This window comes from Rhizobium sp. BK512, assembly GCF_014194915.1.
Lineage (GTDB): Bacteria > Pseudomonadota > Alphaproteobacteria > Rhizobiales > Rhizobiaceae > Rhizobium.
Genome location: NZ_JACIAS010000010.1, coordinates 55966 through 170804, shown reverse-complemented (window position 1 = coordinate 170804; position 114839 = coordinate 55966). Strand labels below are relative to the sequence as shown.

The 114839-nt window shown below is 60.2% G+C and carries 100 protein-coding genes, 1 tRNA gene and 1 pseudogene (2 of these 102 only partly in view); 40 read left to right on the top strand and 62 right to left on the bottom strand.

Translation table 11 applies throughout. The features are described 5' to 3' along the window. The 6 genes from FHX06_RS29890 to FHX06_RS29865 form a co-directional block, all read left to right on the top strand. Positions 1 to 1940, top strand: partial view of a putative bifunctional diguanylate cyclase/phosphodiesterase gene (locus FHX06_RS29890; protein WP_183881878.1) — the 3' portion only. It extends 364 nt beyond the left edge of the window; 1940 of the gene's 2304 nt are visible here — the last part of the coding sequence; its start codon lies beyond the left edge, outside the window; its stop codon occupies positions 1938 to 1940. Between the two features lie 141 nt (positions 1941 to 2081). Beyond that, positions 2082 to 2834, top strand: a complete 753-nt coding sequence (locus FHX06_RS29885) for an N-acyl amino acid synthase FeeM domain-containing protein (RefSeq protein ID WP_112544232.1) — start codon at positions 2082 to 2084, stop codon at positions 2832 to 2834. A gap of 162 nt (positions 2835 to 2996) precedes the next feature. Then, positions 2997 to 3221: an aa3-type cytochrome c oxidase subunit IV gene (locus tag FHX06_RS29880; RefSeq protein ID WP_112544230.1), complete on the top strand. Its 225-nt coding sequence runs from the start codon at positions 2997 to 2999 to the stop codon at positions 3219 to 3221. Between the two features lie 106 nt (positions 3222 to 3327). Next, positions 3328 to 4476 (top strand): Re/Si-specific NAD(P)(+) transhydrogenase subunit alpha, encoded by a 1149-nt coding sequence (locus FHX06_RS29875; RefSeq protein ID WP_113117252.1) that lies wholly within the window; start codon positions 3328 to 3330, stop codon positions 4474 to 4476. Then, positions 4476 to 4874, top strand: coding sequence for a proton-translocating transhydrogenase family protein (locus tag FHX06_RS29870; protein WP_112544227.1), 399 nt, complete (start codon positions 4476 to 4478; stop codon positions 4872 to 4874). Before FHX06_RS29875 ends, FHX06_RS29870 begins: the two co-directional genes overlap by 1 nt. Positions 4875 to 4884: 10 nt before the next feature. After that, a complete protein-coding gene (locus FHX06_RS29865; protein WP_183881876.1) occupies positions 4885 to 6279 on the top strand; it encodes an NAD(P)(+) transhydrogenase (Re/Si-specific) subunit beta in 1395 nt (464 codons plus the stop codon). A gap of 46 nt (positions 6280 to 6325) precedes the next feature. Here FHX06_RS29865 and FHX06_RS29860 read toward each other — a convergent pair whose 3' ends face one another. From FHX06_RS29860 to FHX06_RS29835, 6 genes are all read right to left on the bottom strand, one after another. Continuing rightward, complete coding sequence (locus FHX06_RS29860; protein ID WP_112968761.1) at positions 6326 to 6808, bottom strand: DUF992 domain-containing protein; 483 nt, start codon at positions 6806 to 6808, stop codon at positions 6326 to 6328. Positions 6809 to 6870: 62 nt separating this feature from the next. Beyond that, on the bottom strand, positions 6871 to 8514 hold the full coding sequence (locus FHX06_RS29855; RefSeq protein ID WP_183881874.1) for a sensor histidine kinase: 1644 nt from the start codon (positions 8512 to 8514) through the stop codon (positions 6871 to 6873). 213 nt (positions 8515 to 8727) lie between these two features. Next, positions 8728 to 9798, bottom strand: a complete 1071-nt coding sequence (locus FHX06_RS29850; protein ID WP_113211918.1) for an NAD(P)/FAD-dependent oxidoreductase — start codon at positions 9796 to 9798, stop codon at positions 8728 to 8730. A 24-nt stretch (positions 9799 to 9822) separates the two neighbouring features. Then, on the bottom strand, positions 9823 to 10689 hold the full coding sequence (locus tag FHX06_RS29845; protein WP_112544219.1) for a tetratricopeptide repeat protein: 867 nt from the start codon (positions 10687 to 10689) through the stop codon (positions 9823 to 9825). Between the two features lie 140 nt (positions 10690 to 10829). After that, complete coding sequence (gene rpsU / locus FHX06_RS29840; RefSeq protein WP_003585885.1) at positions 10830 to 11042, bottom strand: 30S ribosomal protein S21; 213 nt, start codon at positions 11040 to 11042, stop codon at positions 10830 to 10832. A gap of 179 nt (positions 11043 to 11221) precedes the next feature. Next, positions 11222 to 12850: an adenylate/guanylate cyclase domain-containing protein gene (locus FHX06_RS29835; RefSeq protein ID WP_113015488.1), complete on the bottom strand. Its 1629-nt coding sequence runs from the start codon at positions 12848 to 12850 to the stop codon at positions 11222 to 11224. Between the two features lie 255 nt (positions 12851 to 13105). Between FHX06_RS29835 and FHX06_RS29830 the strand changes: the two genes are divergently transcribed. Next, positions 13106 to 15277: a CHASE2 domain-containing protein gene (locus FHX06_RS29830; RefSeq protein WP_183881872.1), complete on the top strand. Its 2172-nt coding sequence runs from the start codon at positions 13106 to 13108 to the stop codon at positions 15275 to 15277. 4 nt (positions 15278 to 15281) lie between these two features. Here FHX06_RS29830 and FHX06_RS29825 read toward each other — a convergent pair whose 3' ends face one another. Continuing rightward, complete coding sequence (locus FHX06_RS29825) at positions 15282 to 16490, bottom strand: FecR domain-containing protein (protein WP_183881870.1); 1209 nt, start codon at positions 16488 to 16490, stop codon at positions 15282 to 15284. A 240-nt stretch (positions 16491 to 16730) separates the two neighbouring features. Between FHX06_RS29825 and FHX06_RS29820 the strand changes: the two genes are divergently transcribed. Genes FHX06_RS29820 through FHX06_RS29805 form a run of 4 tightly spaced genes read left to right on the top strand, consistent with a single transcriptional unit; the run spans position 16731 to position 21852 of the window. Next, positions 16731 to 17984 carry a sarcosine oxidase subunit beta family protein gene (locus tag FHX06_RS29820; protein WP_112544214.1) on the top strand — a complete coding sequence of 418 codons (1254 nt, stop codon included), beginning with the start codon at positions 16731 to 16733 and terminating at the stop codon, positions 17982 to 17984. A gap of 13 nt (positions 17985 to 17997) precedes the next feature. After that, positions 17998 to 18321 carry a sarcosine oxidase subunit delta gene (locus FHX06_RS29815; protein WP_183881868.1) on the top strand — a complete coding sequence of 108 codons (324 nt, stop codon included), beginning with the start codon at positions 17998 to 18000 and terminating at the stop codon, positions 18319 to 18321. Beyond that, complete coding sequence (locus tag FHX06_RS29810; protein ID WP_183881866.1) at positions 18318 to 21311, top strand: sarcosine oxidase subunit alpha; 2994 nt, start codon at positions 18318 to 18320, stop codon at positions 21309 to 21311. Before FHX06_RS29815 ends, FHX06_RS29810 begins: the two co-directional genes overlap by 4 nt. Continuing rightward, positions 21304 to 21852 carry a sarcosine oxidase subunit gamma gene (locus FHX06_RS29805; RefSeq protein WP_183881864.1) on the top strand — a complete coding sequence of 183 codons (549 nt, stop codon included), beginning with the start codon at positions 21304 to 21306 and terminating at the stop codon, positions 21850 to 21852. The genes FHX06_RS29810 and FHX06_RS29805 overlap by 8 nt, the downstream gene beginning before the upstream one ends. 14 nt (positions 21853 to 21866) lie before the next feature. Here FHX06_RS29805 and FHX06_RS29800 read toward each other — a convergent pair whose 3' ends face one another. The 13 genes from FHX06_RS29800 to FHX06_RS29740 all read right to left on the bottom strand — a co-directional run bounded on the left by FHX06_RS29800 (position 21867) and on the right by FHX06_RS29740 (position 43853). Continuing rightward, on the bottom strand, positions 21867 to 22355 hold the full coding sequence (locus FHX06_RS29800; protein WP_112968770.1) for a MaoC family dehydratase: 489 nt from the start codon (positions 22353 to 22355) through the stop codon (positions 21867 to 21869). A gap of 88 nt (positions 22356 to 22443) precedes the next feature. After that, complete coding sequence (gene glgX, locus FHX06_RS29795; protein ID WP_183881861.1) at positions 22444 to 24414, bottom strand: glycogen debranching protein GlgX; 1971 nt, start codon at positions 24412 to 24414, stop codon at positions 22444 to 22446. Positions 24415 to 24427: 13 nt separating this feature from the next. Then, a complete protein-coding gene (locus FHX06_RS29790; RefSeq protein ID WP_112968772.1) occupies positions 24428 to 26059 on the bottom strand; it encodes an alpha-D-glucose phosphate-specific phosphoglucomutase in 1632 nt (543 codons plus the stop codon). A gap of 6 nt (positions 26060 to 26065) precedes the next feature. Next, complete coding sequence (gene glgA / locus FHX06_RS29785; RefSeq protein ID WP_112968773.1) at positions 26066 to 27508, bottom strand: glycogen synthase GlgA; 1443 nt, start codon at positions 27506 to 27508, stop codon at positions 26066 to 26068. Between the two features lie 3 nt (positions 27509 to 27511). Beyond that, positions 27512 to 28774 carry a glucose-1-phosphate adenylyltransferase gene (gene glgC, locus FHX06_RS29780; RefSeq protein WP_112544185.1) on the bottom strand — a complete coding sequence of 421 codons (1263 nt, stop codon included), beginning with the start codon at positions 28772 to 28774 and terminating at the stop codon, positions 27512 to 27514. A gap of 19 nt (positions 28775 to 28793) precedes the next feature. Then, positions 28794 to 31001 carry a 1,4-alpha-glucan branching protein GlgB gene (gene glgB / locus FHX06_RS29775; protein ID WP_183881859.1) on the bottom strand — a complete coding sequence of 736 codons (2208 nt, stop codon included), beginning with the start codon at positions 30999 to 31001 and terminating at the stop codon, positions 28794 to 28796. Then, positions 31001 to 33460: a glycogen/starch/alpha-glucan phosphorylase gene (locus FHX06_RS29770; RefSeq protein WP_112544181.1), complete on the bottom strand. Its 2460-nt coding sequence runs from the start codon at positions 33458 to 33460 to the stop codon at positions 31001 to 31003. The genes glgB and FHX06_RS29770 overlap by 1 nt, the downstream gene beginning before the upstream one ends. A gap of 280 nt (positions 33461 to 33740) precedes the next feature. After that, a complete protein-coding gene (locus tag FHX06_RS29765) occupies positions 33741 to 34934 on the bottom strand; it encodes a vWA domain-containing protein (RefSeq protein ID WP_113015566.1) in 1194 nt (397 codons plus the stop codon). Between the two features lie 117 nt (positions 34935 to 35051). Beyond that, entirely contained in the window at positions 35052 to 35939 is an 888-nt protein-coding gene (locus FHX06_RS29760; RefSeq protein WP_112968775.1) for a transglutaminase domain-containing protein, read from the bottom strand. After that, positions 35936 to 38353: a circularly permuted type 2 ATP-grasp protein gene (locus FHX06_RS29755; protein ID WP_183881857.1), complete on the bottom strand. Its 2418-nt coding sequence runs from the start codon at positions 38351 to 38353 to the stop codon at positions 35936 to 35938. The genes FHX06_RS29760 and FHX06_RS29755 overlap by 4 nt, the downstream gene beginning before the upstream one ends. Positions 38354 to 38367: 14 nt before the next feature. Next, positions 38368 to 41688 (bottom strand): DUF2126 domain-containing protein, encoded by a 3321-nt coding sequence (locus FHX06_RS29750; protein WP_183881855.1) that lies wholly within the window; start codon positions 41686 to 41688, stop codon positions 38368 to 38370. Positions 41689 to 41796: 108 nt separating this feature from the next. Then, positions 41797 to 43179, bottom strand: a complete 1383-nt coding sequence (locus FHX06_RS29745) for a sensor histidine kinase (RefSeq protein WP_183881853.1) — start codon at positions 43177 to 43179, stop codon at positions 41797 to 41799. After that, positions 43176 to 43853 carry a response regulator transcription factor gene (locus FHX06_RS29740; RefSeq protein ID WP_183881851.1) on the bottom strand — a complete coding sequence of 226 codons (678 nt, stop codon included), beginning with the start codon at positions 43851 to 43853 and terminating at the stop codon, positions 43176 to 43178. The genes FHX06_RS29745 and FHX06_RS29740 overlap by 4 nt, the downstream gene beginning before the upstream one ends. Before the next feature lie 262 nt (positions 43854 to 44115). Between FHX06_RS29740 and FHX06_RS29735 the strand changes: the two genes are divergently transcribed. Together FHX06_RS29735 and FHX06_RS29730 are read left to right on the top strand one after the other, a co-directional pair. Then, a complete protein-coding gene (locus FHX06_RS29735; RefSeq protein WP_113204544.1) occupies positions 44116 to 44628 on the top strand; it encodes a GNAT family N-acetyltransferase in 513 nt (170 codons plus the stop codon). A gap of 68 nt (positions 44629 to 44696) precedes the next feature. Next, on the top strand, positions 44697 to 45761 hold the full coding sequence (locus FHX06_RS29730; protein ID WP_183881849.1) for an ABC transporter substrate-binding protein: 1065 nt from the start codon (positions 44697 to 44699) through the stop codon (positions 45759 to 45761). A gap of 109 nt (positions 45762 to 45870) precedes the next feature. On the opposite strand, the gene FHX06_RS29725 is transcribed toward FHX06_RS29730, so the two are convergent. Then, positions 45871 to 46704, bottom strand: a complete 834-nt coding sequence (locus FHX06_RS29725; protein ID WP_113211927.1) for a class I SAM-dependent methyltransferase — start codon at positions 46702 to 46704, stop codon at positions 45871 to 45873. Positions 46705 to 47229: 525 nt separating this feature from the next. On the opposite strand from FHX06_RS29725, the gene FHX06_RS29720 reads away from it, so the two are divergent. From FHX06_RS29720 to FHX06_RS29705, 4 genes are all read left to right on the top strand, one after another. Continuing rightward, the gene (locus FHX06_RS29720) at positions 47230 to 48174 is read left to right on the top strand and encodes a Bug family tripartite tricarboxylate transporter substrate binding protein (RefSeq protein WP_112544171.1); all 945 of its coding nucleotides are present in this window, start codon (positions 47230 to 47232) and stop codon (positions 48172 to 48174) included. Then, positions 48171 to 48662, top strand: coding sequence for a tripartite tricarboxylate transporter TctB family protein (locus FHX06_RS29715; protein WP_112968781.1), 492 nt, complete (start codon positions 48171 to 48173; stop codon positions 48660 to 48662). The genes FHX06_RS29720 and FHX06_RS29715 overlap by 4 nt, the downstream gene beginning before the upstream one ends. Positions 48663 to 48755: 93 nt before the next feature. Further along, a complete protein-coding gene (locus tag FHX06_RS29710; protein ID WP_112544168.1) occupies positions 48756 to 50273 on the top strand; it encodes a tripartite tricarboxylate transporter permease in 1518 nt (505 codons plus the stop codon). 290 nt (positions 50274 to 50563) lie between these two features. After that, positions 50564 to 50734: a hypothetical protein gene (locus tag FHX06_RS29705; RefSeq protein ID WP_183881847.1), complete on the top strand. Its 171-nt coding sequence runs from the start codon at positions 50564 to 50566 to the stop codon at positions 50732 to 50734. 127 nt (positions 50735 to 50861) lie between these two features. Here the strand turns inward: FHX06_RS29705 and FHX06_RS29700 are convergent, their stop codons facing one another. After that, a complete protein-coding gene (locus FHX06_RS29700; protein WP_183881845.1) occupies positions 50862 to 51956 on the bottom strand; it encodes a DUF475 domain-containing protein in 1095 nt (364 codons plus the stop codon). Between the two features lie 371 nt (positions 51957 to 52327). Here FHX06_RS29700 and FHX06_RS29695 point away from each other — a divergent pair, with 371 nt between their 5' ends. From FHX06_RS29695 to FHX06_RS29685, 3 genes are all read left to right on the top strand, one after another. Further along, entirely contained in the window at positions 52328 to 52567 is a 240-nt protein-coding gene (locus FHX06_RS29695; RefSeq protein WP_183881844.1) for a hypothetical protein, read from the top strand. A gap of 38 nt (positions 52568 to 52605) precedes the next feature. Further along, positions 52606 to 52785: a hypothetical protein gene (locus tag FHX06_RS29690; protein ID WP_113117269.1), complete on the top strand. Its 180-nt coding sequence runs from the start codon at positions 52606 to 52608 to the stop codon at positions 52783 to 52785. A gap of 158 nt (positions 52786 to 52943) precedes the next feature. Next, on the top strand, positions 52944 to 53660 hold the full coding sequence (locus FHX06_RS29685; protein ID WP_113117270.1) for a hypothetical protein: 717 nt from the start codon (positions 52944 to 52946) through the stop codon (positions 53658 to 53660). 15 nt (positions 53661 to 53675) lie between these two features. On the opposite strand, the gene FHX06_RS29680 is transcribed toward FHX06_RS29685, so the two are convergent. From FHX06_RS29680 to cpdR1, 4 genes are all read right to left on the bottom strand, one after another. Next, positions 53676 to 54164, bottom strand: a complete 489-nt coding sequence (locus tag FHX06_RS29680) for a hypothetical protein (RefSeq protein ID WP_183881842.1) — start codon at positions 54162 to 54164, stop codon at positions 53676 to 53678. 116 nt (positions 54165 to 54280) lie between these two features. Continuing rightward, positions 54281 to 54625 carry a hypothetical protein gene (locus tag FHX06_RS29675; protein ID WP_183881840.1) on the bottom strand — a complete coding sequence of 115 codons (345 nt, stop codon included), beginning with the start codon at positions 54623 to 54625 and terminating at the stop codon, positions 54281 to 54283. A gap of 196 nt (positions 54626 to 54821) precedes the next feature. Then, positions 54822 to 54896 (bottom strand) — tRNA-Val (locus FHX06_RS29670). A gap of 84 nt (positions 54897 to 54980) precedes the next feature. Then, complete coding sequence (gene cpdR1, locus FHX06_RS29665) at positions 54981 to 55343, bottom strand: response regulator CpdR1 (protein WP_007527565.1); 363 nt, start codon at positions 55341 to 55343, stop codon at positions 54981 to 54983. 190 nt (positions 55344 to 55533) lie between these two features. Between cpdR1 and FHX06_RS29660 the strand changes: the two genes are divergently transcribed. Both FHX06_RS29660 and hisN read left to right on the top strand, forming a co-directional pair. Next, positions 55534 to 56415 carry an N-formylglutamate amidohydrolase gene (locus FHX06_RS29660; protein WP_112544156.1) on the top strand — a complete coding sequence of 294 codons (882 nt, stop codon included), beginning with the start codon at positions 55534 to 55536 and terminating at the stop codon, positions 56413 to 56415. A 250-nt stretch (positions 56416 to 56665) separates the two neighbouring features. Next, complete coding sequence (gene hisN, locus FHX06_RS29655; protein ID WP_113211931.1) at positions 56666 to 57439, top strand: histidinol-phosphatase; 774 nt, start codon at positions 56666 to 56668, stop codon at positions 57437 to 57439. Positions 57440 to 57442: 3 nt separating this feature from the next. On the opposite strand, the gene FHX06_RS29650 is transcribed toward hisN, so the two are convergent. Next, positions 57443 to 58414, bottom strand: coding sequence for an alpha/beta fold hydrolase (locus FHX06_RS29650; RefSeq protein WP_113211932.1), 972 nt, complete (start codon positions 58412 to 58414; stop codon positions 57443 to 57445). Positions 58415 to 59096: 682 nt separating this feature from the next. Between FHX06_RS29650 and FHX06_RS29645 the strand changes: the two genes are divergently transcribed. Further along, positions 59097 to 59567 carry an Hsp20 family protein gene (locus FHX06_RS29645; RefSeq protein ID WP_112544150.1) on the top strand — a complete coding sequence of 157 codons (471 nt, stop codon included), beginning with the start codon at positions 59097 to 59099 and terminating at the stop codon, positions 59565 to 59567. 72 nt (positions 59568 to 59639) lie between these two features. Here FHX06_RS29645 and FHX06_RS29640 read toward each other — a convergent pair whose 3' ends face one another. Further along, entirely contained in the window at positions 59640 to 60644 is a 1005-nt protein-coding gene (locus FHX06_RS29640) for a bile acid:sodium symporter family protein (RefSeq protein ID WP_113211934.1), read from the bottom strand. Between the two features lie 94 nt (positions 60645 to 60738). On the opposite strand from FHX06_RS29640, the gene FHX06_RS29635 reads away from it, so the two are divergent. Continuing rightward, positions 60739 to 61593, top strand: coding sequence for a LysR family transcriptional regulator (locus tag FHX06_RS29635; RefSeq protein WP_112544146.1), 855 nt, complete (start codon positions 60739 to 60741; stop codon positions 61591 to 61593). A gap of 67 nt (positions 61594 to 61660) precedes the next feature. Here FHX06_RS29635 and FHX06_RS29630 read toward each other — a convergent pair whose 3' ends face one another. After that, positions 61661 to 62713, bottom strand: a complete 1053-nt coding sequence (locus FHX06_RS29630; protein WP_112968788.1) for a threonine aldolase family protein — start codon at positions 62711 to 62713, stop codon at positions 61661 to 61663. 546 nt (positions 62714 to 63259) lie between these two features. Between FHX06_RS29630 and gltB the strand changes: the two genes are divergently transcribed. The 3 genes and pseudogenes from gltB to FHX06_RS29615 all read left to right on the top strand — a co-directional run bounded on the left by gltB (position 63260) and on the right by FHX06_RS29615 (position 70482). Continuing rightward, on the top strand, positions 63260 to 67984 hold the full coding sequence (gene gltB / locus FHX06_RS29625; protein WP_113211935.1) for a glutamate synthase large subunit: 4725 nt from the start codon (positions 63260 to 63262) through the stop codon (positions 67982 to 67984). 225 nt (positions 67985 to 68209) lie between these two features. Next, complete coding sequence (locus FHX06_RS29620; RefSeq protein WP_112544481.1) at positions 68210 to 69664, top strand: glutamate synthase subunit beta; 1455 nt, start codon at positions 68210 to 68212, stop codon at positions 69662 to 69664. 255 nt (positions 69665 to 69919) lie between these two features. Continuing rightward, positions 69920 to 70482 (top strand): annotated as a pseudogene (locus FHX06_RS29615) (hypothetical protein). A gap of 39 nt (positions 70483 to 70521) precedes the next feature. On the opposite strand, the gene FHX06_RS29610 reads toward FHX06_RS29615, so the two are convergent. Continuing rightward, complete coding sequence (locus FHX06_RS29610; RefSeq protein WP_113205862.1) at positions 70522 to 71733, bottom strand: SGNH family hydrolase; 1212 nt, start codon at positions 71731 to 71733, stop codon at positions 70522 to 70524. 189 nt (positions 71734 to 71922) lie between these two features. Then, entirely contained in the window at positions 71923 to 73146 is a 1224-nt protein-coding gene (locus tag FHX06_RS29605; protein ID WP_112544138.1) for a lytic murein transglycosylase, read from the bottom strand. Positions 73147 to 73350: 204 nt separating this feature from the next. Between FHX06_RS29605 and galU the strand changes: the two genes are divergently transcribed. Further along, positions 73351 to 74238, top strand: a complete 888-nt coding sequence (galU, locus tag FHX06_RS29600; protein ID WP_112544136.1) for a UTP--glucose-1-phosphate uridylyltransferase GalU — start codon at positions 73351 to 73353, stop codon at positions 74236 to 74238. A gap of 6 nt (positions 74239 to 74244) precedes the next feature. Here galU and FHX06_RS29595 read toward each other — a convergent pair whose 3' ends face one another. Continuing rightward, on the bottom strand, positions 74245 to 75789 hold the full coding sequence (locus FHX06_RS29595; protein ID WP_113211938.1) for an outer membrane beta-barrel protein: 1545 nt from the start codon (positions 75787 to 75789) through the stop codon (positions 74245 to 74247). Between the two features lie 143 nt (positions 75790 to 75932). Between FHX06_RS29595 and FHX06_RS29590 the strand changes: the two genes are divergently transcribed. Continuing rightward, the gene (locus FHX06_RS29590) at positions 75933 to 76928 is read left to right on the top strand and encodes an SIS domain-containing protein (protein ID WP_113211939.1); all 996 of its coding nucleotides are present in this window, start codon (positions 75933 to 75935) and stop codon (positions 76926 to 76928) included. On the opposite strand, the gene FHX06_RS29585 is transcribed toward FHX06_RS29590, so the two are convergent. The 13 genes from FHX06_RS29585 to FHX06_RS29525 all read right to left on the bottom strand — a co-directional run bounded on the left by FHX06_RS29585 (position 76929) and on the right by FHX06_RS29525 (position 89496). Further along, positions 76929 to 77384, bottom strand: a complete 456-nt coding sequence (locus FHX06_RS29585) for an NfeD family protein (RefSeq protein ID WP_112544131.1) — start codon at positions 77382 to 77384, stop codon at positions 76929 to 76931. Positions 77385 to 77387: 3 nt separating this feature from the next. Continuing rightward, positions 77388 to 78410 (bottom strand): SPFH domain-containing protein, encoded by a 1023-nt coding sequence (locus FHX06_RS29580; RefSeq protein WP_113211940.1) that lies wholly within the window; start codon positions 78408 to 78410, stop codon positions 77388 to 77390. Positions 78411 to 78493: 83 nt separating this feature from the next. Continuing rightward, a complete protein-coding gene (locus FHX06_RS29575; RefSeq protein ID WP_162738537.1) occupies positions 78494 to 78757 on the bottom strand; it encodes a hypothetical protein in 264 nt (87 codons plus the stop codon). A 155-nt stretch (positions 78758 to 78912) separates the two neighbouring features. Continuing rightward, positions 78913 to 79944, bottom strand: coding sequence for a ferrochelatase (gene hemH, locus FHX06_RS29570; protein ID WP_183881838.1), 1032 nt, complete (start codon positions 79942 to 79944; stop codon positions 78913 to 78915). Between the two features lie 126 nt (positions 79945 to 80070). Next, positions 80071 to 81975 carry a bifunctional metallophosphatase/5'-nucleotidase gene (locus tag FHX06_RS29565; RefSeq protein WP_183881836.1) on the bottom strand — a complete coding sequence of 635 codons (1905 nt, stop codon included), beginning with the start codon at positions 81973 to 81975 and terminating at the stop codon, positions 80071 to 80073. A 174-nt stretch (positions 81976 to 82149) separates the two neighbouring features. Then, positions 82150 to 82470, bottom strand: a complete 321-nt coding sequence (locus tag FHX06_RS29560; RefSeq protein WP_183881834.1) for a hypothetical protein — start codon at positions 82468 to 82470, stop codon at positions 82150 to 82152. A gap of 29 nt (positions 82471 to 82499) precedes the next feature. Further along, positions 82500 to 82868 carry an outer membrane lipoprotein Omp10 gene (gene omp10, locus FHX06_RS29555; protein WP_112544120.1) on the bottom strand — a complete coding sequence of 123 codons (369 nt, stop codon included), beginning with the start codon at positions 82866 to 82868 and terminating at the stop codon, positions 82500 to 82502. Between the two features lie 171 nt (positions 82869 to 83039). Further along, positions 83040 to 84485 carry a homospermidine synthase gene (locus tag FHX06_RS29550; protein ID WP_113015517.1) on the bottom strand — a complete coding sequence of 482 codons (1446 nt, stop codon included), beginning with the start codon at positions 84483 to 84485 and terminating at the stop codon, positions 83040 to 83042. A 132-nt stretch (positions 84486 to 84617) separates the two neighbouring features. Then, a complete protein-coding gene (locus FHX06_RS29545; RefSeq protein WP_183881832.1) occupies positions 84618 to 85490 on the bottom strand; it encodes a heme-dependent oxidative N-demethylase family protein in 873 nt (290 codons plus the stop codon). A gap of 44 nt (positions 85491 to 85534) precedes the next feature. Next, on the bottom strand, positions 85535 to 85819 hold the full coding sequence (locus FHX06_RS29540; protein WP_183881830.1) for a YciI family protein: 285 nt from the start codon (positions 85817 to 85819) through the stop codon (positions 85535 to 85537). A 2-nt stretch (positions 85820 to 85821) separates the two neighbouring features. Further along, positions 85822 to 86451: an aminotransferase class IV family protein gene (locus FHX06_RS29535; protein ID WP_246715686.1), complete on the bottom strand. Its 630-nt coding sequence runs from the start codon at positions 86449 to 86451 to the stop codon at positions 85822 to 85824. Then, on the bottom strand, positions 86448 to 87608 hold the full coding sequence (locus FHX06_RS29530; RefSeq protein WP_183881826.1) for an aminodeoxychorismate synthase component I: 1161 nt from the start codon (positions 87606 to 87608) through the stop codon (positions 86448 to 86450). Before FHX06_RS29530 ends, FHX06_RS29535 begins: the two co-directional genes overlap by 4 nt. Positions 87609 to 87642: 34 nt before the next feature. Then, positions 87643 to 89496 carry a M3 family oligoendopeptidase gene (locus tag FHX06_RS29525; protein WP_183881824.1) on the bottom strand — a complete coding sequence of 618 codons (1854 nt, stop codon included), beginning with the start codon at positions 89494 to 89496 and terminating at the stop codon, positions 87643 to 87645. 311 nt (positions 89497 to 89807) lie between these two features. Between FHX06_RS29525 and FHX06_RS29520 the strand changes: the two genes are divergently transcribed. Both FHX06_RS29520 and FHX06_RS29515 read left to right on the top strand, forming a co-directional pair. Further along, on the top strand, positions 89808 to 91352 hold the full coding sequence (locus tag FHX06_RS29520) for a sigma-54-dependent transcriptional regulator (RefSeq protein WP_112968800.1): 1545 nt from the start codon (positions 89808 to 89810) through the stop codon (positions 91350 to 91352). Between the two features lie 179 nt (positions 91353 to 91531). Further along, entirely contained in the window at positions 91532 to 93409 is a 1878-nt protein-coding gene (locus tag FHX06_RS29515) for a DUF882 domain-containing protein (RefSeq protein WP_183881822.1), read from the top strand. A 153-nt stretch (positions 93410 to 93562) separates the two neighbouring features. Here the strand turns inward: FHX06_RS29515 and FHX06_RS29510 are convergent, their stop codons facing one another. The 3 genes from FHX06_RS29510 to FHX06_RS29500 form a co-directional block, all read right to left on the bottom strand. After that, positions 93563 to 93826 carry a DUF2312 domain-containing protein gene (locus tag FHX06_RS29510; RefSeq protein ID WP_007822869.1) on the bottom strand — a complete coding sequence of 88 codons (264 nt, stop codon included), beginning with the start codon at positions 93824 to 93826 and terminating at the stop codon, positions 93563 to 93565. A gap of 89 nt (positions 93827 to 93915) precedes the next feature. Next, complete coding sequence (locus tag FHX06_RS29505) at positions 93916 to 94221, bottom strand: DUF1244 domain-containing protein (protein WP_113145535.1); 306 nt, start codon at positions 94219 to 94221, stop codon at positions 93916 to 93918. 16 nt (positions 94222 to 94237) lie between these two features. After that, positions 94238 to 95026, bottom strand: a complete 789-nt coding sequence (locus FHX06_RS29500; RefSeq protein ID WP_113211984.1) for an N-formylglutamate amidohydrolase — start codon at positions 95024 to 95026, stop codon at positions 94238 to 94240. Between the two features lie 256 nt (positions 95027 to 95282). Here FHX06_RS29500 and FHX06_RS29495 point away from each other — a divergent pair, with 256 nt between their 5' ends. After that, positions 95283 to 95714, top strand: a complete 432-nt coding sequence (locus FHX06_RS29495) for a DUF1036 domain-containing protein (RefSeq protein ID WP_246715690.1) — start codon at positions 95283 to 95285, stop codon at positions 95712 to 95714. Beyond that, positions 95714 to 97153: a pyruvate kinase gene (gene pyk, locus FHX06_RS29490; RefSeq protein ID WP_112968803.1), complete on the top strand. Its 1440-nt coding sequence runs from the start codon at positions 95714 to 95716 to the stop codon at positions 97151 to 97153. Before FHX06_RS29495 ends, pyk begins: the two co-directional genes overlap by 1 nt. Before the next feature lie 78 nt (positions 97154 to 97231). Here pyk and FHX06_RS29485 read toward each other — a convergent pair whose 3' ends face one another. Genes FHX06_RS29485 through FHX06_RS29475 form a run of 3 tightly spaced genes read right to left on the bottom strand, consistent with a single transcriptional unit; the run spans position 97232 to position 98600 of the window. Further along, positions 97232 to 97783 (bottom strand): DUF4865 family protein, encoded by a 552-nt coding sequence (locus tag FHX06_RS29485; RefSeq protein WP_113211948.1) that lies wholly within the window; start codon positions 97781 to 97783, stop codon positions 97232 to 97234. Next, positions 97780 to 98184 (bottom strand): cupin domain-containing protein, encoded by a 405-nt coding sequence (locus tag FHX06_RS29480; protein WP_113211949.1) that lies wholly within the window; start codon positions 98182 to 98184, stop codon positions 97780 to 97782. The genes FHX06_RS29485 and FHX06_RS29480 overlap by 4 nt, the downstream gene beginning before the upstream one ends. Beyond that, a complete protein-coding gene (locus FHX06_RS29475; RefSeq protein ID WP_113211950.1) occupies positions 98181 to 98600 on the bottom strand; it encodes a tautomerase family protein in 420 nt (139 codons plus the stop codon). Before FHX06_RS29475 ends, FHX06_RS29480 begins: the two co-directional genes overlap by 4 nt. Positions 98601 to 98707: 107 nt before the next feature. Here FHX06_RS29475 and FHX06_RS29470 point away from each other — a divergent pair, with 107 nt between their 5' ends. After that, the gene (locus tag FHX06_RS29470) at positions 98708 to 99622 is read left to right on the top strand and encodes a LysR substrate-binding domain-containing protein (RefSeq protein WP_113211951.1); all 915 of its coding nucleotides are present in this window, start codon (positions 98708 to 98710) and stop codon (positions 99620 to 99622) included. 238 nt (positions 99623 to 99860) lie between these two features. Beyond that, a complete protein-coding gene (locus FHX06_RS29465; RefSeq protein ID WP_113211952.1) occupies positions 99861 to 100667 on the top strand; it encodes a phytanoyl-CoA dioxygenase family protein in 807 nt (268 codons plus the stop codon). Between the two features lie 34 nt (positions 100668 to 100701). Here the strand turns inward: FHX06_RS29465 and FHX06_RS29460 are convergent, their stop codons facing one another. After that, on the bottom strand, positions 100702 to 101646 hold the full coding sequence (locus tag FHX06_RS29460) for a GlxA family transcriptional regulator (RefSeq protein WP_113211985.1): 945 nt from the start codon (positions 101644 to 101646) through the stop codon (positions 100702 to 100704). 129 nt (positions 101647 to 101775) lie between these two features. On the opposite strand from FHX06_RS29460, the gene FHX06_RS29455 reads away from it, so the two are divergent. Beyond that, positions 101776 to 102573 carry an SDR family NAD(P)-dependent oxidoreductase gene (locus FHX06_RS29455; RefSeq protein WP_113211953.1) on the top strand — a complete coding sequence of 266 codons (798 nt, stop codon included), beginning with the start codon at positions 101776 to 101778 and terminating at the stop codon, positions 102571 to 102573. A 52-nt stretch (positions 102574 to 102625) separates the two neighbouring features. On the opposite strand, the gene FHX06_RS29450 is transcribed toward FHX06_RS29455, so the two are convergent. The 3 genes from FHX06_RS29450 to FHX06_RS29440 all read right to left on the bottom strand — a co-directional run bounded on the left by FHX06_RS29450 (position 102626) and on the right by FHX06_RS29440 (position 105892). After that, positions 102626 to 103654, bottom strand: coding sequence for an alpha/beta hydrolase family protein (locus tag FHX06_RS29450; protein WP_113211954.1), 1029 nt, complete (start codon positions 103652 to 103654; stop codon positions 102626 to 102628). A gap of 132 nt (positions 103655 to 103786) precedes the next feature. Further along, positions 103787 to 104761, bottom strand: a complete 975-nt coding sequence (locus tag FHX06_RS29445) for a threonine/serine dehydratase (protein ID WP_113015529.1) — start codon at positions 104759 to 104761, stop codon at positions 103787 to 103789. Between the two features lie 69 nt (positions 104762 to 104830). Further along, the gene (locus tag FHX06_RS29440) at positions 104831 to 105892 is read right to left on the bottom strand and encodes a helix-turn-helix domain-containing protein (RefSeq protein ID WP_113211955.1); all 1062 of its coding nucleotides are present in this window, start codon (positions 105890 to 105892) and stop codon (positions 104831 to 104833) included. A 158-nt stretch (positions 105893 to 106050) separates the two neighbouring features. Between FHX06_RS29440 and FHX06_RS29435 the strand changes: the two genes are divergently transcribed. After that, complete coding sequence (locus FHX06_RS29435; RefSeq protein ID WP_113211956.1) at positions 106051 to 106758, top strand: hypothetical protein; 708 nt, start codon at positions 106051 to 106053, stop codon at positions 106756 to 106758. A 9-nt stretch (positions 106759 to 106767) separates the two neighbouring features. Here the strand turns inward: FHX06_RS29435 and ggt are convergent, their stop codons facing one another. Next, entirely contained in the window at positions 106768 to 108510 is a 1743-nt protein-coding gene (ggt, locus tag FHX06_RS29430) for a gamma-glutamyltransferase (protein WP_113211957.1), read from the bottom strand. Between the two features lie 62 nt (positions 108511 to 108572). Beyond that, positions 108573 to 109427, bottom strand: coding sequence for a helix-turn-helix transcriptional regulator (locus FHX06_RS29425; protein WP_113211958.1), 855 nt, complete (start codon positions 109425 to 109427; stop codon positions 108573 to 108575). Between the two features lie 114 nt (positions 109428 to 109541). Here FHX06_RS29425 and FHX06_RS29420 point away from each other — a divergent pair, with 114 nt between their 5' ends. Beyond that, positions 109542 to 110258: an SDR family oxidoreductase gene (locus tag FHX06_RS29420; protein ID WP_183881820.1), complete on the top strand. Its 717-nt coding sequence runs from the start codon at positions 109542 to 109544 to the stop codon at positions 110256 to 110258. A gap of 5 nt (positions 110259 to 110263) precedes the next feature. On the opposite strand, the gene FHX06_RS29415 is transcribed toward FHX06_RS29420, so the two are convergent. Next, positions 110264 to 110629, bottom strand: coding sequence for a winged helix-turn-helix transcriptional regulator (locus tag FHX06_RS29415; RefSeq protein ID WP_113211960.1), 366 nt, complete (start codon positions 110627 to 110629; stop codon positions 110264 to 110266). A gap of 106 nt (positions 110630 to 110735) precedes the next feature. Here FHX06_RS29415 and FHX06_RS29410 point away from each other — a divergent pair, with 106 nt between their 5' ends. Then, entirely contained in the window at positions 110736 to 111065 is a 330-nt protein-coding gene (locus FHX06_RS29410) for a nuclear transport factor 2 family protein (RefSeq protein ID WP_029868742.1), read from the top strand. Further along, complete coding sequence (locus FHX06_RS29405) at positions 111062 to 111865, top strand: SDR family oxidoreductase (protein ID WP_183881818.1); 804 nt, start codon at positions 111062 to 111064, stop codon at positions 111863 to 111865. The genes FHX06_RS29410 and FHX06_RS29405 overlap by 4 nt, the downstream gene beginning before the upstream one ends. On the opposite strand, the gene FHX06_RS29400 is transcribed toward FHX06_RS29405, so the two are convergent. From FHX06_RS29400 to FHX06_RS29385, 4 genes are all read right to left on the bottom strand, one after another. Further along, the gene (locus FHX06_RS29400; protein ID WP_113145549.1) at positions 111817 to 112866 is read right to left on the bottom strand and encodes an alpha/beta fold hydrolase; all 1050 of its coding nucleotides are present in this window, start codon (positions 112864 to 112866) and stop codon (positions 111817 to 111819) included. The genes FHX06_RS29405 and FHX06_RS29400 overlap by 49 nt on opposite strands. 78 nt (positions 112867 to 112944) lie before the next feature. Then, entirely contained in the window at positions 112945 to 113562 is a 618-nt protein-coding gene (locus tag FHX06_RS29395; protein ID WP_112544069.1) for a hypothetical protein, read from the bottom strand. Positions 113563 to 113662: 100 nt separating this feature from the next. After that, complete coding sequence (gene ykgO / locus FHX06_RS29390) at positions 113663 to 113788, bottom strand: type B 50S ribosomal protein L36 (protein WP_007826467.1); 126 nt, start codon at positions 113786 to 113788, stop codon at positions 113663 to 113665. Positions 113789 to 113963: 175 nt separating this feature from the next. After that, positions 113964 to 114839 carry the 3' portion of a 5-(carboxyamino)imidazole ribonucleotide synthase gene (locus FHX06_RS29385; RefSeq protein WP_183881987.1) on the bottom strand. Its footprint extends 192 nt past the window's final position, so only the last 876 of its 1068 coding nucleotides appear in the window; the start codon falls outside the window, past its right edge; the stop codon is at positions 113964 to 113966.

Sequence of the window (114839 nt, the reverse complement as noted above, 5' to 3'; positions counted from 1 at the left end):
CCTGCATTGCAGTGACCATGGCGACGATGGTTTCGGTCGTCGGCCGCAACTATGGCTCACGCATGGCGGTCGACCTGCAGACCTTCTCCTGCTGCCTGCCGATGATCATCTGCAGCGTGATGACGCTCGATTTCTACCGCGGCATCCTTTCGGTCTTCCTCATTCCGTTCTGGCTGACGACGCGGGCCATGGCCACCGGCGTGCGCGAGTTCCTCTATGAGAACGTGATCGCACGCCGCGAGATCGCCTCGATCGCCGAGCGCTTTGATACGGCGCTGAATAATATGCCGCACGGCCTCGTCATGGTCGATGAAGAGAACCGGATCCAGGTCATCAATCGCAAGGCCTGCGAACTGTTGAAAATTGGCGCACCCGACCGACTGAAGGATCGCGATCTCGGCGCTGTGTTGCGTTATGGCGCGCGGTACAGCTTCATGGACGCTTCGCAGCCGGAGCTGATCCTGCGGCAACTGACACAGGTGGCCGAAGGCAGCCTTTCGCGTACGCTCATCCATTTCCCCGAGGGACTGTCGCTGGAATTCTCGGCAAGCCGGCGCGCAGATGGTGGCGCGGTATTGATCTTCGAAGACGTTTCGAGCCGCGTGAAGGCCGAGCAGAAGATCCTGCACATGGTGCGCTTCGACGCCCTGACCGGCCTGCCGAACCGCGAGCATTTCGGTCACCTTGTGCAGGACTATCTGGCGAGACATTCGAAGAAACGCGGTCCTGTCGGCTTCATGATCCTCGATATCGACGAGTTCAAGCATGTCAATGACATGCGGGGTCACGTAACCGGCGACCATCTGCTCTGCGCCATCGCCATGCGCGTCAAGGAGATGGCTGGCAGCGCCATCGTCGGCCGCCTGATGGGCGACCAGTTCATCCTCTTCTTCCCGCACGCGCGCGACCGACAGATACTGGACGCCGACATCCGCAAGCTGCATGCGACGATCCAGGGGCAATATGAAGTTGACGAAGTAACCTTCCTCGTCTCGCTCAGTGCCGGGTACGCCGTCCTCGAGAGCGACGCCTTCGCCATGGACGAATGGAGCGTCAAAGCCGACCTTGCGCTGTTCGAAAGCAAGTCACGCTTCAAGGGCGGCATTACCGGTTTCGAGCGCGAAATGGATGGCCGCTATATCGAGCAGCAGAAGCTCAAGGCGGATCTGCGCGACGCGGTGGCCGCAAATTCGCTACACCTCGTCTTCCAGCCGATGTTCAGGGCTGATGGCCTGCGCATCGAATGCGCTGAAGCACTCGCTCGCTGGGTACATCCGGAAAAGGGCTCCATTCCGCCCGACGTCTTCATCCGCCTCGCCGAAGAGATGGGCATCATCTCGCAGATTACGCGCTTCGTGCTCTTCAAGGCCTGCGAAGAATGCATGAGCTGGCCGGATCATATTTCCGTTTCGGTCAATCTTTCAGCACGCGACCTGCGCGACGCGGACATCCTGTCGGTTGTTTCGGACGCGTTGGCGCATGCCGGTCTGGAGGCATCACGCCTGCATCTGGAAATTACCGAAAGCAGCCTGATCGACGAGCCGGCGGTGGTGCGCGCGATCCTCGCTGAACTGCGCAGCCGCGACATCACCATCGCCATCGACGATTTCGGTACCGGCTTCTCCAGCCTCAGCTATCTCGACACGCTGCCGCTCGACATCGTCAAGATCGATCGCTCCTTCGTGCGTAACATCGTCGAAGACACGCGTCGCCTGAAACTGTTGCGCGGCACGGTCCACCTTGCCCGCGAGCTCGGTCTCAAGATCGTTGTCGAGGGTGTCGAAACGCCGGAGCAGCTGGCGCTTCTCAACAAGCACCGCAGCACGGATCTCATTCAGGGTTACGTCTTCTCCCCGCCGGTCCCCTCGAAGGAAATCGGCATCCTCTCCCAGGCTCTCAACCGCCGCACGGCACCACGTCGCCGCACCAAGGTCGCCTGATCCGCCGCTACCTGTCGGTGTGACCGCGGGCATAGTCGCGCCCGTTAACCTTAATAATTCAAATACGTCCAAAATTTTCTTCAAATCTTGCGCTTTATCGAGCGAGGTATGATTAATGACCCGTTAACAACGGGGTCCATCATGGCGTCTGTCCCTTTGAGTACGAGTGACTTTTCGAAGAAGGTTCTCGAAATTCTTGATAATGTCGAATATCGCCGCGTCGAAAGCACCGAGGACATGGAGGATGTCGAGAGGCTGCGTTACAAGGCCTACAAGGCGCACGACACGCTTGCCCTGGCACCGAAGGGACTGCTCGACGACACCGATTTCGACAGCCATGCCTATGTTTTCGGGCTCTACTATTACGGCGAGCTGGTCAGCACGATCCGCATCCACCATGTGACGCCTGAGCATCGCGTCAGTCAGTCGGCCGGCGCCTTTCCAGAAGCGATCGACGCGTTGCTGGATGCCGGTCTCAGCCTGATCGATCCGGCGCGTTTTGCTGCCGATCCGGAGCTGACGGCCGATCTGACCTGGATCCCATACCTGACGCTGCGACCGAGCATTGTCGCCGCGGCGCATTTCCGTGCGCACCGGGTGCTGCAGTTCGTTCGTCCCCCGCATGCGGCCTTCTACAAGCGTGTCTTTTACGCCGACACCGTCGTGCCGGGGCAGAGGGCCAAGAATTACGGGATCGATATGACGCTGATGGCGACCAATGTCATCGAGGTCGGCCGCAAGCTTCTCACGCGTTATCCGTTCTTCATTTCCAGCGCCAGCGAGCAGCGGATGATGTTCGCGCGCGGCCCGGAAAACACGCTACCTTCGCTCACTATCGTCCCGACCGCGCGCTTCGTACCAGAAGGCCAGCTTGGAACTGACTTGCCGCTTTGATTCCTCGAGGGAGCGCCTTTTCCGCCCCCGGCGAAGGCGTTCCTGCGGCATTCTCATGCATTGCGCTTTCGCCCGTCATTGTGTAATCCCTGCGGAGAGGGATTTGCCTCGCTGACGCGGGGGAATCAGGCAGCGCTAAGGCATTTCAGGGAGACGATATTCATGGCCGAACATCATACCGGACCGGTCGAGACCGGCGCGCCGATGGACTACAAGGAACATGAAAAGACGTACGACATGTTCATTGCCGGCACGAAATACGGCACGATGTTTCTGATCGCCCTGATGCTTGCCATGACTGCCGGTTTCTTCGGCGGTGCCGGTTTCCTCGGCGGCATCCTCGTCTTCCTCATCATCCTCGTCGCCGGCATCTTCCTGCTCCGCTAAACGCGGCCCGCGGGAAGGCCCGGTCTTCCGAATTTTGTGATGTAGATGCTTGGCCCGTGCAGGCAAGCAGCCTGCCACGGCCCAGCTGACCCGGAGGAGGGGGCAGTTGGCCAATATCGTTTTCGTAGCCAAGGAAATCACGGGCGATGAGACTCGCGTTGCGGCGTCCGTCGAAACCGTGAAAAAGATAAAGGCGCTCGGCTTCGATGTCATCGTCGAAGCGGGCGCCGGGGCGCTTTCGCGCATTCCGGACAGTGAATTCGAGGCCGTCGGTGCCGCAATCGGCACGTTTGCGGATGCAGCGTCCGCCGATGTAATCCTCAAGGTTCGCCGGCCGAGCGAAAGCGAGATCGCCGGCTATAAGACCGGCGCGGTCGTCATTGCCATCATGGATCCCTATGGCAATGACGAGGCGGTCGCCGCGATGGCGCGGGCAGGTCTTTCCACCTTCGCCATGGAGCTGATGCCGCGCATCACGCGTGCGCAGTCGATGGACGTGCTGTCATCGCAGGCAAATCTTGCAGGTTATCAAGCGGTTATCGAGGCAGCCGCCGTTTACGACCGGGCGATGCCGATGATGATGACGGCAGCGGGCACTATTCCTGCCGCCAAGGTTTTCGTCATGGGTGCAGGCGTTGCAGGCCTCCAGGCGATTGCGACGGCGCGCCGTCTCGGTGCCGCCGTTTCGGCAACCGACGTTCGCCCCGCGGCAAAGGAACAGGTTGCATCTCTTGGCGCGAAGTTCATCGCCGTCGAGGATGACGAGTTCAAGGCGGCGGAAACGGCTGGCGGCTATGCCAAGGAAATGTCGGCCGACTATCAGGCCAGGCAGGCGGCACTTGTGGCCGAACACATCGCCAAGCAGGACATTGTCATTACCACGGCTCTCATTCCCGGCCGTCCGGCGCCGCGGCTCGTTTCGCGCGCGATGCTCGCTTCGATGAAGCCCGGTGCAGTTGCCGTCGATCTCGCGGTCGAGCGTGGCGGCAATATTGAAGGGGTGGTTACAGGCCAGATCGCCGATGTCGAAGGTGTGAAAGTGATCGGCTTTCCGAACATGGCGGGCCGTGTGGCGGCCAGCGCCTCAGCGCTCTACGCCAAGAACCTCGTCACTTTCCTGGAGACGATGGTGAACAAGGAAACGAAATCGGTTGTGCTCAACCTCGAGGACGAGCTCATCAAGGCGACGATGCTGACCTATGCGGGGGATGTCGTTCATCCGGCATTCGGCGGCGCCAAGAAGGGGGATAACTGATGGCCAGTGAAGCAATGGACAAGGCTCTGGAGCAGCTCGACCAGGCCGTTACAGCGGTCATCACCGCTGCTGCCCAGGCGCCGGAAGCGGCGAGCGCTGCCACTGGCGGGGCGATCGATCCTTTCGTCTTCCAGTTCGCAATCTTCGTATTGTCGATCTTCGTCGGCTACTATGTCGTCTGGTCGGTCACACCCGCACTGCATACGCCGCTGATGGCCGTCACCAACGCGATCTCTTCGGTCATCGTCGTCGGGGCTCTGCTTGCGGTCGGCATCTCGAGCAGCGGGCTTGCCACCGGCTTCGGTTTCGTGGCGCTCGTTCTTGTCTCGGTGAATATCTTCGGCGGCTTCCTCGTCACGCAGCGCATGCTGGCGATGTACCGCAAGAAGGACAAGTGAGGCCGCACGAATGACCAATATTGCAGCCTTCCTCTACCTTGTCTCCGGCGTCCTGTTCATTCTGGCGCTACGCGGGCTCTCGCATCCTGCCACCAGCCGCAAGGGCAATCTCTACGGCATGATCGGCATGGGGATCGCCATCCTCACGACGCTGGCGCTGGCGACGCCGAATTTTGGCGGCTTCGTGCTCATCATTCTCGGCCTTGCCATCGGCGGCAGCGCTGGTGCCTATATCGCCCGCACCATTGCGATGACCTCGATGCCGCAGCTTGTTGCCGGTTTCCACTCGCTGGTAGGCCTCGCGGCGGTTCTTGTCGCCGCATCAGCCCTCTATACGCCGGGCTCTTTCGGCATTGGCGAGATTGGCCAGATCCACACTGAAGCCCGTATCGAAATGGCGATCGGCGTGGCGATTGGTGCGCTGACCTTCACCGGCTCGATCATTGCCTTCCTGAAACTCGACGGGCGCATGTCCGGCAAGCCGATCCTGCTGCCCTTCCGTCATGTGATCAACATCGCTCTGCTTGCCCTGATTGTGCTCTTCATCGTCGGGCTGGCGGCGACGGAAAGCCATTTCGATTTCTGGGCCGTCGTCGCCTTGTCACTGGCTCTCGGCGTGCTGCTCATCGTGCCGATCGGTGGCGCCGACATGCCGGTTGTCGTATCCATGCTCAACTCTTACTCGGGCTGGGCTGCTGCCGGCATCGGCTTCACGCTCGGCAATCTGGCGCTTATCATCACCGGCGCACTGGTCGGTTCTTCGGGCGCGATCCTGTCCTACATCATGTGCAAGGGCATGAATCGCTCTTTCATCTCCGTGATCCTGGGCGGTTTTGGTGGGGAGACGGGCGGCAATGCGGCGGATAATTCGGACAAGACCGTCAAGCTCGGCTCGGCGGAGGACGCTGCCTACCTGATGGCGAACGCTTCCAAGGTCATCATCGTGCCGGGATATGGCATGGCGGTGGCGCAGGCGCAGCATGCATTGCGCGAACTGGTCGACAATCTCAAGAAGAACGGCGTGGAAGTGAAATATGCGATCCATCCGGTCGCAGGCCGTATGCCTGGCCATATGAACGTGCTGCTCGCGGAAGCCAATGTGCCTTATGACGAGGTGTTCGAGCTTGAGGATATCAACTCGGAATTCGCCCAGGCTGACGTTGCCTATGTCATCGGTGCCAATGACGTCACCAATCCGGCCGCGCGTGACGACAAGACCTCGCCGATCTACGGGATGCCGATCCTTGACGTCGACAAGGCCAAGACCTGCCTCTTCGTCAAACGCTCGCTCGGCTCGGGTTACGCCGGCATCGACAACACGCTGTTCTACAAGGACGGCACGATGATGCTGCTTGGGGACGCCAAGAAGGTGACCGAAGAGATCAACAAGGCAATCGCGCACTGACTGAAAAGCCCGCTTTCGCGGGCTTTTCTCCTATCATTGCAAACCGTCAGATTTCGCCCGGTACAAGCGTCATCTTCTCGACGCCGACGGCGAGATTGAGACCTTCCTGGGCCTGCACATTGAGCGGCTGCAGCATGAAGGCCTTGTTCGTGCCGCCGGCAATGACCTTGGCACCGCCGCCGGCACCGAGGCTGGCGTCTGCGCCGATACCGTAATATTCGCCGGCGAGCGCGAAATCCGGGATATTGGTGCCGGTCTTTGCGAGCACCTGCCAGATCATTACGCTCTTGCCGGTCTGGCCAATATCGATGCCGAATTTCTCGATCTTGCCGGCATAGACTGCCTTAGGGCCGCCCGAAGCAGGCGTATAGGTGCAGATCAGATTCTTCTCGGATGTGACGATCAGTCCCTGGCCGCCATCCGATCCGCAGACGAGCCGACCAAGCGAAATATAGTCGGCTGCTGCGGCCGAACTGGCCCAGGCTGCGGCCGAAACGATTGCCGCAGCAATCACGGTTTGCTTGAACATGGTCCTTCTCCTTTTGAATGACCTGTTCGAAACGGGTGGTTGCAGTGATTGTTCCGGCTGCGCTAGTCGCGCTCCATCGTCCCACGCTGGGCTGTGAGGGTCCAGACGAGACCCTCGGGGCGGAAGTCGACATCGACCTTGCCCCGGAAAGCGGAAGCAGCATGTGCCTTGATGACGGTCGTGCCGAAACCGGTGCGCGCCGGCGGTTTGACCGGCGGCCCGCCACTTTCAGTCCAGGTGAAGCGCAGCATATTGTCCTCTGCCGGCTGCCATTCGAAGCGCACGCGACCCTGTGGCACGGAGAGCGCTCCGTATTTTACCGAATTGGTGGCGAGTTCATGCAGCGCGAGGCCGAGGTTCTGCACGGCATCGGGTTTGAGGATAAAATCTTTGCCCTCGATCTCCACCTGCTCGCGGGCCTGGGGAAAAGCCTGGAGATGAATATCGATGACGCGATGCAGCAAGACGCCGGACCACTGTTCGCCTGTCAGAAGCTCAATCGAGCGGACGAGCCCTTCGAGGCGATGGGCGACGGCCAGGCGAAATGTCTCGACGCTGTCTGCCTGCTTGGAGAGCTGTCGCATCATGGCGAGAACGAGCGTCAGCAGGTTCTTTGTGCGATGGACCAGCTCATGCATGACGAAGCGCAGCCGGTCCTCGCTCTGACTGCGGTCGAAAGAGGCATTGGACAGTGCAATGGCCACCTGGTTGGCCTCGATGACACTGGTTTCGACCGGCGAAACGATGTGACCTTCGCCAAGCCGGTTCGCCATGTCGGCAATTTCACGGATCGTGGAGCGGACCTGACGGGCAACGGCATAGGTGGCAAGCACCGCGACGAGCAGCAGCACAAGACCGCCGATCAGAAGGAAGCGCCAGGTGCTGAGAATCGGTGCCTGTGCCGTGGCAATCGGCCCCCATACCACCGTCTTCCAGGACCAGCCGGGAATTTGCGCATAGCCCAACAGGGCATGCGGAAGAATATCGCTGTCTTCAAATACGCCGCTGGATGCGACGAGCGAGGGCAGAATGCGCGGGTCGAAGGGTTCGCCAGGCTGCAGATTGGCAGGGCCTCGGCTCGCTACCACATGGCCTCCCTGATCGATGACGGCCGCCGACCAGCCGGAGGCAAGGCCCTCTGTCGTGACGAGTTTTGCAAGGTCGTTGGCATTCTGGGTGATGATCAATGCCGAGACGGGATCGTCATCGCGCGGCAGGGTGACGTTATAGACCCACATGCCGCTCGTTGCGCCCATGAAGACGTCGGAGGCTTCGATCCGCCCGGACTTCATCGCGGCCTCCAAAGCCGCGATGTTCGTCGTCTTGCCGAGCGGCGTGCCAAAGGCGCGACGGGTATTCAGAAATTGCTGCCCGGTCCTGTCGACGGCAATCACATAAAGCGTATCGCCGCGCAGCGCGGTTTCCGTGCGATTGTAGAAAGATTCATAGTCGCCGCTTTCCAGCTCCGGCGAGGAGGACAGCAGCCGCAATGTCGTTGCCATATCCTGAAGCTGGCGGTCGATGGTGCGTGAGAGGGCGAGCGCATCCTGTGCGGTTTCACGCTTGAGCGTAGATCGCTGGTTGTCCTCCAGCTGCATGAGAAGAAGGGCAACGAAAGCGAAGATCGGCAACGCGATCGCCACTGCCATGGCGATGAGATATGTCCCGATCGAAGCTTTCGGAAAAAGACGTGTGGCGAACCTCATCGATGTCGCCCCCGAACTGCCGGGGTGGGATGCTGGGGAAGCTCGGTTTCGCAGAGTCCAACGAAAGCAAGAATCCGCATCGCTCGCAAACGCCCCTTACATCCGTACCGCCCAATAGCCTGCCATCAAAGCACGGTCATGTTAGGGGGCGGGGCATTTGGTTGCAACCTACTAAAATAGTCAGGTGCAAAATCGTCAATATTTAATGAACTGCTACCGGTCGGCGAAGCGTTGCAATCGGAAGGGCAGAAGGCTTTCGTCATTCTTGCCTGACAGAAGCTCGTCGGCGGCAAGCAGGCCGACAAGCGGAGCAAGCGTGACGCCGGAATGCATCACCGTTACATAGAGACCCGGCAAGCCAGTATTGCCGATGATGGGAAAACCATCGGCAGGAGTCGGGCGAAAACCGACCGTGAAGAAATCGAGCTTCAGATCGGCATTGTCCAAGATCGTCGCTTTCACGCGTGCAAAGAGTTCCGCTGCACTTGCCCGATGATCTTCACCCGGATCGCCGCCACCGAAATCCGAGCCAGCGATGATGCGGCCTTCCGCCGTCTGGCGCATATGCAGACGGGGTGTCATGACGAGACCGTTCAAGCGTTTGGAGACAGGACGGGAGTGTACGATCAGACCGGCGGGTGCTGACAGCGGCAACGTTATTCCTGCCGAGGCGGCGATCGGAACTGCGCCTGTCCCTGCGGCCAGTACGACATGATCGGCTTCGAGCATGCCTTCCGAGGTGACAAGTCCGACGATTCGTCCAGCACTTTGGAGCAGGCCGTTGACCGTGGCATGGACGAACGTCGCGCCATGCGCTTTGGCATCCGCGAGCAGCAAACGTGCTGCGGCAACAGGCTCCACCGCGCCTTCTTCTGCAACATGGAGGGCGAAATCAGGATATTCGCCAAGGCCGGGTTCGATCAGCGTGCTTTCTTGCCGGTTCAGCCGGCTGATACCGTAGCCCCAACGGCCGTGTTCGTCGGCATAGGCTTCGAGATCGGCTGCGGGCATATCCCAGCAGAGACCGCCGCACCACGCAAGCGGCAGGCCGGGCAGTTCCCGCGCCAGCCACTTCCACTCGGCCATCGCGCGGCGGCGAAAGTGGAAATAGAATTCGGGATTACCCCAGCTTGCATTGATCCATGCAAAGGAACAGGGCGTTGCCACTCCGCCTAGCTCCTCGCCGACGACGGTGACCGTTGCACCCTTGCGTGTGAGATGCCAGGCAATGGAGGCGCCAATTATGCCTGCGCCGACGACGATCACATGCGGTTTCGCCGTCATCGTCGCCCTCCCTTTTCGAGTCCGTTAGCCGGTCGTGCCGCCGACGCGGGCAAGTCCGTCCCTTGCCGGCTGATATTTCGGATCGAGGCCGACAGCGTGGCGATAGGAGCGGATTGCCTTATCCTTTTCGCCACGGCGCTCATAGACGAGAGCCTGGTTTGCCCAGGATTCGGCAAGATTGCCGTTGAGTTCGATCGCGTGGTTGAAGTCGGCGAACGCGTTGTCGTTGTCGTTCAGCGCGATATAGGAAATGCCGCGGCCATTATAGGGCTCGGGTGAGTTCGGCGACAGCGAGATCGCCTTCGAGAAATCGTCGATCGCCTTATCCTGCTGATTGCGCTTCTGGTAGATCAGGCCGCGATTGTGATAGGCGCGACCATCGGTGGTGCCGAGCTGAATCGCTTTTGAGAAATCATTGAAGGCCTGATCGTCCTGGCCGGCCATGCGATAGACGTTGCCGCGACCGATATAGGCGACGTCATAGCTCGGATTGATCTGCAGGGCGGCATTGTAGTCGGCGATCGCCTGCGGCTGCTGCCCCATGTTGCGATACACCAGCGCGCGGTTGGCATAGGCCTGGAAGAAGCGCGGGTTGATCTGCAGCGCGGTGTTGAAGTCGTCGAGCGCCTTGCGGAATTCGCCGGCGCGACCATAGGCGGAACCGCGAACATTGTAGCCTTCCGGATCGCGCGGATTGGCGTTGATGACGGCCGTGAGCGACGCAATGTTTTCCTGTGAGCCCTGCGCCTTGTCGATGCGGATCACAGCATCCGACGTGTTGGTCGTTTCGCAACCGGCAAGGCCGAGCGCCGCGGCAAGTGCCAGCGAGGCGAATACGGCCGATTTCTGCGAACGCGACGAGCGGGACGGATAGAAGTTTATGACAGCCATTCGGGCTCGCTTTCCCCCATGCACCATATCCGGCAAAGCGGATATGCAATCTTCAGCAGCAAATTAAAAAAGGCGGCGGCGAAACCTATCGCCCCCGCCACACATGCATCTGAAAACGTCGAAAAAACGACGGCACCGCCTTAGCGTGCAACCAGACCTTCGCGCTGAGCGCGCTTGCGGGCCAGCTTGCGAACACGACGAACAGCCTCGGCCTTTTCGCGAGCACGCTTCTGCGACGGCTTTTCGTAGTAGTCGCGCATCTTCATTTCGCGAAAAATGCCTTCGCGCTGCATCTTCTTCTTGAGAGCGCGGAGAGCCTGGTCAACATTGTTATCGCGGACAAGTACCTGCACGAGAATCACGTTCCTTTGGTTTGGTTGATGCCGAAAGGCGGCGCAGCGCCTGGGGCAAAAAAATAACGTTCGCGCGGCCGCGGCCTTGCGATTGGTGTTGCGGGATATCAGATCGACGGAATGAAGTCCAGACGGGATATGCGCTCGCGCGGAAAAATCCCGCCCGTGCCTATAAGGAGCTAGGGGCGGGCCTTCTCGGGCTTCGTTTCGTCCAGAGCGGCGATCGCTTCCTTCAGCGTGGCGACAACACGGGCGCGGTCCGCCGGCTCAAGCCGAGCCGTGTCCAGATGCAGGTCCAGTCCTGCGAGATGTTCGCTGAGAACGCGGCTCTTGTGATCGGCGCCGAGCATCAACCCGTCCACGGCGTAGGGTACGATCTCCCGCTGAATGCCCTTCATGGTGATCGGCGGCAAAGGATGGGCATCGACGATATCCTTCACCAGCGCATAGGTTTCGTAGCTGACGACGATTTCTCCACCCTGGGCGATCGATTGCAGACGTGCGGCGAGGTTCGCTTCGGCACCGATGATCGTATAGTCCATGCGGTCGCTGCTGCCGAAATTGCCGACGTTGCAATAGCCGCTGTTAATTCCCATGCGAACGACGAAGGGCTCTTCCGTCCCGTTCCGACGCCATCTCTCCTTCAGTTCGCCGAGCCGGCGCTGCATGTCGACTGCCATGCGCAGGCAAGCCTTTGCGTCTTCCTCTGCCCCCTTGGTTTCCGGATCACCGAAGAAGACCAGCATGGCATCGCCAATGAACTTGTCCACCGTGCCGCCGTGCTTGAGTGCAATCGTAGACATTTCGGTCAGATATTCATTCAGCATTTCCGTCAGCGCCTCCGGCTGCAGGCGCTCGGTCGTGGCGGTGAAATCCTTGATGTCCGAGAAGAAGATCGTCAGGCGTTTTCGCTCGGTATGGACAACCACATCCTTCTGGCCGCTGAAGATGCTCTTGTAGATTTGCGGCGACAGATAGCGGGAAATCTTCAGGGAGACGCTGGCGAGGAATTCGTTCGCCGCTTCGAGGTCGCGATTGGCACTGTGGATGACACGCGTCTGCTGGCGCTGCAGAAAAATGAAGCTGATGCCGATGATGGCGACGAAGAAGAAATAGCAGAGCAGATATTTGAAGGCGAGAACATTGCTTGCATAGGGCTGGCGGATGATGACCTCCTGAATGCCGCGCACATCTCCTACCTTCCAATCCCTTTTCGGGCTTTCAGGATGCGTGTTGTGGCAGGCGACGCAAGCCTGGCCCATGATCACAGGCGTGATGAGCCGCAACGTATCGGTGAATCCGACGCGGGTAAGGTCAGTCAGTGTTTGGCTGGAATTGGCGCGCAGGGATGCGAGTGATGCCGTTTCGAAATTGTCGAGATCGTGAGGCGCGCGATTCTTGAAGGGCAGGTCAGAGAGGAAGCGATAGGTGATGTTGGCCTGCTGCTCCTTGATGACATCGCCCAGTTCCAGCGAAAGCGTGGCGGGAAGTGGAATGGCGCCTGGAATGTTGGCGTAGTTATGCGAGACGACCGTGCCGCTGACATCGCCAGCCTGATGGGCCGCGAGGACCCTGCCAACGACATTCGCCGAATAATAGGAGCGTATGCTGGTGACGAGAGAACTCATATCCCGCGCCTGCCGGCGCAGCGCGCTTTCAGAGAGGTCGCTAATATCCAGCCAGACAGCGAGCGGCAGCCCGGCCAGCATCGCCAGCACGACGGCGATCAGCCAATAGCCGCTTCTGCGGGCGGCAGAGGCCGAATTTTCCGCAGTTCTTGCCGTGGTCGCTCCTTGCGGATCTGCCATGGCTCATCCCCTCGACAATGATTGAATTATCAAATCCCTGAGACACAAAAACATTTCACCGCAGGCGCGGCAAGGCCGGCGCTCAAAGGTCGGGCAAAAAGCGATGACCAAATCTGGAAGTAATTTCGTGCTGGGTTGCCGTTCGGTTTGTTTTTCAGCTTGTGCGCATGAACGAATGGTCATTGGCGTCAAACAAGCGTAGCTTGCCTGCGGCGAGACGGCCCCGGGGCCGTCTCGAGGGGAGGTCGGAAACGCATGACGCGATTGCAGCAGATCGGTGTGCTGATCGGCCTCATCATCGTGGCTGCGCTTACGATGTTCCGGGCAAGCGATCCGCCCGTACTGAAGCAGATCCGCGACGTTACCTTCGATGAGTATCAGCGCATCGTCCCGCGCAGTTTCGAAGCAATGCCGGTCCGGGTGGTCGATATCGACGAGGCTTCCCTGCGGGAGTTCGGTCAGTGGCCGTGGCCGCGCGACAGGCTGGCCATGCTGGTCAACCGTCTCTCCGACATGGGAGCGGCGGCCATCGCCTTCGACGTCATCTTTGCCGAGCCTGACCGGATGTCCCCACGCAATGTCATCCGGGAGGTCGAAGGGATCGATCCGTCTCTGGCGGCACAGTTGCCCGACAATGACGAGATATTCGCGCAATCGATCGAAGGAAAACCCGTCGTTCTCGGCTTCGGGCTTTCAAACGAGGGCAATTACAGGCCGCCGGTGAAGGCCGGCTTTGCCTTTACCGGTGAAAGCCCGCTCGCCGCACCTCCGCATCTCGGTGCTTCGACGCCGCTCCGGCCGGGGCTGGAGGCGAAAGCCGCAGGGCTTGGTCATGTCAGTCTCAATCCCGGCAGTCCTTCATCCGTTGTTCGCGCGGTGCCGCTGTTCCTTAGCGATGGGGAGCAGTTTTATCCCAATCTTGCGATCGAAGCGCTGCGGGTCGCGCAGGGTGCCTCCACCTATGTGTTGGCCGGCGCGCCAGACCAAGCAGGGATCATTACATCGGCGAAGATCGGCGACTTCATCGTTCCGCTGACGGCTGCCGGTGAGATCTGGCTTTATGTGACGCCGAACCGGGCAGAGCGTTATGTCTCGGCCGGAAAGATCCTTGCTGCCGGTGGAGTGGCCCCTGACGTTGCTGCACAGATTGACGGCAGCATCATTTTCATCGGCACATCGGCGGTCGGGCTGCAGGACATCCGCACCACAGCACTCGGCGAGAACGTGCCGGGTGTCTCACTGCAGGCACAGACGGTTGAGCAGATCCTTTCAGGCCGTTACCTGTCGCGGCCGGACTGGGCCGACGGGCTGGAGATCCTGTCCATCGCCGTGCTCGGTTTCATGCTCGTCATCATCACGACCTTCGTCAGTCCGGCAGTGGCACTTGTCTGCGGCCTGGCAATCACCGCGATGGCACTTGTCGCATCGTGGTTCTCTTTTCTTTATGCGGGTCTGCTCTTCGATCCGCTGGCGCCCATTCTCAGCGGCTCCATCACGCATTTTGCGGCAACATCGTTCCGTATCCTCGTCATCGACAGGGAGCGACGGGAGGTGCGGCGCGCCTTCGGCCATTACCTGTCGCCTTCGCTGCTGCATCGCATCGAGCATACGCCCGATGCGTTGAAACTCGGCGGGGACGAGCGTGAGCTCACCATGATGTTCGTCGATGTCCGGAATTTCACCGAGATCAGTGAAAAGCTCACGCCGATTGCCGTCGTCCAGTTTTTGAACACGCTGCTTGATGCACTCAGCCGCCATGTCGTCGGGAATGAGGGGACGCTCGATAAATTCATCGGAGATTCCATCATGGCCTTCTGGAATGCGCCGGTCGATGTTTCCGATCATGCGGCAAAGGCGCTTCGGGCGGCACTTGCCATGCGCGAGACGCTTGATGAACTCAATGCTCAAGACGCTTTCGGTTTCGGCAGCGCCCGGCAGGTGAGGATAGGCATCGGTATCCATACCGGTCTCGCCTGTGTCGGCAATATGGGCGCGAAGACACGCTTCAACTATTCGGCGGTGGGCGATGCGGTGAATGTTGCGGCGCGTATCGAATCCTGCTGCAAGGACGTCGGCTTCGATATCCTGATCTCCGACACCACGGCGCGGGCGCAAAGCGGCGCGGCGCTCCTGGAGGCGGGCGCCCTTCCGCTCAAGGGAAAGAGCAACCGGACGCAGATCTTTGCTGTGGTCGGCGACGAGAAGGTTGCTGCCTCGCCGCAATTCGGTGCCCTTCATCTCGCCCATGAGGAGGTGATGGGTGCCTTGCGCGAGCGTTCGCGGAACAGTCGCAAGCTGATTGGCGCCGCGAAACTCGCCGGCCTACAGGTCATGGCCGGCCTTACCGAATTCTATGAGCGGATATCGGCCAGAAACGATCATTTTCGAGAGGATATCGGCCTGCCGGAAAAGCAGGCCGTCGAGTAGCCAGTCAGCGATTGTGGTTCCGACCACCGTTTCGGTCCCGGTTTCCTTTTCCGCCCCAGCCGTGATCCCGATCGTGGTTACGGTCGCGATCTCTTCGCCCGCTCTGGTCGCTGCCGGCAGTCTGGTTTTGACCGCTGCTTGTCTCCTGCCTGCTCGGTCTGTCCTGATGGTTGCGGTCCTGGCGGTTGTCAGCTCTTTCCGTGCGGCTCGGCCTATCAGGTCCATCATGTCTGTCCGATCGACCGAACCCTTCGTGCCGGTCCGGTCTTCCATGATCGTGATGGTGGTCGTGTCTGTCGTCCCTGTCCTTCCAGCCGTGCCTGTCGTGTTTGTCGTGCCAGTCACCCTTCGGCCTATCGTGGTGGGGCTTGTCATGGTGCGGCTTATCATGGTGCGGCTTATCATGATGCGGTTTTCCTGGCGGTTTTTCTGGCAGTTGCTTTGGTGGGTCATCCCGCCGCGGGGATTGTTGAGGCGGCTGCGGATCCGGATCACGCAGCCGGAGCTCCCGGCGAGGCCGGTCTTTGCGATCAGGATCAACCGAGGCCATCCGGCAGCCGCCGAGCAGACCGAGGCCGCCCGTCAAACTCTGATTGCCGGAGAGGAATGGGAGGGCGCGCTGGTTGCCCAGTCTCTGCAGAACGCTGGTATTGACGGGTTGCGCATCCGTCATATTGCCGTTCGGCCTCGCAATGACGCAATCGCAACGTTGCTGTAACTGCCGGCAGCCGCCCGGGCCGCAGAAGGTAGCCGCGCCGTTCAGCAGCACCACTGCGGTGGTGCCGTCCGGGCCGACATAAAAATCGAAAGCGGTGCCGCGTACGCCAATGGTGCCCGCAGGCGTCTGGATCTGGTAGGCGGAGGATTTCGAGTTGCCGCTGACCCAGCGGAACGTGCCCTTGGCCGCCTTGATGGAAAGGCGTTTGACGGAATCGGAATCGTCGAAGACATATTTGTCGATGACGACTGACGAGCCCCAGCCGACGGCAAGCTTGGTGCCGTCGCGGAAAATGAACTGGCCGAGTCCTGATGGAGATGTGCGGATACGCTCGTCACGATGGACCTCATCATTGACGATGATCGGGCCGCCCTGTCCCGTCACTTCGGTTCTGATGAGGGTCGCCTGGCCGACAGGTTCAGCGGCAGCCGCAGGCCATGCGCCTAACAGCGCGAAGCAGAAGCCCGCGATCCATATGCTACGCCAACCCAACATCTAACACCCCACATAAGGGGATACTAACATTTGCGGCAGGCTCGTTCTGCCTGCCCTGTTGGGTGAGAAAAGGATTATGCCGCAGCCGCGAACGGAGATCGCACCAATAGAAGCGATATGCTGCGCGTCGTGTCAAAACAAAAGCTCTTTCACGTCGCAAAAGAACCGTTGTGCCGCAATTCGATTTGCGATTTGTATGGCCACGACGAAAATGCCTTTGCCTGAAGGAGATGATGGCGGATGCGGAAATATTCGGTTTTTGCCGTAGCGCGGGAGGCTCTGCGCGGGCACAGGGGCTGGGAAAAGCAGTGGACTTCGCCGGAGCCGCGACCCGAATATGACGTCATCATCATTGGTGGCGGCGGCCACGGGCTCGGCGCTGCCTATTACCTCGCCAAGGAACACGGCATCACCAATGTTGCGGTCCTGGAAAAGGGTTGGCTCGGAGGCGGCAATACCGGCCGCAACACCACCATCATCCGCTCCAACTATCTCTATGAAGAGAGCATGCACATTTACGAGCACTCGATGAAGCTCTGGGAAGGGTTGTCACAGGAGCTCAATTACAATGTCATGTATTCGCCGCGCGGCGTGATGATGCTGTCGCACAATGTGCACGACCAGCAGAGCTTCAAGCGGCATATCCATGCCAACCGGCTCTATGGCATCGACAATGAATGGCTGACGCCGGAGCAGGCCAAGGCCTATTGTCCGCCGCTCGATATTTCGGCGACGGCACGATACCCGATCAACGGGGCTGCCTTGCAGCGCCGCGGTGGTACCGCGCGTCACGATGCGGTTGCCTGGGGCTATGCGCGTGCGGCGTCCGACCGTGGCGTTCACATCATCCAGAATTGCGAAGTCACCGGCATCCGCCGCGGTCCGGACGGTCGCGTGACCGGCGTCGAGACCAGCAGGGGTTTCATCGGCGCAAAGAAGGTCGCCGTCTCGGCTGCCGGCCACACGACGACAATCATGAAGATGGCGGATGTACGCGTGCCGCTGCAATCGAGCCCGCTGCAGGCTCTGGTTTCCGAGCCGCTGAAACCGATCTTCCCCTGCGTCGTCATGTCGAACACGGTGCATGCCTATATCTCGCAGTCCGACAAGGGCGAACTCGTCATCGGTGCGGGCACGGACCAGTATAATTCCTACTCCCAGACCGGCGGCCTGCAGATCATCACGCATACGCTCGACGCCATCTGCGAGCTCTTCCCGATGTTCCGCCGCGTGAAGATGATGCGCCAGTGGGGCGGTATCGTCGACAACACGCCGGACCGGTCAGCCATCCAGTCGAAGACGCCGGTTCCCGGGCTCTACGTCAATTGCGGCTGGGGTACCGGCGGCTTCAAGGCGACACCCGGTTCGGCCAATCTCTTTGCCCACCTGATTGCCCGCGACGAGCCGCATAAGTTCAATGCCGGACTGACGCTGGAGCGTTTCCGCAGCGGGCGGCTGATCGACGAGGCGGCAGCTGCCGCCGTTGCGCACTGACACGAGGACAATCATGCTGCTGATCTACTGCCCTTACTGTCAGGAAGAGCGCTCGGAGCTCGAATTCCGGGGTGCCGGCGACGCCCATATCGCCCGGCCGACCAATATCACTTCGATCTCGGATGAAGAGTTCGAGGAATATTTCTTCCTGCGCGATAACCCGAAAGGCCTGATTTTCGAACGTTGGCGCCACATGCATGGTTGCGGGCGCTTCTTCAATGCGGCACGCGATACCGTGAGCGACAAGTTCATCATGACCTACAAGGCCGGCGAACCGAAGCCTGAGATCGGCGCAGCGGCCGAGACCTATGAAGCTGTTGAAGGAGAGGCGCAATGAGCGGCGCGAACCGTATCGTCGGCAAGGGCCGGCTGACGCCCGCGAGGACTGCGCGTTTTACCTTCGATGGCAAGAGCTATACGGCGCTCGAAGGCGATACCGTCGCCTCGGCCTTGATTGCCCACGGTGTGCACCTTGTCGGACGTTCCTTCAAGTATCATCGCGCGCGCGGCATTCTTTCGGCGGGCGCCGAGGAGCCGAATGCGCTGATCGATGTCGCGCGCGACAGCGCCCGCAAGCAGCCGAATGTGCGGGCAACCGTGCAGGAAGTCTTCGACGGCATGATCGTGAAGTCGCAAAACCGTTGGCCGTCGCTTTCCTTCGATGTCGGTGCGGTCAATAACCTGTTTTCGCCCTTCTTCGCGGCGGGTTTCTACTACAAGACCTTCATGTGGCCGCGGGCCGCCTGGAAGCGCGTCTACGAGCCGATGATCCGCCGTGCTGCAGGTCTTGGTGTCGCGCCGACGGAGGATGATCCGGATCACTACGCCGGCCGCTACGCCCATTGCGACGTGCTGGTCGTCGGTGCCGGCATTGCCGGCCTTTCGGCGGCATTGGCCGCTGCGGAAGCCGGCGCGAAAGTCGTGCTTTGCGACGAGCAGGCGGAAGCCGGCGGCGCGTTGCGCTTCGATGCCGGCGTGAAGGTGGATGGGCTTGATGGTTACGCCTGGGTGCAGAAGACCCTTGCCCGGCTGAAGGCCATAGAGAATGTCGAGGTCCTGACGCGCACCACGGCCTTCGGTTACTACAACCACAACTTCGTCGGCCTTGTCGAACGTGTCACGGATCATATCGCCCGCCCCGGCCGCGATCTGCCGCGCGAACGGCTCTGGCAGGTCCGCGCCAAGCGCGTCATCCTGGCGACGGGTGCCATCGAGCGGCACATGGTGTTCCCGAACAATGATCGCCCCGGCATCATGCTCGCTTCGGCCGGGCGGATGTATCTCAATCACTATGGTGTTGCCGTCGGCCAGACGGTCGGCGTTTATACGGCCCATGACTCTGCCTACGAGGCTGCTTTCGACCTGAAACGAGCAGGCATTTCGATTGCCGCGATCGTCGATGTCAGGCAGGCGCCGGGTGCTGCAGTGCTCGCTGAAGCCCGTGCGCTCGGCATCGATGTTCTGACCGGCCAGTCGGTCGTCAATACGTCGGGTGCGCTTCGCATTTCTTCGATGACGGTCGCGCGCAACGGCGGCGGGTCACCGCGCAAAATCAGCGTTGACGCGCTGCTCGTCTGCGCCGGATGGACACCCTCCGTGCATCTTTTCTCACAGTCGCGCGGCAAGGTTGCCTTCGATGCCGAGACGCAGCGTTTCCTGCCCGGCACCTATGCGCAGGACTGCCTTTCCGTGGGCGCCTGCAACGGTACGGATGGACTGCAGCAGACCGTCGAGGAATCGCTCGCCGCCGGTGAACTGATGGCGCAGGCCGTCGGCAAAAAGACCGGCAGCAAGATCGGTGTTTCCGTCGAACAGGCATTCGACTGGACGGGCGGCATGATTGGTGCTGCCGAAGGGGCCGGACCGGAGACGAACGCCAAGGCGTTCATCGACTTCCAGCATGATGTCTGCGCCAAGGATATCCGCCTTGCGGTACGCGAAGGCATGCATTCGATCGAGCACATCAAGCGCTTTACGACGAATGGCATGGCCTCCGATCAAGGCAAGCTGTCCAACATGCATGGTCTGGCCATTGCCGCAGAAACGCTCGGCAAGGATATTCCGCAGGTCGGCCTCACCACCTTCCGCGCGCCCTATACGCCGGTGACTTATGGTGCACTGATCGCGCATTCGCGTGGGCCGCTGTTTGACCCTACGCGCAAGACTCCGCTGCATGGCTGGGAAGAAGCCAAGGGCGCAGTCTTCGAGGATGTCGGCAACTGGAAGCGCGCCTGGTTTTATCCGCGCGCCGGTGAAACGATGCATCAGGCGGTTGCCCGTGAGTGCCGCACGGCGCGTGAGGTCGCCGGTATCTTCGACGCTTCGACGCTCGGCAAGATCGAGGTCGTCGGGCCGGATGCCGCCGAATTCATGAACCTCATGTACACCAATGCCTGGGATACGCTGAAACCTGGCAAATGCCGCTACGGCATCATGCTGCGCGAGGATGGTTTCGTTTATGACGACGGCGTCGTCGGTCGTCTCGCCGATGACCGTTTCCATGTCACGACCACGACCGGTGGGGCGCCGCGTGTTCTCAACCACATGGAAGACTATCTGCAGACGGAGTTCCCGCATCTGAAGGTTTGGCTGACCTCTGTCACCGAGCAATGGGCTGTTATCGCGGTGCAAGGACCGAAAGCACGTGAGATCGTCGCGCCTCTGATCGAAGGGCTTGATATTTCCAACGAGGCCTTCCCGCACATGAGTGTGGCCGAGTGCAAGGTGGCGGGCGTTCCGGCGCGTCTCTTCCGCGTCTCCTTCACCGGTGAAACAGGCTTCGAAATCAATGTGCCAGCCGATTACGGGCAGTCGGTGCTGGAAGCGGTCTGGGCCAATGCGGAGCCGCTCGGCGCCTGCGTCTACGGCACGGAGACCATGCATGTGCTTCGCGCGGAAAAGGGCTATATCATCGTCGGCCAGGATACGGATGGCACGGTGACGCCCGATGACGCTGGCCTCTCCTGGGCGGTCTCCAAGAAGAAAGCGGATTTTGTCGGCATTCGCGGGCTGAAGCGACCTGATCTCGTCAAGGAAGGCCGCAAGCAGCTCGTCGGTCTCGCGACAAAGGATGCGAAGCTGGTGCTGGAGGAGGGGGCGCAGATCGTCGCCAACCCGAACCAGCCGAAGCCGATGAAGATGCTCGGCCACGTAACATCGGCCTACTGGTCTGAAAATTGCGGTCGTTCGATTGCTTTTGCGTTGGTCGAAGGTGGCCGCAATCTGGTGGGCGAAACGCTCTACGTGCCGATGCCGGATCGGACCATTCCGGTCGAGGTGACGGATCTGGTGTTCTTTGACAAGGAAGGAGGCCGTATCCATGGCTGAGGTCGCAATTCGCAAGCCGGCTCTCTCCGGTCTCCTTGCCGGTTCGGCGACGGTGCGCCTGACGGTAGCACCGGTCGCGACCCGTCTTGCGCTGCGTGGGCCGGCCGAATCCGTATCCGTGCTGTCTTCTGCGCTGGGGGTGACTTTGCCGACAGCGCCCAAGACCTCCGGCAGTGCCGGAGGACGCTCGGCGCTCTGGCTGGGACCGGACGAGTGGCTCGTTATCGACGAGGCCGGCTCGGATCTTCTGTCGCTTCTTTCCGGGGCGGATGCTCTTCATTCGGCGGTCGATGTTTCTCACCGCAATGTGGGTATCATAGTTTCCGGACCGGGTGCCGAGGTGACGCTGTCGGCCGGCTGCCCGCAGGATCTCTCGCTGGAGATTTTCCCGGTGGGCGCTTGCTCGCGGACAATCTTCGGCAAGGCCGAGATCGTGCTCTTCCGCACCGAGGACGATACGTTCCGGGTGGAATGCTGGCGGTCGTTTTCGGAGTTTGTTTTTGGACTGCTCGCCGAAGGCGCAGAGGATGCGAGCCACTAAGACCCGCAAAGAACCTAGGCGTCTTCCGGCCGGTCTTTCGGGTCGAACTGGATGATGGTGATCCAACGGGCGGTCAGTGCCGGCTTCTTTTCGTTTTCGATTTCGATCGAGACATCATAGGTCGTCATCAGCATGCCGGCGCCGCGAAAGCGGGCGTCCGCGAGCACGAAGTGGCCGCGAATGCGGGTGCCACTCCTGACCGGCGACATGAAGCGGATCTTATCGAAACCGTAGTTGATGCCCATCGTCTGCTCGCGCACTTTGGGCAAGCAATTGTAATTCATCGTCGACAACAGCGAGAGCGTCAGGAAGCCGTGGGCGATGGTTCCGCCGAAAGGACTTTCGGCTGCAGCGCGAACAGGATCGACGTGAATGAACTGATGGTCACTGGTTGCTCCGGCAAAGGCATCGATCATCTCCTGATCGACAAGGATCCAGTCAGACAATCCTGTTTCCGTGCCGACCAGCCCCCGGACCTCCGAGAGCGAAATATCCATGACCATGCATTCCTCGTAAAAAGCCGTAGCCGCAAAGCCTTATCGCGCATTCATGACGATTGCGATAATGATTCGCACTAGCGTGTTTCGTGGATCAATTTTCCACGAAAAAGGCGACAGAACGTGGTTCAACGGTAGCGCGGCCGCCGACTTTTCGCGCACCGTCCGGTACAAGCTGCCGCCAGTTTGCTTCGCCGGCTGAGGGAAGCGTAAAGACTTGGTGTTGTTCTGAGCGATTGAACAGGACGGCGAGGCGGGTCTGTTTGCGGCTGGAGCGATCCTCGGTCGCAAGGATCATGCCGAGGGTGGAGAAAGACGGCGTTTCCCATTCGCCTGTTGTCATCGGCTCGCCGGAGAGCGAAATCCATTCCACATCGCCGTTACCGGAGAAGAAGCCCAGGTCGGAGAAGACCGAGAAGCGGTGGCGAAGCGCTGCGACGAAGGCTGTGTGGGCGATCAGGCCCTCGTCCAGCTGCTTCCAGTCGACCCAGGTGATCTCGTTGTCCTGACAATAGGCATTGTTGTTGCCATGCTGCGTGCGACCACCTTCGTCTCCGGCCGTCAGCATGATGCTGCCGCGGCTGGCAAAGAGGGTGGAGATCAGCGCCCTGACATCAGCCTTGCGGCGTTCACGGATGACAGGATAGGCGGTTTCGCCTTCGACGCCGTTGTTCCAGGAATGGTTCTCGTTGTGGCCGTCGCGATTGTTCTCACCGTTCGCCTCGTTGTGCTTGCCGTTGTACGACACGAGGTCCATGAGCGTGAAACCGTCATGGGCGGCGAGGAAATTGACACTGCGGGTTTCTGTTCCGCCGTTGGCCGAGAAGATGTTCGACGAGCCGGCGAGCACCGTCGCGAGTGAACCAGTCTTCCAGTCATCACCGCGCCAATAGCACCTGACGTCATCGCGGGCACGGTCGTTCCATTCCTGGAACGGTGCCGGAAAGTTGCCGAGCTGATAGCCGCTTGGACCGATATCCCAGGGCTCGGCAATCATGATGCGATCGCCGAGCAGATCGTCGGCGAGAATTGCAGCCAGCGTTCCGTTTCGGTCGAAACCGTTTGCCGTGCGGCCGAGAACCGGAGCCAGATCGAAGCGGAAGCCGTCGATGCCTGCATTGCGGACGAAATGGCGCAGGCTGTCGATGATGAGCCGCTGGACATGGGGATGGTCGCAGGCAACCGTATTGCCGGTGCCGGTATCGTTGACGAGCACGGATGGCCGATCCGCCACGTGGCGATAGTAGCTAAGATTGTCGATGCCGCGGAGTGACAGCGTCGTGCCGTATCGGTCGCTTTCGCCCGTATGGTTGAAGACGAGGTCGAGGATGACGGCGATACCTTCCTCATGCAGCTTCGCCACGGTGTCGCTCAGTTCCGCGACACCTCCTGGCACGATACGCGGGTCCAGCGCCATGAAGGCGACAGGATTGTAGCCCCAGCCATTCGTCAGTCCAAGCGGCGGCAGATGGCGTTCGTCGATCCAGGCGGTGATGGGCATAAGCTCGATGGCATCGACGCCGATGCGTTTCAGATGAGCGACGACGGAGGGATGGGCAAGGGCGGCGACCGTGCCGCGCTGAGCTTCCGGCACGTCCGGATGCAGTATGGTGAAGGGCTTGACGGCCACCTCGTAAATAAAGCCGCCCTGTTTGAAGAGCGGCTTTTGAATCTTGACAGGCGCGTCCTTGGTGACGACCGACTTCGGTATCAGATGCTGCGTATCTTCACCGAAGATGCCAAGACGCGGATCGTAGTGGAATGGCCCGTCGACTGCCTTGGCATAGGGATCGATCAGCAGTTTTGAAGGGTCGAACCAGAGGCCGTTGTCCGGAGCATAGATACCATCCGCCCGGTAGCCGTAGCGGGCGCCTTCCTTCAATCCATCGACGAAAAGGCGGAAAACATGGTCGCTGTCGCGGGCCATGGGGAGCCTTGCATATTCCTTGTCGGCATCGTCGAAGAGGCAGAGATCAATCTGCGCTGCATGATGCGACCAGACAGAAAATTCAACGCCTGTTTCGAAAACGATGGCGCCGCCCTGCGCGGAACTGTTGCCCCCCATATGCCCCCCGGGATCAGGTGATCACGGTCGGCTCGTTGCGTCCCGTGCGCTCACGAATGTTTGCGATGCTTTCGGCGGCCGCGATCAGATCCGCGAGCGCTTCCTGCGTTTCGATATTATGGCGAGTCGAATCCGGCTCATAGCGCTCGATATAGACGCGAAGGGTTGCGCCAGACGTGCCGGTGCCGGAAAGGCGGAAGACCACGCGGGAGCCGCCCGCAAACAGGACGCGGATACCCTGATGTTCGCTGACCGATTTGTCGACCGGATCGTGATAGGCGAAATCATCTGCTTTTTCGACGGTCAGATCGCCGAAGGTCTTCCCGGGCAGCGTAGAAAGCTGGGCGCGCAGATTGTCCACCAGGCCGTTTGCGGCATCGCTGTCGACACCTTCATAGTCATGACGGGAATAATAATTGCGGCCGTAAGTCTGCCAATGCTGGGTCACGATGTCCTGCACGCTTTCACCGCGTACGGCCAGAACGTTCAGCCATAGCAGGACGGCCCAGAGACCGTCCTTCTCGCGGACATGGTTCGAACCGGTGCCGGCGCTTTCTTCGCCGCAGATCGTCGCCATGCCAGCGTCGAGCAGGTTGCCGAAGAATTTCCAGCCGGTCGGGGTCTCGTAAATGCCGATGCCGCGCTTTTCAGCCACGCGGTCGGCCGCGCCCGATGTCGGCATGGAGCGTGCGATACCGGCGAGGCCGCCGGAATAGCCGGGCGCCAGATTGGCATTCGCAGCAAGGATCGCAAGACTGTCGGACGGGGTTACGAAAATGCCGCGGCCGATAATGAGGTTGCGGTCGCCGTCGCCGTCGGATGCGGCGCCGAAATCGGGCGCATCCTCACCCATCATCTCGTCGTAGAGCTCCTTGGCATGAACGAGGTTCGGATCCGGATGATGGCCGCCAAAATCCGGCAGTGGCATGAAATTGCGAACGGAGCCCGAGGGAGAGCCGAGACGGTTCTCGAAGATCTCCTTGGCATAGGGGCCAGTCACGGCGCTCATGGCATCGAAGGCGATGCGGAAGCCAAGGCTGATGAGATTACGGATCGCGCCGAAATCGAAAAGTTCTTCCATCAGCGCGGCATAGTCTTCGACCGGGTCGATAACCGAGAGGATCGTTCCACCCGGCAGCTCTTCCTTGCCGATGCGATCGATGTTGACGTCGGCGAAATCGGCAATCTTGTAGCTGTCGATCACCTTGGAGCGGGCAAAGATCGCGTCGGTGATCTTTTCCGGCGCCGGGCCGCCATTGTTGACGTTGTATTTGATGCCGAAGTCTTCGGTCGGGCCACCAGGGTTATGGCTGGCCGAGAGAATGATGCCGCCAAAAGCCTTGTATTTGCGGATGATGTGAGAGGCTGCCGGTGTCGAAAGAATGCCGCCCTTGCCCACCATGACCTTGCCGAAGCCATTGGCGGCGGCCATCTTGATCGCCTTCTGGATGACTTCGCGATTGTAGTAGCGTCCGTCGCCGCCGATGACCAGGCACTTGCCCTGATAGCCTTCCAGTGAATCGAAGATCGACTGGATGAAGTTCTCCGCATAGTTCGGCTGCTGGAAGACGGGAACCTTCTTGCGCAGACCCGAGGTGCCGGGTTTCTGGTCCTGATAGGGCGTGGAGGGAACGGACTTGATCATTTTAGCTCACATGCCTTTCGAGACGAGGCTTGAATACAGGGCAACATAACGTTCGGCGCTCTTCTCCCAAGAGACATCCGACTTCATGCCTTGCTTTTGCAATTGGGTCCAGACTTTTTGATCCGCGTAAAGGTGCATGGCGCGGCGCAGTGCCTGTAGCATGCTTTCTTCGTTTACGGGTGCGAATTGTATGCCTGTCGCCACCTTTGCCGCAAGTGCGGCATGGTTGGCGTCGATGACGGTGTCGTTGAGACCGCCGGTGCGCGCCACGATCGGCACGCAGCCGTAACGCAGGCCATAGAGCTGGGTGAGACCGCAAGGCTCGAAGCGCGAGGGTATGATGATCGCGTCGCAGCCAGCCTGCATGAGGTGCGACATCGGCTCGTTGTAGCCGATGGAAACGCCGATACGGCCGGGATTACGGTGGGCGGCGGCCAGCAGCGCGCCTTCGAGGGCTGCCTCGCCGGATCCCAGCACCACGAGCTTGCCGCCGAGTGCGACGATCCTGTCGGCAGTGCTTGCGACAAGATCCATGCCCTTTTGCCAGGTCAGGCGGCTGATGACGCAGAAGATCGGCGCATCGTCATGGTCGAGATGGAAGAATTCCTCGATCGACCTGCGGTTTTCGAGCCGATTTTTCAGCGTCGTCGGGCCGTAATGCGTGTGGACGACCGGATCGGTCGCCGGATTCCAGATGTCGGCGTCGATGCCGTTGACAATGCCATGCAACACGTCGCGGCGGCTGGCGATGACACCTTCCAGTCCCATGCCGAATTCAGAGGTCAGGATTTCATCGGCATAGGAGGGGCTGACCGTGGTGAGGGCCGTGGCGGTCTGCAGGCCACCCTTCAGGAAGCCGACGGTGCCGTAGTATTCTATACTTTCGGTGGCAAAGGCATGAAGCGGCAGACGCAAGCCGGGGAAGATGTCGGCGCCAAATTGACCCTGGAAGGCAATGTTGTGGATCGTCAGGATGCTCGGCAGCTCGGGCGTCGGGTAATAGCGCATATAGACTGGCACCAGCGCAGCCTGCCAGTCATGGGCATGCACCAGATCAGGCCGCCAGCCCGGCAGTAGGCCTGCGGCGATCTCGGAGCCTGCCAGCGACAGGGCGGCAAAACGGCGCCAATTGTCCGGATGATCCTTGCCTGTCGTATCGAGATAGGGACCGCCGGGGCGGTCGTAATAGGCCGGAGCGTCAAGCACGAGGATGTCGAGACCCTGATGCTCCACCTCCAATATTCTTGCCGGCTGGCCGAGCAGATCTGGAAGCTCCAGGCGGACGACCGGGTTCTGCAGCATCTTCATGACGCTGGGATAGCCGGGCATGAGGGTCTTGGTTTCAACGCCGAAGGATTTGAGGGCTATGGGCAGGGCGCCTGCCACATCGGCAAGGCCCCCTGTCTTGATCAAAGGGAAGACTTCGGACGAGACCGAAAGAACTTTCATAAGTCAGATATCCAGCTTGTCGATCATCGGTTGCGTGATCAGGCAAATGCCGCTTTCCGTCAGTCTGAAGCGCCGCGCGTCGAGTTCTGGGTCCTCGCCAACGACAAGACCTTCCGGGATGACGACACCGTGGTCGATCACAACGTTCTTGAGCTGCGCGCGCCGCCCGATCTTCACATTGGGCAGAATGACCGCTCCGTCCAGCTTGGAGAAGGAATTGGCCCTGACACCTGTGAAGAGAAGGCTCCGGTTGAGACTTGCGCCTGAGATGATGCAGTCGCCGGCGACGACGGACGAGGTTGCCGAGCCGCGGCGGTCTTCGTCGTCATGGACGAATTTCGCCGGTGGAGTGATCTCGGCATAGGTCCAGATCGGCCAGGACTTGTCATAGATATCGAGAGCGGGGACGATGGCCGTCAGGTCGATATTGGCCTGCCAGTAGGCGTCGATCGTCCCTACGTCGCGCCAGTAGGGCTCGTGCTCGAAATCCGAACGCACACAGGACTTGGCGAAACGATGGGCAACGGCCTTACCGTTCTTGACGATGTAAGGGATAATGTCCTTGCCAAAGTCTCGGCTTGAGGTCGGGTCGGCCGCATCGCGGCGCAGCAGATCGAGCAGGAACTTCGTGCGGAAGACGTAGATGCCCATCGAGGCCAGCGCGAAATCCGGTTTGTCAGGAATGCCCGGCGGGTCGGCCGGCTTTTCGATGAAGGCGAAGATCTCGTCCTTCTCGTTGACATGCATGACGCCGAATCCGACCGCTTCCATGCGCGGTACTTCCAGGCAGCCGATCGTTACATCAGCGCCGGAATCGACATGCTGCTGGAGCATGTATTCGTAGTCCATCTTGTAGACATGGTCGCCGGCGAGGATGACCATGTATTCGACGCCGTAATCCTCGATGATATCGATGTTCTGATAGACGGCGTCGGCGGTGCCTTCATACCATTGCGTCTCGGAGACGCGCTGGGAGGCTGGCAGGATATCGAAGCTTTCATTTCGTTCCGGACGGAAGAAGTTCCAGCCGCGCTGCATATGGCGGATCAGCGAATGCGCCTTGTACTGCGTGGCGACGCCGATACGGCGGATGCCGGAATTCAAGGCATTGGACAATGCGAAGTCGATGATGCGCGCCTTGCCGCCGAAATAGACGGCTGGCTTGGCGCGCCGGTCCGTCAGTTCCTTGAGGCGACTTCCCCTACCGCCGGCCAGAACATAGGCCATTGCATCGCGGGCAAGTGGCTGAATGCGTTTTTCTACCATTTTCTCCTCCCACCAGTCACTAATTCTCAGGTTCAAGCATGATCGTCGCCAGCGGCGGCAGGGTTATCGAGCAGCTGATCTCGCCGCCGGCATCGACGGCCTGCACGCGCCCGCCATTGCCTTTTCCGCTGCCCCCATAGATGTCGGCATCGGTATTGAGGATTTCCCGCCAGCGCCCCGGCGAAGGCAGCCGGATCGAATAGTTCTCGCGATAGACAGGTGTAAGGTTGCTGATGACGACGATTGGCTTCTGGCCGGGCGCCTTGCGCAGCCAGGCAAAGACAGAGTTCTCGTAATCGTCCGCAATCAGCCATTCGAAGCCGTCGCCCTCACAGTCGCGGGCGTGGAGTGCAGCCTTGCTGCGGTAGGTGAAGTTGAGGTCGCGCACCAGGCGACGCATGCCTTCGTGCATGCGGTATTGCAGCAGGTTCCAGTCGAGCGATTTGTTTTCGCTCCATTCGGCCCATTGAGCGAATTCCTGCCCCATGAAGAGCAGCTTCTTGCCGGGATAACCCCACATGAAGGCATAGTAGGCGCGCAGATTTGCGAATTTCTGCCAGTCGTCGCCGGGCATCTTGGCGATCAGCGAACCCTTGCCGTGCACGACTTCGTCATGTGACAGCGGCAGGACGAAATTCTCCGAATAGGCATAGAGCAGGCCGAAGGTCAGCTCATTATGGTGATGCCTGCGATGGATGGGATCGCGGCTCATGTAGCTCAGCGTATCGTGCATGAAGCCCATGTTCCATTTGAAGCCGAAGCCGAGGCCGCCTTCGTGGACCGGCTGGGACACCTTCGGCCAGGACGTCGATTCCTCCGCGATGGTCATGACGCCGGGATGCTCGCCGTAGATGCGGGTATTGAGATTCTGCAGGAAACGGACCGCTTCCAGGTTTTCGTTGCCGCCATACTCGTTCGGGATCCATTCGCCGTGCTTGCGCGAATAGTCGAGGTAGAGCATCGATGCGACCGCATCGACGCGCAGGCCGTCGAGATGGAATTTCTCGGCCCAGTAGAGCGCGTTGTTGACGAGGTAGGAGACGACTTCGGTGCGGCCGAAATTGTAGATCGCCGTATTCCAATCCGGATGAAAGCCCTTTCGCGGGTCGGCGTGTTCGTAAAGGGCGGTACCATCGAACCAGCCCAGACCATGTTCGTCGGTCGGGAAATGTGCGGGCACCCAATCAAGAATGACGCCGATGCCAACCTTGTGACAGCCGTTGACGAAACGGGCAAAACCTTCCGGCTCACCGAAGCGGGCGGTCGGCGCGTATAGGCCGGTCGTCTGGTAGCCCCAGGAGGGGTCATAGGGGTGTTCGGTGATCGGCAGGAATTCGATATGGGTAAAGCCCATGTCGACACAATAGGGGATGAGGCTCGAGGCAAGTTCGTCCCAGGACAGCATGGAGCCGTCCTGCCAGCGCTGCCAGGAGCCTGCGTGCACCTCGTAGATACTGATTGGTTGCCGGCGCTTGTCGGTTTCGCGCCAGTGCTTCAGATGCTCCTCGTCCTGCCAATCCTGCACCAGTTCGGCAGCCGTCACCGAGGCCGTCTTCGGACGAAGTTCGCTGCGGCGGGCGAAGGGGTCCGCCTTCAACGGCAGAAGGACGCCATCCTGACCGCGGATTTCGAATTTGTAGGGAACGCCAAGCGGAACATCGGGAGCAAACATTTCCCAGATGCCGCTGTCGGAACGGAAGCGCATGACATGACGTCGTCCGTCCCAATTGTTGAAATCGCCGACGACGGAAACGCGCTGGGCGTTCGGTGCCCAGACGGCAAAATGGATGCCGGTCCCGCCTTCATGCTTGATGCGATGGGCGCCCATCTTGTCGAAGAGCCGGAGATGCGAACCCTGCCTGGCGTAGTAATCGTCCATCGGCCCGAGTACAGGGCCGAAGCTGTATGGGTCCGTCACTGCCCATTCGGCGTCGGCGCGCCGGGCGCGATAACGAACGGGCTGGAGTTTTGTCACGGAAATCTGCCCGCCGAAAACACCGTCGGGATGGAGCTGGTGGAGCTCGCCGATCGGTGTTCCATCCAGCGTCATTGCCGTGACAGCTTCAGCGCCTGGAAGGAAGCACCTGGTGATGAAGGTGTCGCCGGCCTGGTGCACGCCCAGGACGGCAAAGGGATTGGCATGCGATCCACTGAAGATTGCCGCGATTTCGTCTGCCGAAATTTCCCAGGGAAGCTTCACTTCAGGGGCAGCTTTCGGCGGCTTCATCAAGCTCTCCAGATCTCGTCTGCATATTGCCGGATCGTGCGGTCGGACGAGAACCAGCCCATCCGCGCCGTATTGTTGATCGTCTTCTGGTACCAGGAGGACTGGTTGGTCCAGATCTGGTCGACCTCGCGCTGGGCGGCAGCATAGGCATCGAAATCGCCGGCGACCATAAACCAGTCGTGGGAATAGATGCCGTCGATGAGGCCGGTGTAGCGGTTGCGGTCATCGGGAGAGAAAACGCCGGAGCTGATGGCGGCCAGCGCCTGCGACAGCTCACGCGAACCTTCGATGATCGCACGGGGATTGTGGCCCTCGCTGCGGATCTTGGCGACTTCATCGGCCTGCAGGCCGAAGATGACGATATTGTCCTCGCCGACATTGTCGCGCATTTCGACATTGGCGCCGTCGAGCGTGCCGATCGTCAGCGCGCCGTTCAGGCCGAACTTCATGTTGCCGGTGCCTGATGCTTCCATGCCGGCCGTCGAGATCTGCTCGGAAAGGTCGGCGGCCGGGACCATGACTTCCGCAAGCGAGACATTGTAGTTCGGCACGAAAACGACTTTCAGCAGGCCGCGGACCGACGGGTCGCTGTTGATGGTACGGGCGACGTCGTTGATGAGCTTGATGATGAGCTTGGCGTTGTAATAGCTCGGTGCCGCCTTGCCGGCAAAGAGTTTTACACGCGGCACCCAGTCCAGCTCCGGATGCGAGCGGATCTGATCGTAGAGCGCAACGGCTTCGACGATATTGAGGAGCTGGCGCTTGTATTCGTGGATGCGCTTGATCTGGATGTCGAACATGGCAGACGGATCGAGCTTCACGCCCATGCGGCTGGCGACGAGATTGGATAGCGCCACCTTGTTGGCGCGCTTCACGGCGGCGAATTTTTGTTGGAAGCTCGGGTCCGTGGCAAATTTGTCGAGTGCACGCAGCTTTTCGGCGTCATCGAGGAATTCATCGCCGATCGCTTCGCGCACCAGATTGGTGAGACCCGGATTGCACTGTTGCAGCCAGCGGCGAGGTGTAATGCCGTTGGTCTTGTTGTTGATGCGGTCAGGGTAGAGTTTGTGCAGGTCTGCAAAGACCGTGACCTTCATCAGGTCGGTGTGCAGCGCCGAGACGCCGTTGATCGAGTGTGAGCCGACGAAAGCGAGGTTGCCCATGCGTACGCGACGATCACCGTTCTCGTCGATCAGCGAGATCGAGCGGATTTCCGTATCGGAGAAATTGCGCGCCTTGCGCGCTTCGATCAGGATCTTGGCGTTGATCGCGTAGATGATCTGCATGTGGCGCGGCAGCAAGCGCTCGAAGAGCGGAACCGGCCAGCTTTCCAGCGCTTCAGGAAGAAGCGTGTGATTGGTGTAGGAGAAGGTACGGCGAGTGATATCCCAGGCCGTATCGAAGTCCATGCCGTGTACGTCACAAAGCAGGCGGGTCAGTTCAGCGACGGAGACTGCCGGATGGGTATCGTTGAGCTGGATCGCGACCTTGTCCGGCAGCGAGGTGAAGTCGTCATACTGTTGCAAGTGACGGCGAAGGATGTCCTGCAGCGAGGCCGACGAGAAGAAATATTCCTGGCGCAGGCGCAGTTCCTGACCGGCAGGCGTTGCGTCTGCAGGATAGAGCACACGGGTCAGGCTTTCGGCCTTGTTGCTCTCGCGCAGCGCGCCGATGTGGTCGCCGGCGTTGAAAGCGTCGAGCAGGATCGGGTCGATCGGCTGTGCCGACCAGAGGCGAAGCGTATTGACGCGCTTGCCGCGCCAGCCGACGACAGGCGTGTCGAAGGCGGCTGCGATGACACGCTCGGCCGGCTTCCAGACATAGCGCGGCTGTTCATCATGACCGGCAATGACTTCGATCGATCCGCCGAATCCGACTTCATAGGCGCTTTCGCGGCGCTCGAATTCCCAGGGATTGCCGTGCGCAAGCCAGTTTTCGGGGAGCTCTACCTGCCAGCCGTCCGCCATCTGCTGGCGGAAAAGGCCGTGAACGTAGCGGATGCCGTAGCCATAGGCCGGCACGTCAACAGTGGCCATCGATTCCATGAAACAGGCGGCGAGACGGCCGAGACCGCCATTGCCGAGGGCTGCATCGGGCTCGAGGCCCGCAATGACGGTGACATCGACGCCGAGCGACGCCAGCGCATCGCGAACCTCCTCCATAAGGTTGAGGTTGGACACGGCATCGCGCATCAGGCGGCCGATCAGGAATTCGAGAGACATGTAGTAGACGCGCTTGGCGCCCGTTTCGTAGACCTTGCGGGTGGATTCCATCCACTTGTCGATGATGCGGTCACGCACCACCAGAATGGTTGCGGTCAGCCAGTCATGTGGCTTTGCGACCTTGGCATCCTTGCCGATGCGGTAGGTCAGACGCTCGATAATTTCCTCAGCGAGGATTTCTGGCCGGGAACTGCGCGGAGCTGGGGAGAGGATGGTCGGCTTCGAAACAGTATTCATGTCAGGTCTCGCCAATTTTGATTTGGTTACAGTATCTTACGCCTGATTCAATCGATTTGTCGCTTGCACCGACAGGGCAGTTTATGCACCGTTATCACGCACTTGCAACAAGGGAATTGGGCAAACGAAAAATTTGCGGAACCTTCATATTCGACAGGCCCAAGGGACTTGATTTCAATCGGTTTTCCCGATCTGATGGGCCGAATAAAGTTTAAACGAAAAGCCGCCCCGGTTTGTTCCGGAGCGGCTTTTTTGCTGCGGTAGATTATGACTGCGGCGGTCAGTTTGTAAGCAGGGTAAGAGCTTTGGTTGCTTCCTTTGCAATGCTGGTAAAGGAAGCTACCAGATTTTCCATTGTTTCGGCTTCGTAATAGTTGCCGCCCGGCGAAGCACAATATTGGAGCAGTTGCTTACCTTTGTCCGGAGCCATGAAGGCGACGGTAAAAATCTTGATGCCCGCGAGCTTGGTAGCGTCGCACTGGTCACGAACATTTTGGTCATATGTCTTTTGCCATACGCCGGTGTTGCCGGTCATTTCGCCATCGGTCATCAGGATGATATAGCGGGATACGATTTTGTTGTCCTTGGTTGCGTGCGCTTGACTCTCGACATCCGAACCGTCCGAGGCTTTGGCAATTGAAAGAGTCGCTTGCCTCATCGGCTCTGCCGCATCTGTACCGCCGCTTGCGGTAATGCTGTTAACATAGGTCGAGGTCGTAGCGGTGCCCCAAACCATGCCACTCATGCTTTTAATCTGGGTCTTTTTCGCATCTTTGTAGATTAGGCCGTTGTTATAAGAATACGCACCGGTCCGCACGAGGTTGTGGTCGGGATCGGCGGTGTTCAATGCCGTGAAGAGAGCGCTGGCTGCTTTCTTCAATGCATCGATCTTAATGACGTAAGTCTTGCATTTCGTGCCATCATAGGTGGCGCAAGTTGAGGTTTTGTCGCCCATCGACCCAGATTGGTCGAGCACAAGTTCCATCGAGAGGGCAGTCTTGGTATCGCTGGTGCCGCTCGAAGTCGAGCTCGAGGCTCCGATATTCATTGTCTTGTAGCCGAGAACGCCGATTAACGGCGTGGTGGGGATCGCATAGGAGCTGTTGACCGTTACCTTATAGCTCTTGCTGGTTGCTGTCGTGCTGGTATCGACCTTGACGCTCGTTCCGGCCTTGATGCTGTCCATGGCCGAGGTATCCAGATAATTGGCCATCTGACCGCTGACGAAATCCTTTGCTATGGTCTCGGCTGCGGCGGCGTTGGTCGCCGTTCCGTTGGCAAGTGCGGTTGCGGCCGCCAGCGCGCCGGCATCCGTGGCTTCCTGCAGCGTACGTTTGGAGAGGATCGCATTCGAGTAGTCGATCGCCAGGCCCGCAGTGCCGATAAGCACAGGCAGCAGGATGGCCGTCATGATACCGAAATTGCCGCCACGGTCGCGCCGCAGGCGATCAAAAAGCGAATGCAGGGTGTTCATCATGTCCACCGGTTCAAAGGAGCCCTATCAGGCTCTTCATGGACCAGATGACTTTAATGGCCGCTAAAGCCAGTGTGTAAAATTGTCGGCAACTGGCTGTTTTTTCCAGTTTCGGGATTATTTGAGCGGAATTACGTCCACTGCCTGCACGGAACGCTGGCTGCCGTAACTCTTGAGCACCCCGATCACGGGAGCGACATCAGCATAGTCGCGGCCATATGCGACGACGATATGGTCGGTTCCAGCAGGGATATTGTTGGTGGGATCGAGCTCGATCCAGCCGGCCATCTCGCCGCACCAGACGCGGACCCAGGCATGCATGGCATCAGCGCCCTCCAACCGCTCCTTGCCCGGCGGCGGGATGGTGCGCAGGAAACCGGAGACATAACCGGCGGGAATGCCGAGGCTGCGCAGCGCAAGGATCATGACATGCGTGAAGTCCTGGCAGACGCCGCGTTTCAGCTTGAAGGACTCCAGCGGTGTCGTGTCGACAGTCGTCGCTTCCGGATCGTAGGTGAAATCCTTGTTGATGCGGGCGCAGAGCGCATAGGCGATCTGCATGACGGTCAGCGATGGCTGGACACAGCTCTTTGCGTATTCGCTGATCGCCTTGGTTTCCGTCAGGCGCGGACTGTCGCCAAGGAAATGGTGGGGCGATTCAGGATCGAGCGACCAGATCCCCGAGACCTCGTCCGGCAGATCGGCCAGCAACGGCGAGAAATCCGCCGATATGACCTGGCTTTCGACCTGGACGCGGGCCTGCATGCGGATATCGAGCGTTTCATGCGGCGAGCGCAGCAGGAAGGACGTTGCCGGATGCTGAAAGAAATCGACGAAATGCGACTGTTCGTCCGGCTGCGGCGAAATGCTGATCGAGCCTGCGACAAGCCGCTGCCGGTTCGTCAGCGAGAGTGGCATGAGACGCATGATATGGCGCGCGCCGGATGCCGGCGTGTCATAGCTGTAGCCCATGTGCAGGGTGAGATCGTAGAGCACGGCCGTCATCCGAGGTAGGTCTGCGCCAAGAGATCGGAGAGATGTTCCAACTCGCGTTCGAGCCTGTGGTAGACATCACCGTTCATTGTCTCCGGGGTCATGACAGCCAGACCGGAATGCAGCCGCATCGCCTCGCGGTAGAAGGGCGACATCTGGCCGTTGATAAAGGCGTTCGGAAGCTGTTCGACTTCGCGATGGATCTCGTTCATCTGGAAGAGGATCGAGCGCGGATTAAGAGGATCAAGCGCCAGGAGATCGGTGACTGTCAGCCGGGCAGTATTAACGTTGTAGCGCCGGCGATGAGTCATGACGCTGTCGCCGATTTCGAGCAGCATGTCGAGCGCGCCATCGGGTGCTTCCGGGCCGGACATGTGGCCAAGAAGCCGTGTCATATGCAGGCCGCGTTCAATATATCGGCCAAGCGAGAGAAAGCGCCAGCCGGTGAAGCGATACATGTTTTCATGCACGAGACCGGCAAAGCCCGCAAGCTTGCGCAGCAGGATGGTCATCGCATGGCTGGCATCGTCGCCGGCCAGGATGGTCGAGTGGAAGCGGCGGGCAGTCTTGGCGAGATCGTTCAGTGCCAGCCATCCGTCCGGCGAGAAGCGGTCACGGATATTGCTCGCCGAATAGACGGCGCTGTCGATATTGCGCAGCAGCGATTCCGGCACCGGTTCGGTCGTGTCTATATCGACGGCGGCAAGATATTGCGTGACGTCTGCAAGCAGCGGTTGGCTGGGGTCGGCAGCTTCGGCGTAGCGTCCGTGCCAGGCGCGCAGGATGCGTAGCGCTCCCTCGGCGCGCTCGATATAGCGGCCAAGCCAGAAGAGGTTGTCGGCGGCACGGCTCGGCAGGCTGCCCGGCATGTTGCGGGTGAAGCTGCCTTCGGCGGGCAGGAGCGTGTGGCGCTCGACCGGCTTGTCGCTGACGATCCAGACGTCGGCCGCAGCACCGCCGGATTGCATTGCGATCGCGGCGGCATCGTCTCCCGCGCCGATACGGGCAAAGCCACCGGGCATGATCTGCCAGCCGTTGGGGGTACGGGCGGCGAATACGCGCAACGACATCGGCCGGGGCGTCAGTTTGCCGTTGACCCAGGCTGGTGTCGTCGAGAGGGTGACGACCTCCTGACCGACGAGTTTTGCACCGTCGCTCGTCAGCCAATCCGCGATCGAAGTCTTCGCAGTGGCGCGCAGCGACGAGCCGAGAACGGATTCGCCACTATCATCGAAGAAGGGAGCACGGGAATAGGCTGGGCCGATCACCATCTTTTCGATGTTGGTCGCCACGTGATCGCGTTCGTCCTTCTGGCCGCACCACCATGTCGCGATGGAGGGCAGGCGAAGATCCTCGCCCAGCAACTGGCGACAGACGGCGGGCATGAAGGCGAGCAGGGCGCGCGTTTCCAGAACACCGGTGCCGAGCGCATTGACGATTGTAACGGTTTCGGCGCGCAACGCTTCGACAAGGCCAGGCGTGCCGATATGAGAGTTCTGGTTCAGCTCCAGCGGATCGGCATAGGCGGAATCAAGACGCCGCCAAAGCACGCCAATCGGCTTCAGGCCAGCAACGGTGCGAACCATGACACGGCCGTTGACGACAGTCAGGTCCTCCCCCTCCAGCAACATGAAGCCGAGGTAGCGGGCGATATAGGCGTGTTCGTAATAAGTCTCGTTGGCCGGGCCGGGCGTCAGGACCGCGATGCGGTCGTCGCCCGAATGTTTCATCGTCTGCAGAGCGTCGCGGAAGGCGCCGAAGAAGGAAGCGAGGCGGTGAACCGGTGTTTCGGCATAAACGTCGGAGAAGGATCGCGTGGTCGCCACGCGGTTTTCAAGCGCGAAGCCCGCGCCGGATGGCGCCTGCGTGCGATCAGCGAGCACCCACCAGTTGCCGTCGGGGCCGCGGCCGATTTCGAAGGCGCAGAAATGCAGATAGTGCCCGGTCGCCGGCTTTACGCCAACCAGAGACCGCTGAAATTCCGGATTGGCGGCGATGAGCGCGGGTGGGAGAATGCCTTCTTCGACGAGCTTGTTGTCGCCATAGATATCGGCAACCATCGCTTCGAGGAGATTGGCGCGCTGCACGAGGCCCGCCGAAAGAGCCTGCCATTCGCGCTCGTCGATCAAAACCGGAATGTGTGAGAGCGGCCAGGCGCGCTCGCCGCTGCCTTTGGCGCCGTAGGCGCGATAGAAGACGCCTGCATCACGCAGGTAGCGGTCGGCGCGGGCAAAACGCTCGGCCAGATCCTTTTCCGGCATAAGGTTCAGATGGGCGAGGAAACGCTGCCAGACCGGGCGGATTGCGCCGCTGTTGTCCACCATCTCGTCGGCGATGCCGGGCAAGGGAGCATAGTCGAAGGCCGCATCCGCGCCGGCGCGTTCCTCGATTTCGTCCCTCAATTCCAATGCAGGCTTCTTGCCCATCAGACCCAGTTTCTTCAAATTCCAGCGGGTCGCCTCAGATCCAGCGTGAGCGGGAATTCAGGCGAGACCGTCTCGGCGCGCGGAATATAACCGCCCGCCGTGTGTCCCCACGGTTCGAAGCGGGCGAGTCGGCGCGCTTCCGCCTCGTTGCCGTTGACCGGGAAGGTGTCATAGTTCCGCCCGCCCGGATGGGCAACGTGATAGATGCAGCCGCCAATCGAACGTTTCGACCATGTATCATAAATATCAAAAGTCAAAGGCGTATTCACGGGCAGCACGGGATGTAAACCGGAAGCCGGCTGCCAGGCCTTGAAACGCACGCCTGCGATCGACACCCCAGATGTGCCCGTCGGCGTCAGCGGTACGATGCGACCGTTGCAGGTGACGGCGTAGCGCGAGGCATTGCCGGATTCGAGGCGAACCTGCAGGCGTTCGACGGACGAATCGACGTAGCGCACCGTGCCGCCGACCGCTCCTTGTTCGCCCATGACGTGCCAGGGCTCCAGCGCCTGGCGCAACTCCAGCTTCGAGCCCTCGTATTCGACTTCGCCGCAGAAGGGGAAGCGGAATTCGAGTTGAGCCTTGAACCAGTCGGAGCTGAGATCGAACCCGTTTTCACGAAGGTCGGAGAGCACATCGAGGAAGTCCTGCCAGACATAGTGCGGCAGCATGAAACGGTCATGCAGTGACGTGCCCCAGCGCACGAACCTGCCTTCGGCCGGATTCGTCCAGAAGCGGGCGATGAGTGCCCGCACCAGCAATTGCTGGGCGAGCGACATGCGGGCATTCGGCGGCATTTCGAAGCCACGAAATTCGACGAGGCCGAGGCGGCCGGTCGGGCCGTCGGGTGAGAAGAGCTTGTCGATGCAGATTTCGGCGCGATGGGTATTTCCGGTCACGTCGATCAGCAGGTTGCGGAACAGGCGATCGACGAGCCAGGGCAGGGGCTGCAGGCCGCGTCCGGGAGCGGGGATCTGCGCCAGCGCGATTTCCAGTTCGTAGAGACTGTCGTGACGGGCTTCGTCGATGCGTGGCGCCTGGCTGGTCGGGCCGATGAAGAGGCCGGAGAAGAGATAGGAGAGCGACGGATGGCGCTGCCAGTGCAGCACCAGGCTTTTCAGCAGGTCCGGACGGCGCAGGAACGGACTGTTGTTCGGATTGCTGCCGCCGACGACGACGTGATTGCCGCCGCCGGTGCCGGTGTGGCGGCCGTCGATCATGAACTTGTCGGCGCCGAGGCGGCTCTCTCGCGCTTCCTCGTAAATGGCGGTGGTGATGTCCACCGTCTCCTTCCAGGTCGAGGAAGGGTGAATGTTGACCTCGATGACGCCAGGATCGGGCGCCACGCGGATGACGTTGATGCGCTCATCCTGTGGCGGCGCATAACCTTCGATATGGACGGCAAGGCCGAGAGCGGCGGCGGCGCGTTCGGTCGAGGCGATGAGATCGAGATAATCTTCGAGCGTCTCGGTTGGTGGCATGAATACGCAGAGGCGGCCATCGCGCGGCTCGACGGAAAGGGCGGTACGAATGTGTCCGCCAATTTCGCTGGCCGACTGCGGCATGGTCAGTTGCTGGCCGGTGAAAGGCTGGAAGTGTGCGGCCTGCAACGCTCTCCCGCTATCTCGTGCGAAATCCGGTAGTTCGGGCCGCTGCATGAAGGGGTCGAGCGGATTGATGTAGGGATATTGCGACGGCGGGATATAGGCGAGGGAGTTTAGCGGAAGGCGGTAGCCGACCGGACTGTCGCCCGGCATGAGGAAGATCCGGCCGCGCCGTGTCGACCATTTCTCGCTGGTCCAACTGCGACCGGTGGCGCGCGCGTTCCATGCCTGAACGGGCAGAACGTAGCCGGTCGGTCGGGTCAGCCCGCGATCGAAGACGCGGGCTATACGGCTGCGCTCCTCTGCATTCTCCAGCTTGGAGTTCGACGGATCAACGTTTTCGGGTAGGCTCGCTTCTTTGACCAGCCATTCGGCGGGGTCTTCGAAGGCCGGTGTGACATAGTCGGGCGAAAGATCGAGTTCGCCGGCAATCGCAGTCAGCAGGCGGCCGGCATCATCCTCGGTGACCTGATAGTTGCGGCCCTCGGTGGCAACGAGATTGTCATTCGACCAGATCGGCAAGCCATCCTTGCGCCAGTAGAGCGAGAAGGTCCAGCGCGGCAGGCTTTCGCCCGGATACCACTTGCCCTGGCCGTAGTGCAGGAAGCCATCTGGAGCAAAACGGGCGCGCAGCCGGCGGATCAAGGCATCCGCCTTTTCGCGCTTCGTCGGGCCGACGGCTTCGGTGTTCCATTCATCCGACTGGAAATCGTCGATGGAGACAAAGGTCGGTTCGCCGCCCATGGTGAGGCGCACATCTTCGGCTTCGAGGATGTGGTCGACCTTTTCGCCAAGCTCGTTTAGTTGGTCCCAGGCGTCGTCTGAAAAGGGCTTGGTGATGCGCGGATGCTCGGCGACGCGGGCAACCTTCATGTCGAAGGCGAATTCGGTCTCGGCTTCGCCGAAATAGCCACCCGAGATCGGCGCGGCATTGCGGAAATGCGGAGTGGCGGCAAGCGGGATATGGCTCTCGCCTGTCAAGAGGCCCGAGGTCGGGTCGAGCCCGATCCAGCCGGCGCCGGGAAGGTAGACTTCGGCCCAGGCATGAAGGTCGGTAAAATCATACTCCGTGCCGGATGGCCCATCGAGCGCCTTGAGGTCCGGGGTCAGCTGGATGAGATAACCGGAGACGAAGCGGGTGGCGAGGCCGAGGTGGCGCAATATCTGGACGAGCAGCCAGCTCGTGTCGCGGCAAGAGCCCTTGGCAGTCTCGAGCGTCTCTTCCGGTGTCTGGACGCCGGCTTCCATGCGGATCACATAGCCGATCTGCTGCTGCAGACGCATGTTCAGGCCGACGACCATGTCGACGGTCTTCTGCTCCGAGCGGTCGAGCGTTTCGAGGAAGGCCTTCAGGCGCGGGCCGGGCTCTTCCGGCTGCATGTATATCGTCAGGTCTTCACGGATCGTTTCCGGATAGTCGAAGGGCCACATCGTCGCTTCCTCTTCGACGAAGAAGTCGAAGGGATTGTAAACCGTCATGTCGGCGACGAGATCGACCTCGATCTTGAATTCGGTCACCGGGTCGGGGAAGACGAAGCGGGCGAGGTAGTTGCCGTATGGATCCTGCTGCAGGTTCACGAAATGGTTCGACGGCGTGACCTTCAGCGAATGGCTCAGGACCCGTGTCTTCGAATGCGAGGCGGGCTTCAGGCGGATGATCTGTGGGCCGAGGCGGACCGGTTTGTCATATTGATAATGGGTCAGATGATAGATGCTGGCTTTGATCGACATATTGCTCTTTTTGTCCGCGTGCCGTTGATCGGCTTAGCTGTTCCCAAAGCCAGTGTGTGCAATGCAGCGAAAGAATGCAAGGCAGAAAGGTTAACGCGAGGATGACGTTCAGGCGGCCCTGTTGAAGGTCACCGACGCCTTCAAGCCCCTGCCGCCGCGGCCGGGGATGAGTGTCAGTCTCGCGTTGAAAAGATTGGCGATTTCCTCAACGATCGGCAGGCCGAGACCAGCGCCTGGCGCACCGGATTCATTGCCGCGCGAGAAACGCTTTCTGACCGCTTCGAGCTTTTCGGGTGGAATGCCCGGGCCGTTATCCTCGACCTCCAGCCGCACCGTCTCGGCATCTTCAAGGATCCGCACGGTCACTTCTGCGCCCTGGCCGGCATAGGCAATGGCGTTGCCGGCAAGATTGCGCAGCATTTCGCCGATCAGCAGCGGTTCGGCGCGGATCATGGCAGGGCCTTCCCCCTCGAAGCCGAGATCGATGCCGGCTTCGGCAGCACGCGGGATCTGCTCGCCGGTGATCTCCTGGGCGATGGCGGTGAGATCGATGGCCGAGGCCGTCAGCGCTTCCTTGGCGGTGGCGGCATCGATCTTGGCCATGAGCAGAAGCTGCGCAAGGATGCGCTCGGCATGGGCGACCGCCTGATCGCCCTTGAGGGCAGCGTGCTGTGCCTCATCCAGCGAGGTGGAGCGAACGGAGAGGGCAAGCTGGGTGCGGATGATGGCAAGCGGCGTGCGCAGCTGATGGCTGGCATTGCCGGTGAAATTGCGCAGCGCATCGAGGGCCGATTGCAGGCGCACCATGAAGGAGTTGACGGTATCGACGAGCGGCTGCACCTCGCTCGGCACGGATTGTTCGATCGGATGCAGGTCGTCTGGGCTGCGTTCGCCGATAGCGTCGCCAAGCTTGTAGAGCGGTCGCAGTGCCACCGTGACGGAGATCCAGACGATGACGGCAGCACCGGCAATCATGACAGCGAGACGCAGGGCCGAGCGCACGAGGATCGCCTGGGCGAGCTGACGGCGGGCGATGGTCGTTTCTGCGACGGTGACAACGAACGGCACGGAGCGGATGCCGGTCGAGGCGGATCGTCCCAAAGTCGCGACGCGGATCGGCTCGCCACGGAAGATGTCGTCGGCGAAGGCGGCGGTATCGCCCTGCGTTTCCTTCAATACCGGAAGCGCCTGATATCCGGTGATGAACGTTCCGGGCGGGCCGTCGACACGGTAGAAGACACGGTCCTGCGCTGCCGAGGTGAGCATCTCCAGCGCGACATAGGGAATGTCGACCTCGAGCGTGCCGTCTTCGGCGACGACCACGCGTTCGGCTATCGCGAGTGCCGAGCCGGCGAGCACACGATCGGAAACGATGTTCGATGTCTGCACGGCCTCGCGCCAGGTATCGGCAAGCGCCAGCGTGCCGATAACGGCGGTCGAGACAAGCAGCCAGAAAAGCAATCGGCGCCGGAGCGAATAGGCAGCCGTCATGAGGCCTCGGGCAGTTTGTCGAGGTAATAGCCGATGCCGCGTGCGGTCTTGACCGTCAGGCCGTGCGGCGAGAGCCTTTTCCGCAGCCGGCTGACATATTGCTCGATAGCATTGGACGAAATGTCGTCATCGAAAGCGGTCAGCGACTGCATGATTGCTTCCTTGGCGACGACCTTGCCAGCACGCATGAAGAGGATTTCCAGAAGGCCGAGCTCGCGGGCTGGAATATCGAGCGGAGTGGCACCGGCCGAAAAAGCGCGGGAGTTGAGGTCGAGCGAGATCGCCCCGAAGCTGACGGTCGAGGAATGCAGCCCGGCCTGGCGACGCAGGAGCACGCGGACGCGCGCCTCGAATTCGGCAATGTCGAAGGGCTTTATAAGATAGTCGTCAGCGCCGAGATCCAACCCTTTGACGCGTTCTTCCGGGGAACCGCGGGCTGTCAGGATAAGCACTGCAGCCCTGCTGCCGCGAGCGCGCATGGCGCGCAGCACATCGAGCCCGTCCATCTCAGGCAGGTTCAGGTCAAGAATGACGAGATCGAAATTTTCGGCTGCAATCACGGCGTTAGCCGAGGCTCCGTCATGGACGACATCTACGGCATGGCCCGTACCACGCAAGATCGCCGACAGGCCGTCGGCCAGCGCGATATTGTCTTCGGTCAGCAGGATGCGCAACGGATGTTTCCCTCGAATTTTTGAGGGAGTTTATCAGGGACGGCAGCCCGATGTCACAGCGATTCTGGTAATTGGTGAATGGAGAGTGGTGCGTGGAAACTCACGCCCCGCGGCAGCAAACTGCCGAGGGAAGAAACGCGCCGCATGTCGTGAGCCGGATCCACTGCGACGCCGTTGACCAGTTTCGATGCGCCGACATGCCGATGGCGGGGCGCAGCCTGTCATGATAAATACAAGAGCGAAGCTCGGGGAGGCTTTGCGGATGGGGAATCTGTCGGTCGCACTGGTGGAAAGCCTTGAAGAGATCGATGCTGTTCGGCATCTCAGCCGGGCCTTCCGACAATGGCTCTACGACAATTATCCGGACGAGCGGGCTCAGATCGAACTTTACTACAGCCCGGAAAAATTCGAGGCGATGCTCGCCGATTTGCCGAAGATCCACGCAAGACCACAGGGCGCAATGTTCCTGGCGCGGCTGGATGGAGAGATTGTCGGCTGCGTGATGCAGCATGAGATCGCGCCGGGCATATCGGAGATGAAGCGGCTCTTCGTTTCCGATCTGGCACGCGGCAGCGGGGCAGCGCAGGCGCTCTGTGAGGCGTCCCTTGCCCAGGCCAAGAAGGATGGCTACCGGATGATGCGGCTCGATACCGGCCATCGGCAGGTCGCTGCCCAGAAACTCTATCGCCGCCTGGGTTTTCGCGAGCGAGACGCCTATTACGACATTCCCGATGATCTGAAGCCGATCCTGCTCTTCTTCGAGCGTGAGCTTTGAAGCCCGACGGTAGCGACCATTGGAAACCGACCCTTGTCTGGCCTGTGCAGCTCGGGCATTCTTGCTCGATGAGGAGCGTTTTTTTTCTGTTTTTGTGCCTGCTGCCCGGCTTTGCGGTCGCGGATCAGGTCTTCTATCCGGCGAGGTCGGGCAATGCTGGCGCGCCGGTGCTGACCGTCTATTCCTCGCTCGACGAGCCGCTGGCCCAGCCCATGATCGCCGGCTTTCAGGACGCCAATCCGGATGTGGCGGTCAAATATGAGGACATGCTGACAGGAGATATATACGACCGTATCGTCAAGGAGACAGATGCAGGTCACAAGACGGCGGACTTCGCCTTCTCCTCTGCAATGGACCTGCAGGTAAAGCTTTCGAATGACGGCTATGCGCAGGTGAGCGATCTGCCGATGAGCGCCCAATGGCCGAAATGGGCGAACTGGCGCAACACGGCCTATGCATTGACCTTCGAACCGGCCGTCTTCGTTTATCACAAGCCGAGCTTCGTTCATGAATCTGTCCCGAGTTCGCGAGCAGAATTCGTCGATTACCTCAAGCGCAAGGGCAATGAAGTCTATGGACGGATCGGGACTTATGACATCGAACGTTCCGGCGTGGGCTTTTTGTTCATGGCGCGCGATCAGGAGCAGTTCGGCGACATCTGGTCGGTGATCGGTGCGATGGGCGCGGCCGGCGTGAAACTCTACTCCACGAGTTCGGCGATCCTCGAGCGGGTCGCCGACGGGCGCTTCGTGCTCGGCTACAATATTCTCGGTTCCTATGCGGCCGATTGGGCTTCGCGTCATCCTGATGTCGGCATCGTGTTGCCGAAGGACTATACGGTCGTGATGTCACGTATCGGCCTGGTGCCGCAGGCGGCCGCCGAACCGGAACTCGGGCGGCGATACCTTGCCTTCTTCATGTCGAAGGAGGGCCAGACGATCATGGCGCGCGAGTTGCAGATACCGGCCGTCAGCCCGGAAGTTGCCGGCGAGAACACCGCCAATACCTTGCAGGAACTGCTCGGCGCACAGTTGCGTCCGGTGCCGGTCAGCCCCGGTCTCATGGTCTATCTCGACCAGGTGAAACGCGCCCGGCTGATTGCGCACTGGAATGAGGTGCTGCGGACGCAATAGGAACCCGCTCGCCGGTGCCGCCGCTTGGCAGCGCCGGTAATGGCAAGGGGCGAAGTTCGCTTGCCGCAAACCTCACCTTTTCGCATCGATGCTGCCATAACCGCAGCAATCAGCCTTTGTGAATCACCACTTCCAGATATTCCGCCGGCACGACCATAGTGCCATCCTTGGCGCGGTTGAAGCGTGCGATGAGCGCGAGGAAGTCCTCCTCGAGAGCCGTCTTTCCCGGCTGCGGCAGAGCCTCGAAAGCCTTGTAGACGGGACCATACCAGGTGCGGAAAACCTCCAGCCAATGTGCCGGCGAGCGATAGCGGAAATTATACATCCGCGACGTTGCCTCGATGCCGGCCTGGCCGCCGAACATTTCCTCCAGCCGGGCCTTCGTACCCCAGAGTGCAGGCGACCTGACGCCCGGCATGGGCGGAATATGCTTGCCTATCGTCTTGAAGACCTGGCCGATGAAGCTCTCCGGCGTCCAGTTGGCCATGCCGATGCGCCCGCCGCGCCGGGAGACTCGCAGCATTTCCTTTGCCGCCTTGTCCTGATCCGGTGTGAACATGACGCCGAACGTGGAGACGACGACATCGAAGCTTGCATCCTTGAAGGGCAATGCTTCCGCGTCGGCCTGCTGGAAGTTCACCGCCAGGCCGTTTGCTATCGCCCGCTCTCGGCCGCGCTCCAGAAGTTCCGGAATGTAGTCGGTCGAGGTCACCTCGGCCCAGCGACGCGCAGCAGCAAGCGTCGCATTGCCGTTGCCGGCAGCAATATCGAGAACCTTTTCGCCGGAACGCAGGTCGAGGGCCTCGCATAGATTTTCGCCGACGATCTGCAGCCGGGCGCCGATGACGGAATAGTCGCCGGATGCCCAGGCCGACTGCTGACGCGACTTCAGCGCGGCGAGATCCGGCGCGGGTTGAGCTGTGGCATCTCCTATGGTTTGCATGGCATGTTTCCCCTCGTATCGGCGAGGATGGGCCATTGCCGCGATCGCTCGCCGGTTTCGCCTAATTCAGGTTTTGAGCGCAGCCTTCTACCGGTTTCTTGAAGTGCTCCAGGTCGGCTCGCGGGCGGAGCGTGCCTCGGGATGGCAATCGGCCTTGGTACTCATCCGCCATTTGCCTTCCGATCGCCCCCCGCGAAGTATCCGCCATGTCTCCGCTGGCGTCCAGTACAGACAATGTACTAGTCATGTGCCTACCCCGGGTATGTGCTGCCGTCTTTCGCGCGAAGGTAGCCGAATTGCGGCAAAAAAGTGTCCTGCCGCACTGGATATCCGGAGGATGTCAGCTAAATGACAGCTTCATATGATGGCTTGGGCTACTTCATCTCCGTGGAGGCGGAGAGTTGAAGAATTCCGGGAGGACTTCCGCTCGCTATCAGGACAATTGCGTCCACCGATCGGTGATCTCTCCTCATTTTCAAAAAATAGCACTGGCGGTTCGCTCAGCCGCAGCACGGAGGACACATCGTGAAGCACACTTTCATCGCAACTCTTTTGGCAGCGGCTATTGCGCTGCCGGCCTACGCCGCCGATTACACCATCATCGCTCCGGCAGCGCCCGGCGGCGGCTGGGACCAGACGGCTCGCTCACTGCAGACGGTGCTGCAGCAGGAAGGTATTTCCAAGAGTGTTCAGGTTCAGAACGTGCCGGGCGCCGGCGGCTCCATCGGTCTTGCGCAATTCAGCAGCCAGAGTGCAGGCAATCCGAACGCTCTGATTGTCGGCGGCTACGTCATGGTTGGCGCGCTGCTGACCAACAAGTCGGTCGTCACGCTGAAGGATGTCACCCCGATCGCTCGCCTGACCGGCGAGTATGAAGCTGTCGTCGTTCCCGCCGCGTCCGACATCAAGACGCTCGCCGATCTCGTCACCAAGCTGAAGGCCGATCCCGGCGCCGTTTCCTGGGGCGGCGGTTCTGCCGGCGGCACGGACCACATCGCCGTTGGTCTGATCGCCAAAGCTTCCGGTGTCGATCCGACCAAGATCAACTATGTCGCCTTCTCGGGCGGCGGCGAAGCACTCGCCGCTATCCTCGGCGGCCAGGTCACAGCTGGCATTTCGAGCTACAGCGAATTCGAATCGCAGGTGAAAGCCGGCACGCTGCGTCTGCTCGGCGTTTCCAGTGATGCCCGCATCGACGGCGTCGATGCACCGACCTTCAAGGAAGCCGGTACCGACGTTTCCATCCAGAACTGGCGCATGGTTGCTGCCGCTCCGGGCCTGACCGATGAAGAAGTTGCCTCGATTGCGGCTGACTTCGACAAACTGCACAAGTCTGCCGCCTGGCAGGAAACCCTGAAGACCAAGGGCTGGGCCGACACCTACCTTGCAGGCGACGAGTTCAAGGCGCAGCTCGAAAAGGATGTCTCGGCTACCGCGGGCATTCTCAAAGATATCGGTCTCGTTCAATGAGTGAAGCCGATACCTCATCGGCAACGAAGCGCCGCCCCGATTGGGCGGCGCTGATCATTGCCCCTTTCCTCATCGTGGTCGCCGTCGTGGTCTTCTGGGATGCCTCGCATCTGAAGACGATCGCGCAGTATGACCGCATCGGACCGTCGACAGTGCCGAAAGTCGTAGCACTCGGCCTCTTCTGTCTTGGCATCTGGACGGCTTTCGAAGCCTGGCGCGGCGATTTTCCGGAACGCGAACATCAGGAAGTGGCGCCAGTCATCTGGGTTGTGGCGGGCCTTGCCGGACAGATGCTGCTCCTGCGCACCGCCGGTTTCTCGATTGCGACGGGCGTACTCTTTGCACTCACCGCGCGCGGTTTCGGCAAGCGCCAGATCTGGTTCTCGCTGCCTATCGGCATCATCATGAGTTTCATTGTCTGGACGATCTTCTCGCAGCTCCTGCAGCTCTCGCTGCCGGCCGGGCCGCTCGAACACCTGTTCTTCTGATAGCGCTCGCCTCGCACCGGGCGCTCTCAGTTTCGTTGCTTTTTGCGCGGATGGTCCTGTGCCCCCTCAGGAGCCGCCGCTTGGGAAAAAACCATGAGCACATTCGAATTCCTCTGGCAGGGCATTCTGGTTGCTGCGCAGCCGATAAACCTGCTTTACGCCCTCATCGGCGTAACCCTCGGCACCGCCGTCGGCGTGCTGCCGGGAATCGGCCCGGCGCTGACGGTCGCGCTGCTTCTTCCTGCCACCTACAAGCTCGACCCGGGCGGCTCGCTCATCATGTTCGCCGGCATCTATTACGGCGGCATGTATGGCGGCTCGACCACGTCGATCCTTTTGAATACGCCGGGTGAAAGCGCCTCGATCGTCACGGCGCTCGAGGGCAACAAGATGGCGCGGGCTGGGCGCGGCGGACCGGCGCTGGCGACAGCGGCCATCGGCTCGTTCGTCGCCGGCCTTATCGCCACACTCGGCCTTGCTTTCGTGGCACCCTACATCGTCAAACTGGCATTGGTTTTCGGTCCGCGCGAATATTTCGCGCTGATGGTGCTTGCCTTCGTCACCGTCTCCTCGGCCTTCGGGGATTCGGCGCTGCGCGGTCTCACCTCGCTCTTCATCGGCTTTGCGCTCGCCATGGTCGGCATTGACCAGCAGACCGGGCAGGCGCGCCTGTCCTTCGGCATTCCCGATCTGCTCGACGGTATTGAGGTGACGACGCTTGCCGTTGCGATGTTCGCGATTGGCGAGACACTCTATATCGCCGCCCAGGGGAAGCGCGGCGAAGACAAGGTGGAGGCGGTACGCGGCTCGCTCTGGATGAATGCGCAGGACTGGGCGCGTTCCTGGAAGCCCTGGCTGCGTGGCACGATCATCGGCTTCCCGATCGGCGCCATGCCGGCCGGCGGTGCCGAAATCGGCACGTTCCTTTCCTATGCCACCGAAAAGCGTCTTTCGAAGAACCCGGAGGAATTCGGTCATGGCGCGATTGAAGGCGTTGCCGGTCCGGAGGCTGCCAACAATGCTTCGGCTGCCGGCACTCTGGTGCCGCTCCTGACGCTCGGTCTGCCGACATCGGCGACGGCGGCGATCATGCTCGCTGGCTTCCAGCAATATGGTCTGCAGCCGGGACCGCTGCTGTTTGCCACCAACCCACAGCTCGTCTGGGGTCTCATCGCCAGCCTGCTCATCGCCAATGCGATGCTGCTGGTGTTGAACCTGCCGATGATCGGCCTCTGGGTCCGCCTGCTGACGGTCCCGAAACCGTGGCTTTACGCCGGCATCCTGCTGTTTGCCACGCTCGGCACGATCGGCGCCAACCCCTCGGTCTTCGAACTCGGCATGCTGCTCGGCTTTGGCGTTCTCGGTTATGTCATGCGGATCTTCGGCTATCCGATCGCGCCTGCCGTCGTCGGTCTCATTCTCGGACCGCTGGCCGAGCAGCAGCTTCGCCGTGCGCTCTCGATCAGTCAGGGTGACGTAACCACACTCGTCATGTCGCCGATCGCCTGCGGCCTGCTGATCGTGGCGGCTGCCGCCTTCCTCATCCCGCTGATCCTGAGATTGCGTGGCCGCGGCCAGGTTCTCTCTCAGCTCGCGGCAAATGAAGACTAAAACAAAAAGACGACCTGACCCCTAATTCAGGCCGGCCGTGGCAACATGGCCGGCCTTTCTTTTGGCGTTTAACAATTTTTTTCCGGCTGAAATCCGCTGTCCTCTCCAATCATATGATTGAAATCGAATGATAAAATTGGATTTGTAGTAGCGTTTCCCGGACTGTTTTTCATTTGCCGGCGAAAGAAATATGCGCTTTTTGCATGGCGGCGGTGATTTCTTGCGCGTTGTGAGTGCATGCGGATTTTCCCATCTAGGAAAGGTCAACGAAAGAGCGAGAGGAAAAGAAGATGTCCGCTTTCAGAAAGTCGATCCACAAGGGTTTCCTGGCCCGCGCCTTTGCAGCGCTTGGTGCCGCAAACGCAGTCAGCGCCGCTGTCGAAGGTGGCCGCAAGCCGCGCGCACGCGACCTGCAAGAACTCGGTATCGATCCGGTAAGTTTCGGCCGTGTCATCCGGTAAGACGTGCCGAATGCGCAGATTGAATGCCAAATTAGATATTGAATGAATGAGCCCGCAACCGATGGTCGCGGGCTTTGTTTTTTGGACTATCCGAGCCGCAGCGCCAGACCGCAGCGGCTTTTGCTTATCAGGCGTGAAGGCGCTCCCGTTCGGGCATATGCGCTTCCTTCTGTCGCTCCTGTCTGTTGTAGCGGATCGAGGACCAGAGCGAGATGCCGATGAGGGCAGCGCCGCCAAGGCCAGTGATGACCTCGGGTATGTGCGTCAAGGTCTGCACATACATGATCACCGAGAGGATCAGGATCGCGTAGAAGGCGCCGTGTTCCAGGTAGCGGTATTCGGCAAGCGTTCCCTTCTCCACCAGCATGATCGTCATCGAGCGCACATACATGGCGCCGATGCCGAGACCGATGGCGATGATGAAGAGATTCTGCGTCAGTGCGAAGGCGCCGATGACGCCATCGAAGGAGAAGCTGGCATCCAGAACTTCCAGATAGATGAAGGCGCCGAGGCCACCCTTTGCCGCTTCGCTCATCGCGCGCTGCGATGCGTCGAGGAGACCGCCGATGACTTCGACCACCAGGAAGGTCACGAGACCGTAGATGGCGCAGTAGACGAAGGTGGTCGCGTCTTCACCCTCCAGGAGAGAGGAGAAGAGCAGGATCAGCAGGAGCACGAAGGCGATCTCGATGCCCTTGATCGCGGACGAACGCGCCATGATCCGCTCCAGTGAGCCGATCCAGTGGACTTCCTTCTCATGGTTGAAGAAGTAGGTAAGGCCGACCATCATCAGGAAGGTACCGCCGAAGGCGGCGATCGGCAGATGCGCGTCATTCATGATGCGGGCATATTCTGCCGGCTCGCGGGCCGCCAACACGAGCGCTTCCCACGGACCGATCTGGGCTGCGATGGCGACGATCGCCAACGGGAAGACGATGCGCATGCCGAAGACGGCGATGATGATGCCCCAGGTCAAGAACCTGTGCTGCCAGACCGGAGTCATTTCCTTCAGCTTGTTGGCGTTGACGATGGCATTGTCGAAGGAGAGCGAGATCTCCAGAACGGCCAGCACGCTGCAGATGAAGAAGACGGTTGCCATGCCGCCCAGCGTGCCGGTCGATTGCCAGCCGAGAAATGCGCCGAGCGCAAGGCCGAGCGCCGTGACGATGAAGGCCCAGCGGAAATAGCCGAGCGAAGACTTGTGGGATTGAGGCTGGCTCATGACTGCACCTCGCAGCCGCAAACCGTTTTTGAAGATGAGGTGAAAACAGAAAAACGCATACCGCAACGGGCATGCGCGTTTGGCATGGTGAGCTTTTTCATCGATGAAAAATCCGCCGGCTAATTTGCAGGCGGTACCGACATCACGAGAGCGCCGTAAAAACTCTCGCCAGAGGGGCCCGGCACCAGGGTTCCCCCGCAACCGATGTCTGGATGAGGCGCGGGTGCCTCACTAGGTAGTGAAGTTGCTGCCCCAGTCAAGACGTGGGCTCGGTCACGGTTACCGATTTCTTTGGAACCATGCGAGCGCTCACCCGTTAGAACCTAGCTGAGCCGACGAACGCAGCTCAGAATTCTTGAAGGAGGGCGACGATGCATAATTCGACCCATGTTCCCGACAGGCGCACGGAAGCCTCGGACCGCATCAAGCGGGCGAAACCCAATCGTATGCAGAAGGCACAGGTTCTGCCGCCGCATCAAGTGGACCTGACGCTGACCCCGGGTGTTATCCACGACATTCACGTGCCGGCGCATGTGACCGGCAGCGATCTTTCAAAGGGCGGTCCCGACATCAAAAGCGACAATGCCCATGTCGCAAAACCCGTCCGCTGAAAACCAGTTCCGCAATCCATCAAACAGGTGAGACACGAATGACGATCAATCTTGTGCCGCGCGATATTTTCATCCAGCACGAATATGAATGGCAGGCCGTGCGCGATGCGGCCGAGCGCCGGATCGATATTGGCAAGCGCGAGATGCCATCTGTGCAGCCGAGCGGGCAAACAGCGAAGACGCCCGCTGCGGCGGCTTCGGCAGCGCAAGGCTGCTGAGTCCCAGGTAGAATTTACACGAGACGCCCGGCCATGAAGCCGGGCGTTTTCGTTTCCGGCGAATTTCGGCTTGGGAAAGCGATCCGCGGCGATGCCTTGCCAACCTTTCGGAAAGGATTGCGCGGCGATAATCCGGCCCGTTCAAGGGAATCGGATCGATGGCCAAGACAGCGACACGCGGCCGCCGCAAGGCGCCGGCAAAAAGGAAGAGCAGCGCATCCTCCGGAGGCGCGATGCCCTGGCTGGTGCTCGGCATCGCCGCGGTAGGCGCCATTGCCGCCTATGACAACTGGAAGACCATTCGCCCGATGCTCGGCAAGGCACCGGCTGCTGTTGTCCGGGAAGCGGCTGAAGCCAAGCCTCAGGCACCCAAGGAAGCACCGAAGCAAGTTGCCGTCGCAGCACCTGCCGCCAAGCCGCGGCAGACGAACGATCCGGTGCCGCCTGCGGCGATCCCCTCGGCTCCAGTGCCGACGGCAAAGATCGTGCCGGCCTCTATTTCCCCTGTTACTCCGTCTTCTTCGGAAACCGCCAAAGCCGCCTTTGGATATTGCGGGCAAGGCGAGCATATCAATTGCGTCGGCGATGCCGGCACCTTCTGGTACAAGGGTGAGAAGATCGTCATCGCTGATATGGTGAGCCCGGATGTCGACCGCGCTCGCTGTGAAGACGAACGGAAGATCGCCTTTGCCGCCAAATCCCGGCTGCTCGCGCTGCTGAACGCCGGTCCGTTCAACATGAATGCAGCCGGCAAGGTGGATGACCGTGGTGCACCGCGTGTCATTTCACGCGACGGGCGCTCCTTCGGTACGCGTCTTATCAATGAGGGCCTGGCGAGGAAGCCGGGATCTGCCTCGGGCTCCTGGTGCGCCTGAGGCCGTCAGCGATCGCTATTTTCCACCGTTTTTCCGTGTCGGCGCCTTGCCGCTGGTGCGGAAGCTGCCCGTGAAGGCCGAATCCTTGCTTTCCGCCGTGCACTCGATGGCCATCGGCTTGCCGGCATAGGGATTGCCGAAGGTGCAGAAGCCGGCAACCTTCACTTCACCCGTCATCTTGTTGCCGACGCCGGTGGTGACGAGGCTGAGTGGCAGGCGGGCATTGCCATTGGATGCGGGCTTGATGCCCTTGCCGTCGCCCTGGAAGCCCAACAGCTTGCCATCAGAGGTGAAGATGAAGGTGACCGTGCCGTTGACGAGCGTCACACTTGCCAGCTCTCCCTTGCAGCCCTTCGTGGCATCAAACTTGGCAACGACCAGCTTCTGGCACTTGCCGCCAAGCGCAATGACGCCGGGCGCACCCGGAAAATTGTCATCCGCCTGCGCTGCAGCGGCAAAAGTGAGGGTGGAGAAGGCGGCGATGGCAAGCGCAGATAATTTCATTTCGATTCGAACCCCGTGAACTGACGAGGCGAATCAACACCTCGGGCTCCATTATCGCGCATGGCATGGCTCTGTGTCCGAATTTGGTTTGGCGTCGAAGATGGATTTCTATCGTCTCAGCACGGATACATTTGCTGCAGTGATCTGAGCAGGACCAAGGGGTAAGCCTGGAACGTCTTCTCACCGATATCCGGGTGCCGCTCAAGATATCTCTTCACGATTTCGACGTACTCGGTTTGCGAAATCGTGACGTTCCGCGGTGAGCAATATAAGAGGGGCTTGCCCTCAGCTGCGAGGTGGGTGTTCACTATTCGAAGTGTCAATCCCGCCCCGCCAATCAGCATCGTGACGACGCTTGTCTCCTTGCTCTCCATGAGCGCGCGGAGCGTCATGTCTTCTTTTGCGGAAGCCGGGCTCCAGCTCAACACCAGCAGCAATATCAATCCGATGAAAATTTTCATGTGCACCCCCAATGAGGGAGAGCGAAGCAACATTGCAACCGTTTGGTCAAGCCACTTTTCAGGGAAGTTTCGGCAAATGCGGCACGAACAAGCAGACACTTCGCACCGGTCTTAGAAGAGACTGCGAAGGCCACAGCGCCAAAACTAAAAGGGCCTTTCGATTTCTCGAAAGGCCTTGCTTTTCAGCGAATTAGGATGGTGGGCGTGACAAGGATCGAACTTGTGACCCCTACGATGTCAACGTAGTGCTCTCCCGCTGAGCTACACGCCCATCCGATGTCGGCGCATAGACCACAAAACCTCCGGAGCCGTCAATAGGCTTTTTTGAAGTTTTGTGACGATCCGCCAAGACGCCTTATGCGGCAAGCATCTTGTTGACCTCTTCGACGAGGTCGCGCAGGTGGAAAGGCTTGGAAAGGACCTTCGCATCCTTGGGAGCCTTCGAATCAGGGTTCAGTGCAACGGCTGCAAAACCGGTGATGAACATCACCTTCAGGTCGGGATCGAGTTCGGTCGCGCGGCGCGCCAGTTCGATGCCATCCATTTCCGGCATGACGATATCGGTCAAGAGCAGGGAGAAGGGCTCCTCACGCAGGCGGTCATAAGCGCTAGCGCCGTTGTCGTAGGAAAGGACCTTGTAGCCGGCCTTTTCCAGCGCCTTCACCAGGAAGCGGCGCATATCATTGTCGTCTTCGGCGAGAAGTATCTTCTGAGTCATTAATCCGGACCGCTGATCACTACGTTTTTTATGGGATACCAGCCGTCTACACTATACTTCGCCCGGTAAACAACCGGTGAAATCGCCCTAGCTGCGGCCGCTATCCCTTCCATGTAGTATGGACTTAAGGGCAGGCAACTGGCAACATAGCCCTCACAGCCACTTGATGACATGGTAAAGAGGGCAGAAAGTGCCGGAAATACGCGAATACGAGCTTTTTGAAGTGCATGAGCCCGTGTCGCAGACCATCCCCTTCGTCTACAACTCCCCCCACAGCGGCCGTATTTATCCACCGGAATTCATCGCGCAGTCGCGGCTGGAAGGCATCTCGATACGCCGGTCCGAAGACCATTATGTCGATGAACTGTTCGGTGCGGCCGTGGACCTCGGCGCGCCACTCCTGCTTGCGAACTTCCCGCGCGCTTATCTGGACGTCAACCGAGAGCCGTATGAGCTCGATCCGCGCATGTTCGACGGCCTGTTGCCGCCTTATGCGAATATCAATTCGCTGAGGGTTGCCGGTGGACTTGGTACCATTCCGCGCATCGTGGCCGAGAATATGGAAATCTATGCGCGCCGGCTGCCCGTACAGGAAGGGCTGGAACGTGTCGAAAGCGTCTACAAGCCCTATCATTCGACGCTGCGGCGGCTGATTGCGCGCACGCACGTACAGTTTGGCTTTGGTGTCCTGATCGATTGCCATTCCATGCCTGGCAATGTGCGCGTTGCCGGCAGCAATGCGCGACCCGATTTCATCATAGGCGACCGCTACGGTACCAGCGCTTCGTCAGAGCTTTCGCGCACGGCGATCGGCATCCTTGAGGAAATGGGTTTTGCCGCGATCCGCAACAAACCTTATGCCGGCGGCTTCATCACCGAACATTACGGCCGCCCGTCACGCGGGCTGCATGCGCTGCAGATCGAGGTCAATCGTTCGATCTATGTCGATGAGGTCACGCTGGAGAAGCGGCCCGATTTCGACATCGTTGTGACCGCCATCACGTCGTTCATGCGGCAGATGGCCGACTACGTCGAGAAATTCTCCGGCGACCGGGCGCTTGCTGCCGAGTAACTTTCTCACTCAGGGCAAAAAAAACCGCGCCTTGTCAGCGCGGCTAAGTCTAGGGAGGAAACACCCAAGGAGGGTATTTACAGTCAGAAGACTGTAATCAGGAAACTACTGTTGCATTGCACAAATGTCAAGCATTATATTGCGCTGCAAAATCTTTAGGCAGCCAAGCCGAAATTGCCCGTTTCATTTGCATTCCACTGCTTTTTCGCTATGAAAAGCGCCATTTCCCGCCAGCTATACGGATTTCTCCATGCTTCCTGACCGTTCGTTCTTCAACCGTCTTGCCGAAGCTGCGAAGGCGGAAACCCTGCCGCGTTTTCGCTCGGGCACCAATGTCACCAACAAGCTGTCTTCCGGCTTCGACCCGGTCACCGAAGGCGACAGGGCGGCGGAAACCGCCATCCGCGCGCTGATTGAGGCGCATTTCCCCGACCACGGCATTCTGGGCGAAGAGCACGGCAATGTCGGCCTTGATCGAGAGCATGTGTGGGTGATCGACCCGATCGACGGCACGCGCGCATTCATCTCGGGCGTTCCTGTCTGGGGGACACTGATCGGCCTGCAGAAGAACGGCCGGGCTATTGCCGGCATGATCGAGCAGCCTTTCACCGGCGAGCGCTATTTCGGCGACGAGAATGGTTCGACCTACAGCGGACCTGAGGGCGAGCGCCGGCTGCAGGTGCGTGATTGCGGCGCTCTTTCCAATGCCATCTTGTTCACGACATCGCCACATCTCTTCGTCGGTGCGGAGATGGACAAGTACCGCGAAATCGAAAGCAAGGTACGGCTCTTCCGCTATGGCTGCGATTGTTATGCCTATGCGCTGCTGGCGGCGGGCCATGTCGATCTTGTTGTCGAAAACAGCCTCAAGCCTTACGACGTAGGCGGCATCATTCCTGTCATCGAGGGTGCCGGCGGCATCATGACCACCTGGGATGGCGGGCGGCCGGAAAATGGCGGTTCGATCATCGCTGCCGGCAGCAGGGCGGTTTATGAAGAAGCGATCGAGATTCTGCAGCGCTGAGGCTCATGCGCCGATCGCAGCCACATCCTCGGTCGCCTCAGCATCACTGCCTGGAACGAAGGCGTGGAGCGCTGCCAGCGCGGCGGCGCGGTACATATCTCTTTCCTGGAATACCTCGTGTCGGGCGCCATTGATCGGCACGAGTTGGCCGGCACGGAAATAGCGCGAAAGCCGTTCTTGCGCCGTATAGGGCACCAGGCCGTCGCGCGTCGGTGCGATGACGACGGAGGGGATTGTGATCGAGAAGAGATGATAGGGCTGGGTCACCCGGTCGATCGCTTTCATGCATTCGTGCATCCAGCGGGCAGTCGGCGCTCCCAGAGCAAGTTCCGGGTGAGCCCTTGCGATCGCCGCGTTTCGCTCGAAACGCGTTTCATCCGATGTCAGAGGGTTATCGGGGAACTGCAATTCTTTCATCTTGCCGAGCGGCAAGGCACCAAGGCCGATCGCGCTGAGCGTCGCCGACACCGCGCGGATCATTCCCTCGGAAGCGGCCTGGCCAATAAGGCCGAGGAAAGGGGCGGACAGCACCATGCGCTCGATACGCGTCGAAAGATAAGGTGCGGCAGAAAGCGCGATCAGTCCGCCGGTCGAATGGGCGAGCATGTAGAAGGGCAGCCTTGTATCCGGCAGCACGACCTTCTCGAGGAAGGTGTCGAGATCGCGCTCGTAGTCGGAAAAGCGGCGGAGGTGGCCGTGATTGCGCTTCTTGATCAGCCGTGGTGAGCCGCCCTGGCCGCGCAGGTCGTAGGTCGCGACCCAGAGACCCTTGGAAGTGAGGTCGCGGATTGTTTCGAAATATTTCTCGATGCATTCGCTACGGCCGTGCAGAAGCACCACCGTTCCATGGGCCGCCGGTGTTTGCGACCGGAAGACGGCATAGCGCAACCTATGGCCGTCGTGGGTCTCGAAAAAACCTTCGGTGCGGTTCTCCGGCGCCGGATTGTCTGGAGTTGAGTAAAGCACCTGTTCCATGGCCAGTGTTTCTTCGCGTGAGAGATTTACTAGGGGATACCGCAGGGATTGGGAAAATCAATGGCGAAATTACCGCTTAATGTAAGCGAAGTATAATGGAACGAGATTTCTCCATGCGACAAGCTCGGCGAAAGCTGAGACACGCTAAAGTTAGTGAGAACGAAAGATTTGTCCCGGCATGAAGCCGGTTATCCGCACGTTCATGACTGAAGATTGGGGCGCCGGGAGGCCGGTCACGAATTCGGGTCCTCCATCGGCCTGTCAATTTCGGCGCCCGCCAATCAATCGGCTCGACCATCTGCAGCTGGATTGTCTCGATATCGATCCGCGGATCGACTTGCAGAGCTCTATGCTTGAAGAAAAGTGGCCGGCGGAGCTGAGGGAGCTCTTGGCCGGCCGAATTGAGGCTGAAGAAGAAGGGACGATACACTTCAGCCGTCGGGCCAGTGTCACCCGATGCGCCTATCTGTAGTGAGAGGCGGCTGAACCTTCTCCGAACCTGCCGTTCATGCAGGGTTCACGCAGAAATCCCAGCGTTTTGAAGAGGGCTTGAAGTCCATGAAGGCCATCCCCATCTGAACTTTGCGGACGCCAGAAGGGTCCGCGCAATCGTCCCGGAGCCGCCAAGAATGGGGTTTCACGGACATGCTATCGCAACACGTCGCTTCCCTAGGAGGACATCATGCGTCACGTAGACTTCTCTCCCCTTTATCGTTCCACCGTTGGCTTCGACCGTCTGTTCACGATGCTCGACAGCCTTTCCCAGCCGGACCAGGTTCCGACCTATCCGCCTTATAATATCGAACGGACCGGTGAGAACACCTATCGCATCACCATGGCCGTTGCCGGCTTTGACGAAACCGAACTCGCCATTGAATCGCATGCCCACGCGCTCACCGTGAAGGGTGAAAAGCGCGAAGAAAATGCCGATGGCGGCGAGTATCTCTACCGCGGCATTGCAAAGCGCGCTTTCGAGCGCCGCTTCCAGCTTGCCGACCATGTCGAAGTCACTGCCGCTTCGCTGAAGAACGGCCTCTTGCATATCGACCTTCTGCGCAGCATCCCGGAGGCTCTGAAGCCCCGCAAGATCGCTATTGCCGCTGAGCCGGTCGAGGCTCCGAAGTCGATCGAAGCACAGGTCGTCAACAGCTAATCCGCTTTCAACCAATCAGACGGAAACGGCGCCCGAAGGGCGCCGTTTTTGTTTTGAAGCCGTCTCACCTGGTCAGGCCGGGCTTGTCGCTTCTTCCAGCTTTTTTTCCGATGTGCGGCGCGCTGCGGCAGCGGCATACTTCTGGGCGATAACGGCGCAGACCATCAGCTGGATCTGGTGAAAGAGCATCAGCGGCAGGACGATCGCGCCGATCGATTGGCCAGCAAAGATGACGTTTGCCATTGGAACACCGCTTGCAAGGCTCTTCTTCGAGCCGCAGAAGGTGATGGTGATCTCGTCCGCCTTGTTGAAGCCCAACCAGCGGCTGCCATGCATGGTGATGACGAGGACGAGCGCCAGCAGCAGCATATCGGCGATGATGACGGCGACGATATCGGCGATCGAAAAGGTGTGCCATAGCCCTTCGACGACGGCCGTCGAGAAAGCCAGGTAGACAACCATCAGGATGGAGCCGCGGTCGACGGGCATCAGGATTTTCTTCTTGGAGCGGATCCACTCGCCGATCCAGGGCTGCAGGATCTGGCCGACAACGAAGGGAGCCAGCAATTGCAGCAGGATCTGTTCCAGTGCGTCGAACGAGAAGCCGCCATGGCCACCGACCGAGAAGAGCAGGCCGACAAGCAGCGGCGTCAGGAACATGCCGAAGATGTTCGAGGCCGACGCCGAGCAGATCGCCGCGGGGACGTTTCCGCCGGCCATCGATGTGAAGGCGATCGAGGATTGCACCGTCGACGGCAGCACGCAAAGGAAGAGGATGCCGAGATAAAGCGGCTGCGGCAGGATCGAATCCGGGATGAAGCCTATCGCCAGCCCGAAGATCGGGAAGAGGCCGAAAGTAGTCAGCAGGATCATGAGGTGCAGGCGCCAGTGCAGCAGACCGGCAACGACGACATCACGCGAGAGGCGTGCGCCGTGCAGGAAGAACAGCAGCGCAATGGCAAAATCGGTCGCTACCCCGAACCAGCCGGCAAAGGCGCCGCTCGCGGGGAAGATCGACGCGAGGATGACGGTGCAAACGAGCAGGATGGTGAACGTATCGGGTAGAAAGCGCCGCATGGCTGTCTCGCCTAACTTAAAGAGTCATTGTTCTGTCGCTCATTATGATCCAGGATGCAAGGAATAACAGTTATTACAAATCTGGATCTCCCCGATGCTGGATCTCTCACAGCTACGCAGTTTCGTCACCGTCGAGCAGATGGGCAGCTTTACTCTGGCCGCCGAAAGGCTGGGGCTTGGGCAGTCGACGGTCAGCCAGCATATCCAGAGGCTGGAAACCTCACTAGGGCGCCGGCTGCTGGAGCGTGATACGCACAAGGTCGTGCTGACCGGCGATGGCGAGGCCTTGCTGACGCATGCGCGGGCGATGCTGTCGATCGAGGGGCAGGTGCAGTCGCTGTTCAAGAGCGGCAGCCTGCGTGGGCGGCTGCGGCTTGGCGTTTCCGAGGATTTTGTGACGAGCCGCTTGCCGGCGGTGCTGGAAGATTTCGTACGCTCGCATCCTTCCGTCGATATGGAACTGACGGTGGCGCTTTCCGGCGTGCTCTATGAAATGCAGGATGCAGGGGCGATCGATCTCGTGCTTGCCAAGCGAAGGCTCGGCGATGAGCACGGAAAGCTCGTGTACCGGGAGCCGCTGGTGTGGCTGGCGCGTGATCCGGAGCATGTGCTCGCATCCGGTCCACTGCCCTTGATCGCTTTCCCGCCGCCGAGTGTGACGCGCGCCATTGCGCTGGAAGCGCTCGGTCGGCAGGGCGTGGACTGGCGGATCGTCTGCACCTGCGGCAGCCTCAGCGGACTGACGGCAGCAGCACGCGCGGGCATGGGAGTGCTCGTGCAGCCGCGCAGCATGGCGCCCTCGGGGTTGAAGGAAATCTCGCCGGCCCGGCTGCCGGTGCTGGAGGATGTCGAGTTCGTACTGGTGCCGCGAAAGGGAGCCGATCAGGCGCTCGTGGCGGCTCTTTCGGATGATATTCTGAAGAAGGTCAGAGGCTTGCGGTCGGCCTGAAGATCCTCAATCAGAAATCCCGCCGGCGACGGCGGGATTTTCCTTCGCGAATCCGGCATTTGCGAAATCAGGCGGCCAGGCATTTGAGGAAGCCATCGACATCGGCTTCGGTCGTTGCAAAGCTGGTGACGAGACGGACAAGAGTTTCGCCCTCCGAAACGAGATCCGGCATCCCGGCAGGGATCGGCCACTCGTAAAATTTTGCACCCTTGCTCTCAGCCGTTTTTGCCGCCGATTTCTGAATGACCGCGAAAACTTCATTCGAGGCGGTCGGCCAGGCGAGCCGGGCCGAATTGCTGGCGCCGATGCCGGCACGCAAGCCGTCGGCCATGCCATTGGAGTGTCGGGCGAGATCAAGCCAGAGGCCGTTTTCGAAATAGGCGTCGAACTGGGCGGAGATGAAACGCGACTTGGAGAAGTGCTGGGCAGCCCGCTTGCGGATGAAATGCATTTCCTTCGCCTGTTCCGGATTGAAGAAGACGATCGCTTCTGCACACCAGCAGCCATTCTTCGTGCCGCCGAAGGAGAGCATATCGACGCCGCGCTTCCAGGTCATTTCGGCAGGTGTTGCCTTCAATGCAACGAGCGCATTGGCAAAGCGCGCGCCGTCCATGTGCAGAGGTAGTCCTCGCTTCTTGGCGATCGTGGAAATCTCGCCGATTTCCGGCAGCGAATAGACGGTACCGATTTCGGTGGATTGGGTGATGGTCACAGCGGTGGCGCGGCCATGACGAAGGGCATCCTCCGGGAAGTGCGCGATCTTTGCCGAGAGCTTGGTCGGATCAATTTTGCCGGCTTCGCCGTCGACGGCCATGAGGCGGGCGGAGCCGGAGAAGAATTCGGGGGCGCCGCATTCATCCTCGATCACATGGGCTTCCGAATGGCAGAAGGTGATCCCGCCAGGGCGCTGGACGCTCGCCAGCGCCAGGGAGTTGGCAGCGGTGCCGGTCGCAACGAAGAAGACGGAAACCTCGCGCTCGAAGATTTCTGAAAAGCGGGCTTCCACTCGCTTGTCGAGATCGCTGTTGCCGTAAGCGGCGGCAAAACCGGTGGATTCAGCGAGCAGGCGTTCGGCAATGGATTTATGGGCGCCAGCCCAGTTGTCAGAAGCAAAAATCATAGAGAAAACCACTGAAAATGATGGGGAGGGAGTTTCGGGAGTGGACACTACGCCAAAGCTTCACAGGATCAAGGGCGGAAACCTAGATGCATCACAAAAATTGAACTGCGCAATCAATAAACAAAATGATAAGTTGGAAGGTAATTTTATGTCGCCGTTTTGGTTGATCTGGCAATCTTCCGTCGCAAATTGACGTTTTTTTAAGATGGCGCTCTTGCGAAGAGGAATTGTTTCTGGCATTGAACGGACGAACTAGGACAGGGTTGCTGTCCTATTTTGGTCTTCACGGCCGAAGAGGCGCCCGAAAGCCCTGGAACAGACCGGCTTTCACGCTATAGTTCTTTCGAGCGCTGAGCCTTCCATATGGCGGCGCACGGAAGCGAATGGCAGGCGCGGAACGCGACGGTTTGCTTTCCCTGAAAGCAGATGTCTGCGACCGGATCTTCATGATGCAACAGCGCTGTCACGCGCCGGACCTATCTTAAAGGTGCGGTGCGCGACGAAAAGCCGCCCGCAGCCCCGCGGGCTTCGACAGGAGGAAAGACGATGACGAAGATGACGCCATCCACGCATATTGACCAGTTCGCAGCAGCAGACGCGCGCGCAATGGCCAATACGCGTAAATCCGCCTCCGGTCTGCCGAAGAAACAGGGGCTTTACGATCCGCGCAATGAGCACGATGCCTGCGGCGTCGGCTTCGTTGCGCATATGAAAGGGCAGAAGTCGCATCAGATCGTCAAGGACGGTCTCTTCATTCTCGAGAACCTGACGCATCGCGGTGCCGTCGGCGCCGATCCGCTGATGGGCGATGGTGCCGGCATTCTGGTGCAGATTCCCGACCGCTTCTTCCGCGAGGAAATGGCCAAGCAGGGCATTACCCTGCCGAAGGCCGGCGAATATGGCGTCGGCCATATCTTCATGCCGCGCGACGAAAAGCAGATCGAACACTTCAAGAAGGTGATCAAGGACGTCACCGCCGAAGAAGGTCAGGTCCTCATCGGCTTCCGCGACGTGCCGGTCGATAATTCATCTCTGTCAAAGGCGCCGGCGATTGCAGCGACCGAGCCGCATCACGTGCAGGTCTTCATCGGCGCCGGCAAGGATGCCGCGACGAACGACGAATTCGAGCGCCGGCTCTTCACGCTTCGCAAGGTCATTTCCAACCGGATCTATGACGAGTTCGACGGTGAGGAGAGCCACTTCTATCCGGTGTCGCTGTCCAGCACGACCGTCGTCTACAAGGGCATGTTCCTGGCCTATCAGGTCGGCGCCTATTACAAGGACTTGGCGGACCCGCGTTTCGAAAGCGCGGTCGCCCTCGTGCATCAGCGCTTCTCGACCAACACCTTCCCGTCCTGGAAGCTCGCGCACCCCTATCGCATGGTCGCCCATAACGGCGAAATCAACACGCTGCGCGGCAACGTCAACTGGATGGCGGCGCGTCAGGCTTCGGTCTCTTCTCCGCTTTTCGGCGAGGACATTTCCAAGCTCTGGCCGATCTCCTATGAAGGCCAGTCGGATACGGCCTGTTTCGATAACGCGCTCGAATTCCTTCTGCGCGGCGGCTATTCGCTATCGCATGCCGTCATGATGCTGATCCCGGAAGCATGGGCGGGTAATCAGTCCATGTCGCCCGAACGCAAGGCATTCTACGAGTATCATGCCGCGCTGATGGAGCCCTGGGACGGGCCGGCTGCCGTTGCCTTCACCGATGGCAAGCAGATCGGTGCGACGCTCGACCGTAACGGCCTGCGTCCGGCACGCTATCTCGTCACCGATGACGACCGCGTCATCCTGGCATCGGAAGCCGGCACGCTGCCGGTTCCCGAAGAGAGCATCATCCAGAAGTGGCGTCTGCAGCCCGGCAAGATGCTGCTGATCGATATGGAAGAGGGCCGGATCATCTCCGATGACGAGGTGAAGGCGCAGCTTGCGAACGCGCATCCCTATCGCAGCTGGCTCAACCGCACGCAACTCATTCTGGAAGACCTGAAGCCGGTCGAGCCGCGCGCGCTTCGCCGCGACGTCTCACTGCTCGATCGCCAGCAGGCCTTCGGTTACACGACCGAGGACACCAAGATCCTGATGTCGCCGATGGCGACGACGGGTCAGGAAGCGATCGGCTCGATGGGCACGGATACGCCGATCTCGGCCATGTCCGAGAAGTCGAAGCTGCTTTACACCTATTTCAAGCAGAACTTCGCGCAGGTGACGAACCCGCCGATCGACCCGATCCGCGAAGAACTGGTCATGAGCCTCGTTTCCTTCATCGGTCCGCGTCCGAACATTCTCGACCATGAAGGCATGGCGAATGCCAAGCGACTGGAAGTACGCCAGCCGATCCTGACCAATGGCGATCTCGAAAAGATCCGCTCCATCGGTCACACGGAAGACCGTTTCGACACCAAGACGCTCGACTTCACCTATGATGTAGAGCGCGGCGCCGAAGGCATGCCGGAAATGCTCGACCGTCTGTGCGAGCGTGCGGAAGCGGCTGTCAAGGGCGGCTACAACATCATCGTGCTCTCCGACCGCCAGATCGGTCCGGATCGTATCGCGATCCCGGCGCTGCTGGCGACTGCTGCCGTGCACCATCACCTGATCCGCAAGGGGCTGCGCACCTCGGTTGGTCTCGTCGTCGAGACCGGCGAGCCGCGCGAAGTGCATCATTTCTGCCTGCTGGCCGGTTACGGTGCGGAAGCGATCAACCCCTATCTCGCTTTCGACACGCTGCTCGACATGCATGCCAAGGGTGAATTCCCGAAGGAAGTCGACGCCAACGAAGTCGTCTATCGCTATATCAAGGCTGTCGGTAAGGGCATCCTGAAGGTCATGTCCAAGATGGGCATCTCGACCTATCAGTCCTATTGCGGCGGGCAGATCTTCGATGCGATCGGCCTGCAGTCGGAATTCGTCGACAAGTATTTCTTCGGTACGGCAACGACGATCGAAGGCGTCGGTCTGGAAGAAATCGCCAACGAGACGGTCATCCGTCACAAGTCTGCCTTCGGCCGCGATCCGATCCTGGCGAGCAACCTCGATATCGGCGGCGAATATGCCTACCGTATGCGCGGCGAAAGCCATGCCTGGACGCCGGATGCCGTGGCTGCCCTGCAGCATGCGGTGCGCGGCAATGCCGAGGATCGTTACCGCGAATTCTCCGAGATGGTGAACACCTCGGCACTGCGCATGAACACGATCCGCGGCCTCTTCAAGATCAAGAGCGCCGAGGCACTCGGCCGCACGCCGGTCTCGCTCGACAGCGTTGAGCCCGCGGTCGATATCGTCAAGCGCTTCTCGACGGGTGCCATGTCCTTCGGCTCGATCAGCCGCGAGGCGCATACGACGCTGGCAATCGCCATGAACCGGATCGGCGGCAAGTCGAACACCGGCGAAGGCGGTGAAGAGAGCGACCGTTACATGCCGCTGCCGAATGGTTCGTCGAACCCCGAGCGCTCGGCGATCAAGCAGATCGCCTCCGGCCGTTTCGGCGTGACGACGGAATATCTGGTCAATGCCGATGTGCTGCAGATCAAGGTTGCGCAGGGTGCTAAGCCCGGTGAAGGCGGCCAGTTGCCCGGCCACAAGGTCGATGCGGTCGTTGCCAAGACCCGTCACTCGACGCCGGGCGTCGGCCTGATTTCGCCGCCACCGCACCATGACATCTACTCGATCGAAGATCTGGCGCAGCTGATCTACGACCTGAAGAACGTCAATCCGACCTCGGATGTATCGGTCAAGCTCGTCTCGGAAGTCGGCGTCGGCACGGTTGCCGCCGGTGTTGCCAAGGCCCGTGCCGACCACATCACGGTCGCCGGTTTCGACGGCGGTACAGGTGCATCACCGCTCACTTCGCTGAAGCATGCCGGTTCGCCTTGGGAAATCGGCCTTGCCGAAACACAGCAGACTCTGGTGCTGAACGGGCTGCGCTCGCGTGTTGCCCTGCAGGTCGATGGTGGTCTGAAGACCGGCCGTGACGTCGTCGTCGGCGCGCTGCTCGGCGCCGACGAATTCGGCTTTGCGACGGCTCCGCTGATTGCTGCCGGCTGCATCATGATGCGCAAGTGCCATCTCAACACCTGTCCGGTCGGCGTGGCGACGCAGGATCCCGTCCTGCGCAAGCGCTTCAAGGGCACTCCCGAGCATGTCATCAACTACTTCTTCTTCGTCGCCAACGAAGTGCGCGAAATTCTCGCCTCCCTCGGCTTCACCAAGCTCGATGACATCATCGGTGCTTCGGAACTGCTCGAGAAGGATGAGATGCTGGCGCACTGGAAGGCCAAGGGGCTCGACTTCGCCAAGATCTTCCACAAGGTCGATGCACCGAAGGAAGAGACCTACTGGACAACACGCCAGAAGCACCCGATCGACGACATTCTCGACCGCAAGATGATTGCGGCCGCCGAGCCGGCACTGGCATCGAAGACGCCCGTCGCCTTCGAAGTCGATATCAAGAACGTCGACCGCTCGGCGGGTGCAATGCTCTCGGGCGAGGTCGCCAAGCGTTATAACCATCGTGGGCTGAAGGAAGATACGATCAACGTCACCCTGAAAGGTACCGCCGGGCAGAGCTTCGGCGCGTTCCTGGCACGCGGCGTCACCTTCAACCTGATCGGCGACGGTAACGACTATGTCGGCAAGGGTCTCTCGGGCGGCAAGATCATTATCCGCCCGCCTGACAATTCGAGGATCGTCGCTGAAAACTCGATCATCGTCGGCAATACCGTTCTTTACGGGGCGACCGAAGGCGAGTGCTACTTCCGTGGTGTCGCGGGCGAGCGTTTCGCAGTTCGCAACTCCGGTGCGATCACCGTCGTTGAAGGCGTGGGCGACCACGGCTGCGAGTATATGACGGGTGGCGTGGTCGTCGTGCTCGGCGCAACGGGCCGCAACTTCGCGGCCGGCATGTCCGGCGGCGTGGCCTATGTTCTCGACGAGACAGGCGATTTCGCCAGCCGCTGCAACATGGCCATGGTCGAGCTCGAGCCGGTTCCGGAAGAGGATGACATGCTGGAGAAGCTGCACCATCACGGAGGCGACCTCATGCACAAGGGACGAGTCGACGTCTCTGGTGACATGACGCGCCACGACGAGGAGCGCCTCTACCAGTTGATCTCCAACCATCTGCACTATACGGGCTCCACCCGCGCCAAGGAAATCCTTGAGCACTGGGCCGACTATCGCCCGAAATTCCGCAAGGTCATGCCCGTCGAGTACCGGCGCGCCCTTGAGGAAATGGAACGCAGCCGGATGGGCATCGCTGCCGAATAATTGCACCGAACAATCCGCCACGCTCCAAAGCGCGCGTGGCGGATGACCGAAATATCTCAATGACTCAACGACGATCAGCCGCAAGCCCGAAGCTTGCGCAACCGCGTGGATGGCGACAAGGGATATGTTCTGATGACGGTCAAGACAAACAACCTGCCTCCGCGATCGAGGCTGAACAGACAACTGGCCGCGGGCGAGGCGGTCATGAGGGTAAGGGACGAAAATATGGGTAAGGTTACAGGTTTTCTGGAAATCGACCGGCAGGTGGCGAAGTATCAGCCGGCGTCGGATCGCATCCGTCATTTCCGCGAATTCACGATCCCGATGTCGGACCCGGAAGTGCAGAAACAGGCAGCGCGCTGCATGGACTGTGGCATCCCCTACTGCCACGGCCCGACCGGCTGCCCGGTTCACAACCAGATTCCGGACTGGAACGACCTCGTCTACAACAACAACTGGGAAGCGGCGATCCAGAACCTGCATTCGACCAACAACTTCCCGGAATTCACAGGTCGCGTCTGCCCCGCTCCCTGTGAAGAGGCCTGTACGCTGAACCTCGAGGACGCGCCTGTTGCCATCAAGACGGTCGAGCAGGCGATTGCCGACAAGGCTTACGAGCTCGGCTTCATCCGCCCGCAGCCGGCAACGATCCATACCGGCAAGAAGGTCGCGATCATCGGTTCCGGCCCCGCCGGCATGGCTGCTGCCCAGCAGCTCGGCCGCGCCGGTCATGACGTGCATCTCTACGAGCGTGAGACGAAGCCGGGCGGTCTGCTGCGCTACGGCATTCCGGACTTCAAGATGGAAAAGAACTTCATCGATCGCCGCGTCGAGCAGATGAAGGGAGAGGGCGTCACCTTCCATTGCGGCGTCAATGTCGGCGTCGACGTCAAGGTCGAACAGTTGCTCGCCGATTATGATGCCGTGCTTTACTGCGGCGGCTCCGAGACGCCGCGCGCAGCCGGTATTCCCGGCACCGATCTCGCCGGTGTTCACGATGCGATGCCGTATCTCGTTCAGCAGAACAAGCGTGTCGGTCGCGAGAATATCGACAGCACCGGCTGGCCGTCCGACCCGATCCTGGCCGGCGCCAAGCATATCGTGGTCGTCGGAGGTGGTGACACGGCGTCGGACTGCGTCGGCACGGCCTTCCGTCAGGGGGCTGTCAAGGTGACCCAGCTCGACATTCGTCCGCAGCCGCCGGAGAAGGAAGACAAGCTCGCCGTCTGGCCGTTCTGGGCCACGAAGATGCGCACCTCCTCTTCGCAGGCCGAAGGCGCGATCCGCGAATTCCAGGTCGCGACGCTCGAATTCGTCGGTGAAGACGGTGTGCTGACCGGTGTGAAGTGCTGCGAAGTCGATGAGCGCCGCCGCCCGGTTCCGGGTACGGATTTTGTCATCAAGGCGGATCTTGCCTTTATCGCCATCGGCTTCAGCGGTCCGTTCAATGACAGCGTTTTGAAGGAACTCGACGGCAAGCTGACGCTCAATGTCGACAAGCGCGGATCGACCAACGTCGTTGCCAACGATCGTGACTACAAGACCTCTGTCGACAAGCTATGGACGGCCGGTGACGTGCGCCGCGGCCAATCGCTGGTGGTCTGGGCGATCCGCGAAGGCCGCCAGGCGGCACGCGCGATCGACGAGGCACTGATGGGCTCCACCGTCCTGCCGAGCTGATCCTCTTCGAATAATTCGTCGAGCGATAAAACTCCGCCGTATTCCGGCGGAGTTTTTCGTGGTGCGACCGGTTGACGCGCCGCGGCCTCCGGCAAGCTCCATGCAATTCCCGAACCGCAGGATTCTTGCGTGCGCAGGCCCGAACCGGCCCGCGACGACTGGCCGGACATGCCCCCGTCCGCTCAGTCGTGAGGCGTTTACTGTTGGCCGTGGCGCAGGGACAAGGTTGCTGCGGACCATATCAAAGGAAAAACCATGGTTTCCGCAATCGATAGTACGCGGCTGGTCTCAGCCCAATATGCCCTGACGGTCTCGATCCCGACACGTCGTCGCTACTTTCCAACAATGCGCTGGCAAGCCTGCTCGATACGCTCTCGACGCAGAACGATCAGGCCGAGGAGACGACCGATACGTCGGGCGAAAGTACCGATGTGACGAGTTCTTCCTTCATGGCCATGCTTAAAAAGCAGCTTGAAGAGGCGGCCCAGCAGGAAGGGACTGGTGGTACGGCGCATGACATGCTCGCCGCTCTTGAAAATGGTACGCTGACGGTCTCCGATCCGACGCAGGGCGTTTCCATCACCGCCTGGGATGTCGAAAATCCGGATGAAGCGAATACAGACAGCAAGCCCGGCACCGATATCGACGCCAGCGGCTGGAACGATTTCCTCAACGCGCATCTGAAGCGCGGCGATGATGCGTCCTTCGTCAAGCAGGGTAATCACTACGTGGATCAGCTCGACAACAGCAACGCCTATTTTGGCCAGATCGGCTCGAACTTCTACTATCTGACCTGGCCGCAGGCGGCAGCCCAGTAAGTCCCGAATATCAATAAGGGCCGCGCAAACGGCCCTTTCCTATTTTACGGAGACTTCCGCCGTCGTCTTCAGCGTCGGCATGCGGTAATCGTCTATACGCCCCGCCGGCGCGGGGGCCATTTCCCCCTGTTCGACCAAGAGATCGCGCGGCGACTTCGTCAGCGTCACCGGCGGTGTCTTGCTGGCACCGAGCAGTTCCGCTCCGCCATCGAGGTTCGGGTCGGACAGGCTGATCGGCTGCGTGTGTTCAACCGGATTGTTGGGCAGCGTCAGCGCCGGCAGGTTGCCGGGATCGAGGCGCACGAGATCGGGGCTCGCCTGAGTGCCGAGAAGGCGGCGAGCGGGCTTTTCCACGTAGAAGGCCAGCTTGCGGCGACCTGCCTGCGTCAGGTTGATGCCATCGGTCGTGCGCAAGCGCACCTGCTGGCCGTTGACATCGGAGCCGGTGACGATGAACTTGCCATTCTCGTCCACGAAGCCGTCCCAGATATCGACGAATTCGCCACCGATACTTTCCAGTTGATTGCGGTAGAGCTGGTTCATCTGCACGGCGTCAGCGGTCATCGAATCGGATTCGAAGGCGGGAAGCCCGACCCAGAGCAGCGGAATCTTGCGGCTCGTTACCTCCTTGCCGAAGGCCAGCACGCGGCGCTGATATTCGCTGAACCAGCCATCGGTGCGGAACTTTTCCTTGCCGGCATCCGTCACCATCTGCTGGCGATCGTTGGCGCCGATCATGACGACGACCATAGCCGGTTTCAGCTCGTCGATCATTTTCGGCAATTCGCCGGGCCAATTGTAGTAGTCGTCACGAACGAGGCCAGACGAGACGTTGCTGCGGGCTTCGATCACGACACCGGGCGAGGTTTCGAAAGCGGCGGTGAGGCCGTCACCCAGCCCGCCGGCCAGAAAGTCGCCAACGACCAGAATTTTCTGGGCGTTGTCGAGCTTTTGGACCACGGGTTGGCTGGGCGCGACCGGCGCCGTGCGCATTGGTGTCACGGCCTTCTGCGCTGGCGGGCGCCTGCGTGGCTGCTGTTGCCGCCGCGGCTGGTCGCGCATTTCGGGCTGTGGATTCTCGTCGATGTAACGGCGGCCGAGAAAGAAATCGAGGATGGAGCGGCGCTGATAACGAAGCTCCTGCGCCTCGGCGTAATGGGCCGGCAGCATTGAACCCAGGCAAAGAGACAACGCGGCTGCGGCGAGCGCAAGCCCACGAATCCATCGGGTCCGGTTAATTTTTCTTGTCATCGGGCAGTTCCGCATCTGCCGGGCATTTTGCATAGGCAGCAGCTTTCCGTCCACTCTACCCGTATTATTTAGGTCAGGCTTTCCCCGCTTCTACAGCATCGGCTCGAAAATCATTATCGATTCCCGGAAGGCACGATGCGTAAATTCAAGGAGTTAAGGCGCCCTTCACGTGCCTGAACGTACGGCGCTTTAACGGCGCAGTGCATCGAGAAGCGAGAGCGACGGCTCACCATCCGGCTGCATGCCGATGCGCTCCTGAACGGCGGCGATGGCTGCCTTGGAGCCGGATCCGAAATTGCCGTCGACATCGCCGCTATAATAGCCAAGCGTCTTCAGGCGCGTTTGCAATTCGAACTTCTCAGTGATGTCCAGCGCACCTTGGGGACGCGGCCATCGCTGCTGCATGCCGCCAAAGCCGGCGATCTGGTCTGCGAGAAGGCCGACGGCAAGAGCGTAGCTATCGGAGGCATTGTAGTTCTTGATGGTGAAGAAGTTCGCCGTCATCAGGAAGCCCGGGCCATCCGCACCCGCCGGCATCTTCAGCATGGCGCGGGTATCGCCGTCCTTGAAAGGCTTGCCATTCGGACGCTTCAGGCCGAGGGCCGCCCATTGGGCCAGTGTACGCGTCTTGCCGGTCTGCTGGGCGGCGGATGCCGGCACCGCAACCTCGTAGCCCCAGGTCCTGCCGGTGTCCCAGCCGTTCTTCATGAGAAGGTTGGCCGAAGTCGCCAGCGCATCGGGCACCGAATTCCAGATGTCGCGATGGCCGTTGCCATCGGCATCGACGGCGTAGAGAAGATAGCTTGTCGGTATGAACTGGGTGTGGCCCATGGCGCCGGCCCACGACCCGGTCATTTGCTTGGCGGGCACGTCGCCGTTCTGCAGGATCTTCAGCGCAGCGATCAACTGCTTCTTGGCAAATTTGGCACGCTTGGGGTCGGCATAGGCAAGCGTTGCCAATGCGCGTGGCACATAGTGAAGGCGCTCATCCTTAGCGAGAACTGCGCCGTAATTTGATTCCATCGACCAGATGGCGAGCAGAATCGATTTGTCGACACCGAATTGGCGCTGGATCTGATCCAGCGTCTTGCCATACTTGGCGGCCATCTTGCGGCCGATTTCCACAGTGTAGGGATTGACGCGGGAATCGACGTAATCCCAGATTTTAGATGTGAATTCAGGCTGATAGGTCGCCTTTTCCAGTACTGTCGGGTCAGGCTCGCTTACCCCCGAAAAGGCTTTCTGATAGGTTGCCTTACTGATGCCACTCTGCGCGGCAGTTTGGTAGAAGTCCGCGATCCACTTCTGGAACCGGGCATCCGCTTTTGCGTTATTGGGGGCCAGTCCGGTCGCTGTGGCGACAACGAGGGCGAGAGCAAGACCACGAAGGGAGTTTATATATTTTTGGGTCATCGGCAGTCGTATCCGTCATCTTCAGTTTTAGCCTGGGCGGTACGTCATGCCCGTCCTACGCTGAAATTACAGGAACGGAGTCAACAAATTCTTTACCATGGGCGGCCGGTCCAGTCACCATTTGCAAAACGGTAGCAATTCTATACTAGTTCAAATCGATATAGCGTTGAATTAAAAGCGGTATAGTCAAAACAGGAGGTCGGTGTGGCTCTGAATAAGAAAGTTCGTAAGGCAGTATTTCCGGTTGCAGGCCTGGGAACGCGATTCCTTCCAGCCACAAAAGCGGTTCCGAAGGAAATGCTGACTGTCGTCGACAAGCCAATCATTCAGTATGTCGTCGACGAAGCACTTGAAGCGGGCATTGAACATCTGGTTTTTGTTACTGGTCGTAACAAACATGTCATCGAAGATTACTTCGATATTCATTTCGAACTTGAGCAGACGCTCAAGGAGCGCGCCAAGAAGGCGGAAATCACCCTCCTGCAGCAGCAGCTTCCCAAGGCAGGCACGGTGAGCTTTACCCGTCAGCAGGAGCCGCTCGGCCTCGGCCACGCCGTCTGGTGCGCCCGTGAGATCATCGGCGACGAGCCTTTCGCCCTGCTTCTGCCCGACATGATCATGAAGGATCAAAAAGGCTGCATGAAGGGCATGATCGATCTCTATGAGCATAGCGGCGGCAACATCATCGCCGTCGAGGAATGCGCTCCCGACCAGGCACACAAATACGGTATCGTCGGCGTTGGCGAATCCGTCGGCGAAGGTTTCCGCATCACCGGCATGGTCGAGAAGCCGGCCAAGGGTACGGCTCCGTCCAACTTCTTCATCAACGGCCGTTACATCCTGCAGCCGGAAATCTTCAAGATCCTGGAGACCCAGGAGCGCGGCGCCGGCAACGAAATCCAGCTCACCGACGGCATGCTGAAACTGCTGAAGGAACAGGATTTCGCCGGCTATCACTTCAAGGGCGAGACATACGATTGCGGAGCAAAGGACGGTTTCATCCTCGCCAACGTTGCTTTTGCTCTTGAGCGCGCGGATATCCGCCCGACCGTCGAAGACGGTTTCAAGAACCTGCTCGCCCGCCTGAAGTAAGGCTGTTCAGCGCTTCAATTTGAGACCGACGCCGGCTCGCCATTGCTGCGAGTCGTCGCCTTCCTTGCGGGTGGTCAGCTCGTAGCCAAGCGTGCTGGTGAAATCGAGGTATCGGTTGATATTCCAGATAAGACCAGTCGAGGCGGTGTAAACCGTCTCGTCGCTTATCGTGCTGCCGCTTGGATAGTCGCGTAGCGTCACCCCGCCGATAACCGTCGTTACCAGATTGTCGCGCAGCTGATGATCGACCGTTGTCGTCAGCTGATGCGAGACATAGCCGCTTTCGCCCGCCGCCGTCGACGGCTGGATGCTGGTCTGCAGATCCAGATTGACATTCGTTCCGCGGATCGGCGACCAGAGCAGGCTTGCATCGAGTGTTGCCGTGTCTATCGATTTCAGGCGGCTGTCGTCGAAATCCGCCGTCGCATAACCGACTGCGACCTCGCCCTTGAGTTTTTCGCCCATATCGACCTGCACGCCGCCCTTGCCGCCGTAGCTGTCTCCCGAACGCCGGTAACCCGATGAATCGGTGCGTTCATCGTAATTCGTCTTGCCGATAGACGCTTCGATAAACGGAATGAGGGCGGGTGACAGTTCATAGCCGATGCGGCCGCGCACGGTCCCCGTAGTCTCGTTGCGGTCGCTCATCGAAACTGTCGTACCGTTCGAAAGCTCGGCGTCCGAATAAATCGCGCGGGAGATTGCGAGCGCGGCGGTCCCGCGCAAGATGCCGAAGTCGTGCTCGATGGACGCGCCGCCGGTAAACTCCTGCACATCGGATTGCTGATCGGCGTTGGTGATCGCATCCGGATCATCCGTGTCTTCGCGGTAGAAATTATAGCCGCCGGTGATGTGGCCGACGGTGTCGCGCGTCAGGTCCAACCGCAGATCGCCATCGATCTTGAAGGATGGCTGTTCTTCACCCTCGCCGCTGATGTTCTGCTGCCAGGCTCCTTCGGAGGTTACGGTCAGCTGATGCCGGCTCCAGTCGGAGGTCAGCGTCGCGCCCATGTCGGTTTCGAGAAAACCGCGGCTTTTTTTCGTGCCGCCATCCTTCGTGGTTTCGGTGTTGATCGTTTGGGTGACGCTCGGGCGCAGTACAAAGCTGCCGAGCGGGATCCCCGGCGTCTGCTCGGTCGAGACGCTCTCAGATACCTTGCGTGCCTGTGTCTCGTCGAGGCGGGGCTCGCGGGTGTTCAGCCTGCGCATATCCTCGTCCAGGATCGAACCGGTGATGTCGTCGTCGGGCAGCGGTGGTCGAGCGGATGCTATTGCGCTGTCTGCGTCCTGTGCCTGTGTCGAGGTGTTGGCAGGGGTGGTCGTATCATCGCCCGCGCCACCGCCGTCCGGCGCCGCGTTGCCCGCGCCGCTGCGCTGCGTGGCTGACGTGGCCGTGGTGCGGGAATTTGCCGTGCCTGCCGATTGTTGCTGCGACGTGATCTGCTGCGCGAAAGCTGAGGGCACGAGCAGCAAGCCGATAGCCGTGATGGAGACGGCACGGCTCATGGCGCGGAGCGGCGTCACACTGCTCGTCTGTTTTCCCTGGCCCATTCAATCCGCGCCTGAAATGCTTCGAAGTCTTACCCAAGCGTAAAGCCTTGTGGTTAATCATTCGTTGCCGCGCAGGCCGCGTGTTCATACATGGGAAAGATTGTCGGGTGGACAGGTAAAGTGAAAAGGTCTAACGCATTGCCATGATCAGAAGAGCGGTAAAACTCGTCGAAAACAGCGTTCTGGAGTCGGGTAAGCGCACCGTCAGCATTGAAAGGCGCGCCCTGGAAGCACTCGAGCGTGCTTTCGATGATGGGCTGGCCGGACCCTTTACCCGAGCGGTCGAGGTGATTGGGGAGAATACCGGCCGCGTGATCGTGACCGGCGTCGGCAAGAGCGGCCATATCGGCACGAAGATTGCTGCCACCTTCGCTTCAACGGGTACGCCAGCCTTTTTCGTGCATGCGGCGGAAGCCAATCACGGCGACCTCGGCATGATTGCCGGCGACGACGTCGTGCTCGCAATCTCGAAGGGCGGCGAGAGCGCGGAGCTGAAAAGCATCATTTCCTACACGCGCCGTTTTTCCATTCCGCTGATCGCCATGACCTGCAGCCCGCGGTCCTCGCTGGCGACTGCTGCAGATATTGCTCTGTTAATTCCCAATGAGGAAGAGGCCTGCCCCAACGGGCTGGCGCCGACCACGTCGACAATGATGCAGCTCGCGCTCGGCGATGCCCTCGCGATCGCGCTTCTGGACGCGCGCGGCTTCACTGCTACGGACTTCCATGTCTTCCATCCCGGCGGCAAGCTGGGTGCCAGCCTGATGCATGTCGCCGACGTCATGCATACCGGTGACCGCCTGCCGCTCGTCTCCAAGGGCACGTCCGTGCCTGACGCAATCAGGGTGCTGTCGCACAAGCATTTCGGCTGTGTCGGCGTTCTGGATGCGGAGGGCCGGCTTTGCGGCATCGTCACGGATGGTGACATGTCCCGCAATCTCAACCGCAATCTCGCAGAGCTGATAGTCGACGACATCATGACGCAGACGCCGAAGACTGTGAGGCCGACGATCCTGGCGACTGCGGCCATGGCGCTGCTCGAACAATATAAGATCGGTGCGCTTATCGTCGTCGACGACGATCAACGGCCGATCGGGCTCGTTCATTTCCACGATCTCTTGCGGATCGGAGTCGCCTGATCAGGTCGGTTCCACCGTCAGGTCGCGGCCGCTGCTGGAAACGACCCTGACCTGTGTTCCGGCCGGAAGATTCGGCCCCATGACCTGCCACATCGTGTCGTCGAGACGAATGCGGCCGCGGCCTTCGCGGATCGGTTCGTGTAGTGTCGCGGTACGACCAACAAGGCTCGCGCCGCGCTGATTGAGGAACGGCTCGTCCGTCCTGTCGTTACGCAAAGTCAGCCGCCTTCCAATAAATGTTGCAGCGACCGCCAGGATGGCGAAGAGGATCGCCTGAAGTTCCCAGACCCAGAAGGCGGCATCCCAGAAGAGAAGCGACAGAACGCCGACGGCAAGTGCCGCAAGCCCGATCCAGACGAGGAAAAAGCCGGGCACGACCATTTCGGCGGCGAGCAGCACGAGACCTGCCACCCACCAGCTCCACGGTCCAAGTTCGCCGACGATCTTCGCCAACATCGCTCATCGCTCCGAACTGGGATTGAAGGGACTGGGCGGAGGTGGGGCGACCGGAGGCGTCGAACGCACCGGACCAGGACGCGGGCGTGGCGGCGGCGGATTGTTGCTGTCGCCAAAGACTTCGCGGGCGATCGAACCGATACCGGCAAGCGAACCGAGAATGGAGGAAGCCTCCATCGGCATCAGCACAACCTTGGCATTGTTCGCCTGGCCGATCGATGCCAGCGCTTCCGTATATTTCTGTGCAACGAAATAGTTGATCGCCTGTACGTCGCCAACGGCGATGGCTTCGGAGACCATGCGCGTCGCCTTGGCCTCGGCCTCGGCTAGGCGCTCACGGGCTTCAGCGTTGCGGAAGGCGGCTTCGCGCTGGCCTTCGGCCTCGAGGATGGCGGATTGCTTGGCGCCCTCGGCTCGCAGAATCTGCGCGTTGCGCGAACCTTCGGCTTCCAGCACCTGAGCACGCTTCTCGCGCTCGGCTTTCATCTGGCGGGCCATCGCGTCAACGAGATCGCGCGGCGGCTGGATGTCCTTGATCTCAACGCGGGTAACCTTGATGCCCCAGGGATGCACAGCTTCGTCAACAACACGCAGCAGCCGGTCGTTGATTGCATCGCGATTGGAGAGCAGTTCGTCGAGGTCCATCGAGCCCATGACGGAGCGGATGTTGGTCATGGTGAGGTTCAGGATTGCATTTTCCAGATTGGAGACCTGATAGGCGGCCTGAGCGGCATTCAGCACCTGGTAGAAGGACACGGCATCGGCTGAGACCGAAGCATTATCCTTGGTAATCACCTCCTGGGTCGGCACGCTCAGCACCTGTTCCATCACGTTCATCCTGGCGCCGACACGCTCAATGAAAGGGGTGATCAGGTTGAGGCCCGGTTCCAGCGTGCGTGTGTAGCGGCCGAAACGCTCGATCGTATAGCGATAGCCCTGAGGAACCGTCTTGATACCCGCAAAGAGCACCATGATGACAAAAATCACCAATACGATCACGACGATATCGAAGCCGCCCAGCAGCATGTATTCCTCCCTAAGCCCACCTAACTGACGTGGTGAGTTAGCACGATATTTGCAAGGAAGGAATGACGGCTGCGCCTGTCAAATCAGGGTGATAGGCCGACGTCGTCAAGGTCGCTCTTGGTGATGTAGCCGCCCATGAGGCAATTGGTGAGAAACGGTTGATCGTCCGGCCTCAGATTGCTGGTTTTGACATCGCGGAGGCGGAGTTGACACGCGACCTGCCCGACGATGCCTTTCGGAGTGGTGCTGGCAGAGATCCGCTGATAACGCTCCCAAACGAAATAACCGCCCCCTGCGATAACGAGCAAGCAGGCGAAGACAATCAATTTTCTCAAACCCGAAGTCATCAAATGCGTCCAGATCAATAAGGCACGAGGCTGTGAATGTGCGGGATGCAGTCGTGTCTGCGACGCGATTGCAATCGCCTGCCGGCCATTCTTTAGATCTGGGGCGCAGGGCGCTTTTATCTATTGCAGGCGCAGAAAATCTGGCGCCGCAGGGATCAAGCCCAGCCGAGCAGCTCGCGGCGTACGACTTTTTCCAGCACCTGCATGCCGTCTTCACCGTCGTTCAGGCAGGGAATATGTGTGAACTGCTCGCCGCCATTGTGCTTGAAAGAATGGGCGGCTTGTTCCGCGATCTCTTCCAGTGTTTCCAGACAGTCGGAAACGAAGCCGGGGTTCATGACGGCGATGCGTTTGACACCGTCCTGCGCCAGCTTCTCGACGGTCTTGTCGGTATAGGGCTGCAGCCATTCTTCCGGCCCGAAACGGGACTGGAAGGTGACCATGAAGTTCTCCCTGGTGAGCCCCAGACGCTCGCGCAGCAGGCGCCCCGTCTTCTGACACTGGCAGTAGTAGGGATCGCCTTGCTGGAAATAGGAGAGCGGGATGCCGTGGAAGGAGGCGAGAAGCATCTCCGGTTTCCAGTCGAGGGTAGCGAGATGCTGCTCGACGGATTTTGCCAGGGCTTCGATATAGGTCTCGTCGTCATGGTAGTCGGGAACGGTGCGCAATGCCGGCTGCCAGCGCATGGTGAGCAGCTTCTGGAAGGCCTTGTCATTGACGGTTGCGGTAGTGGCGGCCGCATATTGCGGATAAAGCGGGAAGAGCAGGATGCGGTCGCAGCCTTCATCCTTCAGCGCTTCGATGCGCGAGGGGATCGAAGGGGTGCCGTAGCGCATCGCCCAATCGACCTTGACGTTTGGCAGGTCCTTCAGGCGTTCAGCCATGAAATCCGACTGATTGCGGGTATAGGTGCGCAGCCAGCTTTCATTCAGCTCCTTGTTCCAGATCGTCTCATAGGCCTTGCCAACTTTCTGCGGGCGCGTGTTGAGTACGATGCCGAACAGGATCGGATACCACTTCCAGGGCGACCACTCGATGACGCGTTTGTCGGTCAGGAATTCGCGCAGGTAGCGGCGCATGGACGTGTAATCGGTGCCGTCAGGCGTGCCGAGATTGACCAGCAGGACGCCGACCTTGCCGAATTTGACGGCGGGATGATCCGCCGGGCGGAGTGAAGTATCTGTCATTCTGGCCCCAACGCGCTTTCGTGCCTCGCCGGCTCATACGCAGCCGGCCGCTCACGGTTCACCCTATAAGAAGAAAAGCCGGCCCGGGGAACCCCGGACCGGCTCTCATGATCGGGACAAATCGTCTTACTTGGCGGGAACCTGGATTTCCTCGCCAATCCGCAAATGGCGCGGGTTCGGGCTGCCATTGGCTTCCGACAATTTGCGCCATTCGGCTCCATCGCCGTAGAAGGTCTTGGCGAGATCCCAGAACGTGTCGCCGGAAGCGATGACGTGGGTCGAGGGCGCCGCGGTTGCGGAGGCTGCCGGAGCGGGAGTGGCAGGGGCCGGTGCGGGTTCTGCAGATGGAGCTGGCGCAGCAGGCGCCGGAGCCGCGGGTGCGGGAGCAGCGGGAGCCGAAGCTGCCGGAGCCTGCTCCGAAACAGCCTGCGCAATTTCAGTGATGCGGCCGTCCGTGTAGGGCTTATAGGGCGAGTGTGCGGCGATATATTCGGCCGTCACATCGGCCAGATCCGGACCGAAGTCATAGGCATTCTGGCCGTCCTTGAAGGCGACATAGCCATCGCCGCCGGCGCGCATGAAGTTGTTGGTGGCGACGCCATAGGTCTTGGCATTGTCGATCGGCACGAAATTGTCGCCGTCCTTGACCAGCACGTCGCTGACGCGGCTGCCGACCGGCTTCGACTGGTCGAAGGTGAATTTGAGGCCGGCAACCTGCGGGAACCTGCCGGCGCCCTGGTCAATCTGACTGACGCCGTTTTCGAGCGCCTTGACGATATCGGCACCGGTCAGCTGGAAGGTTGCGAGCGTATTCTGGAAGGGCAGCACAGTGATGACTTCGCCTTGGGTGACGTCGCCGCCGTCGATGGAGGCACGCAGGCCGCCGCCGTTCTGGATGGCAATGGTCACGCCCTGGTTCCTGCTGCGGTCAAGTATGGCATCGGCGACCAGGTTGCCCATCGAGCATTCCTTGACGCGGCAGACCTTGCGGTCGCCCTCGATCGGGCCTTCCGAGGATCCGATCACCTTCTTGCGCAGCTCTTCGATCGGCTTTGCCAGTTCGACAATGCGTGCCGCGACGGCCGGGTCGGGCGTGAAGGAGGAATCGATCAGGATGGGGTCGCCCTTGGCTTCCTTGACGACGCCGTTATCATCGAAATTGACGACGAGATCGCCGAGATATTTGCTGTAGGAGGCGGCCTGCACCACCGGCACCTTGTAGCCGCCGGGATTGTCGACCATCGTCGGATAGGGGCCTTCGGCTTTCGGATCCGTGTTCGACAGCAGGCTGTGCGAATGACCGCCGACGACCACGTCGACATCAGGGATCTTGGCGATCATGGCGAGATCGCGCGGGTAGCCGACATGGGTAAGCGCAATGATCTTGTTGACGCCTTCGCTCTTCAGCTTCTGAACTTCAGCCGTAATGCTCTGGACGTCGTCGGCAATGGTCACATTCGGGCCGGGGGAGGAAAGCTCGGGCGTGTCGTTGGTGACGGCGCCGACGATGCCGATCTTCTGGCCGCCGATATCAAGAACGAGCGAAGGCTTGACACGGTCGCCGATCTTGGAGGCAGCACTTGCCTTGACGTTTGCGGTGACGACGGGGAACTGCACCTTGTCGAGGAAGGTCGCGAGCCCATCTTCGCTGTCGTCGAATTCATGATTGCCGACGGTCATCGCGTCGAACTTCATCATGTTCAGCATCTCGGCTTCGGCTGCGCCCTTGTAGGTCGTGTAAAACAGCGAGCCCTGGAAATTGTCGCCGGCGTTGAGCAGCAGCGTGTTTTTGCCCGTCAAAGCCTGGCGGCGCTGGTCGATCGCGGTCTTCAGGCGCGCGGCACCACCGAAGCACTCATTCTTGCCCTCTTCCTCGGCAGAGCAGGTGGAATCGAACTTGTTGATCGATTCGATGCGCGAGTGGAAATCGTTGATATGAAGAATATTGAGTTCGTAATCCGCAAATGCGGCGCTCGTACTCAGCGCCAGAATAGACGCGGTCAAAAGACCGAAGCTGAAAGACTTCGTCATCCCTGTTCTCCTGATTAGGGGCGAAGATCCCCCTGATCCTCGCCAGCCCCTTCCATAATCCACCGGGGCGGTTTCCCGGCTGGCGGATGTTCCATCAGACGATGGAGAGCCGCAAGGGAAAGCTGGACCAGGGGAGCGGCTTTCCAAGGGGAGCCAGGCAAAAAAGCCGGCCGGTTACCCTGCGCAATCACCGGCTGCAGCGTTTCGGTAGAGTTCCTGTGTGGCCGCTGCAATATTCGAAAGCGTGGCGAGCGCAACGATCAAGCAAAGAAGGGAAAGAATGCGGTGAACGCGTCGGCGGGCCCGATAGGCGACGAACGCGCCTGCACCGTAGATCAGGACACCCGGCAGGGCAAAGATCAGAACCTGCAACGGACCGTCGCAATCTGGCGCGGCGATGCCTTGGGCACGATAGACATTAGCCGGCAAAATGACCGCAAGTGCGGCAAGCGGCGTTGCGAGCAACAGGACGAGGTAACCGGCGAAAGCTCGCATGGCGCCTGGCCTTCGCCCTATCTGCTCTTTTAGCTGCGGCGGCTCAGGACGAACTGCGCGCCGGCATCCGAGGTGCAGTTCAGCTGGCTCGTCGTGACGAGCGCGCAATTGACCTTCGACTGGGTGTTGCGAACTAGCGAGGTCATGTTGATTTCCACCAGCGTCGGCGACTTATTGGTATAGGTGCCCGAGGCCAGAAGCTGGTTGCTGTCTGTCGTGCGCGTCGTGAAGGTGCCGGACTGGAAGGTGGAGACGATCCCGTTCGGATCGGCCCAGGTGCCCTCGACACCTGCAGGAGCGGGTGCCGATGCGACGGGAAGGGGGCGTGGGCCGGAGGAAACACAGGCAGCAAGGGCTGCCGATGCAACCGCAAGAACGAGACCAGTTCTGACTTTCATAGGGCTTCTCCCGGCGAATCTAGGCGGAAACTATCCGCGACAGTCCGCCAAAAACATGGCGCGGGCCTTCCACGAAGGCAAGCCTTCGACGGAGGTCAGCCGGCATTTAGACAGCAGGCGTTACAAAAATGCCCGCCTGACAGCGGGCATCTTCGAAGACGTATGACAGGTTCAGCGAACCAGGATGTTCTTGAACTGCCACGGATCCTTGGTGTCGATGTCTTCCGGGAACAGGCCCGGGCGGCCGTCGAGCGGGGTCCAGTCGGTGTAGTGACCTTCGACCGGGCCGAGATAGGGCAACTGCACTTCGAGGCAGCGCTTGTAATCCATCTCGTCGGCTTCGACGATGCCCGCCTTCGGGTTTTCAAGAGCCCAGACCATGCCGGCAAGAACGGCAGAAGTCACCTGCAGACCAGTCGCGTTCTGGTAGGGGGCAATGCGGCGGGTCTCTTCCAGCGACAGGCGCGAACCGTACCAGTAGGCGTTCTTGTCATGGCCGTAGAGCAGGACGCCGAGCTCGTCGACGCCGTCGACCAGCTCGTTCTCGTCGAGAACGTGGAGAACCGGCTGTGCCTTGCCGCCATTGCCGAACATCTCATGCAGCGACAGAACCGCGTCGTTGGCCGGATGGTAGGCGTAGTGGCAGGTCGGACGATAGGTAACGTCGCCGTCCTTGTCCCTGACCGTGAAGAAGTCGGCGATCGAGATCGACTCGTTATGGGTGACGAGGAAGCCGTATTGCGGGCCGGGCGTCGGGCACCAGGTGCGAACGCGGGTGTTGGCGCCGGGCTGCTCGAGGTAGATGGCGGCCTTGTTGCCCTTCTTGTGCTTCTTGGCGTTCTTCGGCATCCAATTTTCATGGGTGCCCCAGCCGAGTTCTGCCGGCTGCAGACCTTCAGAGATGAAGCCTTCGACGGACCAGGTGTTCCAGAAGACGTTGAGCGGCTTCGGATGAATGGTGCGCTGGGTGTCGCGTTCGGCGATGTGGACGCCCTTGACGCCGACCTTCTTCATGAGCTTCGCCCATTCTTCGCGGTCGTCCTGGCCCGGCTCGTCGAACTTCAGGCCCATGTCACGCGCAAGGTTCAAAAGCCCCTGCTTGACGAACCAGGAGACCATGCCCGGGTTTGCGCCGCAGGTGGAAACGGCAGTCGTGCCGCCGGGGTTCTTGGCCTTTTCCTTGCGAACAGTTTCGCGAAGCGCATAGTTGGTGCGGTCTTCGTTCTTCATGTCCTTGTCGAAATAGAAGCCGAGCCAGGGCTCGACGACGGTATCGATATAGAGCACGTCGAGCTTGCGGCAGAGCTTGATGATATCGAGCGAGGAGGTATCTACCGAGAGGTTGACGCAGAAACCCTGGCCTTCGCCTTCAGTCAGGAGCGGCTTCAGCAGCTCCTTGTAGTTGTCCTTCGTCACATGCGCCTGGATGTGTTTGACGCCATGCTTTTCCAGAATGTGGGCATCGTCCGTGCGCGGGTCGATGACAACCATCCGGCTCTTGTCGAATTTGAAGTGGCGCTCGATCAGGGGCAGCGTGCCGCGGCCGATTGAGCCAAAGCCGATCATGACGATCGGACCGGTAATTTCGCCATATACCGGATAGTTCTGTTCCGTCATTCTTTTCTCCTGTTGGAAGGGAAGGAAGGCCTTCAGCCTAAAGAATTCATGTGAAGATGCCGCGAAGCTCGCGAGGTGACCGGCTCTAACCACAAAATGGCGTCACAATAAAGAGTGTTCCCCCCGCAAAGGTCAAATATCGGCGCTGCAAACCGCGCGCAATTTCCGCACGAGTTCCGTCCGTTGCAGGCTCAGCCCTTTGTAGGCCGTCTGCTGGTCGTCGAGCGCCTCCAGCTGATCGGCAAAGCTTGATGCGAGCTTTTGCGCCTGCGGATGGCGGGCGATGACGGCGATCGGATCGATATAGATGCGGATGGTGAAGAGAATGTCGCCCGACACAGGCAGCTTGCGAAGGGTCTGGCGTTCGACGCGGACGAAGCGCTCTTCAAGTGTGAAGGCCTCGGCATAGGGTGGCCGGCGATGTTTCGAGACGGGGAGGAAGAGATCGGCGGTGGCGTTGACCGACCAGTTCAGCCGCTCGACCGGCTGGGCGATCTGCAGGCTGTCGAAGATGCGAGTAATCAGTGTTGCATTGCGGGTGCCTTCGCCGAAGCCCGGCACATCCGCGTGGATTTCATGCATCGGCCGTCCGAATTTCTCGCGCAGCGACCATGAGGAGGGAAAGGCGACATGGGCGGCGACGAGATGCCAGCCATCAGCCTTGCGGCGCATCAGGACGAGATCGTCCTGGATGAGCGAACCGGCCTTGAAGAGCGGCGGCAGATTGGAAGCGTCAGGCTGGAGCATTCCGGGATGCTGATCGGCAAGGTGAGCGAGGAGAATATCCAGCGCCTCCTGCTGGGCAGCTTCCGTCCCATCCTCTGCGACGAAGACGGCGTCGAAGCAATCATCCGCCAGACGCGTCTTTTCCTTGATATAACGTTCGAGATCGTCGTCAGGCTCGATCCAGCGGGCGATATCGAGCGGCATCAGGCCGATCGTGAAGGGTCGAGCCGAGCCGTCGTAGGGTGTATAGGTTAGGGACGTGCAGGTCGGACGTTTCATCGCCGTTCCTTTTCGAGCCTGACGATTGGCGTGCGGTTTGCTACTCAGCGCTTGAGAGCCTCCAGTCCTTCCGTCGCTGTCGTCAGCGCGACTTCCATGATGTCATATTCGGCAACACCGTGGATGGTGAAGGGATCGGCCGCAACATAGGCTTCGATCTCCGCGCGCTCGCCAACGGCGAGAATGACGCCGCCGGTGCGGGGCACCTTGCGGCCGGAGGCGAGGAACCAGCCCCTGGTATATCCCTCCTTCACCCAGGCCATATGCGGCTCCATATGCTTGTCGGCCTCTTCGTTCGGCTTCACATAGGTCAGGGCGAGGATCAGCATGGTTAGTCCTTTTGCAGCGAGACGCGGATCAGCCCGCGCAACGAATTTCCAACGAAAAGCGTACCTGCGTCCAACTCGTCGGGCGTGATGCGGCCGACGCGGGCCTTGCGCTGGCAGATGAGTTCGGTGCGCAGCACACCGGCGAGCAGGCCGCATGAGATCGGCGGAGTCCTGAGGATGCCGGAGCCGTCATCAAGGAAGACGGACGTGATCGTTCCCTCGCATACTTCCTGCCTCTCGTTGAGCATGATGACTTCATCCGCCTGCTGCTGCGAGAACTCGCCACGCGCCGCTTCATACACAGCCCGGCGCGTGGTCTTGATGCGCAGCAGCTTGTCAGTGGAATCGAGACGTGTGCCGGCGAGACGGAGTTTCCAGATTGTATCTTGCCGCAGTGGCGTGAAGGGGGCAGTGGTAACGTCGATCCGACCCTCTCGATCGAAAGTCAGCCTGATACGGCGAGGTCCCTTTTCTTCGATTACCGCCGCTTCCAGCTTCGCGACCACGTCCATCGGCTCGGGAAAACCGATGCGACGGGCGGAGCGGGAGAGGCGGGCGAGATGAAGACGGAGGCGAATGAAGCCTTCGTCCGGTTGCCAGCGCAGGGTTTCGATCAGCGAAAAATCCGTCATCGGGCAATCCATTGGTCGCCGACGGCAAAACGGGCCTTGAGCAGGCATTCCTCATATTCGGCTTCATCAGCGGAATCGAAGACGATGCCGCCGCCGACATTGAAGACTGCTTTGCCGCCGTCAAACAGCGTCATGGTGCGGATGGCAACGGAGAAACGCATCGCGCCGTTGGGCGCGATCATGCCGATTGCGCCGCAATAGGCATCGCGCGGACCATCCTCTAGGTCGTGGAGGATTTCCATGGCGCGGATCTTCGGCGCGCCGGTGATCGAGCCGCAGGGAAAAAGAGCCGCGAAGATGTCGCGGATGGAAAGATGGGGCAGGAGCTTCGCCTGGACGTGGCTGACCATCTGGTGGACGGTTGGATAAGTCTCGATTTCGAAGAGTTTTGGAACGTCGAGCGTGCCGACCTCAGTGATGCGCGAGATATCGTTGCGTAAGAGATCAACGATCATGCGGTTTTCCGCCTGTGTCTTGATGTCGGCCTTCATGGCTTCGACGATTTTGGCATCTTCGGCCGGTGTCGCACCGCGTTTGGCCGTACCTTTCATCGGGTGCGTCTCGATCCAGCCATCTTCGTCGGTGCGGAAAAACAGTTCCGGTGAGCGGGAAAGAATGATGGGACCGCCGAGATCGGCAAACGCGCCATATTTCACGGGCTGGCGATCGATCAGCGACCAGAAGGCGGCCAGCGGATCGCCGCTCCAGCGGGCCTCGATCGGCATCGTCAGGTTGGCCTGATAAATGTCGCCGAGGCGCAGATGCCGGTGGAGGCGTTCGAAACGCTCTTTATATATAGCGAAGTTCCAGCCGGCCCTCGGTGCCGTCAGGAATTCCTCGTTTTCGTGCCGTTGCCGTGGCCTTGCGAGAGGATGATCGTCTGGCTGCGGCGCATCGAAGACACCGAACAGCAGCAGCGGTGTCTCGCGGTTCTCTTCCGCAAAGGGAGCAAGCTTTTCTTCGAAGAGATGACCGGCTTCATAAGCGATGTAGCCGGCAAGCCATTTGCCGGCCTGTCGCGCCTCTTCCATCCGCTTGAGCGCCGCCAGGAATTCCGCCTTCGTGCGGGCGATGATCATGTTTACCGGGCCGGCGAAGAGCATGACTTCGCCGGTCGTGTCGTCCCGGAACAAGATGAAGGGTTCGGACGCTGCCATTGCCTTTCCAGCGGAGCTGCGGGTTTGGGCGGCCTTATGCCTTGTCCAGCGCCTCGAGTTCGTCGATCAGGCCTTCGATCATCGACAGGCCCTTGCTCCAGAAGGAAGGATCGGTTGCATCCAGGCCAAAGGGCTTCAGCAGTTCGGAATGATGCTTGGTGCCGCCGGCCTTCAGCATCTCGAAATACTTGTCCTGAAAGCCCTTCTCGGCCTTCTGATAAACGGCATAGAGCGAGTTCACCAGGCAGTCGCCGAAGGCATAGGCGTAAACATAGAAGGGCGAATGGATGAAGTGGGGAATGTAGGCCCAATAGGTCTCGTAACCCTCGGAAATCTTGATCGCCGGGCCAAGGCTTTCCGACTGGACGGAAAGCCAGAGTTCGCCGATGTCGTCGGCAGTCAGTTCGCCGGCCTTGCGGGCGGTATGAACCTTGCGCTCGAACTCGTAGAAGGCGATCTGGCGCACGACCGTGTTGATCATGTCCTCGACCTTCTGGGCAAGCATGGCCTTGCGCTCGCGCATGTCGGTCGTCCGGTTGAGCAGTGCGCGGAAGGTCAGCATCTCGCCGAAGACGGAAGCCGTTTCGGCAAGCGTCAGCGGCGTCTGGCACATGAGGGCGCCTTGCGCGCCGGCGAGAACCTGATGCACGCCGTGACCGAGCTCATGGGCGAGTGTCATCACATCGCGCGGCTTGCCCATATAGTTGACGAGCACATAGGGATGGGCCGAGGGAACGGTCGGATGCGCAAAAGCACCGGGCGCCTTGCCGGGGCGCACGGGGGCATCGATCCACTGTTCGTCAAAGAAGCGCTTGGCGATTTCAGCCATTTCCGGCGCGAAATTGCCGTAGGCGGACAACACCGTGTCCCTGGCTTCGGACCAGGAGATGATAGCACCAGAGGTTTCCGGAAGCGGCGCATTGCGATCCCAGAAGTTCATCTGCTCCATGCCGAGCCATTTGGCCTTCATCTTGTAATAGCGATGCGAGAGGCGCGGATAGGCTTCCTTCACCGCTGCAGCCAGCGCATCGACCACTTCGCGCTCGACGCGGTTCGCCAGATGGCGGCTGTCGGCGATGTCTTCGAAGCTGCGCCAGCGATCGGCGATATCCTTGTCCTTGGCCAGCGTATTGGTGATGAGCGTAAAGATGCGGATGTTGGTCTTGAAAGTTTCGGCGAGCGCCATTGCCGCCTTGCGGCGCACGTCCGGATCCTTCTCCTGCAGCATGTTCAGCGCCACTTCCAGCGGCAGCTTCTCGCCGTCGATCTCGAAGCGCAGTTCCGCCATCGTCTCATCGAAGAGACGGTTGAAGGCGGCAGCTGATGTCATCGACTTTTCGAGGAAGAGTTGCTCAAGCTGATCTTCGAGCTGGTAGGGCTTGTCCTTGCGCAGGTCGACCAGCCAGGGGCGGTAATGGCCGACAAGCGGATCGCTCGCCATGCAGGCATCGATCACCACATCGTCGATGCGGTTGAGTTCGAGAGCGAAGAACAGCAAGCGGCCGGAATAGTCTGTAAGCTTGGCCTGGACGTCGCCGTAGAGCTTGCCGTTTGCCGGGTTGGACGTATCCGAGAAATAGGTAAGGCCGGCGAAAGAGCCGAGGCGGCCCATGATATCGTCGAGCGCCTCATATTCCTTCAGCGCCTGGCCGATGCCTTCCTCGCCCTTCTTCGCGGCTGCTTCGGCAAGTTTGCCCTTCCATTTGTCTTCGAAAGCGGAAGCGGCCTTGCCGGCCTTTTCCATATCGGCGACGAAGGCGGTGGAGGTGGCCGAGGGGTAGAGATCCTGCAGCCGCCAGGAAGGAAGCTCGCCCAGAGCCGGATCTGCTGCTGCACCGGGAGCCGTTGCCGAAAGATGAAGATCGGCGTGCGCAAGCATATGTCTCATGGGGCGGTTCCTCTTCCTCTTTTATAACAGGTCTGACTGTCTACAGCATCGGCTCGAAAATCGGAATCGATTTTCGGAAAGCCTGATGCACAGTTTCAAAAAGACAAAGCGTCCTTTGCGCGTCCGAACGGACGCTCGGCGCTTTAGGTGTCGAAAGGTCCAGCATCAAGGGGTTTTCGGCGCCTGAAAGGGCTCGTAACGGCACGAAAACGGCCTGTCATAACAGTTAAAATGCAATTGTTTCTCAAAACAGGATGTTCAAGCCTTTCTGTCAGAGTGCGCTCTATGGTTTCGCATGAAGTGAGGCGACAATGACCGGTTACAATGAGCTCAAAGGGGCAGGGCAGATCCTCGTGGTCGAGGACGATCCCGTGCAGCGCCGTCTGCTCAAGAACGCGATCGAGCGTAGCGGCCATGTGGTGCATCAGGCCGAAAACGGCCGCATCGGGCTGGAGATGGTGAAGCGTGATCCCGCCCTTTTCAATGTCATCGTGCTCGACCTGATGATGCCGGAAATGACCGGCCTCGAATTTCTCGAAGCGCTGCATGATTTCGGCACCCAGATCCCGGTCATCGTCCAGACGGGGCAGGGCGGCATCGAAACGGTCGTGCAGGCCATGCGCGCCGGCGCCTTCGATTTCGTCGTCAAGCCGGTTTCTCCTGAACGCATCAATACGTCGATCTCCAATGCCATGAAGCTCGACCACCGCGAGGTGAAAGCCCGCGCCGGCCGCCGTTCGCGCTCGGGTTCCGTCGGCTTCGATGATATCGTTTCGGCAAGCCCGGCGATGATCCGAGTGATCGATCTGGCGCAGCGCGCCTCGCAGTCCAACATCCCGGTCGTTCTCGAAGGCGAATCGGGCGTCGGTAAGGAATTGGTGGCACGCGCCATCCAGTCGGGCGGCGATCGTGCCAGCAAGCCATTCGTGACGGTCAATTGCGGCGCCATTCCGCACAATCTCGTCGAAAGTATCCTCTTCGGTCACGAGAAGGGTGCGTTTACCGGCGCGACCGAAAAGCATATCGGCAAGTTCATGGAAGCCGATGGTGGCACCATCTTCCTCGACGAGATCGGCGACCTGCCGCTCGAGGTGCAGGTGAAGCTTCTGCGCGCCGTTCAACAGGGCGAGATCGAGACCGTTGGTGCGCGCACTGCACACAAGGTCAATGTTCGCCTTATCTCGGCGACGAACAAGGATCTGATCGAAGAGGTCAAGAACGGCCACTTCCGCGAAGACCTCTACTATCGCCTGAACGTCTTCCCGATCACCATTCCGGCGCTGCGCAAGCGCAAGGAGGACATTCCGCATCTGGTGCGCGTCTTTGCCGAACGCTTCTCAAGCGAGCAGAAGAACGGCCGGCGCATGACGGTCAATGCCGGCGCGCTGGCACTGCTGACCGCCTATGACTGGCCTGGCAATATTCGTCAGCTCGAAAACGCGATCTTCCGGGCTGTCGTGCTTGCCGAGGGTCCGGAACTGACTGAAGCGGATTTCCCGCAGATCGCCGCCCAGCTTCCAAACTACGAGGTCGTGGATCACCTGGCGCTCGTTGCCGACAATTCGCACCTCGATCCGGACGCAGAATTTCCCGAGGATTATCCGGCGGAATCCGTCGCCGAAACGATGCGCCGCGGGACTGATGCTTCCGACAACGCAATATCGAGCGTCAATCCATCTGGTGACGTTCGGCGTCTTGCCGATGTCGAGGAAGAATTGATTCGTTTTGCCCTGAAGTTCTACCGAGGGCAAATGAGTCAAGTGGCAAGAAAGCTAGGTATCGGGCGATCCACACTTTATAGAAAGCTCAAGGACTACGGCATTGACCCCGACAATCCTCAGAAAGATGCGGCATAAGCGCCTTTTTATTAAGAATGGGGCAACCATATTTCGTTACCATCCATAAACCACTTGTTAGCGGCTCGTTCACTATGTAAAGAAAAGGTTGATCATGTGTGGCATTTTTGCCATCGTGTGACCGCAATTGACAGCCATTTGAGACAGCACGGGACATTGACTGTCTGACGGGGATCGAGTTGCCGAATTTGAATGGGAATACCAAGCTTTCGCGCTTGAGTTGGCGCTTGTGCGCCAAGATTGGCGGAAGGGCAGTTAGGACGGCAGCGGCCGCCCTTCTTGCGCTCGCGGTTTCCTCACCTCTATTCGTAAGCACACCGTCTCAGGCTGCAGGCGATACCCGCAGCCTGAAGCTCTATTTCATCCATACCGGTGAAAAGGCAGTCATTACCTACAAGCGAAACGGCAAGTTCGACCCCAAGGGCCTTGAGCAGCTCAACCGCTTCCTTCGCGACTGGCGCAAGAATCAGCCGACGAAGATGGACCCGCGCCTCTTCGACCTCATCTGGGAAGTTTACCGCCAGTCCGGCTCAAGGGATTACATCAACGTCGTCTGCGGTTTCCGCTCTCCCGGCACCAACGAGATGCTGCGTGGACGTTCGCGCAATTCCGGCGTCGCCGAAAAGAGCCAGCATATGCTCGGCAAGGCGATGGATTTCTTCATTCCCGACGTGAAGCTCGCCACGCTACGCGGTATCGGCATGAAGATGCAGGTCGGCGGCGTCGGCTTCTATCCGAAGTCCGGTTCGCCTTTCGTCCATATGGATGTCGGTGGCGTTCGTGCCTGGCCGCGCATGAGCCGCGATGAGCTGGTCAGGCTCTTCCCCGACGGCAATACCATTCATATTCCTGCCGATGGCAAGCCGCTGCCGGGCTACCAGCAGGCAATGGCCGATTACAAGCGCCGCGTGGCGAACGGCAGCCAGATCATGATGGCCAGCGCCGGCGCTTCCGTTTCCGATGACGAACCTCGCAAGCAGAAGACGCTGTTTGCCTACCTCTTTGGCGGTGGCGCCGACGAGGAAGAGGATAATTCGGAGGACAGCACGCCGGTGGCCGTCGCCAAGGCAACGCCGCCGAAGCCTGAGGCAGTCCCGGCAGCTGATGAACCTCAGCAGCAGACCGAAGTCGCAAGCGTGAACGCACCGGTGCCGCAGGTTCGTCCGGCCTTCAGCAACCAGCTTGCCGGCAACGAGGTTGCCAATGCGCTGGTGCCGCCGTCTGCAGGTAACGCTGCCCAGCAGGCCCTTGCCGCGATGCCGGCCGGCCAGCCGCAAGAGCCTGAGCATTTCGCCGATCTCAGTGGTTACAGCATTCCGGTTCCGTCGCTCCTTGGGCAGCGCCGTTCCCCGGGTGACGCCGAACTTGCCTCTGTCGATCCGAACCTGATGTCGACAGGCGTTCCGATGCCAGCCGAACGTCCGGCAGTTGCCGAAAAACTGCTTGCTGCACAGGATGCCGATCCTGAAGCGGGTGAAGACGAAGCCGATCAGGATACGCTTTCGCCCGCCATGGCGGCGGCGCTGGCAAAACAGCAGGATCAGAGTGGCGCTGCTGAGGTCGCTATGAACGCGTCTTCCGAGCCACAGACCGTGGAGCAGGCAATCAATGCTGCCGCCCCGAAGAATCCGCCGGCACTCGACAAGCCGCCGCTGCAGCTTGCAGCACTTGCTCCGATGACGAAGTCAGCAAACTTTGCTGCTCCTGTCGCGGCGCCAAAGCCTGTTGCCATCGAGAACCCGGTCGCACAGGGCCTGCCCACAAAGGGCGGTCGTCCGACGAAGCAGGAAGCGGTGGCCGCCGATGAAAGCCGGCAGACCGTTCGCACGGAACCGAAGCTGACGCAGAAGATGATCTCGCAGTGGGCTCTGACCAATGCGCGCCTCGAAATGGCGTCCAAGAAGGTGCAGGCTCCGCGCTTCGTCAGCCAGGAGCTGCGCGCTCAGCCAACCTCGGTCTATGCCGAAGGCTTCCAGAAGACTGCTTCGATCGATCCTGGCCGCTTCAGCGGTACGGCTGTCAACTTCATGGAAGTGCGTAAATTCAATACGCGCTGATCCGCTAGATCTTGGAATAACAGAAGCCGCTGGATCGTCTCCGGCGGCTTTTTGTTTTAGGGCAGCGGCAGGGCGAAAATGCGCTGGCGTTTGAAGGAGCCAAAAGAAAAGCCGCCATGAAGGCGGCTCTCTGAAAATATGGCTGGATCGCCCTCAGCCTTCCGGCGGAGACTCGATCATGCCGAGCGCATGCAGATAGGTATCGAGGATTGCATCCTCTTCCATGCGTTCCTGCTCGTCCTTCTTGCGCAGCGCAACGACCTTCTTGAGGATCTTGGTGTCGAAGCCCATGCCCTTGGCTTCGCCATAGACGTCCTTGATGTCGTCGGCGATGGTCTTCTTTTCTTCTTCCAGGCGTTCGATACGCTCGACAAAAGCGCGAAGCTGATCGCGAGCGACGCCATGTGCATCAGACATCGTGTTCTCCTGATTTCGGGATATGCATCGGGTTGCCAGTGACTGCCGCGAAGTGTCGCCAGCGTCAAGGCGCTTTGAGACCGTATGGCCTATTTGTGCGGGTTGTTCACCTCAAAAGCTGCCTTTTGCACAGGCGATGCTTCGGACTGGTGAAGGTTCTTCCAATCTTCATAGGGCATGCCGTAGACAATCTCGCGCGATTCGTCTTTCGTCATGGGAACGCCTTCGGCTTCCGCAGCCTCGCGATACCAGTTGGACAGGCAGTTGCGGCAGAAGCCGGCGAGATTCATGAGATCGATGTTCTGCACGTCGGTTCGTTCGCGAAGATGCGCAACGAGCCGGCGGAACGCGGCCGCTTCGAATTCCGTCTGCTGTTCTTTGCTGAGTGTGGTCATGGTCAGGTCCTTTCACTCAATAGGGGCCGGTGCGTGACGCGTGCACGCTGTATGCATGAAGGGCCGGATCGGCGTTCATCTCCGCAAAGATCGCGGCCAGACGCGCCGCCCATTCCTCGATGCCGGCCTCATCGCTGATGAGGTCCTGACGCACTTCCAGAAGCGCGTGCGGAATGCCCGTTATCATGCAATGACGATACATGGTGTCGCCCTTCAGGGCGCCGTCATAGGGCTCATTGTCGCCGATGACGAGATCGGGATCGGCCCGCAGCTTTTCAAGCAGCGGAGCGACGGCCCGGTGGTCGCTGTCCCAGAGCACAGCTGCATGCCAGGGGCGGGGAACACCCTTCCAGGCGGGCGTGAAGGAGTGGAGGGACAGTACCAGCGGCGCCTTTCCGGTCGCGTTCGCCGCCCTGTCGATCGTCTCCGACACGGCATTGTGATAGGGCCTGTGGAAGGTTTCGATCCGGTAGTTCCACTCCTCCTCGGATATCGGATGGTTGCCGGAGATGATGGCGCCGTCGGAGATTTTCATGATCAGGGTCGGGTCATCCTCACCCCTGTTGGGGTCGATCAGCAGGCGCGAAAAGCCGCCGAGCACGCCCGGCACGCCCAGTCGTGCGCACAGCTTGCGGGCAAGGCCCTCAATGCCGATGTCGTAAGCGATGTGCCTGGAGAAGGCGCTTTCCGGCAGGCCGAGCTGGCCATAGGGTTCCGGCAGGCGGTTCATGGCATGATCGCCGAGGATCACCATGCCTTTGTCATGTTGACCGGGTAGGGTTTCGAAGGATTGGAAGTAGTCCATCAGGAAATTGCCGATTGTCATTTCGCGTCTTCGCTCAGTGATCGCATGCGCGTTCGGCCGGTTCAAGCGCGATGGGCGGGCCAGCGCGACAAGATGCGCCCGATAGGCGGTTATGAAAGGAAATATAATCGATTAGCATTGCGTTGACTTTCGCTTGACGGCGGCGCAAGAAGACACGGATAACGAATAACCGTGGAGCTATTTGGGAGCCGTGTTGATCCAAGCTGCGCCAAGTTTCCTCACGCGGTCCGGACCGATGGTTCGTCTCGCATTGTTCGCTCTTGCAGCCGTCTCGCCGTTCTTCATTGCAGATGCCGCGCGCGCGGATTTCCGTGTATGCAACGGCACGCAAAATCTGGTTGGCGTTGCGATCGGATACCGGGCGAAGGAAGGTTGGGTCACAGAAGGTTGGTGGCAGGTGCCAGCAACAACCTGCGCCACGCTGATCGAGGGAGAATTACAGTCGCGGTATTATTACCTCTACGCAGAAGATGCCGCCCGGGGAGGCCGATGGACGGGTGATGTGCAGATGTGCGTAGCGGAAAACGAATTCAAGATCGCGGGCGTGCAGGACTGCTATGCTCGGGGTTATCAGAAAATGGGATTCAAGGAATACGATACGGGCCGCCAGGGAAGCTGGATGGTTCAACTCTCCGACACCCCAGGGACGCAAGAAAGCCAGAATTGATGAAGCGTAACCGCAAAGTTAAAATCCTCGCCACCCTCGGACCCGCCTCTTCCGAGGAATCGATGATCGAGAAGCTGCACCAGGCCGGTGCGGATATTTTCCGCATCAACATGAGCCATGCAAGCCATGATGTGATGCGCACACTCGTGCAGCGTATCCGCGCCGTCGAGGCCCGTTCGGGCCGGCCGATCGGCATTCTGGCTGACCTCCAGGGCCCGAAGCTGCGCGTCGGCAAGTTTGCCGATGTGAAAGTGGAACTGAAGCCTGGCCAGACCTTTACGCTCGATAACAACGACACTCCCGGCGACAACACCCGCGTTTTCCTGCCGCATCCCGAAATTCTCGAGGCCGTGCAGCCGGGCCATCGCCTGCTGATTGATGATGGCAAGCTGGCACTGCGCGCTGAAAAGTGCGACGGCAAGAGCATCGTCACCACGGTTATCGCTGGTACCAGCATTTCCGACCGCAAGGGCGTCAGCCTGCCGGACACACTGCTCGGAGTCGGCGCGCTGACCGACAAGGACCGTGTCGATCTCGATGCTGTTCTGGCAACCGACGATGTCGACTGGGTGGCGCTCTCCTTCGTTCAGCGCCCCGACGACCTCGCCGAGGTCCGCAAGATCGCCCGCGGTCGCGTCGGCATCATGTCGAAGATCGAAAAGCCGCAGGCTCTGGAGCGTATCGAGGAAATCATCGAGCTTTCCGACGCCCTGATGGTCGCCCGCGGCGACCTTGGCGTCGAAATGCCGCTCGAAGCCGTCCCCGGCATCCAGAAGCAGCTCATCCGCGCCTGCCGCCGTTCCGGCAAGCCGGTGGTCGTTGCCACGCAGATGCTGGAATCGATGATTTCTTCGCCGGTTCCGACCCGTGCCGAAGTCTCCGACGTTTCCATCGCCGTCTTCGAAGGTGCCGATGCGATCATGCTTTCGGCCGAATCGGCTTCCGGTGCTTATCCGGTTGAAGCCGTCTCGATGATGGCCTCGATTGCGAGCACGGTCGAGAAGGATCCGCACTATTCGGGCATCATCTATGCGCAGCGCGCCCAGCCGGAAGCAACCGGTGCGGATGCTATCTCGCTTGCCGCCCGTCAGATTGCCGAGACGCTGAAGCTTTCGGCAATCGTCTGTTACACCTCGTCCGGTACGACGGGTCTGCGCGCTTCGCGCGAGCGCCCGCAGGTTCCGATCATTGCGCTGTCGCCGATCATCAAGACGGCCCGTCGCCTCTCCGTTGTTTGGGGCATGCACTGCGTCGTGACGCATGACGCGACCGACCTCGATGACATGGTCAACCGCGCCTGCCGTATCGTCGCTTCGGAAGGCTTCGGCAAGCCGGGCGATCGCATCATCATCTCTGCCGGCGTACCGCTCGGCACACCGGGCGCGACCAATATGTTGCGCATCGCCTATATCGGTTCCGACGGCCAGAGCGGCATCTGATCGCTTTCAGGTCTGAAAACAAAAAAGCGCTCCTCGAAAGAGGGGCGCTTTTTGTTTTGCGATTTTGCCGCTGCTGCCTCAGCCCCGCGAGAGGTGGCCGACGCGATAGATCTGGTTGGTGCTCGAGGCAGGCGGAGCTTCTGCGTGGAGCCCGAAACGCACCGTCGCCCAATCATACGGATCGAAGGCGACGACACAGGCAAGCGCGTGTCTGTCGCGGGTGGCTTGTTTTGCCAGGTCGACCTCCTGCTGTCGCAGGTCGGATAGAGAAGCATGCGGTTCGATCGCGAGATGTTCGCTGTGAGCGAAGCGGGCGCCGGCAAGATCGGGTGAGACATGAGCATGCCAGACGATCCAATGGCGAATCCGCGGCCGACCGAAGGTGTCGCTCAGTGCGGCAAAGCCCGGACCGCAGATGAAGCTGCTGGCGCCTTCCGGCTGATCCCAGAGATAAAATGGTGCGTACAGGTTTTCCCGACTGCCGTATTCCCCCCGACGAGCACTGAGAAAGGCCTTGAAACCGAGCTGTGGGAAGCCATTCATCGCCGGGCCTTTGTCGCGTATGCGGCGATCGATGATCTCCATGTCGTAATCTGCGGGGAGGGTGAAGGAATATTGCATGGCTATCATGGTTGCGGTTCCCCATTGTCGTGCCAGTCGACGAAACGTCCGTTCACAAATCCCTGGATGCTGAGATAGCTGAAGGGACTATCGGCTGACGCGCCATGCCAATGAAGCTCATCGGCGGCGAACCATACTGCGTCACCGGTTCTGACCTCCTCGGCAGGTTCGCCCTTCCGCTGCACGAGACCGACACCCGAGAGGACGTAAAGAAGCTGGCCGCGGGGATGCCTATGCCAGTGGGTGACCGTGCCGGGATCAAGCGTTGCGCGCATGGCGGTATTCTCTCCGTCGATCTCGCTTTCGAGCAGCATTTCAACCCAGAAGGACCTATTGGCAATGCCTTCGGGAGAGCGGACGGCACCGCCGGGACGGCGGACCGTCATCGTTTTCGGGTTGCCCGTGCTCATGCCGGAACTCCCCTGGCACGCGCTTCCCATCCGGGCTCGGCCATCTGCGCCAGGCCGTCGCCGAAGGACCATTCGTCCGGTTCGCTGGTGGAGATGACGATCATGACATCTTCCGGGCGCAAGCCGGGGGAGTGATGCAATAGTTCAACGGTTCGGCGGAAGAGAGCCTTGCGCATTTCCGTCGTGCGCGGCTTGCCGGTCGTGATCGAAATCAGCACGAAATTATCGGAGCGCGGACCGGCAAGGTAATTGCGATCGAAGATCAGTTCACCCGGTTCGTGCTGGTGGATGATCTGGAAGCGATCGGCCGGCGGCACATTGAAGGTCTCGACCATGGCCTGGTGGATGCTGTCCGAAAGGGCGCGCAGGTAGTCCGGCGACTTGCCCTTCAGAAGAGAGATACGAGCGAATGGCATTGATGCCTCCTAAGTTCTTCGGCTTGACAGGAGAAGCATGCCACGACACCATAGTGCGAAAAATCAGAATTTTATGGATTAATTATCCTGAAAATTGGGATTGTGTGATGCGACGGATTACATTCGACCTGGACGTGCTGAGGACCTTCGCGACCGGCATGGATCTCGGCAATTTCGCCAGGGCGGCGGACCGGCTGGGCCGCTCGACCTCGGCGGTCAGTGCGCAACTCAAGAAGCTGGAGGAGCAAGCCGGTACACCGATTTTCCGCAAATCCGGGCGTGGATTGGCGCTGACGGAAGCCGGAGAGACGATGCTTGCCTATGCCAGGCGATTGCTCGAACTGAACGACGAGGCAATCGCCGCGGTGCAGAGTGTCGAGCTGGAAGGCTGGGTGCGGCTCGGCCTGCAGGAAGACTTCGGCGAGAACTTGCTGCCTGAAGTGCTCGGACGCTTCGCCCGGGCGCACCCGAAGGTACGGATCGAGGCCCGTGTGGTTCGCAATGCCGAGCTTCTCGAACGGGTGACCACGGGTAAGCTCGATCTTGCACTCGCCTGGAGCACTGGCACCTTGACCGCGCATTGCGAGCACATTGCTGACGTACCTATGCGCTGGATCGGCCCGGCGAACGGCCTGCCGGCATGGGCGGCTGGAAGCGGCGAGCCGATGCCGCTCGCCTCGCTCGAGGCGCCCTGCCTGCTGAGGAACGCCGCGACGAAGGTGCTGGATGAGGCCGGCATCTCCTGGCGCCTGTCCTTTATCAGTCCGAGCCTCGGTGGCCTCTGGGCAGCGACTGCCGCAGGATTGGGCATTGCGGTGCGCACGCCCATCGGGCTGCCCGCCAAGGTGCGGATGCTGGCGCACGGTGAAGCGGGCCTGCCGGAGCTGCCGAAACTCGGGCTGGTCTTGCATCGCGCAGAGGCGGAGCCGGATGCTGCAACGGCGCGACTGGCGGAGTTGGTGCTGCAATCCGTGCATGACGCAGTACGGGATGTTTCCACGCCGATCAGGAAAAGGGATTGAGGCGAGCCGGGTGAGGTGTTGACCCTCCCCGCGGAAGCCGCTAGCTTTTCTTCGCTATGAAAATGATCACTCTCAACATCGCTACGGTCTTCTTCTTGAGCCTCTAAGGCTCTGCCATTGGCAAAGGAGATGCGGCCGCTTCACCAGCCGGTTGACTGGAGCGTTGCCGTGGACTGTAACCACCCTGCGTCAGGCGAATGAATGGCGCCGGCAGGGTCTGGCGATAGAGAGATTTTTCATGACATCCACCGATTACCCGCCAGCGCTCAGCGCGGCGCAGATTGAGCAATTCATCGAGGACGGCTTCGTACAGATCGATGCTGCTTTTCCCCGCGACGTAGCCGAAGAAGCCCGTGCCATCATGTGGCGGGATATTCCCTTCGATCCCCATGATCCGAAAACCTGGGTGCGGCCGGTCGTCCGGCTTGCCGGCTATGGCGGCGGGCCGTTCGAGACGGCGGTCAACATGCCCGTGCTGCATTCGGCTTTCGATCAGCTCGTCGGCAAGGGGCGCTGGGAGCCGCGGAGCGGTCTTGGCAGCTTCCCGGTCCGCTTTCCACATCCGGACGATCCCGGCGATGCCGGCTGGCATGTGGACCTGAGCTTTTCGGGAGAGGACGGAAATCCCGACGAGCAGCGGGATTTTTCCGCCTGGCGGGTGAATATCAACTCCCGCGGACGGGCGCTCCTGATGCTCTTCCTGTTCTCGGATGTCGGCGAAGAAGACGCGCCGACGCGTATCCGGGTCGGGTCGCACAAGGATATCGCAAGGCTACTGGAGCCAGCTGGTGAGGCCGGCATGGCGCATCTGTGGCTGGGGCATGTGGGCGAGGACAGGCCGCTTGCTCTGGCGACGGGGCAGGCGGGTACGGTCTATCTGTGCCATCCGTTCCTCATCCATGCAGCACAGATGCACCGCGGCGAGGAACCGCGCTTCATGGCACAGCCGGGCCTCGCACCTTCCGAACCGCTAAGGCTTGTGCGTGATGATGGCGCCTATTCGCCTATCGAAATCGCCATCCGCCAAGCGCTTCAGGAGCGATAGGCCAGAGACGATGCATCCGGCCCTGCCGGGTGCATCACGCTTGCAGTTCTTGCTGTGCGGCCCTGCGGATTGCTTGCGGCGGTTGACCGAAGGCGCGCAGGAAAGCGCGGCGCATGCGTTCGCGATCGGCAAAGCCGGTTTCACGAGCCACTGTATCGATCGGATGGCGGCCCTGTTCCATCATCAGGCGGGCCGCTTCCAGTCGCAGGTTCTCGACAGCCTTGGCCGGCGACTGACCCGTTTCGGCGCGGAAGGCGCGGCTGAACTGGCGGGGGCTGAGATGTGCGGCTTCGGCCAGTTCTTCGACGGAGAGCGTCGCTTTCAGATTGCTGCGCGCATGGGCAAGCGCCTTCTGGATGCGGTCGGATTTCGGTTCCAGTTCCAGAAGGGCTGAAAATTGCGACTGGCCGCCGGCGCGACGGTGGTAGACGACGAGCTTGCGGGCAACGGCGCGGGCGATCTCCAGCCCGTGATCCTTCTCGACCATGGCGAGCGCCAGATCGACGCCGGCAGTCATGCCGGCAGAGGTCCAGACGGAGCCGTCGATGATGTAGATGCGGTCTTCTTCCATCCGGATTGCCGGGTAGCGGCTTTGCAGGTCACGGGCGAGGTACCAATGGGTCGTGGCGCGGCGGCCGTCGAGAATGCCGGCATCGGCGAGCAGGAAAGCGCCGGTGCAGATCGATGCGAGGCGACGGGTGGCGGTAAGAGCGGCGCGAATGAAATTTGCTTCCGCCTCGTTGGGAAGCTTGATGTCGGGCGCACCCGTAACGATCAGCGTGTCGAAAGCGGGATCGCCGAAAGCCTCTGTCTCGACGATCATGCCGAGAGAATTGGCGATGGGGCCACCGAACTCCGAGAGATAATGGATGTCGTAGACCTTTTCGCCGATCTCGAGATTGGTGAATTCGAAGGCCGAGGCGGCAGCGAGGCTCATGATCTGAAAGCCGGGAAAGAGCAGGAAACCGATTTGCTGCATGGTCATCATGTCCTGAAAAGTGGATGTCCTAAAAAGTGGTATATATGACATTTGGGACGCAGGCAATCAGGCGTAAAACTCTTCTCAAGCGCAAGGCATCGGGCCGGCGTACAAAATGGAGAAACGATCATGGCACATCAAGACAAGGGTACCGCACTGGTCACCGGCGCATCCTCGGGCATCGGCGCAATCTACGCACATCGTCTGGCAAGGCAGGGCTACAATCTCATCCTCGTTGCCCGCAACGGCGAGCGGCTGAAGACGCTGGCAAATCGGCTGGCCGATGAAACGGGCCGCACGGTCGAGACGCTGTCTGCCGATCTCGGCAAGAAGGAAGATCTCGCAAAAGTCGAGAAGGTACTAAAGGAAGACCAGAGCATCACCATGCTCGTTAACAATGCCGGCTTCGGCGGCACCGCACCACTCCTTGGCTCCGACGTCGACAAGATGCAGGAAATGGTCGATATCAACGTGAGCGCAGTGATGCGGCTGACTTATGCGGCTGTCCCCGGCCTCGTTGCTCGCGGCGGCGGCACCATCATCAATATTGCCTCGATAGTCGCGATCGCGCCTGAAATCCTGAATGGTGTCTACGGTGGCACGAAGGCCTTTGTATTCGCCTTCAGCCAGTCGCTGAAGCATGAGCTTGCCGACAAGAATATCCGCGTTCAGGCCGTGCTGCCGGGCGCTACGGCCACCGAATTCTGGGGCATTGCCGGCACGCCGGTCGAACATCTGCCAGGCGAAATCGTCATGTCGGCCGAAAACATGGTCGACGCGTCGCTGGCAGGTCTTGCCGAGGGTGAATTTGCAACGATCCCGGCGCTTGAAGATGCCGGCCTGCTCGCTGCTTATGAGCAGGCCCGTCAGGCACTGATGCCGAACCTGTCGCGTTCGGTGCCGGCTCCGCGTTACAAGGTCGCCTAAGCGCAAGAACAGAGAACGCCAATGTCCGCAGCAGGTGCTGCGGACATTATTTCTATTGCGGGAGATCGCTGCGGAAGGCTGCCGCCACCATCTCCGCCAGACTGTCGTGGATAGCCACGCGGTTCGTTCCTTCGGGATCCTGGCAGAGAGGTTCTTCACCTTCCTCGCGAAGAATAGAGGCGCCTGCCGGCTTGCACTCGCTGAAGGCGCTGTATTGCAAAGCGTTCACGATCAGATCGTAGCGTGCACCGGATATTGCGCTTTTCAGATCCGATGCGCGCAGCCCCGGCCAGACGGTTTTCGGTGTGCCGAGATTGATGAGCCGCACCGGGATCGATATCTGCGCGAGGCTTTCGGGTGTGAAACTGGTGCCGAACTCAGGATCGATAACAACTGCTGCCTTCACCCGTGGATCGAGATGAGAGCGGGTGAGCTTCTGCCTGTCGACGGAATGGAGATCGATGCCGGCGGTGGCGAACTCGACACAGTCGACGCCGGTGCCACCGGGATCGCAGGAGCGCGCAAAGCTTTCCGGGTCGATGTTGCCGCCTGCAATCGAAAGCGCGGATGTTCCGCCCACCAGAAAGCCCAGAACGCCGATGCGGTTGCGGTCTATCCCGCCGGACAGCGTGTCGTCCCTTTCGATTGCCGTCAGGGCCGCGGAGAGATCGGCAGGTCGCAGCCATATCTCGCGGATGCTCTCCTCGCTCGTCATCGTCTGCGGATCCGGCTGTCGCATCATTGCCACCACGAAGCCCTTCGAAGCGAGGCGCGATGCCATCCAGGCGCCAATGAACGGACCGGATTTCAGGCCGCCGTGAGAAAGCAGGATCAATGGATGACTGCCGGCAGCTTTAGGTGCGTCCTGCCGAGCGATCTCGCCTTTAAAAAGCGGGCTGTCGCCGATCAGAACGGGAGTACCGCCTTTTGTGGCCGGATACCAAAGCGTGATGTCCATGATGCCGTGCCGCTCTGCAACGGGGACCGATAGAAAGGAGAGGCCAACGGCATTGGCTTCATGTGCCGGCATATCGGCGGCAAGAAGCCACGCCGATAGCAGCAGGATGAGAAGATGTATCATGAAAACCTCGGAACGATGACCGCCACATGGCGGCACGGGGAGGTTTTGCTGCTTTTTGGTGCCGAGGAGACCCCGATCATGATCGAGGTCGTCACCGATCGCGATCAGGGTCTTCGAGAGCGTTGTCGAGCCTTAGCCGAAGCGCTCCAGTGCAGTGGTGAACACATCGGCGTCGATATTGCCGCCCGAGGTGACGACGACAGCCGTATCGCTGTCCAGCTGGTCGCCGTGAAAGAGGGCTGCAGCCAGTGCAACAGCCCCGCCCGGCTCAACGACGATCTTGAGACGGTTGAAGGCGAGGGCGACAGCGCGCAACGCCTCGTCATCCGTCACGACGATACCCTGTCCGGCAAGACGCTTCAGGATCGGGAAGGTGATGTTGCCGGGCTGCGGCGTGATGATCGCATCGCAGATCGAGCCGGTCATTGCAGCGTTGCGCTCGATCTTGCCTGATGCAAGCGAGCGGGTGGTGTCGTCGAAATTTTCCGGTTCGCAGGGACGGACACGGAAGCCCGGCGCACTTGCTTCCAACGCGAGGGCGATGCCCGAACTCAGACCGCCACCACCACAGGGAACGAGGACTTCGGCGTTCTTGACGCCTTCCTCTTCCGTCTGCTCGGCGATCTCCAGCCCGGTCGTACCCTGGCCTGCAATAACCAGCGGCTCGTCGAAGGGCTTGATAAGCGTCAGGCCGCGCTCGGATGATAGCTTTGCGCCGATCTCGTCGCGATCTTCATTGGCGCGATCGTAGAGCACCACTTCGGCACCGAAGGCGCGGGTGTTGGCGATCTTCAGCCTGGGCGCGTCACTCGGCATGATGATGACGCTGGGGATGCCGTGCATGCGGGCGGCAAGTGCCACACCCTGGGCATGGTTGCCGGAGGAGAAGGCGATGACGCCCTTCTTGCGCAGTTCCGGATCGATGCCCGAGACGGCAGACCAGCCGCCACGGAACTTGAAGGAGCCGGAATGCTGCAGGCATTCGGCCTTCACGAACAGCCGCCGGCCGGCGATTTCATCAAGGAAGGGGGAGGAGAGAAGCGGCGTGCGCCGCGCATGTCCGCGCAGGCGGGCCCTGGCGGCAACGATCATTTCAATGGAGGCCATGGGAATCTCTTCTGCTTTAATGCCGCTCATGCATAGAGCGCACATCTTTGCTTGTGAACGGCGACTTTGTCACGGTGACATGAATATGACATTGGACGCCGCGCCACCCGATTCCCGCGGGACACGCCGTTTTCTGAACTGTGTCGGGCTTTCGCCATTCATGCGCGCAAATTCGCGATTGAAGTTGGACTTGCTGATGAAGCCGGAGTCGAACATCACCTGCGTTATCGGATTCTCGGTGCCGACCAGTTGCTCGCAGGCGGCGCGGATGCGGAAGTCGTTCACATATTGCGAGACGCTCATGCCGTGGATGCGGTTAACGGCGGTGGAGACGCGCCGGGCTGGCAGGTTCATTTTGCGAGCGATGCGGGTCAGGTTGAGTTCGGGATCGCGGTAGAGCTGGCGGGCGCGCATCAATGTATCGAGTGCCGCAGCGACCGCTTCGTCTTCCTCTGTTGCCGGTGGTGGTGGAGGTGGCTCCACTGATATCGCTTCGACCGTGCTGCCGCTGCTTGCCACGGAAGCGGCCGTGCCGAGGATCAGGAGCGCGATGACGTTGCCGAGTGCGACGATGGCGCCTGCATGGATGCCGCCTGTCCTGGTGAAATCGAAGCTGATGATGACATCGGTGAGAGCAGAGGCGATGAGGGCGAAGCCGGTGATCTGCAGCGAGCGATAAGAAAGCACTGCACCATCGAGCCTGGAGGCGACGAGCGCATCCGGGCCATGCCGGGCAAGCCAGAGCAGTGCGGCGCCATAGCCGAAGAAGATCAGGATAATGGCGAGGCTGATCGGTTCCGGGTAGAGAGCTATGAAGATGGCGATTGTCGCAGTCGGCAGAAGGTGCGGCCAGAAACGGGAAAGAGTGGGCTGCTCTTCCTCGGTCAGCCCCTGGAAGCAGACCCAGGCAAGCGCCGCAATCGTTGTTGCGATCAACGATTGGATCGGCATGATCTCGATGACGTCGTAACCCCAGCGGATGCCGATCACTATGGACTGCAGGGTGTAGAAGCCGATCAGCAGCAGGAAAGGCCGCCTTTCGGCGAGCGATCCGTCTCCCTGCCGCAGCATGCGGACAAGCAGGATGGCAAGCAGCAGAGCCACGACGAAGGGCAGGGGAACGAAGATCATCGGCGATATCCGGACTGCAACAATGGAAGAATGGTCTCAGAATGAACCCGATTGCGTTCGCGGTCGACCCGGATCGCGATCGAGGTCTCGAAATAAAGCCTGAGAAAACATCCTGAAACTGTCCTCGACGGGAGGGCTTCATTCATGGACGGATTTCGATGACCATTCTTCTTGTGATGCCGGTGCTACTGGCAGCTACCGCTTCCGCTCTGCCGGACAAGGTATCGACCACAGCAATTCCCGATCTTTCCGGCGTGCGTGCGGTCGCCATCAGTGGTGACGCCAGCTCGATCAACATCACTACGCGAAGCGACCAGCCCTATGGCGCATCGCTCAGCGGGCGACGGAAGGGCTGGTTCTCGTCCTGGTATTCGAGCTGGTACTTTGCCGATTGCCGCGACAATAGCGACATGCGGGTTGATGGTACGGTGCTGCATATCGATATCGCTGCATCGTCCTGGCTGGATCCATCCGACTGTGTGATCGAGATCAATGCCAATGTGCCTGCCGGGGCCGCTCTCCGGATCGATCAGAGCGCCTTTAGCGCGAGGCTTATTGGTCATTTTTCCGAGCTTGCCATTGCCGGAAAGGCGGCCGACGTCACGCTCGACGGTCATGCCAGCGGCATCGATATCCGCGGGGATGCCGTGAGGGCCTCCCTCGACTTCGACAGGGTCGAAGCGGACGAAAACGTGTCGATCCGGGCTCGCGCGCTCGACGCCTATCTTGGCTTCGGAGACAATGTGCCGGTCGACTACACTGTGGCGGCGCAGGCCTCCTGGGTCGATGCCCGGCAGCCAAGTGTGCCGGGCGTAAAACCGCATGTCGAGATCGACGGCGATTTCGTTCGGGTGAGAATCCGCTGAGGCGCTTGCTCAATAGCCGTTGGCGGAGCCTTCGGTTGCGCGACTGTCCATCGCGCCGTTGTAACGGGCGCCGCCGCCCTTCTCGATCGCCGCAAGGCTCTTGCCGCCGACGAGAATACCGGCCGCCTGACCCCAGACGGGCGTATTATTACCGCCATCGAACTTGTAGCCCATGGCGGCCAGCGCCTTTTCGGTATCCGGCGAGAGGGCGTAGGGTTCCAGGTAGACCGTGTCCGGCTGCCACTGGTGATGAATGCGCGGAGCATTGACCGCCTGACTGATGTCCATGCCGAAATCCACGACATTCAGAATTGCTTCCAGTGTGATGGTGATGATGCGGGAGCCGCCGGGGCTTCCGATCACCATGAAGGGCTTGCCGTCCTTGGTGACGATGGTTGGACTCATGGAGGAGAGCGGCGTCTTCTTCGGGGCGATGGCATTCGCCTCACCCTGGACGAGGCCGTAAAGGTTCGGCACGCCCGGCTTGGAAGTAAAGTCATCCATCTCGTTGTTGAGTAGCACGCCGGTGCCCGGTGCGACGACGCCAGCGCCGAAGGAGCCGTTCAGCGTATAGGTCACCGCGACCGCATTACCCTCGTCATCGATGACTGAATAATGCGTCGTCTCGGTGCTTTCCTTGCCGCCGAGCGGCTTCAGGTTGGCGGACGTGCCTGCCCGATACGGATCGATCTTGGCACGAATTGACGCGGCATAACTTCTGTCCAGCAGTTTGGAGACGGGATTGTCGATGAAGTCAGGGTCGCCGAGTGCGGCGTTGCGATCTACATAGGCATAGCGCATGGCCTCGACCATGATGTGCACGGCCTCGGCCGATCCGTAGCCGAGATAAGAGAGCGGATAGCCTTCGAGGACGTTCAAGATCTCGCAGATGATGACGCCGCCGGAGGAGGGTGGCGGCGAGGAAATGATGTCATAGCCGCGATAATTGCATTCGATCGGCTTCAGTTCCCGCACCTTGTACTGCTCGAAATCCTCCTTGGCGAGGATGCCGCCCTTGGCCTGGCTGGCCTTGACGATCGCCTCAGCCGGTGCGCCCTTGTAGAAGGCGTCGGGGCCTTTCTCCGAGATCGATTGCAGGACGGCGGCGAGATCGGGCTGCACCAGTTTCTCACCGGACACATAGGGGCTGCCACCGGTTTTCAGGAAGATTTTTGCTGCCTCGTCATCCTTGGCGAGCCGTTTTGCGCCAGTCGCGAAAGAGGCTGCATCGCCCTGTTCCAGGGTGAAACCCTCCTTCGCATATTTCAACGCCGGGGCGATCAGCTCTTCACGCTTCCTGGTACCATATTTCTCGCGAGCCGTTTCGAAGCCCATGACCGAACCCGGGGTTCCGACGGCCAGATAGCCGTCAAGACTGGCGCGCGGCACGATATCGCCCTTGGCATCGAGATACATGGTCTTGGTGGCGGCGAGCGGTGCGCGTTCGCGGAAATCAAGGAAAGTCGTTTTCCCATCCTTCATCCGGATCGTCATGAAACCACCGCCGCCGAGATTGCCGGCTGTCGGATAGACGACCGCCAGCGCATAACCGACGGCGACTGCGGCATCGACGGCGTTGCCGCCGCTTTTCAGCACGTCGACGCCGACATCGGTTGCCAGATGCTGGGCAGTCACGACCATGCCGTGCTCGGCTTCGACAGGTGCCGGGGAGGCGCCAAGAGCCGGCAGGGGCGCGAGGCAAAGCGAGATGGCGGCGAGAATGCTGATGGATTGTCTGGGACGGCGGTCCATGAATTTCCCCTCGAAGGACGGCGATGGGGAAGATATGGCGTCACTTCGGCAGCAGACAATGATCAGGCGAGAAGCTCGGCGAGTTTCCTGTTTGTGTCGTGCTCGTCGAGAGGCGTATAGACGATCAGCTTCATGTCCGGCTGGGTCATCAGCGCAAGGCCTGTATGTTCGAAGGCCATCAGGCCCTTTAGCGGATGATTCACACGTTTCACGCCGGTGAGTGGGGCGACGATCTCATGGCGCGGCCACCAGGCGCGGAATTCCGGACTTTGCTGCTTCAGCAGGGCGATGAGCCGCTCGAAGTCGGGATCGCCGGCATAACGGGCGCTGTCGGCACGGAACATGGCAAGCGAAACGCGGGCAACCGCCTCCCAGTCGACCAGCAAGCTGCGGTGAAAATCATCGGCAAAAAGCCGGTGCATGGTGTTGCGTTCGTCCGGGCCAAGCCGGTCATAACCGCCAAACAGCAAGTCTGCCGCGCGATTCCAGGCCAGCACATCCCAGCGGCGACCCAGCACGTAGGCGGGCTGATGGGTCAGGTTGTCCAATATCCGGCGAAGTGGCTCGTCGACGAGTTCCGGGGCTGAAGAAAACGGCTGCGGCGATTGCCGGCTGTTCAGCGTGAAGAGGTGCTGGCGTTCGGCGTCATCAAGACGAAGCGCGTCTGCCAGTGCATTCAGAACCTGCGGGGAGGGGCGGATGTCGCGTCCCTGTTCCAGCCAGGTATACCAGGTCGTGCCGACACCGGCGATCATGGCGAGCTCTTCGCGCCTAAGTCCCGGCGTGCGGCGGCGGAACCCGTCAGGCAGGCCGACATCGGCAGGGCGCAGACGCTCACGACGGGAACGCAGGAAGGCCGCGAACTCGCGGCGGCGGGCTTCGAACGTGTCCAGCTTCTGATCCATGGAAGCAATCATATCAGTATCGATACCAGGATAAAATCAGGCCTGTTTGCGATCTTCGGAGACTTCAAGATGAAACAGCTCCCGGCAACGACAGCCGGAAGTTCGATCATCCAAAGGAGTATTCTCATGTCATTGCAGCATGCAGTCATTATCGGTGGCTCTTCGGGCATCGGCCTTGCCTCTGCCAAACTGCTTCTGGAACAAGGGTTTCAGGTCACCATCGCTGCCCGCGACGAGGCGAAGCTCAAGGCGGCAGCTGACCATCTTTCCGGCGAGGTCGGAACGGTCGCTATCGATGCCAGAAATACCACCTCGGTGAAGCAGGCTTTCGAGAGCCTCGGATCCTTCGATCATCTCGTGCTGGCGCTCGGCAGCGGCCATGGGGCTGGTCCCTTTGCCACGCTCGACATGGCAGATCTGCTGGCCGGCCTCCAGACCAAGCTTATCCCGTATGCGGCAGCGGCGCAGGTGGCTTTGCCCTTCCTGCGGCCAGCCGGCAGCATCACGTTCGTGTCCGCCGTCAGTGCGCAAGCCGCGATGCCGGGAACCGCAGGTCTTGCCGCCATCAATGCGGGGATCGAGGCGATGGTGCGGGTGCTTGCTGCCGAGTTGAAGCCACTACGCGTGAATGGCGTCTCGCCTGATGTGATCGATACGCCGTGGTGGGATTTTCTGCCTGCGGAACAGCGTCAGGCTGTCTTCCGCGACTTTGCCGCGCGCACGCCGGTCGGCCGTATCGGCGAGCCAGTCGATGTCGCCAGGGCAGTCGCCTTCCTGGTTTCGAACGGTTTCATGAGCGGTCATGTTCTAACCTGCGACGGCGGCATTCACCTCGCGGCTTGAGCGCGTCAGGCCGTCCCGCCGGCGGTTTCTTCCGGCGCGAAAACCACGCCGGTCAGGTCCTTGTCCTTCAGCGCCACCCACTTCAACAGGGCGTCCAAAGCGGGACAAAGGGCCTGGCCCCAATCGGTCAGGCGATACTCCACCTTCGGCGGAACCTGATGATGGACGATGCGCAGCACGATGCCATCGTTTTCCATCTGGCGCAGTTGCTGGATGAGCATCTTCTGGGAGATGGCAGGAATGGCGCGCTCCAGATCGGAGAAGCGGAGCACCTTGCCGCCGAAGAGGTGGAAGAGAATGATGAGCTTCCAGCGTCCTTCCAGGATCTTCAGCACATTTTCGACGCCTGATGCGGCTGAATAGGGTGTCATCGCAGTACCTTACTTTCAGGTAAGTACCTGACTTTTTTGTAGGTTCTTGTCATCTGGAAAGCCTATGCCCATTCTTTTCGGGAAGCAACCGAAGAGGAGTTTGCGAATGAGCATAGAGCTTCCGAAGCCGCTGGCGGCCTATTACGCGGCGAAGAACCAGAAGGATATAGACGGCATGCTTGCCTGTTTTGCTGCCGATGCCGGCGTGCGCGACGAGGGCGAGGACAGGCGTGGTCGGGCTGAAATCCGCGAATGGATGGAGGAGACGACACGCAAATATGGCGTGACGGTCGACCCGAGGAAGATCTCCGGCGAAGCCGACAAGCCGGTCGTGGCTGCATTGGTGACCGGTAATTTTCCCGGCAGTCCGGTCACCTTGCGTTACCGCTTCACGCTTGCCGGCGGCGCCATTACCCATCTGGAGATCGATGCATGACGGCTGAAGCGGCTTTTCCGTTCGATCCGAACGAATTCAACGGCAAGCGTGTTCTTGTCACCGGCGGCACGAAGGGTATGGGCGAGGCGATTGTGCGTCGGCTTTCAGCAGCTGGCGCGAGGGTGGCGACGACTGCGCGCTCGCCCCTTCCGGAGGGCCAGGCGTCTGCGCTGTTCGTCCAGGCTGATATCAGCACGGCGGAGGGCGTCAACGCCGTCGCCTCGAGCGTGGCGGAGGCTTTCGGCGGCCTCGATATCCTCGTGAATAATGTCGGTGGTTCGTCTGCGCCGAGTGGCGGTTTTGCGGCTCTGACGGATGCGCACTGGCAGGCGGATATCAATGCCAATCTGTTCGCGCCGGTGCGGCTCGACAGGGCATTCCTGCCCGGCATGATCGAACGTGGCCACGGCGTCATCATCCATATTTCCTCGATCCAGAGACGGCTGCCGCTCTATGAAGCCACGCTTGCTTACGCTGCGGCCAAGGCCGGATTGTCGAATTACAGCAAGGGATTATCCAAGGAGGTCGGGTCGAAGGGCGTCCGGGTGAATGTCGTTGCGCCCGGCTTCATCGAAACTACGGCTGCCACCGCCCTGATCCAGCGCATTGCTGCAGAGGCCGGCACCGACGAGGACGGCGGCCGCAGGCTGTTGATGGATTCGCTTGGCGGCATACCGATCGGCCGGCCGGGCCGCCCGGAAGAGGTGGCTGAGCTCGTGGCTTTCCTCGCCTCGCCGCGTGCCGCCTCCATTCATGGTGCGGAATATACGATTGACGGTGGCACTGTTCCGACCGTCTGATCGACGGAAGAGCCGGCAAGCCGCTCCTCCGCCTTGCGGGCTATTGTCGCGAGGTCGCGGGGCTGGCCGGCAATCTTCTCCATGGCCGCAATGGCAACATCGGTCGCAAGATAGTCAGGCTTGTGGCCGACACCTCTGACGGTAACGAGTTCCGATCCGCTGATATCCCGCGCCAGGCCACGCGAATGCAGATGTTCCCAGACGATCTCGTCCTGGTCGCCGGTGATGATGACTGATGGCGCTGAGATCTCGGAATAGTGCGGCGCATTGGCCGTCAGATATTCGTGAAGCCGTTTGAAGTCGGTGGCGTTGTTGTAAAAGGCGCGCGGTCGCAACACCAGCGACGGTCCGGTTCTGGCGACGTAGTCAAGGGGCCGGGGATTGGGGCGGAAGACATTCAGCGTGCCGCGCTCCAGCCGCCGTAGGCCGAGGGGGACGACGACTGCATGATTGAAGAGCCAGCCGATAACGGGTGTTGTCGCGACATGGTAATACCAGTCGATGCCGCCGGGCCATGGATGGGAGGCAGGTGCCAGAAACAGCAGGCCGGCTGTCTTTTCGGGATGGCGCACGCCGAAGGCCGCAGCGATCGCGCCGCCGAAGGAATGGCCGACGATAACCGCCTTTTCAATCCCACGCTTTTCCATCAGTTTGGCAATGGCGTCGGCCTGGCCCGACGGCAGCGCGTTTTCCGGCCCGCCCCGCTCGGAGTAGCCGTGACCAGGTCGATCGACGAAGAGCATCTCGGCGCGGCCCTCCAGTGGTTCGCGAAAAGCGCCGATCTGGTCGAGTAGATTACCGCTTGCACCGTGAATGAAGACCAGGGGCGGAAGATCGGCGGCATCCGGGCGCGGAACATGCACTGCGTTCATGCGATAGCCGCCAATATCGGTCAGTTCTCCGATATTGGGATAGGCATGCTCGAATTGACGGGCCTTGTAGGAGGAATAGCCGATGGCGGCGGCGATGGGAGCGAGGAGGGCGGAGACTTCGGCAAGCATAGCTTCAACTGCACAGTGACGATATCATCAAGCTAAGATTGTGCGTCTTCTTACGCGGTCAAGCCCATGCCGGATCTGTCACGTGCGGTTGCCGGCAAGCTTTTCCGAGAGCGTATTGACCTGCTCCTGTGCGGCACGATCCGCAGGATAGACGTCCAGAACTCGCTCCCAGGCCTTGAGTGTAATCTCGTCATTGCCTGTGGTGGCGAGGATGGCCGCCATGCCTGAGAGGGCGCCGAAATGACGGGGCTCGAGCTTCAGCACCTGTTCGATGTCGGCCATCGACTTGCGATAGTTGCCGAGCACGAAGTTCAGCGTTGCACGACGGTTCCAGCTTTCGGCATAGGTCGGTTTAAGCGCGATGGCTTCATCGAGAAAATCGAGCGCTGCGGGATTACGCTTGTCTTCGATCGCCTTGTCGGCCCATTGCATCAGGAGATTGATCGTCGCGCTGTTGGAATCGTTCCATTCCATGCGGATCTGATTGGCGATGCTGCTTGCCTTTTCGGGATCGCGCTCGCGTTTCAATTGACCATAGAGTTGGTCGAGACGCTGCTTCGGCGACGAATCGGCATTATCAGGCTGTTCGACAATAACATCCTTCTGCTGTGCGACAGCAGGAAGGGCAGGAGCAAACAGGATGAGGGCAAGCGGCAGCGCCGCTGAGGTCATAGCAAAAAAGCGCATGGCGGACATATTAGCCCGCCACTGCTGAAGATCAAACAAATTTGACGTGATCACCGAAGCGACCCACCGATATGCGCGCCCGTGGGCACGCGACCGGATACGCGTACAATCAGCCCTGACGAGCCTTGTAGCGCGGGTTCTGCTTGTTGATGATGTAGATGCGGCCCTTACGGCGAACGAGACGGTTGTCACGATGACGCGCCTTGAGCGACTTGAGCGAATTCTTGATCTTCATTTTTCTGATCCGCGATGTTTCTGGGGGAATTCACATTCGCCCGTGTCTTTTAACAATCAAAAGCGCGCCGGCTGGGCGCGCTCTTTAGGTGGGGGAGCAGATAACCCGACCTCTGCCCTGTGTCAACCACGTGAAGGCTTTTTTCCGTGGGTTTCAGGCGGTGGGGGGCACCAGTTCAGGAGGCTTTACCCGTCAGCGTCGTCACATGACCCATCTTCCGGCCAGGCCGCGACTCTGTCTTGCCGTAGAGATGTACGAGCGTACCGTCGCGTTTCAACCAGTCCGGAACAGCAAGGATATCGTCGCCTATCAGATTTTGCATCACGCAATTGGAGTGGCGGCGCGGGTTGCCGAGAGGCAAGCCGGCCACGGCACGGATATGTTGCTCGAATTGCGAGACGACGCAGGCCGCTTCCGTCCAATGGCCGGAATTGTGGACGCGCGGTGCCATCTCGTTGGCGACGAGGCTGCCATCGGCAAGCACGAAGAACTCGATGCCGATGACGCCGACATACTCGAGCGCGCCCAGAATTTGTTCGGCCGCCTTGCGCGCCGCCTCGGCGGTGGTGGCGGAGATTGTCGCCGGAATTGTCGAAGTATGCAGGATGCCGTTGCGGTGGACGTTTTCGGCCGGGTCGAAGCAGAGCACGGTACCATCGGTAGCGCGCGCTGCGATGATCGAGACCTCGCGTTCGAAGGCGATGAAGCTTTCGAGGATGAGCGGCACAGAGCCAAGCTCCGCATAGGCGCCGTCAGGATTGTCGGCTGGCGAGCGGAACACCTTCTGGCCCTTGCCGTCATAGCCCAGGCGCCGGGTCTTCAATACGCCCTGGCCACCGAAATCCTTCAGTGCCTGCTCGAGATCGGGCTGGCTGTCGATGGCGTGGAAACGGGCTGTCGGAATGTTGCAGCCGTTGATGAAGCGCTTTTCGACCAGCCGGTCCTGAGCAGCTTCCAGCGCCTTCGGGGGCGGGTAGACCGGCACGCTCTTTGCCAGCGTTTCGGCAGCGGCGACGGGCACGTTCTCGAATTCGTAGGTGACGACGTCGCA

Excerpts from the sequence above, each read along its gene's own strand:
- FHX06_RS29880 (WP_112544230.1), top strand. The coding sequence starts at position 2,997 with ATGGCCGAACATCATACCGGACCGGTCGAGACCGGCGCGCCGATGGAC.
- FHX06_RS29630 (WP_112968788.1), bottom strand. The coding sequence starts at position 62,713 with ATGATTTTTGCTTCTGACAACTGGGCTGGCGCCCATAAATCCATTGCC.
- FHX06_RS29645 (WP_112544150.1), top strand. The coding sequence starts at position 59,097 with ATGCGTCACGTAGACTTCTCTCCCCTTTATCGTTCCACCGTTGGCTTC.
- FHX06_RS29745 (WP_183881853.1), bottom strand. The coding sequence starts at position 43,179 with ATGACGGCTGCCTATTCGCTCCGGCGCCGATTGCTTTTCTGGCTGCTT.
- FHX06_RS29830 (WP_183881872.1), top strand. The coding sequence starts at position 13,106 with ATGACGCGATTGCAGCAGATCGGTGTGCTGATCGGCCTCATCATCGTG.
- FHX06_RS29845 (WP_112544219.1), bottom strand. The coding sequence starts at position 10,689 with ATGGCTGTCATAAACTTCTATCCGTCCCGCTCGTCGCGTTCGCAGAAA.
- FHX06_RS29865 (WP_183881876.1), top strand. The coding sequence starts at position 4,885 with ATGACCAATATTGCAGCCTTCCTCTACCTTGTCTCCGGCGTCCTGTTC.
- FHX06_RS29585 (WP_112544131.1), bottom strand. The coding sequence starts at position 77,384 with ATGTTGGCGAAGATCGTCGGCGAACTTGGACCGTGGAGCTGGTGGGTG.
- FHX06_RS29530 (WP_183881826.1), bottom strand. The coding sequence starts at position 87,608 with ATGGCAGCGTCCGAACCCTTCATCTTGTTCCGGGACGACACGACCGGC.
- FHX06_RS29410 (WP_029868742.1), top strand. The coding sequence starts at position 110,736 with ATGAGCATAGAGCTTCCGAAGCCGCTGGCGGCCTATTACGCGGCGAAG.
- FHX06_RS29825 (WP_183881870.1), bottom strand. The coding sequence starts at position 16,490 with ATGTTGGGTTGGCGTAGCATATGGATCGCGGGCTTCTGCTTCGCGCTG.
- FHX06_RS29815 (WP_183881868.1), top strand. The coding sequence starts at position 17,998 with ATGCTGCTGATCTACTGCCCTTACTGTCAGGAAGAGCGCTCGGAGCTC.
- FHX06_RS29715 (WP_112968781.1), top strand. The coding sequence starts at position 48,171 with ATGAGTGAAGCCGATACCTCATCGGCAACGAAGCGCCGCCCCGATTGG.
- FHX06_RS29730 (WP_183881849.1), top strand. The coding sequence starts at position 44,697 with ATGAGGAGCGTTTTTTTTCTGTTTTTGTGCCTGCTGCCCGGCTTTGCG.
- FHX06_RS29535 (WP_246715686.1), bottom strand. The coding sequence starts at position 86,451 with ATGACGGATTTTTCGCTGATCGAAACCCTGCGCTGGCAACCGGACGAA.
- FHX06_RS29760 (WP_112968775.1), bottom strand. The coding sequence starts at position 35,939 with ATGACGGCCGTGCTCTACGATCTCACCCTGCACATGGGCTACAGCTAT.
- FHX06_RS29545 (WP_183881832.1), bottom strand. The coding sequence starts at position 85,490 with ATGAAACGTCCGACCTGCACGTCCCTAACCTATACACCCTACGACGGC.
- FHX06_RS29505 (WP_113145535.1), bottom strand. The coding sequence starts at position 94,221 with ATGACCACACTCAGCAAAGAACAGCAGACGGAATTCGAAGCGGCCGCG.
- FHX06_RS29470 (WP_113211951.1), top strand. The coding sequence starts at position 98,708 with ATGCGACGGATTACATTCGACCTGGACGTGCTGAGGACCTTCGCGACC.
- omp10 (WP_112544120.1), bottom strand. The coding sequence starts at position 82,868 with ATGAAAGTCAGAACTGGTCTCGTTCTTGCGGTTGCATCGGCAGCCCTT.
- FHX06_RS29485 (WP_113211948.1), bottom strand. The coding sequence starts at position 97,783 with ATGATAGCCATGCAATATTCCTTCACCCTCCCCGCAGATTACGACATG.
- FHX06_RS29685 (WP_113117270.1), top strand. The coding sequence starts at position 52,944 with ATGGCCAAGACAGCGACACGCGGCCGCCGCAAGGCGCCGGCAAAAAGG.
- FHX06_RS29610 (WP_113205862.1), bottom strand. The coding sequence starts at position 71,733 with ATGACAAGAAAAATTAACCGGACCCGATGGATTCGTGGGCTTGCGCTC.
- FHX06_RS29635 (WP_112544146.1), top strand. The coding sequence starts at position 60,739 with ATGCTGGATCTCTCACAGCTACGCAGTTTCGTCACCGTCGAGCAGATG.
- FHX06_RS29575 (WP_162738537.1), bottom strand. The coding sequence starts at position 78,757 with ATGACTTCGGGTTTGAGAAAATTGATTGTCTTCGCCTGCTTGCTCGTT.
- FHX06_RS29765 (WP_113015566.1), bottom strand. The coding sequence starts at position 34,934 with ATGAACACCCTGCATTCGCTTTTTGATCGCCTGCGGCGCGACCGTGGC.
- FHX06_RS29700 (WP_183881845.1), bottom strand. The coding sequence starts at position 51,956 with ATGAGCCAGCCTCAATCCCACAAGTCTTCGCTCGGCTATTTCCGCTGG.
- FHX06_RS29605 (WP_112544138.1), bottom strand. The coding sequence starts at position 73,146 with ATGACCCAAAAATATATAAACTCCCTTCGTGGTCTTGCTCTCGCCCTC.
- FHX06_RS29800 (WP_112968770.1), bottom strand. The coding sequence starts at position 22,355 with ATGGTCATGGATATTTCGCTCTCGGAGGTCCGGGGGCTGGTCGGCACG.
- FHX06_RS29540 (WP_183881830.1), bottom strand. The coding sequence starts at position 85,819 with ATGCTGATCCTCGCCCTGACCTATGTGAAGCCGAACGAAGAGGCCGAC.
- FHX06_RS29475 (WP_113211950.1), bottom strand. The coding sequence starts at position 98,600 with ATGCCATTCGCTCGTATCTCTCTTCTGAAGGGCAAGTCGCCGGACTAC.
- FHX06_RS29590 (WP_113211939.1), top strand. The coding sequence starts at position 75,933 with ATGATCAGAAGAGCGGTAAAACTCGTCGAAAACAGCGTTCTGGAGTCG.
- FHX06_RS29850 (WP_113211918.1), bottom strand. The coding sequence starts at position 9,798 with ATGACGGCGAAACCGCATGTGATCGTCGTCGGCGCAGGCATAATTGGC.
- glgB (WP_183881859.1), bottom strand. The coding sequence starts at position 31,001 with ATGAAGCCGCCGAAAGCTGCCCCTGAAGTGAAGCTTCCCTGGGAAATT.
- FHX06_RS29810 (WP_183881866.1), top strand. The coding sequence starts at position 18,318 with ATGAGCGGCGCGAACCGTATCGTCGGCAAGGGCCGGCTGACGCCCGCG.
- FHX06_RS29480 (WP_113211949.1), bottom strand. The coding sequence starts at position 98,184 with ATGAGCACGGGCAACCCGAAAACGATGACGGTCCGCCGTCCCGGCGGT.
- FHX06_RS29805 (WP_183881864.1), top strand. The coding sequence starts at position 21,304 with ATGGCTGAGGTCGCAATTCGCAAGCCGGCTCTCTCCGGTCTCCTTGCC.
- glgC (WP_112544185.1), bottom strand. The coding sequence starts at position 28,774 with ATGGTAGAAAAACGCATTCAGCCACTTGCCCGCGATGCAATGGCCTAT.
- ggt (WP_113211957.1), bottom strand. The coding sequence starts at position 108,510 with ATGGACCGCCGTCCCAGACAATCCATCAGCATTCTCGCCGCCATCTCG.
- FHX06_RS29690 (WP_113117269.1), top strand. The coding sequence starts at position 52,606 with ATGACGATCAATCTTGTGCCGCGCGATATTTTCATCCAGCACGAATAT.
- FHX06_RS29415 (WP_113211960.1), bottom strand. The coding sequence starts at position 110,629 with ATGACACCCTATTCAGCCGCATCAGGCGTCGAAAATGTGCTGAAGATC.
- FHX06_RS29525 (WP_183881824.1), bottom strand. The coding sequence starts at position 89,496 with ATGAGACATATGCTTGCGCACGCCGATCTTCATCTTTCGGCAACGGCT.
- FHX06_RS29770 (WP_112544181.1), bottom strand. The coding sequence starts at position 33,460 with ATGAATACTGTTTCGAAGCCGACCATCCTCTCCCCAGCTCCGCGCAGT.
- FHX06_RS29500 (WP_113211984.1), bottom strand. The coding sequence starts at position 95,026 with ATGGACTACTTCCAATCCTTCGAAACCCTACCCGGTCAACATGACAAA.
- FHX06_RS29520 (WP_112968800.1), top strand. The coding sequence starts at position 89,808 with ATGACCGGTTACAATGAGCTCAAAGGGGCAGGGCAGATCCTCGTGGTC.
- hemH (WP_183881838.1), bottom strand. The coding sequence starts at position 79,944 with ATGACAGATACTTCACTCCGCCCGGCGGATCATCCCGCCGTCAAATTC.
- FHX06_RS29640 (WP_113211934.1), bottom strand. The coding sequence starts at position 60,644 with ATGCGGCGCTTTCTACCCGATACGTTCACCATCCTGCTCGTTTGCACC.
- FHX06_RS29405 (WP_183881818.1), top strand. The coding sequence starts at position 111,062 with ATGACGGCTGAAGCGGCTTTTCCGTTCGATCCGAACGAATTCAACGGC.
- FHX06_RS29855 (WP_183881874.1), bottom strand. The coding sequence starts at position 8,514 with ATGAGGTTCGCCACACGTCTTTTTCCGAAAGCTTCGATCGGGACATAT.
- FHX06_RS29620 (WP_112544481.1), top strand. The coding sequence starts at position 68,210 with ATGGGTAAGGTTACAGGTTTTCTGGAAATCGACCGGCAGGTGGCGAAG.
- FHX06_RS29680 (WP_183881842.1), bottom strand. The coding sequence starts at position 54,164 with ATGAAATTATCTGCGCTTGCCATCGCCGCCTTCTCCACCCTCACTTTT.
- FHX06_RS29465 (WP_113211952.1), top strand. The coding sequence starts at position 99,861 with ATGACATCCACCGATTACCCGCCAGCGCTCAGCGCGGCGCAGATTGAG.
- gltB (WP_113211935.1), top strand. The coding sequence starts at position 63,260 with ATGACGAAGATGACGCCATCCACGCATATTGACCAGTTCGCAGCAGCA.
- FHX06_RS29870 (WP_112544227.1), top strand. The coding sequence starts at position 4,476 with ATGGCCAGTGAAGCAATGGACAAGGCTCTGGAGCAGCTCGACCAGGCC.
- FHX06_RS29420 (WP_183881820.1), top strand. The coding sequence starts at position 109,542 with ATGTCATTGCAGCATGCAGTCATTATCGGTGGCTCTTCGGGCATCGGC.
- FHX06_RS29725 (WP_113211927.1), bottom strand. The coding sequence starts at position 46,704 with ATGCAAACCATAGGAGATGCCACAGCTCAACCCGCGCCGGATCTCGCC.
- FHX06_RS29560 (WP_183881834.1), bottom strand. The coding sequence starts at position 82,470 with ATGCGAGCTTTCGCCGGTTACCTCGTCCTGTTGCTCGCAACGCCGCTT.
- FHX06_RS29400 (WP_113145549.1), bottom strand. The coding sequence starts at position 112,866 with ATGCTTGCCGAAGTCTCCGCCCTCCTCGCTCCCATCGCCGCCGCCATC.
- pyk (WP_112968803.1), top strand. The coding sequence starts at position 95,714 with ATGAAGCGTAACCGCAAAGTTAAAATCCTCGCCACCCTCGGACCCGCC.
- ykgO (WP_007826467.1), bottom strand. The coding sequence starts at position 113,788 with ATGAAGATCAAGAATTCGCTCAAGTCGCTCAAGGCGCGTCATCGTGAC.
- FHX06_RS29445 (WP_113015529.1), bottom strand. The coding sequence starts at position 104,761 with ATGGCCTCCATTGAAATGATCGTTGCCGCCAGGGCCCGCCTGCGCGGA.
- FHX06_RS29860 (WP_112968761.1), bottom strand. The coding sequence starts at position 6,808 with ATGTTCAAGCAAACCGTGATTGCTGCGGCAATCGTTTCGGCCGCAGCC.
- FHX06_RS29495 (WP_246715690.1), top strand. The coding sequence starts at position 95,283 with ATGGTTCGTCTCGCATTGTTCGCTCTTGCAGCCGTCTCGCCGTTCTTC.
- glgX (WP_183881861.1), bottom strand. The coding sequence starts at position 24,414 with ATGGGGGGCAACAGTTCCGCGCAGGGCGGCGCCATCGTTTTCGAAACA.
- hisN (WP_113211931.1), top strand. The coding sequence starts at position 56,666 with ATGCTTCCTGACCGTTCGTTCTTCAACCGTCTTGCCGAAGCTGCGAAG.
- FHX06_RS29565 (WP_183881836.1), bottom strand. The coding sequence starts at position 81,975 with ATGACGAAGTCTTTCAGCTTCGGTCTTTTGACCGCGTCTATTCTGGCG.
- FHX06_RS29440 (WP_113211955.1), bottom strand. The coding sequence starts at position 105,892 with ATGATCTTCGTTCCCCTGCCCTTCGTCGTGGCTCTGCTGCTTGCCATC.
- FHX06_RS29835 (WP_113015488.1), bottom strand. The coding sequence starts at position 12,850 with ATGGCAGATCCGCAAGGAGCGACCACGGCAAGAACTGCGGAAAATTCG.
- FHX06_RS29460 (WP_113211985.1), bottom strand. The coding sequence starts at position 101,646 with ATGCAGCAAATCGGTTTCCTGCTCTTTCCCGGCTTTCAGATCATGAGC.
- FHX06_RS29595 (WP_113211938.1), bottom strand. The coding sequence starts at position 75,789 with ATGGGCCAGGGAAAACAGACGAGCAGTGTGACGCCGCTCCGCGCCATG.
- FHX06_RS29455 (WP_113211953.1), top strand. The coding sequence starts at position 101,776 with ATGGCACATCAAGACAAGGGTACCGCACTGGTCACCGGCGCATCCTCG.
- FHX06_RS29755 (WP_183881857.1), bottom strand. The coding sequence starts at position 38,353 with ATGGGCAAGAAGCCTGCATTGGAATTGAGGGACGAAATCGAGGAACGC.
- FHX06_RS29705 (WP_183881847.1), top strand. The coding sequence starts at position 50,564 with ATGTCCGCTTTCAGAAAGTCGATCCACAAGGGTTTCCTGGCCCGCGCC.
- glgA (WP_112968773.1), bottom strand. The coding sequence starts at position 27,508 with ATGAAAGTTCTTTCGGTCTCGTCCGAAGTCTTCCCTTTGATCAAGACA.
- FHX06_RS29790 (WP_112968772.1), bottom strand. The coding sequence starts at position 26,059 with ATGATCAAGTCCGTTCCCTCCACGCCCTATCAGGACCAGAAACCCGGC.
- FHX06_RS29820 (WP_112544214.1), top strand. The coding sequence starts at position 16,731 with ATGCGGAAATATTCGGTTTTTGCCGTAGCGCGGGAGGCTCTGCGCGGG.
- FHX06_RS29675 (WP_183881840.1), bottom strand. The coding sequence starts at position 54,625 with ATGAAAATTTTCATCGGATTGATATTGCTGCTGGTGTTGAGCTGGAGC.
- FHX06_RS29695 (WP_183881844.1), top strand. The coding sequence starts at position 52,328 with ATGCATAATTCGACCCATGTTCCCGACAGGCGCACGGAAGCCTCGGAC.
- FHX06_RS29750 (WP_183881855.1), bottom strand. The coding sequence starts at position 41,688 with ATGTCGATCAAAGCCAGCATCTATCATCTGACCCATTATCAATATGAC.
- FHX06_RS29580 (WP_113211940.1), bottom strand. The coding sequence starts at position 78,410 with ATGCTGCTGGGCGGCTTCGATATCGTCGTGATCGTATTGGTGATTTTT.
- FHX06_RS29710 (WP_112544168.1), top strand. The coding sequence starts at position 48,756 with ATGAGCACATTCGAATTCCTCTGGCAGGGCATTCTGGTTGCTGCGCAG.
- FHX06_RS29435 (WP_113211956.1), top strand. The coding sequence starts at position 106,051 with ATGACCATTCTTCTTGTGATGCCGGTGCTACTGGCAGCTACCGCTTCC.
- FHX06_RS29550 (WP_113015517.1), bottom strand. The coding sequence starts at position 84,485 with ATGACGGAACAGAACTATCCGGTATATGGCGAAATTACCGGTCCGATC.
- FHX06_RS29510 (WP_007822869.1), bottom strand. The coding sequence starts at position 93,826 with ATGTCTGATGCACATGGCGTCGCTCGCGATCAGCTTCGCGCTTTTGTC.
- FHX06_RS29395 (WP_112544069.1), bottom strand. The coding sequence starts at position 113,562 with ATGTCCGCCATGCGCTTTTTTGCTATGACCTCAGCGGCGCTGCCGCTT.
- FHX06_RS29885 (WP_112544232.1), top strand. The coding sequence starts at position 2,082 with ATGGCGTCTGTCCCTTTGAGTACGAGTGACTTTTCGAAGAAGGTTCTC.
- FHX06_RS29450 (WP_113211954.1), bottom strand. The coding sequence starts at position 103,654 with ATGATACATCTTCTCATCCTGCTGCTATCGGCGTGGCTTCTTGCCGCC.
- FHX06_RS29425 (WP_113211958.1), bottom strand. The coding sequence starts at position 109,427 with ATGATTGCTTCCATGGATCAGAAGCTGGACACGTTCGAAGCCCGCCGC.
- FHX06_RS29650 (WP_113211932.1), bottom strand. The coding sequence starts at position 58,414 with ATGGAACAGGTGCTTTACTCAACTCCAGACAATCCGGCGCCGGAGAAC.
- cpdR1 (WP_007527565.1), bottom strand. The coding sequence starts at position 55,343 with ATGACTCAGAAGATACTTCTCGCCGAAGACGACAATGATATGCGCCGC.
- FHX06_RS29735 (WP_113204544.1), top strand. The coding sequence starts at position 44,116 with ATGGGGAATCTGTCGGTCGCACTGGTGGAAAGCCTTGAAGAGATCGAT.